At 63.0% G+C, this 90,285-nt stretch carries 73 protein-coding genes and 1 pseudogene; 34 read left to right on the plus strand and 40 right to left on the minus strand.

Annotated elements, in window-relative coordinates; genetic code table 11:
• A partial coding sequence (locus tag IAG25_RS36545) for an amino acid adenylation domain-containing protein (RefSeq protein WP_187609216.1) occupies positions 1–6,149 on the plus strand: 6,149 nt, incomplete at its 5' end.
• 127 nt (positions 6,150–6,276) lie between these two features.
• Here IAG25_RS36545 and IAG25_RS36550 read toward each other — a convergent pair.
• The gene (locus IAG25_RS36550; RefSeq protein WP_187609217.1) at positions 6,277–6,933 is read right to left on the minus strand and encodes a GAF domain-containing protein; all 657 of its coding nucleotides are present in this window, start codon (positions 6,931–6,933) and stop codon (positions 6,277–6,279) included.
• Between the two features lie 228 nt (positions 6,934–7,161).
• Between IAG25_RS36550 and IAG25_RS36555 the strand changes: the two genes are divergently transcribed.
• Genes IAG25_RS36555 through IAG25_RS36570 form a run of 4 tightly spaced genes read left to right on the plus strand, consistent with a single transcriptional unit; the run spans position 7,162 to position 17,905 of the window.
• Positions 7,162–8,046, plus strand: a complete 885-nt coding sequence (locus IAG25_RS36555) for an alpha/beta fold hydrolase (RefSeq protein WP_222946814.1) — start codon at positions 7,162–7,164, stop codon at positions 8,044–8,046.
• Entirely contained in the window at positions 8,034–9,725 is a 1,692-nt protein-coding gene (locus IAG25_RS36560) for a cyclic peptide export ABC transporter (protein ID WP_187609218.1), read from the plus strand. Before IAG25_RS36555 ends, IAG25_RS36560 begins: the two co-directional genes overlap by 13 nt.
• A 44-nt stretch (positions 9,726–9,769) precedes the next feature.
• A complete protein-coding gene (locus tag IAG25_RS36565) occupies positions 9,770–16,945 on the plus strand; it encodes a non-ribosomal peptide synthetase (protein ID WP_187609219.1) in 7,176 nt (2,391 codons plus the stop codon).
• A gap of 15 nt (positions 16,946–16,960) precedes the next feature.
• On the plus strand, positions 16,961–17,905 hold the full coding sequence (locus IAG25_RS36570; RefSeq protein WP_187609220.1) for an alpha/beta hydrolase: 945 nt from the start codon (positions 16,961–16,963) through the stop codon (positions 17,903–17,905).
• Here IAG25_RS36570 and IAG25_RS36575 read toward each other — a convergent pair.
• From IAG25_RS36575 to IAG25_RS36595, 5 genes are all read right to left on the minus strand, one after another.
• Positions 17,885–18,631 (minus strand): SDR family NAD(P)-dependent oxidoreductase, encoded by a 747-nt coding sequence (locus tag IAG25_RS36575; protein ID WP_187609221.1) that lies wholly within the window; start codon positions 18,629–18,631, stop codon positions 17,885–17,887. The two genes, IAG25_RS36570 and IAG25_RS36575, sit on opposite strands and share 21 nt — an antisense overlap.
• A gap of 4 nt (positions 18,632–18,635) precedes the next feature.
• The gene (locus IAG25_RS36580) at positions 18,636–18,998 is read right to left on the minus strand and encodes a hypothetical protein (RefSeq protein WP_187609222.1); all 363 of its coding nucleotides are present in this window, start codon (positions 18,996–18,998) and stop codon (positions 18,636–18,638) included.
• A 133-nt stretch (positions 18,999–19,131) separates the two neighbouring features.
• A complete protein-coding gene (locus IAG25_RS36585; RefSeq protein WP_187609223.1) occupies positions 19,132–20,238 on the minus strand; it encodes an extracellular catalytic domain type 1 short-chain-length polyhydroxyalkanoate depolymerase in 1,107 nt (368 codons plus the stop codon).
• Between the two features lie 90 nt (positions 20,239–20,328).
• A complete protein-coding gene (gene phaP, locus IAG25_RS36590) occupies positions 20,329–20,910 on the minus strand; it encodes a TIGR01841 family phasin (RefSeq protein ID WP_187609224.1) in 582 nt (193 codons plus the stop codon).
• A gap of 81 nt (positions 20,911–20,991) precedes the next feature.
• Positions 20,992–22,725 (minus strand): M57 family metalloprotease, encoded by a 1,734-nt coding sequence (locus IAG25_RS36595; RefSeq protein ID WP_187609225.1) that lies wholly within the window; start codon positions 22,723–22,725, stop codon positions 20,992–20,994.
• Positions 22,726–23,116: 391 nt separating this feature from the next.
• Between IAG25_RS36595 and IAG25_RS36600 the strand changes: the two genes are divergently transcribed.
• From IAG25_RS36600 to IAG25_RS36610, 3 genes are all read left to right on the plus strand, one after another.
• Positions 23,117–23,320, plus strand: a complete 204-nt coding sequence (locus tag IAG25_RS36600) for a cold-shock protein (protein ID WP_035499088.1) — start codon at positions 23,117–23,119, stop codon at positions 23,318–23,320.
• A gap of 177 nt (positions 23,321–23,497) precedes the next feature.
• A complete protein-coding gene (locus IAG25_RS36605) occupies positions 23,498–23,716 on the plus strand; it encodes a hypothetical protein (protein WP_035499089.1) in 219 nt (72 codons plus the stop codon).
• 221 nt (positions 23,717–23,937) lie between these two features.
• Positions 23,938–24,936 (plus strand): S1 family peptidase, encoded by a 999-nt coding sequence (locus tag IAG25_RS36610; RefSeq protein WP_187609226.1) that lies wholly within the window; start codon positions 23,938–23,940, stop codon positions 24,934–24,936.
• Here the strand turns inward: IAG25_RS36610 and rpoD are convergent.
• The 3 genes from rpoD to IAG25_RS36625 all read right to left on the minus strand — a co-directional run bounded on the left by rpoD (position 24,933) and on the right by IAG25_RS36625 (position 27,516).
• Complete coding sequence (gene rpoD, locus IAG25_RS36615; protein WP_187609227.1) at positions 24,933–26,855, minus strand: RNA polymerase sigma factor RpoD; 1,923 nt, start codon at positions 26,853–26,855, stop codon at positions 24,933–24,935. The two genes, IAG25_RS36610 and rpoD, sit on opposite strands and share 4 nt — an antisense overlap.
• A 99-nt stretch (positions 26,856–26,954) precedes the next feature.
• The gene (locus tag IAG25_RS36620; RefSeq protein WP_035499201.1) at positions 26,955–27,170 is read right to left on the minus strand and encodes a hypothetical protein; all 216 of its coding nucleotides are present in this window, start codon (positions 27,168–27,170) and stop codon (positions 26,955–26,957) included.
• A 64-nt stretch (positions 27,171–27,234) separates the two neighbouring features.
• Positions 27,235–27,516 (minus strand): hypothetical protein, encoded by a 282-nt coding sequence (locus tag IAG25_RS36625; RefSeq protein ID WP_187609228.1) that lies wholly within the window; start codon positions 27,514–27,516, stop codon positions 27,235–27,237.
• A 475-nt stretch (positions 27,517–27,991) separates the two neighbouring features.
• Here IAG25_RS36625 and IAG25_RS36630 point away from each other — a divergent pair, with 475 nt between their 5' ends.
• Positions 27,992–28,255, plus strand: a complete 264-nt coding sequence (locus tag IAG25_RS36630) for a hypothetical protein (protein ID WP_187609229.1) — start codon at positions 27,992–27,994, stop codon at positions 28,253–28,255.
• A 37-nt stretch (positions 28,256–28,292) separates the two neighbouring features.
• Here the strand turns inward: IAG25_RS36630 and IAG25_RS36635 are convergent, their stop codons facing one another.
• Positions 28,293–28,958 carry a TetR/AcrR family transcriptional regulator gene (locus IAG25_RS36635; RefSeq protein WP_187609230.1) on the minus strand — a complete coding sequence of 222 codons (666 nt, stop codon included), beginning with the start codon at positions 28,956–28,958 and terminating at the stop codon, positions 28,293–28,295.
• Positions 28,959–29,137: 179 nt separating this feature from the next.
• Between IAG25_RS36635 and IAG25_RS36640 the strand changes: the two genes are divergently transcribed.
• The 4 genes from IAG25_RS36640 (at position 29,138) to IAG25_RS36655 (ending at position 34,675) form a co-directional block, all read left to right on the plus strand.
• Positions 29,138–30,265 carry an HlyD family secretion protein gene (locus IAG25_RS36640; protein ID WP_187609231.1) on the plus strand — a complete coding sequence of 376 codons (1,128 nt, stop codon included), beginning with the start codon at positions 29,138–29,140 and terminating at the stop codon, positions 30,263–30,265.
• Entirely contained in the window at positions 30,258–31,823 is a 1,566-nt protein-coding gene (locus IAG25_RS36645; RefSeq protein WP_187609232.1) for an MDR family MFS transporter, read from the plus strand. Before IAG25_RS36640 ends, IAG25_RS36645 begins: the two co-directional genes overlap by 8 nt.
• A gap of 4 nt (positions 31,824–31,827) precedes the next feature.
• Positions 31,828–33,327: an efflux transporter outer membrane subunit gene (locus tag IAG25_RS36650; protein WP_255504229.1), complete on the plus strand. Its 1,500-nt coding sequence runs from the start codon at positions 31,828–31,830 to the stop codon at positions 33,325–33,327.
• 385 nt (positions 33,328–33,712) lie between these two features.
• The gene (locus IAG25_RS36655; protein ID WP_187609233.1) at positions 33,713–34,675 is read left to right on the plus strand and encodes an alpha/beta hydrolase family protein; all 963 of its coding nucleotides are present in this window, start codon (positions 33,713–33,715) and stop codon (positions 34,673–34,675) included.
• 12 nt (positions 34,676–34,687) lie between these two features.
• On the opposite strand, the gene IAG25_RS36660 is transcribed toward IAG25_RS36655, so the two are convergent.
• The 6 genes from IAG25_RS36660 to IAG25_RS36685 all read right to left on the minus strand — a co-directional run bounded on the left by IAG25_RS36660 (position 34,688) and on the right by IAG25_RS36685 (position 39,025).
• Positions 34,688–35,437 carry an IclR family transcriptional regulator gene (locus IAG25_RS36660; RefSeq protein WP_187609234.1) on the minus strand — a complete coding sequence of 250 codons (750 nt, stop codon included), beginning with the start codon at positions 35,435–35,437 and terminating at the stop codon, positions 34,688–34,690.
• 18 nt (positions 35,438–35,455) lie between these two features.
• Positions 35,456–36,208 (minus strand): amino acid ABC transporter ATP-binding protein, encoded by a 753-nt coding sequence (locus tag IAG25_RS36665; protein ID WP_035499103.1) that lies wholly within the window; start codon positions 36,206–36,208, stop codon positions 35,456–35,458.
• On the minus strand, positions 36,205–36,849 hold the full coding sequence (locus IAG25_RS36670) for an amino acid ABC transporter permease (protein ID WP_187609235.1): 645 nt from the start codon (positions 36,847–36,849) through the stop codon (positions 36,205–36,207). The genes IAG25_RS36665 and IAG25_RS36670 overlap by 4 nt, the downstream gene beginning before the upstream one ends.
• A gap of 21 nt (positions 36,850–36,870) precedes the next feature.
• The gene (locus IAG25_RS36675) at positions 36,871–37,587 is read right to left on the minus strand and encodes an amino acid ABC transporter permease (RefSeq protein WP_035499107.1); all 717 of its coding nucleotides are present in this window, start codon (positions 37,585–37,587) and stop codon (positions 36,871–36,873) included.
• A 51-nt stretch (positions 37,588–37,638) separates the two neighbouring features.
• On the minus strand, positions 37,639–38,481 hold the full coding sequence (locus IAG25_RS36680) for an ABC transporter substrate-binding protein (protein ID WP_187609236.1): 843 nt from the start codon (positions 38,479–38,481) through the stop codon (positions 37,639–37,641).
• A gap of 280 nt (positions 38,482–38,761) precedes the next feature.
• On the minus strand, positions 38,762–39,025 hold the full coding sequence (locus tag IAG25_RS36685; protein WP_187609277.1) for a DUF4148 domain-containing protein: 264 nt from the start codon (positions 39,023–39,025) through the stop codon (positions 38,762–38,764).
• Between the two features lie 191 nt (positions 39,026–39,216).
• Here IAG25_RS36685 and IAG25_RS36690 point away from each other — a divergent pair, with 191 nt between their 5' ends.
• The 3 genes from IAG25_RS36690 to IAG25_RS36700 all read left to right on the plus strand — a co-directional run bounded on the left by IAG25_RS36690 (position 39,217) and on the right by IAG25_RS36700 (position 41,465).
• Positions 39,217–39,666, plus strand: coding sequence for a YaiI/YqxD family protein (locus tag IAG25_RS36690; protein WP_187609237.1), 450 nt, complete (start codon positions 39,217–39,219; stop codon positions 39,664–39,666).
• 124 nt (positions 39,667–39,790) lie between these two features.
• Positions 39,791–40,564: an alpha/beta fold hydrolase gene (locus tag IAG25_RS36695; RefSeq protein ID WP_187609238.1), complete on the plus strand. Its 774-nt coding sequence runs from the start codon at positions 39,791–39,793 to the stop codon at positions 40,562–40,564.
• Positions 40,565–40,577: 13 nt separating this feature from the next.
• Positions 40,578–41,465 (plus strand): alpha/beta fold hydrolase, encoded by an 888-nt coding sequence (locus tag IAG25_RS36700; RefSeq protein WP_187609239.1) that lies wholly within the window; start codon positions 40,578–40,580, stop codon positions 41,463–41,465.
• A 7-nt stretch (positions 41,466–41,472) separates the two neighbouring features.
• Here the strand turns inward: IAG25_RS36700 and IAG25_RS36705 are convergent, their stop codons facing one another.
• On the minus strand, positions 41,473–43,413 hold the full coding sequence (locus IAG25_RS36705) for an AMP-binding protein (protein WP_187609240.1): 1,941 nt from the start codon (positions 43,411–43,413) through the stop codon (positions 41,473–41,475).
• A gap of 293 nt (positions 43,414–43,706) precedes the next feature.
• Here IAG25_RS36705 and IAG25_RS36710 point away from each other — a divergent pair, with 293 nt between their 5' ends.
• Complete coding sequence (locus IAG25_RS36710) at positions 43,707–44,903, plus strand: acetyl-CoA C-acetyltransferase (protein ID WP_187609241.1); 1,197 nt, start codon at positions 43,707–43,709, stop codon at positions 44,901–44,903.
• Between the two features lie 134 nt (positions 44,904–45,037).
• Positions 45,038–46,186, plus strand: coding sequence for a porin (locus IAG25_RS36715; RefSeq protein WP_187609242.1), 1,149 nt, complete (start codon positions 45,038–45,040; stop codon positions 46,184–46,186).
• Positions 46,187–46,228: 42 nt separating this feature from the next.
• Here IAG25_RS36715 and IAG25_RS36720 read toward each other — a convergent pair whose 3' ends face one another.
• The 3 genes from IAG25_RS36720 to IAG25_RS36730 are packed head-to-tail and all read right to left on the minus strand — an operon-like array spanning position 46,229 to position 48,031.
• Positions 46,229–46,636: a YybH family protein gene (locus tag IAG25_RS36720; protein WP_187609243.1), complete on the minus strand. Its 408-nt coding sequence runs from the start codon at positions 46,634–46,636 to the stop codon at positions 46,229–46,231.
• Positions 46,636–46,893 carry a hypothetical protein gene (locus tag IAG25_RS36725; protein WP_309244007.1) on the minus strand — a complete coding sequence of 86 codons (258 nt, stop codon included), beginning with the start codon at positions 46,891–46,893 and terminating at the stop codon, positions 46,636–46,638. The genes IAG25_RS36720 and IAG25_RS36725 overlap by 1 nt, the downstream gene beginning before the upstream one ends.
• A complete protein-coding gene (locus IAG25_RS36730) occupies positions 46,877–48,031 on the minus strand; it encodes an acyl-CoA dehydrogenase family protein (RefSeq protein ID WP_187609279.1) in 1,155 nt (384 codons plus the stop codon). The genes IAG25_RS36725 and IAG25_RS36730 overlap by 17 nt, the downstream gene beginning before the upstream one ends.
• A 250-nt stretch (positions 48,032–48,281) precedes the next feature.
• Between IAG25_RS36730 and IAG25_RS36735 the strand changes: the two genes are divergently transcribed.
• Positions 48,282–49,187, plus strand: coding sequence for an SDR family oxidoreductase (locus IAG25_RS36735; protein WP_375336567.1), 906 nt, complete (start codon positions 48,282–48,284; stop codon positions 49,185–49,187).
• Positions 49,188–49,203: 16 nt separating this feature from the next.
• Complete coding sequence (locus IAG25_RS36740) at positions 49,204–50,082, plus strand: MaoC/PaaZ C-terminal domain-containing protein (RefSeq protein WP_255504230.1); 879 nt, start codon at positions 49,204–49,206, stop codon at positions 50,080–50,082.
• Between the two features lie 39 nt (positions 50,083–50,121).
• Here the strand turns inward: IAG25_RS36740 and IAG25_RS36745 are convergent, their stop codons facing one another.
• The 5 genes from IAG25_RS36745 to IAG25_RS36765 form a co-directional block, all read right to left on the minus strand.
• Positions 50,122–51,795, minus strand: a complete 1,674-nt coding sequence (locus IAG25_RS36745; RefSeq protein ID WP_187609246.1) for an electron transfer flavoprotein-ubiquinone oxidoreductase — start codon at positions 51,793–51,795, stop codon at positions 50,122–50,124.
• Positions 51,796–51,824: 29 nt separating this feature from the next.
• A complete protein-coding gene (locus IAG25_RS36750; protein ID WP_187609247.1) occupies positions 51,825–53,009 on the minus strand; it encodes a CaiB/BaiF CoA transferase family protein in 1,185 nt (394 codons plus the stop codon).
• Between the two features lie 14 nt (positions 53,010–53,023).
• Positions 53,024–53,869, minus strand: a complete 846-nt coding sequence (locus IAG25_RS36755) for an enoyl-CoA hydratase/isomerase family protein (protein WP_187609248.1) — start codon at positions 53,867–53,869, stop codon at positions 53,024–53,026.
• A 154-nt stretch (positions 53,870–54,023) separates the two neighbouring features.
• Positions 54,024–54,812, minus strand: a complete 789-nt coding sequence (locus IAG25_RS36760; protein WP_187609249.1) for an IclR family transcriptional regulator — start codon at positions 54,810–54,812, stop codon at positions 54,024–54,026.
• 7 nt (positions 54,813–54,819) lie between these two features.
• A complete protein-coding gene (locus IAG25_RS36765) occupies positions 54,820–55,674 on the minus strand; it encodes an IclR family transcriptional regulator (protein WP_187609250.1) in 855 nt (284 codons plus the stop codon).
• A 355-nt stretch (positions 55,675–56,029) separates the two neighbouring features.
• On the opposite strand from IAG25_RS36765, the gene IAG25_RS36770 reads away from it, so the two are divergent.
• Entirely contained in the window at positions 56,030–56,584 is a 555-nt protein-coding gene (locus tag IAG25_RS36770) for a DUF2889 domain-containing protein (protein WP_187609251.1), read from the plus strand.
• On the plus strand, positions 56,557–57,831 hold the full coding sequence (locus IAG25_RS36775) for an acetyl-CoA hydrolase/transferase family protein (protein WP_187609252.1): 1,275 nt from the start codon (positions 56,557–56,559) through the stop codon (positions 57,829–57,831). Before IAG25_RS36770 ends, IAG25_RS36775 begins: the two co-directional genes overlap by 28 nt.
• Here the strand turns inward: IAG25_RS36775 and IAG25_RS36780 are convergent.
• The 9 genes from IAG25_RS36780 to IAG25_RS36820 all read right to left on the minus strand — a co-directional run bounded on the left by IAG25_RS36780 (position 57,805) and on the right by IAG25_RS36820 (position 67,188).
• Positions 57,805–58,749, minus strand: coding sequence for a LysR family transcriptional regulator (locus IAG25_RS36780; protein ID WP_187609253.1), 945 nt, complete (start codon positions 58,747–58,749; stop codon positions 57,805–57,807). The genes IAG25_RS36775 and IAG25_RS36780 overlap by 27 nt on opposite strands.
• 54 nt (positions 58,750–58,803) lie before the next feature.
• Complete coding sequence (locus IAG25_RS36785) at positions 58,804–59,952, minus strand: CaiB/BaiF CoA transferase family protein (protein ID WP_187609254.1); 1,149 nt, start codon at positions 59,950–59,952, stop codon at positions 58,804–58,806.
• Positions 59,942–61,168: a CaiB/BaiF CoA transferase family protein gene (locus IAG25_RS36790; RefSeq protein ID WP_187609255.1), complete on the minus strand. Its 1,227-nt coding sequence runs from the start codon at positions 61,166–61,168 to the stop codon at positions 59,942–59,944. Before IAG25_RS36790 ends, IAG25_RS36785 begins: the two co-directional genes overlap by 11 nt.
• A 22-nt stretch (positions 61,169–61,190) precedes the next feature.
• Entirely contained in the window at positions 61,191–61,610 is a 420-nt protein-coding gene (locus IAG25_RS36795) for a Zn-ribbon domain-containing OB-fold protein (protein ID WP_187609256.1), read from the minus strand.
• Positions 61,611–61,620: 10 nt separating this feature from the next.
• Positions 61,621–62,832, minus strand: coding sequence for a thiolase family protein (locus IAG25_RS36800; protein ID WP_187609257.1), 1,212 nt, complete (start codon positions 62,830–62,832; stop codon positions 61,621–61,623).
• Positions 62,833–62,843: 11 nt separating this feature from the next.
• Complete coding sequence (locus tag IAG25_RS36805) at positions 62,844–63,341, minus strand: MaoC family dehydratase (protein ID WP_035499213.1); 498 nt, start codon at positions 63,339–63,341, stop codon at positions 62,844–62,846.
• 29 nt (positions 63,342–63,370) lie between these two features.
• Positions 63,371–64,516, minus strand: coding sequence for an acyl-CoA dehydrogenase family protein (locus tag IAG25_RS36810; RefSeq protein ID WP_187609258.1), 1,146 nt, complete (start codon positions 64,514–64,516; stop codon positions 63,371–63,373).
• A gap of 179 nt (positions 64,517–64,695) precedes the next feature.
• Positions 64,696–65,850 (minus strand): CaiB/BaiF CoA transferase family protein, encoded by a 1,155-nt coding sequence (locus tag IAG25_RS36815; RefSeq protein WP_187609259.1) that lies wholly within the window; start codon positions 65,848–65,850, stop codon positions 64,696–64,698.
• Positions 65,851–65,865: 15 nt separating this feature from the next.
• Positions 65,866–67,188: an MFS transporter gene (locus IAG25_RS36820; protein WP_187609260.1), complete on the minus strand. Its 1,323-nt coding sequence runs from the start codon at positions 67,186–67,188 to the stop codon at positions 65,866–65,868.
• 259 nt (positions 67,189–67,447) lie between these two features.
• Between IAG25_RS36820 and IAG25_RS36825 the strand changes: the two genes are divergently transcribed.
• Positions 67,448–68,248 (plus strand): SDR family NAD(P)-dependent oxidoreductase, encoded by an 801-nt coding sequence (locus tag IAG25_RS36825; protein ID WP_187609261.1) that lies wholly within the window; start codon positions 67,448–67,450, stop codon positions 68,246–68,248.
• A gap of 21 nt (positions 68,249–68,269) precedes the next feature.
• Here the strand turns inward: IAG25_RS36825 and IAG25_RS36830 are convergent, their stop codons facing one another.
• Positions 68,270–68,914: a DsbA family oxidoreductase gene (locus IAG25_RS36830; protein ID WP_187609262.1), complete on the minus strand. Its 645-nt coding sequence runs from the start codon at positions 68,912–68,914 to the stop codon at positions 68,270–68,272.
• Positions 68,915–68,950: 36 nt separating this feature from the next.
• Positions 68,951–69,886 carry a LysR family transcriptional regulator gene (locus IAG25_RS36835; RefSeq protein ID WP_187609263.1) on the minus strand — a complete coding sequence of 312 codons (936 nt, stop codon included), beginning with the start codon at positions 69,884–69,886 and terminating at the stop codon, positions 68,951–68,953.
• A 137-nt stretch (positions 69,887–70,023) separates the two neighbouring features.
• Between IAG25_RS36835 and IAG25_RS36840 the strand changes: the two genes are divergently transcribed.
• Positions 70,024–71,241, plus strand: a complete 1,218-nt coding sequence (locus IAG25_RS36840; protein WP_187609264.1) for an FAD-dependent monooxygenase — start codon at positions 70,024–70,026, stop codon at positions 71,239–71,241.
• A 214-nt stretch (positions 71,242–71,455) separates the two neighbouring features.
• On the opposite strand, the gene IAG25_RS36845 is transcribed toward IAG25_RS36840, so the two are convergent.
• Positions 71,456–72,835, minus strand: a complete 1,380-nt coding sequence (locus IAG25_RS36845) for a replication initiation protein (RefSeq protein ID WP_187609265.1) — start codon at positions 72,833–72,835, stop codon at positions 71,456–71,458.
• Positions 72,836–73,626: 791 nt separating this feature from the next.
• Here IAG25_RS36845 and IAG25_RS36850 point away from each other — a divergent pair.
• Both IAG25_RS36850 and IAG25_RS36855 read left to right on the plus strand, forming a co-directional pair.
• Entirely contained in the window at positions 73,627–74,835 is a 1,209-nt protein-coding gene (locus IAG25_RS36850) for a ParA family protein (RefSeq protein ID WP_035499140.1), read from the plus strand.
• Positions 74,832–75,803, plus strand: a complete 972-nt coding sequence (locus IAG25_RS36855) for a ParB/RepB/Spo0J family partition protein (protein ID WP_187609266.1) — start codon at positions 74,832–74,834, stop codon at positions 75,801–75,803. The genes IAG25_RS36850 and IAG25_RS36855 overlap by 4 nt, the downstream gene beginning before the upstream one ends.
• Before the next feature lie 2,730 nt (positions 75,804–78,533).
• Here IAG25_RS36855 and IAG25_RS36865 read toward each other — a convergent pair.
• Together IAG25_RS36865 and IAG25_RS36870 are read right to left on the minus strand one after the other, a co-directional pair.
• Positions 78,534–79,394, minus strand: a complete 861-nt coding sequence (locus IAG25_RS36865) for a hypothetical protein (RefSeq protein ID WP_309244008.1) — start codon at positions 79,392–79,394, stop codon at positions 78,534–78,536.
• Positions 79,395–79,479: 85 nt separating this feature from the next.
• Positions 79,480–80,608 (minus strand): annotated as a pseudogene (locus IAG25_RS36870) (porin).
• A gap of 410 nt (positions 80,609–81,018) precedes the next feature.
• Between IAG25_RS36870 and IAG25_RS36875 the strand changes: the two are divergent.
• From IAG25_RS36875 to IAG25_RS36910, 8 genes are read left to right on the plus strand one after another with little or no spacing between them, the layout of a single operon-like run.
• Positions 81,019–82,047, plus strand: a complete 1,029-nt coding sequence (locus IAG25_RS36875) for an ABC transporter substrate-binding protein (RefSeq protein ID WP_187609268.1) — start codon at positions 81,019–81,021, stop codon at positions 82,045–82,047.
• Between the two features lie 3 nt (positions 82,048–82,050).
• Positions 82,051–82,884, plus strand: coding sequence for an ABC transporter ATP-binding protein (locus IAG25_RS36880; protein WP_222946815.1), 834 nt, complete (start codon positions 82,051–82,053; stop codon positions 82,882–82,884).
• The gene (locus IAG25_RS36885; RefSeq protein WP_187609269.1) at positions 82,884–83,723 is read left to right on the plus strand and encodes an ABC transporter permease; all 840 of its coding nucleotides are present in this window, start codon (positions 82,884–82,886) and stop codon (positions 83,721–83,723) included. Before IAG25_RS36880 ends, IAG25_RS36885 begins: the two co-directional genes overlap by 1 nt.
• A gap of 37 nt (positions 83,724–83,760) precedes the next feature.
• On the plus strand, positions 83,761–85,146 hold the full coding sequence (locus tag IAG25_RS36890) for an FAD-dependent oxidoreductase (protein WP_187609270.1): 1,386 nt from the start codon (positions 83,761–83,763) through the stop codon (positions 85,144–85,146).
• 17 nt (positions 85,147–85,163) lie between these two features.
• The gene (locus tag IAG25_RS36895) at positions 85,164–86,312 is read left to right on the plus strand and encodes a CaiB/BaiF CoA transferase family protein (RefSeq protein WP_255504231.1); all 1,149 of its coding nucleotides are present in this window, start codon (positions 85,164–85,166) and stop codon (positions 86,310–86,312) included.
• Complete coding sequence (locus IAG25_RS36900; protein ID WP_187609272.1) at positions 86,309–87,082, plus strand: enoyl-CoA hydratase-related protein; 774 nt, start codon at positions 86,309–86,311, stop codon at positions 87,080–87,082. The genes IAG25_RS36895 and IAG25_RS36900 overlap by 4 nt, the downstream gene beginning before the upstream one ends.
• Positions 87,082–87,426 (plus strand): ferredoxin, encoded by a 345-nt coding sequence (gene fdxA, locus IAG25_RS36905; protein WP_035499218.1) that lies wholly within the window; start codon positions 87,082–87,084, stop codon positions 87,424–87,426. The genes IAG25_RS36900 and fdxA overlap by 1 nt, the downstream gene beginning before the upstream one ends.
• Before the next feature lie 9 nt (positions 87,427–87,435).
• Positions 87,436–88,350 carry a LysR family transcriptional regulator gene (locus tag IAG25_RS36910; protein ID WP_187609273.1) on the plus strand — a complete coding sequence of 305 codons (915 nt, stop codon included), beginning with the start codon at positions 87,436–87,438 and terminating at the stop codon, positions 88,348–88,350.
• Between the two features lie 18 nt (positions 88,351–88,368).
• Here the strand turns inward: IAG25_RS36910 and IAG25_RS36915 are convergent, their stop codons facing one another.
• A complete protein-coding gene (locus IAG25_RS36915; RefSeq protein WP_187609274.1) occupies positions 88,369–89,775 on the minus strand; it encodes a sugar porter family MFS transporter in 1,407 nt (468 codons plus the stop codon).
• Positions 89,776–90,285: the final 510 nt, after the last annotated feature.

Here is a 90,285-nt window from a genome sequence, read left to right on the forward strand (position 1 = left end):
TCGAAGCGCTCGCGCCGGTACGCGATACCAGTCGCACGCCACTGTTTCAGGTCATGTTCGTATTGCAGAACGCGCCGATGGAAGCGCTCGCCTTGCCTGGCCTCACGCTGACCTTGCTGCCCGGGGCCGAAGCGGGCGCCAAGTTCGATCTCACGCTGAGTCTGACGCATTCGCAAAACAGTTTCGCAGGCACGCTCAGCTACGCCACCGATCTGTTCGATGAAGTCACCATTGCACGGCTGGGTGAACGCTTCACGCGATTGCTTCAACAAGCGCTCGATCAACCCGATGCGCCGCTGCATGCGCTCGAACTCGTGTTGCCTGAAGAACATGCGCTGCTCGAACGCTGGAACGACACGGCTGCTGCCTATCCCGAACACGTGTGCATTCATCAACTCTTCGAGCAACAGGTTCGACGCACGCCCGATGCGACCGCACTCGTCTTCGAAGATGAATCGCTGACCTACGCGCAACTCAATGCACGTGCGAACCAGCTTGCGCATCATCTGATCGCGCTGGGTGTGAAGCCGGAAGATCGCGTGGCGCTGTGCATGGAGCGTGGTATCGGCATGGTCGTCGCGTTGATGTCGATACTCAAGGCAGGCGGTGCTTACGTGCCGCTCGATCCGGCGTATCCGGGCGAACGTCTGAGTCATATCCTCACCGATGCCACGCTCCGCCTGCTGCTCGCCGATGCCGCCGGACGTGAAGCGCTGGGCGACACCGGCTCGCTGAGTGTGCTCGATCCCGATGCATCGCTCGACGGCTCGTTGTCGCAAGACGATCCGCAAACGGACGTCGCCCCGCATCATCTTGCTTACGTGATCTACACGTCCGGTTCAACAGGCAAACCCAAGGGCGTCGCGATCGAACACCGGAACGCCGTCAACTTCCTGACCTGGAGTCACGAGGCCTTCACGCCGGAAGAACTTTCACAAACGTTGTTCGCAACCTCGCTCAATTTCGATCTCTCGATCTACGAATGCTTCGCGCCCTTGACGACAGGCGGAACGGTTCATCTGGTCGACAATGTCCTCGCGCTCATGAGGCGTCCGCAGGAGGTCAGCCTCATCAATACGGTGCCATCGGCTATCACGTCGCTGCTGGATGCAGGTGCATCGCTGGCATCGGTCCAGACGATCAACCTCGCCGGCGAGCCGCTGAAGCTCGCGCTGATGAAGCGAATCTTCGCCGAAACCGGGATCGAGCGGCTGTGCAATCTGTACGGTCCATCCGAGACGACGACGTACTCGACCTGGATACAGATGCACAAGGGCGAGCGTTTGACGGAGACCATCGGCAAGCCTATCGCGAACACGCAGATTTATCTGCTCGATGCGCAACGCCGGCCGGTGCCGCTCGGCACGGTGGGCGAGCTTTACATCGGTGGAGCAGGCGTGGCGCGTGGCTATCTGAATCGGCCCGAACTCACTGCCGAGCGCTTCCTCGACGATCCTTTCGTTCCCGGCGCACGCATGTACCGCACGGGCGACCTCGCACGTTATCGCGCCGACGGCAATATCGAGTTCCTTGGCCGCAACGATCATCAGGTCAAGATTCGCGGCTTCCGTATCGAACTCGGCGAGATCGAAGCGCATTTGACCGATCATCTGGCAGTGCGCGAAGCGGTGGTCATCGCCCGTGCGCGGCACGAGGAGTCGCAGGATCAGCAACTCGTCGCCTATGTCACGCTGACATCCGATATCGATGTCAGCGCCCTGCGCGAATACCTCGCCTCGCACTTGCCCGACTATATGGTGCCTTCGGCTTTCGTCGTGCTCGATGCGCTGCCGCTCACTCCCAACGGCAAGCTCGATCGCCGTGCGCTGCCCGATCCGCAAGCCGATGCCTTCGCGCTGCGTCCCTTCGAAGCGCCGCAAGGTGCCACCGAAACCGCGCTCGCCGATCTGTGGGCCGAACTGCTCGGCCTCGAACGCGTCGGTCGGCAGGATAACTTCTTCGCCCTCGGCGGTCATTCGCTGCTCGCCGTGACGCTCATCGAGCGCATGCGTCGCGTCGGGCTGCACGCCAGCGTGCGCGATCTGTTCGCCACGCCGGTGCTCTGTGCACTCGCGGCTTCGCTCGAACAGGGTGCCGTTGCCGCAGAGATTGTCGTCCCGCCCAATGCGATCACTCGTGACTGCACCGCGCTCACGCCGCCCATGCTGCCGCTCATCGCGCTCACGCAGACGGACATCGATCGTATCGTCGCGCAGGTGCCCGGCGGCCTCGCCAACGTACAGGATATCTACGCGCTCGCGCCGTTGCAGGAAGGTATCCTGTTCCATCACATGCTGACCACCGACGGCGATCCGTATCTGCAAACCGCGCGTATCGCCTTCGATAGCCGTGCACGGCTCGATGCGTGGCTCGATGCCTTGAAGCAAGTCGTGCGACGCCACGACATCCTGCGCACGGCCTTCATCCACGACGGCCTCAGCACGCCCGCGCAAGTGGTCTGGCGTGACGCGCCCCTGTCGATCGACGAAATCAGCCTCACGGAGGACAACGCTGCCGATCAGTTGGCTCGACATTTCGATGCGCGCTCACAGCGCCTTTCCCTCGCTCAAGCCCCGCTGCTGCGACTCACCATCGCTCGCGAACCCGGCTCGGCACGCTGGCTGGCGCTGCTCGTCTGGCATCATCTGATCGGCGATCACGTCACGCTGGAAGTGGTCCAGAAGGAGATCGGCGCACTGCTCGACGGCCGCGCGCACACGCTCGGCGCGGCTCAGCCGTTCCGCGATCTGGTCGCTCAGGCGCGGCTCGGCGCGACCCGGCAAGAGCATGAAGCGTTCTTCCGCGACATGCTCGCCGCCGTGAGCGAACCGACTTTGCCCTTCGGCCTCACCGACGTTCATCACGATGGCTCGGCGGTTGCCGAAGCGCGCGTTACGTTGCCCGCATCGCTCAATACGCGTCTGCGCACTCAGGCACGCAGCATCGGCGTGAGTCTCGCAAGTCTGTGCCATCTGGCGCTGGCGCGTGTGCTCAACGCCGCCAGTGCGGCGAACCCGGATGGTCACGTCGTGTTCGGCACCGTGCTGCTCGGACGCATGCAGGCAGGGGTCGATCAGGCGCTGGGCTTGCTGATCAACACGCTGCCGATTCGCCTCGATGTGAACGATGCATCGGTCATCGATAGCGTGCGTGACACGCATGAACGGCTCGCCGCCTTGTTGCAGCATCAGCACGCTCCGCTTGCGCTTGCACAGCGATGCAGTGGCGTCGCCGCGCCCGCGCCGCTCTTTAGCGCCTTGCTCAACTATCGCCACAATCAGGCCTCGACCGATGAGCAACCGGTCTTCGACGGTATCGAGTTGCTCGGCGCCGAAGAACGCACCAACTATCCGCTGATGCTCGCGGTCGAAGACGATGGCCAAAGCCTCGGACTCACCGCGCAGACACTCGCGCCGTTGTCGCCCGAGCAACTGTGCGGCTACATGGAGCAGGCGCTGTCGAGCCTTGCGCAGGCGCTCGAACAGGCACCTCAGACGCCGGTGAATCAGCTCGACGTGTTGCCGCCCGAAACCCGCAGCTTGCTGGTCCAGACGTGGAACGACACCGCTGCCGCTTATCCCGAACACCTGTGCATTCATCAGCTCTTCGAGCAACAGGTTGAACGTACGCCTGATGCCATCGCGCTCGTATTCGAAGATGAATCACTCACCTATGCGCAACTCAATGCGCGTGCCAATCAGCTTGCACATCATCTGATTGCGCTCGGTGTACAGCCGGAAGATCGCGTGGCGTTGTGTGTGGAGCGTGGCATCGGCATGGTCGTCGCGTTGATGGCGATACTCAAGGCAGGCGGTGCATACGTGCCGCTCGATCCGGCGTATCCCGGCGAGCGTCTGAGTCATATCCTCACCGACTCGACGCCACGGCTGTTGATCGCCGATGCCGCCGGCCGTGAAGCGCTGGGAGATACCGGTTCTCTGCGCGTGCTCGATCCCGATGCAGCGATCGATGATGCACTCCCGCAAGACGATCCGCACACAGACGTCGCTTCGCATCACCTCGCTTACGTGCTCTTCACCTCCGGTTCCACCGGCAAGCCCAAGGGCGTGATGGTCGAGCATCGCGAGATGCTGAACTTCCTCTGCTCGATGCGCGATGTCACCGCGATGCGCGCAGCCGACACGCTGCTCGCCGTCACGACCATCTCCTTCGATATCGCCGGGCTGGAGCTGTATCTGCCCTTGAGCACCGGGGCGTGCGTGGTGCTGGCCCGCAGAAGCGATGCAGCCGATCCGCTCGCGCTTCAAACGCTGCTCGTGAAGCACGACGTCCGCTTCATGCAGGCGACTCCGGCAACCTGGCGCATGCTGCTCGATGCGCAGTGGCCCGGCTCCGCGCAACTCACGGCGTTGTGCGGTGGCGAAGCCTTGTCCGAGGGACTGGCTGCGCGTCTGCGCGAGAAGGTCAAGTCGCTGTGGAATCTTTATGGTCCTACCGAAACCACGGTCTGGTCCTCGTGCTATCAAACCGGGCTCGAAGCGAGTACGTCATCGACGGTGCCGGTGGGTCGTCCGATCGCCAATACGCGCATGTACCTGCTCGATGAGCGTTATCAACTGGTGCCGCCGGGGGCGGTGGGCGAGTTGTATATCGGTGGGGCAGGTGTGGCGCGGGGTTATCTGAATCGTGATGATCTCACCACCGAGCGTTTCCTCGATGATCCGTTCGTTTCAGGCGGGCGGATGTATCGCACCGGCGACGTCGCACGTTATCGTGCCGATGGGAATATCGAGTTCCTGGGCCGCAACGATCATCAGGTCAAGATTCGCGGCTTCCGGATCGAACTGGGTGAGATCGAGGCACAGATCGCCAGTCATCCGGCGGTGCGGGAGGCGGTGGTTATTGCGCGTGCTCGACAGCAGGATCAGCAGCTTGTGGCATACGTCACGCTGGTTTCGGAGATCGATACGAGCGCCTTGCGTGAACATCTCGATTCGCGTTTGCCCGACTATATGGTGCCATCGGCCTTCGTCGTGCTCGATGCGCTGCCGCTCACGCCCAATGGCAAGCTCGATCGCCGTGCATTGCCCGATCCGCAGTGGCAAGACCTCGCCGCTTATGTCGCACCGCGCACGTCGATCGAACATTCGCTCGCGGAGTGCTTCGCCAGTGTGCTTGGTCTCGAACGCGTCAGTGTCTTCGATAACTTCTTCTCGCTCGGTGGACACTCGCTGCTCGCCGTACAACTGATGGCGCTTATCGACGCCCGGCTCGGCCAGAACATATCCATCCGGGTCTTGTTCAACGCGCCATCGGTGGCCGAGTTGGCGGACCATCTGAGCACCGCGCCCTCGAACACGGAATTCGACGCGATCCTGCCGATCCGTACTCCCGGCGACGGCGCGCCGCTGTTCTGCATTCACCCGGTCGGCGGACTCGCCTGGAGCTATGCGGGACTTGCTCAAAGCATCGACGGAAATCGGCCAATCTACGCCGTGCAGACGCCCGCGCTCCAGCAACCCGATTACAGTCCCGCGACTATCGCGGAGATGGCGAGCGATTACATCACGCGCATCCGGAGCGTTCAGCCTCAAGGACCCTATCGGCTGTTCGGCTGGTCCTTCGGCGGACTGGTTGCCTATGAAATGGCGACGCAGCTTCAACGCGCCGGCGAGACCGTCGATCAGCTCGTTCTGCTGGACTCGCGCCTGCCCGATGGCCGGGAAGCACGCGAATTCGACGAATGCGCGCTCATGGCAGCGGCCTTTTCCAACATGCCCGAGGAACTCACGCTCGCGCTTCGCGAGATGCAGACGACTACGGAGCGTGTCGATGCCCTGCGCCAGCATCGGCTGATTCCGGCGTATATCACCGATGGACACGTGATGACGCTGATCGATGCAACGCGGCGGAACATGCATCTGCAAAGCACGTTTGCGCCAGCGCAGTTCGGCGGCGATATCGTCTACTTCACGGCCACGCGGTCCGAAGCGGACGGTCAGGCGCGGCATGTCGCGCAATGGCGCGAGCGGGCGGAAGGCGCTGTCGTGAACTTCGATATCGATTGCGCGCACGGCGAAATGTGCCAGCCGTCCTCGCTCGCGACGATCGGACGAAGTCTCGCTTCGCTGAGCGTCTTCGAAGGTTCTGCGCGTCGGCATCCGGGTGAGGAACTCGGCGTGAAGTGAAGCTTGCCATCGGCTCCACGGCCGATGGCAAACAACGAAGAGGAGAAGTCAGATGATCGTGCGAATGTCACCACCAAAAAAAACGGCGGCGCATGGCGCGCCGCCGCTCGTCACGCGAAGCCAAAAGTCAGCTTTCGCGCCGGTTATTTCGATCGCTATGCTTGCGCACGTTGCTCGCGAGTTCGGAAATGATCTCGGTCGCCGCGCCGATGATCTGGTTGAAGTCGAAGCCCGCGCGCGTCATCTCGCGATAGAAGGACCGGGCGAGCAGCTTCGAGAGCTGGCTCGGATTCTGGACCGATTGAGCAACGATGTCACCGATAGTCTGATCCGTCGAGCGCTTCAGCGTCATGCGCGCGAAGGGCGAAGCAACGAGCTTCTGCAGTCTGTCCGCTTCGACGGCCCGCGTGATGAACGCCGCGAAAATGCGCAGCAGCTTGAGGTCATGTTCATCGAACCGCCGTTTGTCTCGCGGCCCCGAAACCTGCACCACGCCAATCGCCTTTCCATTCGACTCGAGCACCGAGAACATCTTGTCGCGCGCGTCCGAATATTCGACGATGGCGGCCGTCGCCCCGAGATGCACCTCGCCGAAGGACACATAGTGCCCCGAGCATACGTCGGCGATGCGCTCGTCCGCCGTCACGGAAACGACACAGCGTTTCGCACCCAGCGCCTCGGCGACCATCGACGCGAGTTCTTCGGGTGAGCCGAGGGAATTGCCCGTGACCGCAACGGCGGTCTCTGCGATTGGCTCTTTGAAAACAGGGTTCGAATTTGTCATGTGCGCATCCACCGGAAAGTTACATCGTGTTATCGGATCGTCGGTCAGTCTTACGTTCCATAAAGGCCCGGACCGGCAGAACATGTAATGAAGTCAAGTTAGACGTGGAAAGTTAGGAACCTGTTAGCGGGGCGCATCGGCCACTTTTACCCCGCTGGTTCGTGACCTAATCCGGCTCTAACTCTCGAGCGTCAAGCTGTCTTCGCTCGATCCTAACAGGTGACAATCATGAAACGCCCCTCTTTCGTGCAGCGACGCAGCGTCAGAATCCGTAATGGCCGTTTCGACATATCGGTCGAGGATTCGGGCAGCGCCGGCACGCCCTGCGTGCTGCTTCACGGCCGCGGCGAGTGCAGCGGCGTGTGGCGCACGCTGACGGAATCCGCCTGCGCCGATAACCGTTTCGTATCCATCGATCTTCGCGGGCACGGCGATTCGAGCTGGGACCCGGAGCGCGCGTACGATGCGCGAACGCTCGCCGGCGACGTGCTCGAAGTCCTGCTTGCAATGAACATACGAAAGCCCGTGCTGATCGGTCATTCGCTCGGCGGCAGCGTTGCATTGCATCTTACGGGAATGCTCGAACAGTTCACGTCGGGTTTGGTCCTGGTCGACTTTGGACCGGATTCCGATGGCGCTGGTTCGCAAAAAGTGTTCGCTGAAATACGCGAAACGCCGGCGCGTTTCAACTCGATCACCGAGTATGCGCAGTGGCTGCAGGAGCGCCGTCCGCTTGCGAATGAACGTGCGCTGCAACATCTCGCGGCGCATGCGCTGCGTCGCACGAATACGGGCGCGTTCGAGCCGAAGCTCGACAGGGCCGTCGCCGATGACTCGCCGAAGGACAACGCGCGCGACGAGCATGTCTGGGCCATGCTCAGGTCCGTGCGCTGCCCGAGCCTCGTCGTGAGAGGCATCGGGTCCGCATTGCTGACGCCGCAGATCGCGTGGCGCATGGTGAATCAGGCGCTGCCCAAAGGGCAACTCGCGACGATCCCGCGCGCAGGCCACTCCGTGATGACCGACAATCCCGACGAATTCAACCGGACGATCCAGACGTTCCTTGCGTCTCTTGCACCCGCAGCGAGCGGAGACGCGTCATGTTCTCGCTGATTCCACCGCAGATTCGACGCGAGTCGATGCCGCGCATCGTTGTCGCTGTCATTGCCGGGTTCGTCGGGGCCATTTGCAGCGCCGAAATCGCACGGCTGATCAGTATCGTCGCCAGCGGTCACATACCCACGCGCGCGCTTGCGATCGGCTTCTTCGCCGTCTGCGCGGCACAACTGCTCTTCAGAACGACGTCGCAGATTCTCATCATGGACTTCGGGCAGCAGGTGATATGCAGCCTGCGCATCGAGTTGTGCCGGAAGATCCTTCATACGCCTTATAAAAAGCTGGAGGCGCTCGGAAAGCCGCGCCTGCTCGCCATTCTCACGACGGACGTCAACACGTTCGCGCAGGCCGCGCAGATGCTGCCGGTCGTGTTCGGACATCTCGTCCTCACCGCCGTATGTCTCGCGTATATGGCATGGCTTTCCTGGCAGGCCTTCGCGTGCTTCTTCGTCTTTCTGATCACCGCGGCGGTCATTTATCACTGCGTGGAGCGCTGGCCGCTGCGAGAAATGCAGGCGGTTCGCGATCAGCTCGACGTCATCTTCCGGCATTTCCGCTCGCTGCTCGAAGGCACGCGCGAATTGCAGCTCAATACTTCGCGAGGCCGATACTTCACCGATCACGTGGTTCATCCGACCGCGCATCGGTTCAGGCGATCCTTCACGCGAGCGATGCTTCTCTATTCGCTCGTCGCCAATGCGGGCGGCATGTTGTTCTATGTGGCTATCGGCCTGATCCTGCTCGTTGTGCCGCACTGGTTTCCGCAATCGCCGGGCGTTCTGGTGACGCTCACGCTGCTGCTGCTGTTTCTGATCCAGCCGGTCAGCGAAGTGATGACGAGCTTGCCGATTCTGCGTCAGGCGTCCATCGCACTGGGGCGCATCCGCATTCTCGATGCCGAGCTGACGCACGCGCCGAACGACGACACGCCCGCGACACAGGACGATCCGTTCGCCGTCACGAAGGAAGGTGCGCCGTTGCTCAGATTCGCCGGTGTATCGCATCGCTATCCGGGGCTGACCGAGGATCGTCCGTTCACGCTCGGGCCGATCGATCTGTCGATCAGACAAGGCGAGGTCGTCTACCTGATCGGAGGAAACGGCAGCGGCAAGACCACGCTCGCGATGCTGCTGCTCGGGCTCTATGAACCCGAGCAAGGACATGTCGAGCTGAACGGGATCAAGGTCGACAGGCATAACCTCGTGCAGTATCGTCAGCGCTTCTCGGCTGTGTTCGCCGACTTTCATCTGTTCGACGAAATCCTGTGCCAGGATCAGGCTCAGGTCGACAAGCAGGCGACGCATTATCTGCGCACGCTCGAACTCGATCACAAGGTAAGCATCCGGGACAACCGGTTCAGCACCACCAGTCTTTCGTCGGGGCAACGCAAGCGGATGGCGCTGATCTCGTCTTATCTCGAAGATCGCCCGATCTATCTTTTCGACGAGTGGGCCGCCGATCAGGACCCCGTGTTCAGGCGCGTGTTCTACACGGAACTCATTCCCGATCTCAAGCGCCGCGGCAAGACGGTCATCGTCATCTCTCACGACGACGCCTACTTCGAATGCGCCGACCGGCTCGTACAGGTGGCGCAAGGCCGTCTCGTCGATGTATCGGCCGAAGCGCTGAAGGCGGGCTTGTACGCAAGACGCAATGACTCGCCCGTGGCCGACTGAACGCGCCGGGGCCGTCCGGTTAAAACTTCTTATCGAGTGAAACCATGCTCAGCTTTCCTCTTACGCCCGCGCAGCTCGGCATCTTCTTTCGACAGCAAGTCGATTTGCAGGATCCCCGATATAACCTCGCGCATCTGACGGAGATCGCCGGGCCGCTCGATATCGACGTGCTGGAATCGGCCTTGCGGCAGACCATCTCGGAAGCGGACGCAGTGCAGGTTCGTCTGCGCGGCACGGAAGGATTGCCGCATCAGGTACTGGAGCCGGTCGATTTCAGGCTTCCGGTGCTCGATGTCAGCGGCGAGGCGGACCCGTTACAGGCAGTCGAGGATCACGTGCAGGCGAGACGTTCCACCGCATTCGATCTCGATCAATGGCCATTGTTCAACGTGGCATTGCTTCGGACCGCGCCGGACCGGTTCTTCCTGTTTCTGTGCTTTCATCATCTCGTGTTCGATGGCTACTCGTTTCTTCTCTTCATCGAGCGGCTTGCGGAGATTTATTCGGCCCTGAAAGGCGGATCGCAACCCGCGCCGCCGACATGGAGCCGGCTGGCCGATCTGCTCGCGGATGACGAGGCGTATCGCGCATCCAGCGCTTTTCAAAAGGATCAGCAGTACTGGAGCGAGCATCTGGCCAATTGCCCGGAACCGCCGATCATCGCCGCGGACGTGGAGAATCCATCGCCCGAAGTCACGACGGTGAAGGCAAGGATCAACCTGCCGCCCGAGACAGTGGCATCGCTGCGTCAGACCGCTCAACAGAACGGCACCTCGTGGTCGCAGTTCATCACGGCCGCGATGGCCGCCTATCTGGCTCGCGTAAGCGGTCAAGCCGATGAAGTGGTGCTGGGCATGCCCGTCACTGCGCGGGTCGGGCGAACGGCCAAGAACGTGCCGGCCATGATGTCCAACGTGCTGCCGCTGCGAGTGCCCGTCGATCCGCGCGCGAGCATGATCGAACTCGTCAAGCAGGTTTCCGCGCAGAGCCTTCGCGTGTTGCGTCACCAGCGTTATCGGATCAAGGATATCCGGCGGGATCTGGAACGCCTCGACATCGGTCAGCGATTGTTCGGCCCGATCGTGAATATCATGCCCGGCTTCAATAGCGCGATCGCGTTCACGGACTGCGAGGTTGCATCGACTCGCACGTTTTCCGTCACGCCCGATGACCTGACGTTGCACGTCCACGACGAGGGAGAGCAAGTTGGCCTGAGACTGGTATTCGATGCCAGCGCGGCAATGTACAGCGCCGAGGCAGTGCAGACGCATTTGCGGCGGTTCACGCATTTTCTCGAACAGGCTATCGCGCAGCCCGATGTCCCGTTGCATACCCTTCCCCTGCTGCTGCCCGGCGAGCGCGACGTGCTCGATAAATGGAACGGGACGGCCACGCCCTTGCCGCAGGCGCAGTGCATCCATCAGTTGTTCGAGCAGCAGGCTGCGCGCACGCCGGATGCAACCGCGCTCGTCTTCGAAGGCCAGTCCGTCACCTATGCGCGGGTCAATGAGCAGGCCAACCGGCTCGCCCATCAGTTGATTGCGCTGGGCGTCGGACGCGAAGCGCGCGTGGCGCTGTGCATGGAGCGTCGTCCGGAACTGGTGATTGCGCTCCTGGCCATTCTCAAGGCGGGCGCTGCCTATGTGCCGCTCGATCCGGCCTATCCCGGCGAACGGCTGGCCTACATGCTCAGGGATGCCGCTCCCGCGCTGCTCATCGCGGATACCGCGGGTCGCGCGGCGCTCGGTGATACGGGCGAACTGCCGGTGCTCGAACCCGGCGCTTTCGATGACACCCGGCCCGATCACGATCCGCAAGTCGCGGGGCTCGGTTCCCGCGACCTCGCCTATGTGATCTACACGTCCGGATCGACGGGCGCGCCTAAAGGTGTCATGGTCGAACATGGCAACATCGTCAATCTTGCCGTCGCGCAAATCGCGCTCTATGGCGTTGGTCCGGAGAGCCGCGTCGTTCAGTTCGTTTCACCGGGCTTCGACGTCAGCGTCGCCGATGTGTTCATGACGCTGGCCGCGGGCGCCGCGCTCTATCTTCCGGTGCGTGACGCCTGCCTCGCGGCCACATCGCTCATCGACTACATGCGGCGGCACGCGGTCACGCACGCCCAGTTGCCCCCGGCGCTGTTGCAGGGACAGAATTCGCTGGCGCTCCTGCCGAGGCTTCAGGTTCTCGTGCTGGGCGGCGAATCGCCGGGCGTCTCGCTGATGCGCGCAGTGCAATCCGACATCACGATCTTCAACGCCTATGGCCCGACCGAAACCACGGTCTGCGCGACGGCATGGCGCAGGCCGGACGGGTTCGACGGCAACACGGTGCCTATCGGCCGGCCGCTCGCCAACACGCGGATATATCTGCTCGACGCGCACGGCCAGCCGATGCCGCCGGGCGCCGTCGGGGAGCTGCATATCGGCGGTGCGGGCGTTGCGCGCGGCTATCTGAACCGCCCGGAACTCAGCGCCGAACGCTTCCTGCCCGATCCCTTCAGCACGATGCCGGACGCGCGCATGTATCGCACCGGCGACCTCGCCCGCTGGCTCGCCGACGGCAATATCGAGTTCCTCGGCCGCAACGATCTTCAGGTCAAGATCCGGGGCTATCGCATCGAGCTCGGCGAGATCGAAGCGCGGCTCGCGGCACATGAAGGCATCCGCGAGGCGGTGGTGGTGGCGCGCGAGGGCGGCGGCGGCAAGCAGCTCGTGGCTTACTACACGGCGGACGCATCGCGGGAAGCGTCGCAGAGCCAGCAATTGCGCGCCCACATGCTGGAGACGCTGCCGGAATACATGGTGCCGGCCGCCTACGTGATGCTGGACGCACTCCCGCTCACGCCGAACGGCAAAGTGGACCGGCGCGCGTTGCCCGCGCCCGACGACGGCGCATTCACCCGTCGCGACTACGAAGCGCCGGCGGGCGATACGGAATCGATGATCGCGGCAATCTGGGCGGAGGTGCTGGGACGCGAGCGCGTGGGCCGGCACGACAACTTCTTCGAGCTGGGCGGCCATTCGCTGCTGGCGGTGACGCTGATCGAACGGATGCGTCAGGCAGGCGTACGCGCCGACGTTCGGGTGTTGTTCAGCCAGCCGAGCGTGGCCGCGCTGGCGGCTGCGGCGCAAAGCGTGCGCAACGCGGTGACGGTGCCGCCGAACGGCATCCCGGCCGGGTGCGAGGCGATCACGCCGGAGATGCTGCCGCTCGTCACGCTGACCGCGCAGCAGATCGACGCCGTGGTCGCGCAGGTCGAAGGCGGTGCGCGCAACGTGCAGGACATCTATCCGCTCGCTCCGTTGCATGAGGGGATGCTGTTTCACCATATCGCGGGCGGCGACGGCGATCCGTATCTGCAAAACATGATGATGGCCATGCCCGAGCGCGTCGAGCTCGGGCGCTTCGTGCAGGCGCTGCAAACGGTGATCGCGCGCCACGACATCCTGCGCACGGCGGTGCTCTGGGAAGGTCTGCCCGAACCGGTGCAGGTGGTGTGGCGCGAGGCGCGCCTGATCGTCGAGGAGGTCACGCTCTTGCCGGAGGATGGCGAAATCGAGGCGCAACTGGCGCAGCGCTTCGACCCGCGACATCATCGGCTGGATGTGCGGCAGGCGCCGATGATGCGGCTCTACGTGGCTCGCGACGAGCCCAACGGCCGCTGGCTGCTGCAGCTTCTCGGCCATCACATGGTGATGGACTACACGGCGCTGGAGATGATGCTGGAGGAAATAGAGACGATCCTGCGTGACGAGACGGAGTCTCTCCCCACGCCGCTGCCGTATCGCAACTTCGTCGCGCAGGCGCGGCTGGGCATGAGCCAGAGCGAGCACGAGGCGTACTTCCGCGAAGCGCTTGCCGACGTCGATGAGCCCACGCTGCCGTATGGCCTGAGCGACGTGCAGAGCAACGGCCTCGGCATCGCCGAATTCAGGACGACGCTTCCGGTCCGGCTGAGCCGGCAGTTGCGCGAAGAGGCGCGCAAGCTCGGCGTCAGCGTGGCGAGCCTCTTTCACCTCGCGTGGGCGCAGGTGCTGGGGCGCGTGTCGGGCCGTGAGGACGTGGTGTTCGGCACGGTGCTGCTCGGCCGCATGCAGGGCGGCGAGGGCGCGGACCGCGTGCTCGGCATGTTCATCAATACGCTGCCGATCCGCGTCCGCCTGCACGATGTGAGCGTCGGCGATGCCGTGCGGCACACGCATGCGGCGTTATCGACGCTGCTGCACCATGAGCACGCCTCGCTCGCACTGGCGCAGCGCTGCAGCGGCGTCGCCGCACCGTTGCCGCTGTTCAGCGCGTTGCTGAACTACCGTCACAGCCGGGCGTCCGACAAGGCGCGCGGCGCGCGCACCACCGCGAGCGGCGTGTCGGTGCTGCACGGCGATGAGCGCACCAACTATCCGCTGTTGCTCTCGGTGAACGACTTCGGCGGCGACTTCGAACTCGTGGTGCAGGCCGATACGCGCGTCGATGCATCGCGTGTGGCCGGCTATATGGACTGCACGCTCGACGCGCTGGCACTGGCGCTGGCGGAAAGCCCGTCGCTGCCCGTGCGCGCGCTCGACATGTTGCCGGTCGCCGAGCGCGAACGCCTGCTCGTCAAGCGCAACGAAATCGCGGCAGAAGCGCCGGAAACCACGGTGGTCGCGCTGTTCGAGGCACAGGTCGAAAAGTCGCCGGACGCCGTGGCGGTGGTCCATGAAGACGCGCGTCTCACGTACGGAGAATTGAATGTCCGCGCAAATCGGCTGGCTCATCGTCTGATCGATGCGGGCGTCAAGCCCGACGACCGGGTCGCGATCTGCGTGGAACGCGGCATCGAGATGATCGTCGGCGTGCTGGGCATTCTCAAGGCAGGCGCCGGATATGTGCCGCTGGACCCGGCCTACCCTGTCGAACGGCTCGCCTACATGCTCGACGATTGCGCGCCGGTGGCGGTGCTCGCACAGGCGAGCGTGCGCGAGGTGCTGGGCGAACTGTCCGCGCCGATGATCGAACTCGACACGCGGACCTTCGAAGCGCAACTGACGCACAACCCGGTGGTCGCGGACCTGAACCCGCATCGTCTGGCCTACGTGATCTACACCTCCGGCTCGACGGGCCAACCGAAGGGCGTGATGATCGAGCATCGCAACGTGGTGCGGCTGTTCAGCGCCACGGACCATTGGTTCGAGTTCGGCGCGAAGGACGTCTGGACGCTCTTTCACTCGTTCGCGTTCGACTTCTCGGTGTGGGAAATCTGGGGCGCGCTGCTGTACGGCGGCCGCCTCGTCGTGGTGCCGAAGCAGGTGAGCCGCTCGCCGCAGGACTTCTATCGTCTGCTTTGCGAGGAACGCGTGACGATCCTGAACCAGACGCCGAGCGCGTTCCGGCAACTGATCGCCGCGCAGGGAGAAAGCAATCTGCCGCATCGACTGCGTCAGGTCGTCTTCGGCGGCGAAGCCCTCGAACCGGTAATCCTCCAGCCGTGGTACGCGCGTGAGCAAAATGCGGCCACGCAACTGGTGAACATGTACGGCATCACGGAAACCACGGTGCACGTGACCTATCGTGCGCTGAGTGCCGAGGATGCGCAGCGCACGGGCCGCAGTCCGATCGGCGGGCGAATTCCGGACCTGCGCTTGTATGTGCTCGACGGTCAGGGTCATCCGGTTCCCGAGGGCGTGACCGGCGAGATATACGTGGGTGGCGCGGGCGTGGCGCGCGGCTATCTGAACCGTCCGGAACTCACCGCGCAGCGCTTCGTGAGCGATCCGTTCACGAGCGATGCGCAAGCGCGGATGTACAAGTCGGGCGATCTGGGCCGATGGCTCGCCGACGGCACGCTCGAATACCTCGGCCGCAACGACGACCAGGTGAAGATTCGCGGCTTTCGCATCGAACTGGGCGAGATCGAAGCGAAGCTGCTGGCATGCAAAGGCGTGCGCGAGGCCGTGGTGATCGTTCGGCAGGACAGTTCGGGCGACAAACGGCTGGTCGGATATGTGGTCGGCCGCGACGGGACCGGGCCATCGGCGGCGGATTTGCGTGAACAGCTCTCGATGGTGCTGGCCGATTACATGGTGCCGAGCGCCTTCGTGAATCTGGAGACGTTGCCGCTGACGCAGAACGGCAAGCTCGACCGGCGCGCGCTGCCGGCGCCGGACCAGTCTTCGGTGGTGACGAAGGACTACGAGGCGCCGCAAGGCGACGCAGAAATCGCGATCGCCGCAATCTGGCAGGAGCTTCTGGGCGTGCAGCGTATCGGGCGTCACGACGATTTCTTCGCGCTCGGCGGCCACTCGCTGAAGGTGATCACGTCGTTGTCCCGGCTTGCGAGTGCGTTCGATAAAAAGATCGCACAGCTCGATTTCTATCGCCAGCCGACCGTCGCGGGCGTCGCCGCGCTGCTCGCTCGCGATGCCCCTGCGGCGAGCACACTCGTGCCGATCATCGCGCGCGGTTCCGCCACGACGCGTATGACCGTCGTATGCGCGCCGTATGCCGGGGCGTCCGCAACCGTGTTCCGGCCTTTGGCCGATGCCTTGTGCTCGCGCGATCCGACGCTCGCGGTGCGCGCAATCGCGCTGCCCGGTAACGAGCTAGGCAGCGATCCGCGAGATTACGTGTCGGTGGTTCAGATGGCGCAGGCCTGCGCCGACGAGCTCGTCGCGGCGGACACCGGCGATATTGCCGTGTACGGTCATTGCGTGGGGAGCTTCCTGGCGTTTGAACTGGTGCGCCAGATCGAGCGCCGGGGGCGCAAGGTCGCGCTCCTCACCGTTGCGGCGGCGTTTCCGCTTCCGAGGCTTTTACGCTGGCTGCCGATGCCCTCGCCGTGGAGCCTCACCAGCGACAGCAAGCTTCAAACGTTGATTCGACGCTGGGGCGGTCCGACCGACGCGATGGAACCCGATGTGCTTGCCTTCATGATGGGCAATTTCCGCAGGAATGCGCAGTTGACGTTCGACTACGAGAAACATCGCGACGACGAGAAGATCGCCGCGCCGATACTCAGCATCGTCAGCGCCGATGATCCGCTGACGCGCGGATATGCGCGCCGGTTTCGCGCGTGGTCGGCGCTGTCGGATCGGACGGCTTTGGAAGTGTTGCCCGAGGGACAGCATTACTTCGTGGGCACGCGGCCGGAACTCGTCGCGGACGTCGTCTGCAAACATCTCGACGAGCAAAGCGAACCCCGGCCTCTGCCACTCGCGCGCAACGTCGAGGCATCGTGATGAAAGGAGATTTTCGTGGTCAAGGCAGGCACGTTTCGCGGCAAGCGGATAAACCTCTTCTACGAGGAATTCGGAGAGAGCGAAGACCCGCCGGTATTGCTCGTCATGGGCAACAGCGCGCCGGGTCTGGTGTGGCCCGATGCGTTCTGCCGTCTGCTTTCCGCAACTGGATTGCGCGTCATCCGCTTCGATGCGCGTGATACCGGTCTCTCGACATACATCGATTTCAGCACGTCGCCCTACACGCTTGGCGATCTGGCCGCCGACGCCTTCGACCTGCTCGATGGCATCGGTATAGATGAGGCGCATGTCGTCGGGCTGTCGCAGGGCGGGGTCATCGGCTACAGGATGGCGCTTGCGATGCCCGGGCGCGTGACGACGCTCTGCACCGTCATGTCGTCGCCCGATCTGCGGCCCAAAAACGATGCGTTCGCGGGGACGATCGAGACGCCGGGTGCGCTTCCTCGTCCTTGCGCCGGCTACGTCGAAAAAGTGATCGCGCTGAACGCGAATCCACCGACGAGCATCGATGATATCGCGACACGATTCATCGAGAATTTCAGGCTCGCCGCAGGACCGAGGTCGCCTTTCGACGAACGCGCGTGGCAAAGTCTCGGTCGAGCGTTTGCCGAGCGACCGCTCCTGCGACCCGATGGACTACAGCCGACGCTCGCCAACAACAGCAACCATGCGCTGGCTCAAAAAGCGACGCCGGCGCTGACCAGCGAAGAACTGGCGTCTCTCGATTTGCCGGTGCTGATCATTCAGGGAAGCGATGATCCGATCTTTCCGGTCGCGCATGGCGAATGGGCCGCCAGCGCAAGCCCGCGAGCAACGCTTCGAGTGATCGATCGCATGGGGCACGCCCTCGATCCCGCGTTCTTCGATGCAATCGTGCGAGAGATGTCGGCGTTCTATCGCAGCGATCGCAGCGACGAATCAAAATGGACTGATGCCTGACATGCCGCCGTCGACCGCGAGGTCGGCGCCTGTCATGTAGCGCGACGCATCGGATGCGAGGAACAGAATGGCGGCGGCGATTTCCGCCGGGTCGGCCGGGCGCTTCATCGGAATCACGCGCGCCCATTCCAGCAGTTGCGCTTCCGACATTCCCAGGCTATCGAAAATCGGCGTATTGGCCACGCCCGGAGAAATGCTGTTGACGCGTATGTCGGAGTCGACGAATTCCGCCGCGAAACTCTTTGCGAGCGAAACGACGGCCGCCTTCGACGCGCAGTATGCGGAAAAATTTTTGGTGCCCTGATTGGCCGCGAGCGACGCCACGAGGATGATCGACGCAGGCCTTGCAAGGAACGGCAGCGCCTCGCGCACAGTCGAGTAGACTCCGCCGACATTGGTGTTGAGCACATCGGAGAATTGCGCCAGCGATGTGTCGCGCACCGGCGTTTGCCGGGAAACGCCCGCGTTCGCAACGACCACATCGACCTTGCATTGAAAGTGGCCGACTGCGGTCTCGTATAGCTGTCGCATGTCGTCGGGAATCGCGGCGTCGGCAACGACAGGCAGTGCGTTCTCGCCGAGTTTCTGCGCGGCGCGTTGCAGTTTCTCCGCGTTACGCCCGCTGATGACCACGCGCGCGCCTTCTGCCACGAATCGTTCGGCGGCGGCGAAGCCTATACCACTGCCGCCGCCTGTCACCACTGCGAGAGCATGCTTGAGTAACATCGTGTCATACCCGCAAGTTGACGACCAATGCGCGGCCCGATCGGATCGCGCGAGTCGTATGGCCTGTGCTGTCCATGTCGCCGGCAATGAATATCGCGCCTGCTGCAAACCGTTGCGCAGTGTCGCTGCCTTGCACGGTGATTTCGAGTTCGCCATCCAGCACGATGACATATTGTCTGGCTGGCGGGTTATGCCAGCCGAGCACATAGTCTGCGTCGAACTCGTGCATGAGCACGCTTTCACACGGCTGCGGCGACGACAAGGAAACCGCGACGCCCTTGAATATCACCGGGCTCGCTTCGAACGCGTGGATGGTTCTGAACGCCGAATGTCCGTCGAGTCCGCTGTATATCTCGATGCATTCCATCGTCCCTCCTCGTGTCACGCCACGTTACGACGATGCGCGAACGAGTTCGCGTTTTGATCGACTACCCGGAATGTCGAATCAAAGTCTAGGCGGCGAGGAGGGAGAATTCAAAGCGGACTTCTTCGATGAACCTTCAGTATTGCCGGCTGCCGTCTCTCGTGAATTGACCGAAGAATCGCGCAATCTCGCGGCTTGCCGCCGGTCCGCGCGTGTCCGTATGGGTGCCGTCGGGATGGCCTCCGGACCACGCATGACCCAGTCCGTGCACGACCCACTGCTCGCCGATCAGTTCACCGTCACGGTCATGAAACACTTGACGGGTATAGGCGTGGCCACCCGCTTCGTCGGCGACGTATATCGAGGATGACGTCACCGTGTCGTCGGACATGCCATGCAGCAACTGGCTCATCGACACGATCTGTTCACTGTTGCGCGGATGCACCGTGTCGTCGGCATCGCCGTGAAAAACGATCAGTGGCACCGCGCGCGGCTTGGGGCCGTCGGACAGGGTGTCGGGCAAGCGCACTTTGCCCTTGCCGTCATTCATCGCGCAGAGTGCGGTCATCTGCTCGTCGGCGACGCCGAACGCGAGGCCCGAATGAATCGCCGCGGCCGCGTACAACTCCGGATGCGTCACGGCGAGATTCACGGCCAATGCGCCGCCAGCCGACATTCCCGCGATATAAACGCGAGCGCGATCCACGTTATAGGTGGCCGCGACCTCGCGCGTAAGGGCCGCGATGGCCGCCGCTTCGCCTGATTCGCGCGTCTGATTCGCCGCCATGAACCAGTTCCAGCACCTCAGCGGATTCGAACTTTCCGGCTGCTCCGGATAGACGACGATAAAGCCCTTCTCTTCGGCGACGATGTTCATCCCGGTCCCCGATGCGAAGTCGTCCGGGTCCTGTTGCGCGCCGTGGAGCATGACGATCATTGGCAGCGGCTGGCCTTCGTATGCGGTCGGAACATAGACCTTGAATCGATAGCGCTCGTTGCCATGCTCGAAACTCTTGCTCAACCAGCGATGATCGCTCGCTTGCGCGATCGGGCTGTCGCGGTGCGGCGGTTCATCTTCGGAGTATGTCTTTTTCGCTTCACTTTCCGATGGCAGCGGAGTCGCAGGGCTTGCGACCGCTGTCTCGGTGTTGTCGAAGAATTGCGCCGTGAGACCGACGATTTCGCGAGGAAACATCGACCAGAACGAGTCGTGCGCCCACGCAAGCGGATGGAAGGGATTCATCGATTTTCCCGTCGGGTCGAGCAGAATAAAAAACCCGCGTGATGCGGGTTTCGAAAGTCAACAGTGGCACGTCAGGGCTGACGGCACGGATTAGCGCTTCGCGTCGGCCTTGGCAGCACGCACAGCCTTCTCGGATGACTCGATCGCCTCGACGCCTGCATCCGCGAGATCGGTCGATGCCTCGGCGGCACTCGATAGCAGTCCGACAACCTCTTGCGAAGCATCTTCGGTCGCCTTCTTCAGTCCGAAGCCGAACTGCTCGATCGGGCCACGCGCTTCGTTGAGAATGTCCGTCTGCGTCGCACGAACGATCTGCCAGAAATGCCTCGTATAAGCGGCCGCCTTTTCGGGCGTCTCGGCCAGCAGAGTCGATTGCCAGCTCAGGAAATCGGCCGGTTTTGCCTGCGGGCCGGCCTTGGCAACGGCCGTGCTCTCTTCGAAGACGGTCTTGGCCGTCTGCACGTTCAGCTCAGCAAGTTGCTGAAGCCCGCTCGCATACCGCTTTGCAACATTCACGAGGACCTGGAAACTTGCTGCCGGGTAGACAAACGTTTGATTCGCAAAAGAAGAAGGAAACATTGTTGCTCCTGAGTTCAGCTTCGTAGAAAAAGCTGTATTTATGACCGAGCGCGATTTTGCTGCACCGCAATATAGAGACCCATCATACGGCACTTTCGGCTGTCGTCAAGTGAGCATTCGTGTTTTCCTCACCGTGTTATCGGTGGTGCGGATTCCTCCTTTATGTCCTACGAATCAACGCGTCACCACCACGAAGGGCGCGACGCCGCTCGACACCGTACCGCTCGTGAACGACCGCAGCCCGAGGTCGGTGCTCCGATATTTTCCGTCCGCCCGCTGCTTCAGTTGATTGACGGACCACGTGTCACTCCGCTCCAGGAGAACGGACCCGGATGTCGGATCGAATTGCATGTATCCCACGAGGATCGGCGATGTCAGCAACGTCGTCTTCGCTCTGCTCGCCACGTCATAGAGGATGATCGCGCTCGGGCTCGTCGCATTGTCATCGGCGAAAAGAAGCTGCCCGTTACCGATTGCCGTGAGGAATTTCGGCTTCTTTTCCGGCAGATCGGTCAGCACGCGCCAGATGCCGCTCTCCAGATCCATTTCCGTCAGACTGCCCGCGGCTGCAAACGACGCGAAGGTCACGAAATAGGCCTTTTTCGCATCGGCGGTTACGGTGAATTCATCGTTCATCGTGCTCGACGCCGAACCCGCCGGATAACCGCCCACGATAAACCCGCTGGCCGCCTCGATGCGAAGCACTTCCAGCTTCGTCCCCGGCGCGTTCGCGAGCGCGAAGAGGTATTGATCGTCATTCTTCGCCGTTACCAGCTTGATGAGGCTGTAGTCCTCGGGCAGCACCATCTTTCTGAGCAGCGCCCCCGAGTCGGTGTCGATGACGCTGATGACATTCCTGTTCGACAGATAGACCTGCTTCCCATCCGACGCGGGCTGGAAGCTATAACCCGTGGAAGTCGTCAGCAGCGGCCCGATGGGCGTGACGTGCAGCACCTTGTTGGTCGCGGTATCGATCGTGGCGAGATCGAGCGATGTCGGACTTCTTTCCAGAAGCACGTGCAGCCGCTTTCCGTCGACGCTGGCGAACATTTGATCGACCTGCTTGTAGTCGCCCGTCAATGAAAGATCGATCGATGCCTTCGCTGTGCGCGAAGCGAAATCGTACGCGGTGACCTGAGCCGGAGCCTGGGCGCGCGTCAACGTGTACACGGTTTCGCTGACCCGGGGAGGTCCGTAGTACTTCTGCACCATTTCGATGTCGGTGGCGCTTAGCTTGCCGTCGCCGTTCCAGTTGGGATTGCAGTAGTTCATGATCGATGCGAGATCCCAATTGCCGATCATCGTATCGCCCGAGGTGCCTTGCGCGGGCTCGTTGCATGTCGAAGGCGTGTCGGGCCGGTTCTGCTCGTGCGCGAAGCCCAGCGCGTGGCCGAATTCATGCGCGGCAACCCGGCGAATGCAATATTCCTCGCGTCCCTGGCAACTCGGGCTCCAGTTCCTGAAGGTGAAGTCGAGCGCCATGCCGCCTGCGACGTTGTTCAGCATCGCGCCCAGGCCGACGGTATGCGGTCCGCTCGCTGCAATGTCCTCGACGGTGATCCGCACGCCGTAGTAGTTCGGATCGTTCGTGCATTGCCGCCATCCGGTAAACCGCACGCCTGAATTCTGCTCCCAGGTTTCCTGAACCGCGAGGCGGCTCCAGTTCCGTTCTGCGGAGTATCGCGCGAAATCGGCGTTGTTCATGTTCCAGCAAACGCCGATGGGAACGCGGTCCCAGATGACCGTCGACAACGCGTAACCCTTGGTTGCGGCTTCCTGCTGCGCCGCTGGCTGACCAGTCGCGCTCTTTCCGTTTGTGACCGCTGCATCGGAGCCGGCGTCGCCGCCGCATCCGGTAATCAATACTCCTGAAGATATCGCCAGAACCAGCCCTCGTATCCTTCTCATTCTCTTCTCCATTTTTCGAGACCATGCAGGCTTGCGCATGGCGGAAGGAAATATATTTTCAGCGCGTATTCAGACCGGAGGCTCCATTACGAATTATTTCCGCAAGCTTCTGCCCGGCTGCGTGCGGACGTCAATCATTAATTATCCGAATTGTCGGATGAGGAAGCGCAGCGCCGCCGCGGGGCGTGGCCGGAGCGCCTTCCCGTCACGTATCCGCACTAAAACCGACTAATAGTTGACCATTTCGTACGGGTTTGGTATGATTGCAGCCGAAGTTCAAGAAGTCGACTGCTGCTCATCAATAGTCCGTTTTAGTGCCGGAATTCGTTGTCCACTCCCTCCTTGATGCTTCTCTCGTTCAACACCCACATCAGATTCTCAAGGATTTTTCATGGATAACGGCATCGTTAAATGGTTCAATGACACCAAGGGCTTCGGCTTCATTACCCCGGATAACGGCGGCGATGATCTGTTCGCGCACTTCTCCGAAATTCGCGCCGACGGTTTCAAGACCCTGGTCGAAGGTCAGAAGGTGAGCTTCGAAACGAAGCGCGGCCCGAAGGGCATGCAAGCCTCGAACATCAAGCCGCTCTAATCGCAGCGTCACGGGGTCCGTTGTGCGGATCCCGTTCCCCTCTGGTTTTTCCGCTTCCCTCCCTCACCCCCTTCATTGCCGCACGTCCCGACATCGCTCGGTGATATATCGCGCGCACTCTTTTCTCATTCGTTGCGTTTGAACGTAAGTATCAGCGCCCAAAAAATATAAAACCTAATGGCATCCATTCAGAGTTATCACGGTTATGCGGTACAAGCGACCGCACACCGCCTGCCGGACCGGACGTTTTCGGCAAACGTGTCTGTAGACCGCAAAAATATTCGTTCTTCCGAATCGCAGTACACCTTTTATTCCGTCGGCTATTTCTCGAAAGAGGTCGAGGCCATCGCTTACGCGCATCGCTGGGCGAAGGACTGGATCGACACCCGGGGATAGTGCATGACCGAGGCGCAAGCGCATCGCGACCCGGTCTCCTTCACGTAGCCCGAAATGCCTTGACCGCTTTGGGCGAGGTGCGTATGGTGGATTCACGCTCGAGGCGGTATTCGATCCGCATCTTCCCGGCGACCGCCGCGCCTGAAGCGACCCATGTTTTTAAGCGGTCGCGTGGACAACGGTGACGCTGCAAAATTTCGCGTCACCAGGACACCACCGCAATGCATACGACCGAGTTCTATCGCAGCTCGAACGGCGACAGATGGCTCCTTAGCGATGGCGCGAATGCCGTTGTCCGGCACGTGCCAAACGAGGCGTCCGGCGGTTCTGTTTCGGACAAACCCGTCGCGGAATTCCTGTCGGAAAACAGCCTGCACGATCAGTATCCGCAGCACGACGCGTTGCGAATCTTCCTCGCGGGAAACAACGCCAACCCGAATTTGCCCAACGAGCCCGACGCCGCGCGCAAGCCCACGGTCGAAGCCCTCTTGCTCACCGCCGTGCGGGTGCGCACGTTCGTGCAAACACGTCATCTCACCAACGCGAGCGGCTTTTTCTTCGCGCGCGGAGAGCTCCTCTTTCTCGTCACGAGCCGTCATGTGCTGGTGGATGCGGCCAGCCAGCATTTCCCCGATCGCATCGAAATCGAGCTGCATGTGGATCGCGACAATCTGGGCGCGTCGGCGTGGGCGTCGCTGCCGCTATACAACGCGGGCATGAGCCTGTGGCGTCAGGCATCGGATACGGGCGGCGAGATCGATGTCGCCGTGCTCGAAGTCCCCCGCCATCAGTTGCCGCTCACGGCCGTGTTCGCCGCGTTTCGTCCCGAACATCTTCCCGCATCCAGCGACGCAATGCCGATTGGCGCTTCCGTGCTGATCGTCGGCTTTCCGCTAGGCTTTCACGACTCGCTGCATCATCTGCCGGTGGTGAGACAAGGCATCATCGCGTCCGCGTTCGGGTTGCGGTTTCAGGGCAAAGGCTGCTTCATCACCGATGCGCGCACGCACCGTGGCACGAGCGGCGCGCCCGTCGTGATAAGCCATCATCCGGCCGATGAAAGTGCCGCGTCGTGCGCGCTTCCGTGGCGGCTGCTCGGCATACATTCATCGACCATCGACATGACCACGCGCGATCTGCACGTGGACGAATCGCTCGGCCTCAACAGCGCCTGGTACGCCGATGTCCTCATGAGCCTCACGGAAAACCGACTCGATTAGTGATCGAGAAACGAGCGCAGTTTATCCGCGCGCCGCGGATGCATCAATTTGCGGATGGCCTGACTCTCGATCTGCCGGATCCGTTCGCGCGACACACCCAGATGCGTGCCTAGCTCGCCGAGCGTGAATTCGCTCAGCATATCGATGCCGAAGCGCATGCGCAAAACGCGTGCTTCGCGCGGCGTGAGCGCGCTCAACGCATCGTCGATGGCAACGCGCAAGCTGGCGCGCACGACGGCATCGAGCGGCGATTCCGCGTTCGAATCCTCGATCAGGTCGCCGAGCGTCGCATCGGCGTCATCGTTCGCCGGTGTTTCGAGCGAGATCAGGCGCATCGCCATTTTCTGAATGCTGCCGATGCGCGCCTCGGGCAACTCCATGCGCTCGGCTAGAACCGCGGGCTGCGCGGGCTTGCCGGTCTGCTGCAGAATCTCGCTTGAAATGCGGTTGAGCTTGTTGATCGTCTCGACCATATGCACAGGCACGCGAATCGTGCGCGCCTGGTCCGCGACCGCACGCGTGACCGCCTGACGAACCCACCACGTCGCGTACGTCGAGAATTTCCAGCCGCGCCTGTATTCGAACTTGTCGACGGCCTTCATCAAGCCGATGTTGCCCTCTTGAACGAGGTCGAGAAAGTGAACGCCGCGATTCACGTATTTCTTGGCGATCGAGATCACGAGGCGCAGATTGGCTTCGATCATCTCGTTCTTCGCGTGCCGCATGCGGGATTCGGCCGCGAGCAGTTGGCGGCCGATTTGCTTCAGGCGCTGAACCGGCATCGCGGCGTGCCGCTCGATATCGATCAGACGGCTTTGCTCGGCCTGAATGGCGGGCAGGCTGCGTTCCAGCGATGCACCATAGTCGCGCGATGTCGCCGCGGTTTTCGCGGTCCAGTCGAGATCGGTCTCGTGACCCGGAAACGATGCGATGAACTGCTCGCGCGGCATGCCGCACCGGTCGATGGCAATGCCGGAAATTCGCCGCTCGATCTGACGCACGTGCACCAGCCGCTGCTGGATGTCGTTGCAGGCGCGGTCCACCGTGCGCGTCGTGAAGCGCACGCGCGCAAGCTCCTTTCGAATGGTGTCGTGAGCGCCCGGAACACCGGTCGCGCCCGCTTCGCGCAATTGATCGACGCATTCTTCCACCCGCGCGAAGAGCGCGAGTGCGTCGTCCTTGAGCTGCGTCAGCCGCAAGCGGTTCGCTTCGTCCTCGGCCTCGGGATCGCGTTCATCGTCGGCACGCTCGGGTTTATCGATCTCCGACGGCATCGTCTGGTCATCGATACCGTCGATCAGTTCATCGATGCCAAGCTCGTTCTCCGCGACCTGCCGCGCGCTCGCGAGGATCATCGAGATCGTAGGGGGACAGGCCGCGATGGCCTGAATCATCTCGTTGATGCTCTCTTCGATCCGCTGCGCAATTTTCACTTCGGCCGCGCGCGTCAGCAGTTGCTTAGCACCCATCTCGCGCATGTACATGCGCACGGGATCGGTCGTGCGGCCGAATTCGGCATCGACAGTCGAGAGCGCGACTTCCGCGTCTTCTTCCGATTGATCATCGAGCGCGACAACCGGGACTGCGTCGCCGAGCAACAGCGTTTCGGTATCGGGAACCTGTTCGTAGACCGCCACGCCCATTTCGAGGAACGTGCGCGAAACATCATCGAGCACGGACGGCTGCGCGAGATCGCCAGGTAAATGATCGTTGATTTGCGCATGCGTGACGAAGCCTTGATCCCTGGCCACACGGATCAACGCGCGTACCGCACGCTGCTGCTCGTCGGCGCGTCGCTGCCGGTCTGGTTGCAATGCATCTGCAACGGCCGGCTTGCCCTTTTTCGCTGTAGCGACGCGGACATTCTGCGCGTCCGTGCCCAGATCTTCAGTGCTTTCTTTTCGACGTGAACCGGCCATCCTCGCTCCACAATCAGCTTCTTTTGCCAATGTGAGACGTTAGGAGGCGCGGCGGCCTGCGCAGACGAAATCACGGCATGTCAATCTACCGAGGTCGATTCAACCGAACCGGACTTCAAGCCACTGGCGCGCCCAGTTCGCCGCGAACGCGACGGCGTCGTCACGGCGGTCGAAGCCGGCAAGGTCGCCACTGACGAAGACATCCATTACGCTGCCGTCCGCACGGTCGGCGCAGATGCGTGCATGCGCCATATATTCGCCATCGGCGCGGCGCGGCGTCGGATCGATGCGAATGTTGCGGGTATCGGCTTGCATCATGCTTCCCCTTGCCGTTTGCGACGGCAGGTCATCGTCGGCGCTGCGAAGCGTGTTCGTAGCGCTAGTCAAGGAACGTCCGCGCCTGCGGGCACTTGTCGATCATCTGCTCGGCGTATGCGATCGATGCGCGACGCGCGTCGCCTGCGCTCTGAAACGGCTCGCCCGCGCTGATCTTGAATACACGGCTGCGCGACATACCCATTTCCGCCGATGGTTCCTGAATACGCACGGCAGCATCGAATCCATCGTCCTGGCTGTATGCGCGACTGGCGCCGGCCGGCCGATGCGAAAAGACGAGCGGGCATATTTCCAGGCCACGATATAGGCGGTTTTCGACTGTCATCAAATGATCTCGGACCGCGCACAGGCGGCAGTGTAGTAAGGGGGCGTAGAGCAGTATCGGCAAGGTGACACGATCGACCGCGTTGCACGGTCTCCGATCTGAGGCTGATCCCGTTCGGGGCCGGCGCTTGAGCGCTATCGGATGCTACGAATTGATTGCCACTCGCTGGATTCATCCATCCTACGCGGTTTAGGGATTTTGTATAGCGAAATTTTTACGAAATAAACCGTTACCGCCGACGTCTCTTCACGACAAAACAGGCGGGCGCGCCGCGAAAGTCCTTTCCACCCGACTCGACCCGCTGCTGAGCGGATGACGCTTATTTTCGCCACTCCTTGCACGCGGAATGAACTCGTTATGCGATCGCCTGCCAAATCGCTGAAGTCAGGTACATGCGTTGCGTCCGTTTGTCCATTAGCACGCTTGCCGGGCGCATCGCGCACTTCAACGCTTCGCCAATAATATCGAGGCATGCATGAAAGTCGGCATCATCACACACGTGAATTGCCCTTGCGGGCATCGCGGCTCGATTGTGGAACGCATCTACGACGATGGACAGTCACACTGGTATCGGGCCACGCTGGAAGGCCTGTCGGACACTGGTCACTACCAAGGCGCCGACCGCCTCTTCGCCGATAACACGCCTGCATGTGAAGCGTGCGGCCGTTCGCTGTCTCCGGACGATGTCGATTCGAGCGAGTTCATGACACGGCAGATTCGCAAGCACGCGGAAGTTTGATTTACATCGGATTCCGAATTCTCGTGTTATCCGGGCGTCACTTGAGAACCGCCGCCTCCACCGCCGCCAGATACGCGGCCAGTGCCCGCTTGACTTCGCGCAGATAGCGGCGCGCCAACTGCACGTCGCCCATCGCCGGACGCAACTTGACGGCCAGCGCGCCGCCCGCGAGCGCATGGAGCATCTCCACGTAGAGTTCGCGCTCGGACGCCTTCACGCCGGGCATGCGTGCATCGATTACCTTTCTCATCATGCCGGACTTGCGCTTCTTCTTCGCCTCGTCGTGCGGCATGACCGACATCAGGATCAGAAAGTCGGTCTTGCGCTCGAAGTATTCGATATGCGGCGTCATGATGCGATCGATCACCGCTTCCGCCGATAATCCCCGCCACGTTTCGCTATCGATCCGTCCGAGCTCGTCTTCGAGTTCGTCGAGCGCCGCCGCGTGACGATCCCACAACGCGGCTAGCAGGCTGTCGCGATCCGGAAAGAAGTGATACATCGAGCCGATCGGCGTCTGGGCGCGCCGGGCGACGCCGTGCATCGTCACGCCCTCAAGACCTTTCTCCACGATCAGCTCAGCGGTCGCGTCGAGCACGGCCTCGATGCGCGCCCGCCCGCGCGCCTGCAGCGGCGAACGCGCAGTGCTGCCGCGCTCCTGATCTTGCAACTCGCTTTCGTTGTCGGCACGAGGCTTTTTCATCGTCTCTCCTGGCACGGGCGAAACTAGACGCGATCGTCTAGATTCGTGCATACTAGACGCCATCGTCTAGTTTGGCGAGCGCGCCGCGTGTATCGAACATGCAGCAAACGCGCTCACCGTCTCGTATTCATCGAAGACTACCGCACGCAGGCGGTAGCGCAAGCAATCCCGGAGAAATCATGTCAGTCACAGCGCCCACGCACGGCGACCAATCCGCTGACGCCGCCCAAGGAAAAACGTCACGCAAGCGCGTGCTGATCGCGATCGGCATCGTCGCGGTCGTCGCCGGCGTTGCGTGGGGCCTGCGCTGGTGGACCGTCGGCCGCTTCGTCGAAACCACCGACGACGCCTATCTCAAGGCCGACAGCGTGACCATCGCGCCCAAGGTGAGCGGCTACATCACGGAAGTGCTGGTCGAAGACAATCAGTCCGTCGCGGCAGGCGCACCGCTCGCGCGCCTCGATACGCGGCAGTATCAGGCATCGCTCGATCAGGCGAAAGCGACGCTCGACGCGCGCGCCGCCGATATCCAGCGCGCCGAGGCCGAGCTGAAGCAGCAGCACGCGAACGCCGAACAGGCGAAGGCGCAGGCCGACGTGTCGCGCGTGAGTCTCGCGCATGCGGAGGACGACGTGACGCGCTATCGTCCGCTCGTCGCGACCGGCGCGGAAACCGCCGAGCGCCTTGCGAGCCTCGTGTCGACACGCGATCAGGCGCGCGCCACGCTCGCCGCGAATCTCGCCGCCGCGCGCTCCGCCACGATGCAGATCGGCGCGACCGAAGCGCAGATCGCGCAGGCCCGCGCGCAGATGGAAGCGGCGCAGGCGCAGCTCAACCAGTCGAAGCTCGATCTCGACGACACGACGCTCGTGAGTCCGGTCGCGGGCCGCGTGGGCGACCGCACGATGCGCGTCGGCCAGTACGTGCAACCCGGCACGCGGCTGATGACGGTCGTGCCGGTCCAGTCGCTGTATCTCGAAGCGAACTTCAAGGAAACGCAAGTGGGCCGCATGCGTATCGGCCAGCCGGCGACGCTGCACGTCGATGCGCTCAAGGGCACGGATCTGCACGGCGTCGTCGAGAGCTTCGCGCCCGGCACCGGCGCGCAGTTCGCGCTGCTGCCGCCCGAGAACGCGACCGGCAACTTCACGAAGATCGTGCAGCGCGTGCCGGTGCGCATTCGCGTCGATACCGGTCCGGAAACGCGCAAGGTGCTGCTGCCGGGATTGTCGGTGACGGTCGATGTCGATACCAAAGCCGCCACCGACGACAGCAAGCGCGTCGCCGCCGAGAATCGCCATGACTGAAGCGCACGCACGCGCGAGCGCCGTCGACTGGATCGCGGTCACGGCCGGCGCGCTCGGCGCGCTGATGGCCACGCTCGATATCTCCATCACCAACTCCGCGCTGCCGCAGATCCAGGGCGAGATCGGCGCGACCGGCACCGAAGGCACCTGGATCTCGACCGGCTACCTGATGTCGGAAATCGTGATGATCCCGCTCGCCGCGTGGCTCACGCGCGTGTTCGGCCTGCGCAATTTCCTGCTCGGCAACGCGGTGCTGTTCACGCTGTTCTCGGTCATGTGCGGCCTCTCCACCTCGTTGCCGATGATGGTCGCGGGCCGCATCGGCCAGGGCTTCACCGGCGGCGCGATGATCCCGACCGCACAGACCATCATCCGCACGCGGCTGCCGCGCGAGCAGATGCCGGTTGGCATGACGATCTTCGGTCTGATCGTGCTGCTCGGGCCGCTGCTCGGCCCCGTGCTCGGCGGCTGGCTCGCGGAGAATATCTCGTGGTCGTGGTGCTTCTTCGTGAACGTGCCGGTGGGCATCGCGCTCGTCGCGCTGCTCATCACCGGGCTGCCGGCCGAGAAGTCGCACTGGGAGGCGTTCCTGAAAGCCGACTGGATCGGCATCGCGGGACTGGCGATCGGTCTGAGCTCACTCACCGTCGTGCTGGAAGAAGGCCAGCGCAATCAATGGTTCGAATCGGGCGAGATCGTGATGCTCACCTGCGTCACCGCGTTCGGCTTTCTGTTGATCGCCCTTTCGCAGTTCGTCGCGAAGAAGCCGATCGTGCGGCTCTCGCTCTTGCGCAATCCGCGCTACGCGAGCGTGATCCTGATCGTGTTCGCGGTGGGCGCGGGGCTTTATTGCGTATCGTTTTTGCTGCCGCAGTTCCTGAGCATCGTCGCGGGCTACAACGCGTTGCAGTCCGGCGCGATCATGCTCGTGTCGGGCGTGCCCGCGTTTCTCATCATGCCGGTGCTGCCGCGTCTGCTCGGCAAGGTGGATTTTCGCGTGCTCGTCATCACCGGACTGCTGTTCTTCGCGGCGAGCTGCCTGCTCGATATCTCGCTCACCGCGCAGAGCGTCGGGCACGATTTCTTCTGGTCGCAAATCCTGCGCGGCTTCGGCCAGATGCTCGCGATGATGCCGCTCAATCAGGCGTCGATGGCCGCGGTATCACGCGAGGAATCCGGCGATGCCGCCGGCCTCTACAACATGGCGCGCAACCTCGGCGGCTCGGTGGGCCTCGCGATCCTCGGCACCGTGATCGATCGCCGCAACGATTTTCATACGGCGGCGATCCGCGAATCGCTGACGGCGAACTCCGTGATCGGTCAGGAGCGCATGGCTGCGAGCACGGCGAGCTTCGCGGCGCAGGGCGGCGACATCGCCCACGCGAAGATGCAGGCGCTCGGCCAGTTGTCGATGCAGATCGGCCAGCAGGCCATCGTCATGACCTACTCCGAAACCTTTTACGTGCTGGCCATCGCACTGCTCGCGTGTCTGCCGCTCGCGCTTCTACTCAAGACGCCGCGCGCACAGGCCGGCGAGATGCCGTCCGCCGGCCACTGATGTCATGAATCATTCGACGATGTTTCCTTCCCGCTTCACCTGTCTGCTTCCGTTGGCCGCACTAGTGCTCGCCGCGTGCACGGTCGGCCCCGACTATCACGGCGCGCCGGAAGTCGCGCCCGACGCCGCGAAGAGCGGCGCGTTCGTGCGCGCCCCGGCGCAGGGCGTCGTCGCGACGCACGCGCCCGCTACATGGTGGCAGGCGCTCGACGATCAGCAACTGAACACGTTGATCGATGCCGCGTTCGCGCACAATCCCGACCTCAAGATGGCACGGGCGCGTCTGCGTCAGTCGCGCTCGCAACTGAGCGGACAGCGCGCCAACGAGTTGCCCAAGGTGTCGGCTTCGGCGGCGGCGCTGCGCACGCGTTCGCCGGATACGTCGATCTTCGGTTCGTCGTCGGGCGATCAGGGCGCGCCGGCATCGAGCGGACGCGGTCCCGTCGATTTCTATACCGTGGGCTTCGACGCCTCCTGGGAAATCGATCTCTTCGGCGGCACGCGCCGCGCGATCGAAGCGGCATCGGACGAAGCCGACGCCGTAGACGCGGATCTTTTCGACGCGCGCGTGTCGCTCGCGGCGGAAGTGGCCTCGGTGTACATCGACTTGCGCGATCAGCAGGAACGGCTCGCGCTCGCCGAACACACGGCCGAGTATCAGCAGGAGATGCTCACGCTCACCGAGCAGCGCCGCGCGCGCGGCACGGCGGCGGAAGTCGATGTCGAACGCCTCACCACGCAGGTCGATACGACGCGCGCGACGCTCGTACCGTTACAGGTGCAGATCACCGATTCGCTCGATCAGCTCGCCGTGCTGACCGGCCGCACGCCCGGCGCGCTCGATGCGGAACTCGGCGCGCGTGCGCCGCTGCCCGCGCTGCCGTCGTCGGTGCCGATCGGCGATCCGGCAACGATGCTGCAACAGCGCCCCGATATCCGCGCCGCCGAACGGCGTCTCGCGTCGAGCAATGCGCAGATCGGCGAGCACGTCGCGGACTATTTCCCGAAGGTGTCCTTGCTCGGCGATATCGGCTTTTCGGCGTCGAACCCGGGCCATTTGCTGCGCAAGCAGAATTTCTCGTGGGTCGGCGTGCCGTATCTGCAATGGAATCTGTTCGACTTCGGGCGCACGGCGGCGAATGTCGATGCCGCCGAAGCGATGCGCGACGAAGCCGAAGCGCGCTATGAGAAGACCGTGCTCGGCGCGCTGAAGGACGCCAATTCGTCGTTGTCGCGATACGGCAATCAGCGTGAACATGTGGTGCGGCTTCAGCAGGTTCAGGGATCGGCGGAGCGATCGGCCACGCTCGTGCGACAGCGTTACACGGCGGGTGTATCGACGCTCATCGATCTGCTCGATGCGCAGCGCACGCAGTTCGCCGCGCAACAGGACGTGGTGGCCGCGCAGGCTGAATTGCTGAAGGATTTCGTGTCGCTACAGAAGAGTCTGGGCTTGGGATGGGAGTCGTCGAGCGCGGCCGTGTCGGTGGCGCGAGTGCCCTGAAGCGTCGCATCGGAAAAAAAGAGCCCCGTCAGTATCCGCGACGGGGCTCTTTGCTTTCAGCGGCGCAACGCGCTTACTTGCAGTGGCGTTCCCAGTGATGATGCACGCGCACCTTGTGGCAGACCGGTTCATGATGATGCGAAGCAGCGAAAGCCGGAGCGACCGAAAAAAATGCCATGCCAGCGGCCAATACGGCGAGAACAGCCTTTTTCATGAGTTCGTTGTCTTGGAGATGAAAGAGGCACGATCGTAACAGCGTGAGTTTACGAGTACCTGTCCGTGGTCCGGCATGACGTAAAAGCGCTTCGGCGATGCGGCATCGTCCGTTTGTGAATGCTCTAACATCAGCCATTCCTTCGGCGAACGGACGAGGAGCCCGACCGTCATGAGATTCGCTGCCGTCACCGCGTTTGCGCTCGTTCTCGCGCTTCTTGCCGCGCCGTCTTTCGCCGCCGATGTCGGTTTCGAGGAAGTCAGGATCGCCAACGGCGCGGAACCGCCGCTGATCGTCGGAATCTGGTATCCCACCGAAGCACCGGCCTCGGGCGACCCTGCGCGGACGACGATCGCGGGCAATGGGTTATCGCTGATCGTGATGTCGCACGGTGGTGGCGGCTCGTATGACAGCCACTACGATACCGCCATCGCGCTGGCTCATGCGGGCTTCGTCGCAGCGGCGGTGAGCCACGCGGGTGACACGTTCGACGACCAGACACACGTTCTGGAGATATGGCGTCGTCCGGTCCAGCTTCACCGCCTCATCGACTACATGCTCGCACAGTGGAGCGGCCGCGAGCATCTCGATCGGGCGCGCATCGGTGCATTCGGTTTCTCGAACGGCGGCTTCACCGTGCTCGTGGCCGCTGGCGGCGTGCCGAATCTCTCCGCGATCGCGCCGTACTGCCGAGCGCATCCGGATCACGACTTATGCCAGGCGCTTCAACATGCCGGCGTCGATCCCGATGTCGGCGCGAACGTGCCCGCCGACGCCTGGGTGCCGGACGCCCGCATCAAGGCGGCGGTCATCGCGGCTCCGGCTTTCGGGTTCACTTTCGGACACGCGGGCCTGAAGGACGTGCGCATCCCGATCCAGCTCTGGCGAGCCGCCGACGATCATCATCAGCCGAACCCTTTCTATGACGAAGCGGTGCGCGCGAACCTGCCGCAAGCGCCGGAGTATCACGTCATCGCTAATGCTGGACACTACGACTTCCTGCCGCCCTGTAGCGCGCGCCTGATGCGCAAGGCGCCAGCCATCTGCACGAGCGCGCCAGGCTTCGACCGGTCGGCGTTCCATGAACGCTTCAACGCCGACATAGTGCGCTTCTTCGACGCAAAGCTGCGATAGGAAGCAGATGCACTATCGCTGCGACAGCGCGTTCGCGGACTGCAACAGATCGTCGAGCATCGCTTGCCGCCGTTGCGGATCGGTATCGCGACCCGTCATGAAGCACAGCGCCGCGATCGGCATGCCGGCGCGATCGCGCACGGGCGCCGCCATGCACAGGCGAAACGCGTTCGACAATCCTTCCGTGCAGCAATAGCCCAGATCCTTCGCGCGCTGGACATCGCGCATGAATTCATCGAAGTCGATATGCACGCCGTTATCGAGCGTGAAGTCCTCGCGCGGAATCAATGCGCCGATTTCCCCGGCGTTCATGTGACCGAGCAGCAGGCGTCCGGTCGCGGTCCACGGAATCGGCACTCGCACGCCGATGTCCGAGCTGATGTTGAACGGGCGCGCGCTGTTCTCGGACAGCACCACGGTGTACTTGTTCCCCTCCAGCATGCACAACTGGGTGGTCTCGTCGTACTTGCGCACCAGCGCGAGAATCGACTGATGCGCGCGGCTGATCAGGTCGTTGTGCGTGGCGTAATCGGAGCCGTAATAGTGCATCTCGCGTCCGAAGAACACGCTTCCATCGGCGGAAGTTTCGAGCCAGCCGACTTCCGCGAGTATCGCGACCAGCTCGTAGATGCTCGAACGCGGCGCGCCGGTCGCTTCGATCAACTCGCGCATCGTCATCGGGCGCTGCGCGAGATGCAATTGCCGAAACATCGCAATGACCCGGTCCACGCCTCTCGCTCGCGACGATTCTGTAACTGCCATGCATTCACTCCGTATGCGTCAATGGTCGAGCACGCGATGCAGGAACTGCCGGGTGCGCTCGTTCGATGGATTCACGAAGATCTGTTCCGGCTCGCCCTGCTCCGCGATCACGCCCTTGTCCATGAAGACGACGCGATCCGCCGTCTTGCGCGCGAACCCCATTTCGTGCGTGACGACGACCATCGTCATGCCGTCGCGAGCGAGTCCGCGCATCACTTCGGTGACTTCGCCGACGAGTTCGGGATCGAGCGCCGATGTCGCTTCATCGAAGAACATGATGCCCGGCTCGACGGCGAGCGCCCGCGCGATCGCGACGCGCTGCTGCTGTCCGCCGGACAACTGGCTCGGGTAATGATCGGCGCGATCCGCGAGGCCGACGCGATCGAGCACGTCCATTGCGCGCTTGCGGGCATCGGCGGGATTCATCTTGCGCGCCTTGATCAGCGCGAGCGTAACGTTGCCGAGCGCGGTCTTGTGCGGAAACAGATTGAACTGCTGGAACACCATGCCCACGTGACCGCGAATGTCGCGTGCGCGCTTCGGGTCGTGCATCGGCACGTCATTGACCCACACTTCGCCGGAATCCGTCGTTTCCAGTCCCGCCATGATGCGCAGCACCGTGCTCTTGCCCGAGCCCGATGCGCCGATGAGCACGAGCACTTCGCCCGCACGCACTTCGAGATTGATCTCGTTGAGCACGCGCGTCGCGCCGAATGCTTTACTGACGCCCGAGAGCGAAATGACGGGCTTGGTCTGGCTTTGATTGCTCACGACAGTCTCCTGCGGTCATGGTGGCGCACCCACTGCGAAAGCGGGAAGCACACGACGAAATAGATGAGTGCGACGAGTCCGTATATCTCGACCGGCTTGCCGATGCGATCGACGATCGCCTGCCCGCCGTGCATCAGTTCCGACATGCCGATCATGCTGACGATCGACGTGTCCTTGATGAGCGAAAGATACTGGCCGATGAGCGGCGGCAGCACGATCCTGCCGGTCTGCGGCAACACGACGAACGCGAACGCCTGCATCCGCGACAGACCGAGAATCTGCGAGACTTCCCATTGGCCTTTCGCCACCGACTCGATCCCGGAACGGAACACTTCGGCGATATACGCGCCCTGATAGACGGAGAGGCCGATCACCCCGGCGGCGAACACATCGATCGCATAACCGAAGTAAGAGACGCCGAAGTAGATGAACATCAGCGTGATCAGCACGGGCGTACCGCGAAACAGCTCGGTATAAAGGCGTGCGATGCGATCCGTGCCCCACGGTCCGAACGTTCGCAACACGGCGGCAATCAGGCCGATCAGCGTGCCGCCGACGATCGACGCGATAGACAACAGCAGCGTCGTCACGAGACCTTGCAGCAGGATCGACAGACTGGTTCTCAGCAATTCAATTGACATGATCCAACTCCGATTCGGTCATCAGGCGCGGTTGGCGCGGCGCAGCGCGAGACCGCCGAAGCGCGCGCGCGGCCGGACGATCAGCGGCGGATGAAACATCCGGGCGCCGAGCTGCCCCGCGATCCACGACAGCACGTTGCTCAGCACCAGATACGCGACGAGCACGACCGCGAACGTCTGGATGTAGAGCAGCGTGCGCGAGTTGATCACGGTCGCGGTGCCGGTGAGTTCGGGCAACGCGATCGCGGACAACAGCGACGTGCCGAGCAACAGTTGGATCAGGTAATTGACGATCGCCGGATAGACCGCGCGCGCGGCCTGCGGCAATACGATCTCCGTGAAAATCTGGCCGCGTTCGAGGCCGAGAATGCCCGCGGCTTCGAGCTGTCCGCGCGGCACCGACTGAATGCCCGCGCGAAACACTTCCGACAGATAAGCGCCGACGTTGAGCCCCAGCGCGATCACGCCGGCCCAGTACGCATCGAGCGAAATTCCCGCCGACGGCAAGCCGAAGAACACGATGAATATCTGCAGGAGAACCGGCGTATTGCGGATGATCTCGACGTAAGCCCGGGCGATGAACCGGATCACGCCGAGCGGCGACATGCTGGCCAGCGCCGTCAGCAGACCGAGCAACACCGCCAGCACGAACGCGAGAAGCGTCACTTGCAGCGTCAGCCAGCCCGCTTTCAGGAACTCGGGGACATAGCCCCACAAGGTTAGCCACTCGTAACTCATTTCAGCCTCCGCATCGTGCCGGTTTCATGCGATATCGACATCACGCCTTCCTCAGAACTGCGGGTTGAGCGGATAACGCGGATCGACGCCGAACCACTTCTTGTAGAGCTGCGCGTTGAGCTTCGACGCGTTGATGTTGAAGAGGAACAGATTCAGGTAATTGAGCCACGCCTGATCGCCCGCCTTCACGCCGAAGCTGTTGTATTCGAGCGGCACGAGGGCTTCGTTCGTCACGGTCAGTTCGGGGTCGAGCGTCGCCTGATACGCGAGGAAGTTGTTGTCCTCGATCATCGCGTCGGCCTGACCTTGCTTCACGGCGAGAATCGCGGCCTGCGAGCTGTCGTATTCCTGGATCTTGATCGGAATGTTCAGCGATCGGACTTCATCGCCGTTGGTCGAGCCTTTCACGGTCGCGATCGTACGGTTGCCCATGTCCTTCACGGACTGAATGCCGCTGCTCTTCTTCACGAGCAGCGCTTCACTCGCGACGACGTACGGCGTCGTGAATTCGATGACCTTCGCGCGTTCCAGATTGCGCGTGAAATTGCAGAACACGACATCGACCTTGCTCGTCTGCAGGTTCGGAATCCGGTTCGCGCTCGTCGTGTTCACCACTTCGAGTTTCACGCCCATCTGTTTGGCGAGCTCCTTGGCGAGATCGACGTCATAGCCATCGGGCTGACCGGCCTTGTCGTAGAACCCGAACGGCGCGAAGGTCAGGCAGTCGCCGACACGCAAGGTCCCGCGCTGAAGCACCGCCTGAAGCGTCGAAGCGGAACCTGCTGCCGCGCCGCCTTCGGCCGGCGTGGAAACCTTGGTACATGCGGACAGCGCCAGCGCCCCGGCGATGACGAACAGCGAGACAGTTCTGGCGCCTATGTTCGAGAGTTTCATTTGCAGGTCCTGTTCTTGAGGAAGGAAATGACGGAACCGGTTCCAGACTCGTTCCGCATCGGAAATGGGGTTGTCGCTCGTTGTCCGGTATATCGGACAGGCATCTGACTAATCGGAATGCAATGCAGTGTTGGATAAGAGAATTCCGCGCGCAAGCCGCCCGAACCCTAATTGCACGGATTTTTTTGTTCGGATACAGGCGAGTTAGCACGCACGTGCGCAACCATCACGGCGTTCCGTGATGGCGTTCATGCCCTGTGCGATGACTTCGGCTGCGAAACTACTGGCTCGCGCCCGCCCCGATCCCCGCCTTCTTCTGAGCGTTCTGCAAATCCTGGGGATAGTTGGGATCGTTCGCGCGGCCCGGGTTGTAGCCCGCGTCTTCGAGCTTCTTCAGCTCGGCGTTCTTCTTGGCGCGCGCCTGCTTGCGGGCGGCCTTCTTTTCCGCTTTCGTCGTGGGTGCCGCTTGCGTCGCGTCAGTGGCGGTCGAACCGGTATCCTGAGCATAGGTAAGCGGAGTCGCGGATGCGCCCACAACGCCCATGATGAGTGACACAGCAATGCTTGCCAGCTTCGTTCTCACGGTGATTCTCCGTTCTGGAGGAGATGCGTTTCACGAAAGTATAGGGCGTTCGGGTCCACGCTGCGTCGCCGGAAGTCATCATGCGATACTCGTCGCGCCGCCCTGCCCGCTTCCATTCGCGACGGCGGCTTAACATTCCGGGATACCAACCGATGCAAATCATCGTCGATGCCGACGCCTGCCCCGCCGTCGTGAAAGATATCCTGTTTCGTGCAGGCCCGCGCATGAACGTGAACGTCACGCTGGTCGCCAATCAGTTCCTTCGCACGCCGCCCTCGCCCTGGATACGCGCGATTCAGGTGCCGGCCGGTTTCGACGTGGCCGATGCGCGCATCGTCGAGATGGCGCAAACGGGCGATCTCATCATCACGGCGGACATCCCGCTCGCCGCCGCGGTGATCGCGAAGGGCGCGTTCGCGCTCGATCCTCGCGGCGAATGGATGAGCACGGAGAACATCGAGGAACGGCTGTCGATCCGCGCGATGATGGACCAGTTGCGCAGCTCCGGTGTCCAGACGGGCGGCCCCGCGCCGTATGCGCCGCGCGACGGCAAGAACTTCGCCGCGCAACTCGACCGCTTCCTCGCGAAGAACGCGCGATAGCCACGCCTCGCCCTTCCGAAATACGGAACAACGCATCGATCGACGTTGACGCTTCGCGCGCCCGCGATGACATTGAGTGTTGACCGATAGAAAGGAGACGGCGCGAACCGCGCGCAGCGAAGTCATGAACGTTTCAAGTCATATGCCCGAATCGGCGCGCTGGTGGAAAAGCCACGACGGCGTTCGTCTCGCCGGCGATGCATGGGGCGATCCCAGCGCTGTCCCGGTCATCCTGCTGCACGGCGCGGGGCAGACGCGGAACGCCTGGCATCGCACGGGACGGCTGCTCGCGGATGCGGGCTATCACGCCATCGCGTTCGATACGCGCGGTCACGGCGATTCGGACTGGCCCGTGGACGGCAACTACAGCCAGAGCGCGATGGTGCGCGATCTCGAATGCATCGTGACATCGCTGGGTGCTCGACAGCCCGTGTTGATCGGCGCGGCCACCGGCGGCGCGACGAGCCTGCTCGCCGTGGGCGAGAATTACGTCGATGCCCGCGCGCTGATTCTCGTCAACATCGCGCCGCAGACGGAAGCCGGCGGCGTCGCGCGTGTGCAGTCGTTCATGCGGCAACGATCGCCGGAAGACTGCGACCCGTATTTCGTCGCGTGGCCGCGAGACATGGCGCGGCGGCATCGGCGGCTCAGCGCGTGCGCGCGCAAGCTCGCGGTGCCCACGCTGCTGATGCGCGGCGAGCGTTCGGATGTCATCAGCGAGGAAGGCGCGAGCGAATTTCTCAAGCTGTGTCCGCACGCCGAATACCTCACCGTGCGCGATGCGGGTCATCGCGTCGGAAAAGGCAATGACATATTCGGCGATGCGGCGCTGCGCTTCATCGAGCGCCGCGCGTGCGCCGAGCGGCCACGCGCGCGACGTCTCTACGAATGCGCATGAAAAAGGAACGACGATGAGCGCAGGAACCCGACTCGCGGGCGCACCGCAACCGACGCACATGTGGACCGGACCATCGGGCATCGCGCTCGCCGCCGATACGTGGGGCGACCCGGACGGCCCGCTCGTCATCCTGCTGCATGGCGGCGGCCAGACACGTCACGCGTGGGGCGAGACGGGCGCGCGGCTCGGCGAGGCCGGCTATTTCGCCGTCGCCTACGACGCACGCGGACACGGCGATTCGGGCTGGAGCCCGGACGGCGACTACAGCCTCGACGCGCTCGCGCAGGATCTGCAATGCGTGATTAGCGCGGTGAACGGCGCGCGACCCGTGCTCGTCGGCGCATCGCTGGGCGGCGCGACGAGCCTCGTCGCAATGGGCGAGCGCCTCGTCGATGCGAGCGCGCTGATCCTTGTCGATATCGTGCCGTACACCGAGCCCGCGGGCGTCGACCGGATTCGCGCTTTCATGCGGCAGCGTCCGGAAGGCTTCGATTCGCTCGAAGCGGTCGCGGACGCCATCAGCGAATATCGACCGTCGCAATCGCGCCGTCGCAATCCGGAGGGTCTTGCGAAGAACGTGCGGCTCGGCGACGACGGGCGTTATCGCTGGCACTGGGACCCGCGCTTCATCGAACGCCCGCTCGATATTCGCGGACGCCACGAACGGCTGTCGGCGTGTGCGCGCGCATTATCGGCGCCGACTTTGCTCGTTCGCGGCGCAAGCTCCGATGTCGTCAGCGAGCAAGGCGTGCGCGAGTTTCTCGCGCTGTGCCCGCACGCGGATCATGTGAACGTCGCGGAAGCGGGGCATATGGTGGCGGGCGATCGCAACGACCGGTTCGGGCGCGTCGCGATCGATTTTCTGCTGCGCAACGTGCCGGTCCGGGACCGGCACGGCTGAAGCGCGTTCAGGACTGCGCGGCGCGGCGAATCATGTCGATGGCCGCCGGATTGTCGAGCGACGAAAGATCGCCCGGCGAACGCCCGCAATACACGCTGCGAATCACGCGCCGCATGATCTTCGAGCTGCGGGTCTTCGGCAACTGCTCGACGACATGCAGCGCCGACGGACGGAACGGCCTTCCGAGCCGCGTATCCACGTGGCGCGCGACGGTCTGCTCCAGTTCCTTCTGCGACACGGGCGCGCCCGCCATCGGAATGACGAACACCACGAGCTTTTGCCCTTTGACGGCATCGTCCACGCCGATCGCGGCGGCCTCGGCAATCTCCGGCAATTCGAGCAGCACTTCCTCGATTTCCGCCGGCCCGACGCGTTTGCCCGCAAGCTTGATGGTGTCATCGGAACGGCCGAGCATGAACCAGTGGCCGTCCTCGCGATGCATCGCGAGATCGCCGTGCACCCAGATGCCGGGCACCGTGCGCCAGTACGAATCGAGGTAACGCTCGTCGTCCTGCCAGAACGATTGCGTCATGCCGACGAACGGCGCGCGCACCGCGAGTTCGCCGATCGCGCCGACGAGCGTGTGTCCGTCTACATCGACGACATCCACGGCCACGCCCGGTGAACTCGTGTTGAATCCGCTCGGCACGATAGGCTTCACGACCACGCTCGACAGCAACGCGCCCGACACTTCCGTGCCGCCCGTGTAATTGATGACGGGGCGCTCGCCTCTGCCGAATGCGCGCTGAAACCAGACGAAGTGTTCCGGATCGATGCCCTCGCCCGCCGTGATGAGCAAGCGCACGGACGACACGTCGCCCTGCATCGCCACGTCGGCGTTGGCCGCGAGACCGCGAATGAGCGTCGGCGCCGAGCCGAAATGCGTGATGCGATGCCGCTCGATCAGACGCGACATGCGCGACCAGTCCGGAAAATCCGGCGCGCCGTCGTAGCAGACGAGCGTCGCGCCGCGCAGCAACGCGCTCGACATCACGAGGCTGCCCGCGATCCAGCCCATGTCGGCGGGCCAGCAGAACACATCGCCGGGCTTCACGTTGAAGTGAATCGCCGAATCGTGCGCAATCTTCATCGGAAAGCCGCCGTGCGTGTGCACCGCGCCCTTGGGCTTGCCCGTCGTGCCCGACGTGTAGATCACCATGAACGGATCGCCGGATGCCATCACTTCGGGCGCAGCATCCCGCGCCGCCGACGCGACCGCCGACCAGTCGACCACATTGCCGCGAAAGCCACGCGCTTCGTTGCCGTCCTTCCAGATCAGCGTGTCGATATCGGGCAGGCGCGTGAGCGCTTCATCGACGAGCGCGCGCGCATCGACCCATTTGCCGCGCCGCGCAAAACCCGTCGTCGCGATGAGCGCGCGCGCCGTGCACGACGAGAGGCGCGAGACGATCGCATCGACGCCGAAGCCGCTGAAAAGTGGCACCGCAATGGCGCCGATCCACGACAGGCCGAGCATCATCACGGTGGCTTCGATGCCGTTTTCCATCAACAGGCCGACGCGATCGCCGCGTCTCACGCCCTGCGCCCGGAGGCCCGCCGCGAACGATGCGACACGCGCCTTCAGCTCGCTGAACGTGACGTTGCGCACCGAGCCGTCTTCGCGTTCCGCGACGACCGCGAGCCGTTCGGCGGTGGACGGATCGTCCGCCCACCTGAGCACGGAGTTGACCCAGTTGAGCTTGCCGCCGTCGAACCATTTCGGGAATTCCTTTCCCGCTGAGAGATCCGCATACGCGCGATACGGCTCGTCCCACACGATGCCGCAGTAATCGAGCACGGTCTTCCAGTAGCGGTCCGGCTCCGCGCTCGCGCAGGCCAGCAGCGCGTCGTAGTCCTGCACGCCGAGCCGTTCGATCAGCGCATTCACGTTCGACGTCGCGATGTCTTCGGCGCTCGGCCGCCACGCACTTTTCTGATGATCGTTCATTGCAATTCCATACCGATGAGATGAAGCCGGAAACCGGAACCTGGAACGAGGCCCGATCATTGTCGCTCCAATCCTGAGCGGCAGGGCAATGCCCGTCAACGCGGCACGCGAGCATGTTCCGTGCAACGAAACGGCATCGCGAACGCGCGCGACGCTCGCATAGGGCGCAACCCGCATATCGCATTCGACGTGCTATCGAAGTACGGAAATGTCTCTCGTCCTGCGTTGACGAAGGTATCGTGCGGCTCGCATCGTGCACGTACTTATCCGATATTCACATCGAAGGACGATTCATGAGACGAGCAGCCATTGTTGCACCCGTGCGAACGCCCGTCGGCGCGTTCGGCGGCAGCCTGCGCGGCGTACCGGTCGAAGACCTGACCCGGCCCGTGATCCAGGCTGTGCTCGAACGCACGCGCATCGATCCCGCGCGCATCGACGATGTCGTGTTCGCGCAGTCGTATGCGAACGGCGAGACGCCGTGCATCGGCAGATGGGCGGCGCTCAATGCGGGGCTGCCAGTCAGCGTGCCGGGCATGCAGCTCGACCGGCGCTGCGGCGGCGGATTGCAGGCCATCGTCACCGCCGCGATGATGGTGCAAAGCGGCGCCGCCGATGTCGTGCTGGCGGGCGGCGTGGAAAGCATGAGCAACATCGAGTACTACACGACCGACATGCGCTGGGGCAAGCGCTCGGGCTCGGTGCGCTTTCACGATCGGCTGGAGCGCGGCCGCGAGCGCTCGCAGCCGGAAGATCGCTTCGGCTATATCTCGGGCATGGTGGAAACCGCCGAGAATCTCGCGCGCGAATACGGCATCACGCGGGCCGAAGCCGATGCATTCGCGGCGTCGAGTCATCAGCGCGCGGCCGCGGCGTGGGAAGCAGGCAAGTTCGACGATGAAGTCGTGCCCATCGCGGTGCCGCAGCGGAAGGGCGACCCGCTCATGTTCACGCGCGACGAAGGCATCCGCGCCGACACGACCGCCGATTCCCTCGCCCGCCTCAAGCCGATCATGAAGGAGGGCGTGACGACGGCAGGCAACGCGAGCCAGCAGAACGACGCGGCGGCCGCGTGCCTGATCGTCGCGGAAGACAAGCTGGATGCGCTCGAACTTGCGCCGCACGGCTATCTCGTCGGCTGGGCCGCGGCGGGATGCGAGCCCGCGACGATGGGCATCGGCCCGGTTCCCGCCGTCGAACGACTCTTCGCGCGCACCGGCTTTTCGTTCGATCGCATCGATCTGGTGGAACTGAACGAGGCATTCGCCGCGCAAGCGCTCGCCGTGCTGAAAGGCTGGCAATGGGACGACCGCGAACGGCTGAACGTGAACGGTTCGGGCATCTCGCTCGGGCACCCTATCGGCGCGACCGGCGTGCGCATGATGACCACGCTGCTCAACGAACTGCGGCGGCGCGGCGCGCGCTATGGCCTCGAAACCATGTGCATCGGTGGCGGTCAGGGGCTCGCGGCGATCTTCGAAGCAGCATGAGCAACCGAACCTGAATCTGCACCGTTAGCGCGTTCGACAGCCTGACGGTGTCTACGCATGTCCATTAATTCGTCATCCGAAATAGATTCCCATAACCAGCAGTCGAAGTCCTACAAAATCAAGGAGACACGTCAGTGAAAAGGCATCTTTTGTCGGTCGCGGTAATCAGCAGCGTTGCGGGCGCGGCGCACGCGCAAAGCAGCGTGACCTTGTACGGTCTCGTCGATGCGGGCGTGAACTACGTCAGCAACGACAACGGCAAAGCAAACTGGACGATGACGATGGGCGTACTGCAAGGCAACCGCTTCGGCTTCAAGGGCGTGGAGGATCTCGGCGGCGGAACCCGCGCGGTATTTCAGCTCGAAAACGGCTTCACCGGCGGCGGCGCGCTCGCGCAAGGCGGACGTCTCTTCGGACGGCAAGCATGGATGGGCATCGCCAACGATCGCTTCGGCTCGCTCACGATGGGCCGTCAATACGATTCCATCGTCGAATATATTCAGCCGTTGAGCGGCATTCCCTATACGGGTCTCGCGCATCCGTTCGACAATGACAATATGGACAACTCGTTTCGCGTGAACAACTCCGTCAAGTACACGAGCCCGAACTTCGGCGGTCTGAAGTTCGGCGGCATGTACGCGTTCAGCAACACCGCGACGACGGACAACGGCTCCGGCTTCGCGACGAACCGGCTGTGGAGTCTCGGCACGAGCTACACGCAAGGCAGGCTGTCTGTGGGCGCGGCGTATATGCATCTGAATGCGCCGAATGCGAATACGACGGGCGCGATCTCGGGCGATTACATCAACGTGACGACAACCTCGCCGCTGCATGCCGCCGGCCTCACCGGCGCGGTGATTCGGGAGGACGTGGCCGCGGCGGGCGTGACGTATCAGCTCACGCCTGTCACGCTCGGCTTCGTGTATAGCCACTCCAAGTTCTATTCCGCGAGCGATTCGCTCCGCTTCGACAACTACGCGGCGACGGCAAGCTGGCAGATCACGCCCGCGTTCATTCTCTCCAGCAACTACACCTACACGAACGGCCAGGCGCACAACTCGGATCTGAAGCCTCGATATCATCAGGCCGAGCTGATCGCCGATTACTTCCTCTCGAAACGCACCGATGTGTATCTGCTCGGCGCATGGCAGCATGCGGTCGGCGACGCGCCGGTCGCATCGATCGCGCCGGATACGTACGGCGCGGGCGGCACGTCCGCGCCCGATGCATCGACCACGCGCAATCAGGTGCTCGTGCGGCTCGCGATGCGTCACAAGTTCTGATCGGCTCGTTCATGCCGGCGCACGCGATGTGCGCCGGCATGTTCAGATCGGCGGCGATTCCGGCTCGTTGGAAAAATGATGTTGACGGATGCGCCACGCACCGTCGATCGATGCGATGACGAGCGTCGTGCGCAAGCGCGCTTTCGACGTCTTGTTCCCGGCAAGAGAGAATATGAATTCGCCGTATCCCTGCGCGAGAAAGCAGTCCGGACCCAGACGAATGAACTGCTGATCTGTCAATGCGAGCGTGGCCGATTCGATCACGCCACAATAAGACGCGAAATACGCGAGGATGCCCGCTTCTCCGATGGACTGCCCTTTTCGTCCGCCGAAGAACAACGCGTCCGGCGCATAGAGCGCACCGAATGCCTCCACGTTCCAGTCGCGCGCCGCCGCGTTCCATGCGGCTTCGACTTCGCCTAGAACCTCTGCTGCGACCCACTCGCTCATCACGCGATTCTCATCGTCAGGCGGCGCGGCGCGGGCGGGAACAGATGCCACGCGCCGTCGGCATGTTTGAAGAAACAGATCGCGACATCGCCGCTGGCGTCGCGGGCCTCGACCTGCACGCATCGCAGCCGCTCGCCGCGATGAATCGAGCGTACACGAAACGGAATCGCCCGGTTGGGTGTGATACAGCTTTCCACGGCATCACGCAGGGACTTTCGCGCGGACATCATGTCGCTCTCCTTACCCGCGCGCTTCACGCAGCATGTTGCGCGCGATGACCAGTTGCTGCACCTGCGTCGTGCCTTCGAAGATGCGGAACAGACGCACATCGCGGTAAAAACGTTCGATGCCGTATTCGCTCATGTAGCCCGCGCCGCCGTGAATCTGCACTGCGCGATCCGCGACACGCCCGCACATCTCCGATGCGAACAGCTTCGCGCACGATGCCTCCGTGCTCACGTTCAGACCGTCATCGCGACGGCGCGCGGCATCGAGAACCATGCAGCGCGCCGCATAGAGTTCGGCGCGGCTGTCCGCGAGCATCGCCTGCACGAGCTGAAACTCGCCGATGGCCTGCCCGAACTGCCTGCGTTCGATCGCGTATTGCACCGTGTCGTCGAGCATGCGCTGCGCGACCGCCACGCAGATCGCCGCGATATGGATGCGCCCTTTGTCGAGCACTTTCATCGCGGTTTTGAAGCCTTTTCCTTCCATGCCGCCGATCAGATTCGCGGCGGGCACGCGGCAGTTTTCGAAGATGACGTCGCACGTATGCGCGCCGCGTTGCCCCATCTTCTTGTCGCGCTTGCCGAAGCCGATGCCCGGCGTGCCCGCCTCGACGATGAACGCCGAGATGCCGCCGGAAGACTTGTCCTCGGGATCGGTGCGCGCCATCAGCGTGAAGACGCCCGCTTGCGGCGCGTTGGTGATGTAGCGCTTCGTCCCGTTGACGACGTAATGATCGCCGTCGCGTATCGCGGTGGTGCGCAGCGAGGCCGCATCGGACCCGGCTTCCGGCTCAGTCAACGCGAACGACGCGATGATCTCGCCCGTCGCGAGACGCGGCAGATACAGCGCCTTCTGTTCCTCGGTGCCGTCGAGCAGAATGCCCTGCGAGCCGATGCCTACCGTCGTGCCGATCAGCGAGCGGAACGCAGGCGATGCGCGCCCCAGCTCGAACATCGCGATCACTTCTTCTTCCATCGTCAGTTGCAGGCCGCCGTACGCTTCGGGGATGGTCAGCCCGAAGAGGCCCATCTCCTTCATGTCGCGAACGATGTCCTGCGGAATCTCGTCGCTCTCGGCCACGCGCTCCTCGTTGGGGATCAGGCGTTCACGAACGAAACGCGCGATGTTGTCGCGCAGCAGGTTCATCGTTTCGGTGTCGCGAATCATAGTCTTCAGTCTCTCCGGATGCTTCTGTGATGTGTTCATGCTGCGATTCGCGAGGCACCTGCGTCAACGGCATGTGAAGGCACGTTCCGTACTTCGATTGCGCGTCTTCCGCGCGTGCGCCGTGTTTCCCCGCGTGATCCTTTTCGATGTACGGAATGTCCTCGCGCATCGCGTTGACACGTATCGGCCGCGCGCTTCATCGTCGAAGTCAGGCAATCGGGATTCAACGGAGACACACATGACGAGCAGGATGATGGAAGGCAAGGTGGTGGTCGTATCGGGCGCGGGCGGCGGCATCGGCCGCGATATCGCGCTGCTGATGGCGCGTTACGGCGCGCGCGTGGTGGTCAACGATATCGGCGCTTCGCTCGAAGGCACGGGCCGCGACAGCACGCCGGGCGAGCGCGTCGTCGATGAGATTTGCGCGGCGGGCGGCGAAGCCGTGTCGAACACCGACAGCGTCGCGGAAAGCGGCGCGGGCGAGCGCATCGTCGAACAGGCGCTCGATGCGTTCGGGCGCATCGATTGCGTCGTGAACAACGCGGGGATTCTGCGCGACCGCTTCTTTCACAAGATGTCGGACGAAGAATGGGATGCCGTGCTGAAAGTGCATCTGTACGGCAGCTTCAATCTGAGCCGCGCCGCCGCGAACCGCTTCAAGGATCAGGAGAGCGGCACGTTCGTCCACATGACATCGACCTCGGGGCTGATCGGCAATCTCGCGCAGGCCAACTACAACGCGGCGAAGATGGGCATCGCGGGGCTTTCGAAATCCATCGCGCTCGATCTCGGCAGGTTCAAGGTGCGCTCGAACTGTATCGCGCCGTTCGCCTGGAGCCGCATGGTCAGCTCCATTCCCACCGACACGCCCGAGCAGGCGGCGCGCGTCGAAAAGATCAGGCAGATGACGCCCGCGAAGATCGCGCCGCTCGCGGTCTATCTCGCAAGCGACGGCGCGCGCGATGTGAACGGCCAGATCTTCACCGTGCGCAACAACGAAATCTTCCTGATGAGCCAGCCGCGCCCCGTGCGTTCCGTGCATCAGAGCGAGGGCTGGACGCCCGAATCCATCGCGGAGCACGGCATGCCCGCGCTGAAGTCGTCGTTCGTGCCGATGGACCGCTCCGGCGATGTCTTCAGCTGGGACCCGGTGTGACGCGACGGAGACTGACTTGGCAATCGATTATCAGAAGTTGAAGAACTGGCCGTTCGACGATGTGCGCCAGACCTACACCGAGCGCGATAGCGCGCTGTATGCGCTGAGCGTCGGCTTCGGCGTCGATCCGCTCGACACGCGCGCGCTGAAGTTCACCTACGGCCCGGAGATGGCCGTCGCGCCGACGATGGCCGCCGTGCTCGGCTTTCCCGGACAGTGGATGCGCGACCCCGAGAGCGGCATCGATTACGTGAAGGTCGTGCATGGCGAGCAGCGCGTGACGCTCATGCGGCCTTTGCCTGCTGCCGCGACGATCATCGGGCGCACGCGCGTGCAATCGATCGTCGACAAGGGCGAAGGCAAGGGCGCGCAAGTGCTGATGTCGCGCGATGTCATCGATGCATCGAACGGTGAAGTGCTGGCGCGCGTCGAGCAGTTGAACTTCTGCCGTGGCGATGGCGGCTTCACCGCACGCGGTCAGCCGCACGATGCGCCGCTGCCCACGCCTTCGGCCGTGCCGGAAACGCAGGCGGATATCGTCTGCGATCTGCCCGTGCGTGCGGAAGGCGCGTTGCTGTATCGGCTGAACGGGGATGTGAACCCCTTGCATGTCGATCCCGCGACGGCGCGTGCGGCCGGCTTCGAGCGCCCCGTGCTGCATGGACTGGCGACGTACGGCATCGCCGGTCACGCGATTCTGCGCGCGGTGTGCGGCTACGATGCATCGCGTCTCGGGATGCTCTACGCGCGCTTCTCGTCGCCGGCGTTTCCGGGCGAAACGATACGCGTCGAAATATGGCGTCAGTCGGCGACGACGCTGCGGTTTCGCGCGCGATCGGTGGAACGCGATGTCGTCGTGCTCAACACCGGCGAAGCTGAAATCACCGAAGCCTGAGCGCAACGCGTGCCCGATTCCATCGGGCACGAGCGTCGATCACATGTTCGGATAGTTTGGCCCGCCGCCGCCTTCGGGCGTCACCCACACGATGTTCTGCGTGGGGTCCTTGATATCGCATGTCTTGCAGTGAACGCAGTTCTGCGCGTTGATCTGCAGGCGATCCTCCTGCGCATCGTTCTTCACGAATTCATACACGCCAGCGGGACAGAAGCGCGCTTCCGGGCCCGCATACGTGCGCAGATTGATATCGACCGGAATGCGCGCATCTTTCAACGTGAGATGCGCGGGCTGGTTCTCTTCATGATTCGTGTTCGAGATGAACACCGAGGACGATCGATCGAACGTGAGCTTGCCATCCGGCTTCGGATACGCGATCGGCGTGCACTGCGAAGCGGGCTTGAGCGTCTCGTGATCCCAATGCCGGTGATGCAGCGTCCACGGCGCGTTGCCGCCCAGCACCTTTTGCTCGATGCCCACCATCAGCGTGCCGAGGTAAAGTCCCTTGCTCATCCATTGCTTGAAATTGCGCGCGCGATACAACTCGTCGTGCAGCCACGAAGCCTTGAACGATGCGGGATAAGCGGCGAGTTCGTCCGATCGCCGCCCGGCCTGCACCGCATCGAAGGCGGCGTCGGCGGCCAGCATGCCGGTCTTGATCGCCGCATGCGAGCCCTTGATGCGCGATGCGTTGAGAAAGCCCGCATCGTCGCCGACGAGCGCGCCGCCCGGAAACACGAGCTTCGGCAAGGACATCAGCCCGCCCGCCGTGATCGCGCGCGCGCCGTACGACACGCGCTTGCCGCCTTCGAGAAACGTGCGGATCGCCGGATGCGTCTTGTAGCGCTGAAATTCCTCGAATGGCGAGAGATACGGATTCGAATACCCGAGTCCGACGACGAAGCCGACCATCACCTGGTTGCCGTCGAGGTGATAGAGAAACGAACCGCCGTAGGTGTCGCGATCGAGCGGCCAGCCGGCGGTATGAATGACGAGACCGGGCTTGTGCCGCGCGGGATCGATCTCCCACAACTCCTTGATGCCGATGCCGTACACCTGCGGATCGGCGCCGTCGCGCAACCTGAAACGCTCGGATAGCTGCCGTCCGAGATGACCGCGCGCGCCTTCGCAGAACAGCGTGTATTTCGCGTGGAGTTCCATGCCGAGCTGGAAGTTTTCGGTCGGCTCGCCATTCCGGCCGACGCCCATGTTGCCCGTCGCGACGCCCTTTACCGAACCGTCATCGTGATAGAGCACTTCGGCTGCGGGAAAGCCCGCGAATATTTCGACGGCCAGTGCTTCCGCATGCTGACCGAGCCAGCGCGTGAGATTCGCGAGGCTGATCACGTAGTTGCCGTGGTTCCTGAAGTTATCCGGCAGCGCCCAGTTCGGCACGGAACGCGCGCCGGATTCGGACAGGAACAGAAAGCGGTCTTCCGTCACGGCGACATCGAGCGGCGCGCCTTGCGCTTTCCAATCCGGGATGAGTTCATCGAGCGCGCGCGGGTCCATCACCGCGCCCGACAGGATATGCGCGCCGATCTCCGAGCCTTTCTCCAGCACGCAGACGCCGAGTTCGACGCCCCGCTCCGCCGCGCGCTGCTTGAGTCGAATCGCGGCGGACAATCCGGCCGGTCCGCCGCCGACGATCACCACGTCGTAGTCCATCGATTCGCGTGGACCGTATTGTTCGAGGACATTCGTTTGAGACATGAGCTTCGACTTCCCGATACATGAAGACTTCACGCCACGCCGAGTTCGCGCAGCGCCTGAATTTGCGCGTCGCCGTAGCCGGCTTCGTGCAGGATCTCCGTCGTGTGCTCGCCGATGGTCGGCGGCCGCGATTCGATCGAAGGCGGCGTGCGCGACAGCATCGCCGGCGATACGACGATCGGCGCCTTGCGCGCAAGCCCCGGATAATCCACCCAGTCGAACGCATGCGAAGCGTGGATCGCCGGATCGTCGAGCGCCTCGCGCGGCGAATAGACGGGGCCTGCGGGAATGCGCGCCGCTTCGAGCGCGGCGAGCGCTTCCTCGCGCGTGCGCGACGCACACCACGCCGACATCATCTCGCTCAGCGCCGCGCCGTTTTCGCCGCGCCGCAGGTCGTCGGTGAAACGCGGATCGTCCATCAGCGCGGGATCGCCGATCATGCGCACCCAGCGCCTGAAAAGCGGCTGCCCGATCACCTGCACGATGATCCATCCATCGCGCGTGCGGAAGATGTCGGACGGTCCGTGTATCGGGCTGCGATTGCCGGTCGCCTGCCGGTCGATGGAGAGCACCGCTTCCTCGATCAGCGCGCCGCTCGCGAACATCAGCGCGGTTTGCAGCAACGACGCCTCGACCACCTGCCCCTTGCCGCTCGTGCGCCGCTCGTAAAGCGCCATCACGGTGCCGAGCGCACACGACAGCGCGGTCGCGAAATCGACGACCGGCACCATCGCCTTGGCCGGGCTTTCCGGCGTGCCCGACATGTAGACCGCGCCGCTCATCGCCTGGCCGACGCCATCGAAACCGACGCGATTCGCCGCATCCGCATGCGATCCGAACGCGGACGACGCCGTGAGAATGATGTCCGGTTTGATCGCGCACAGCGACTCGTAATCGAGGCCGAGATTGGCGAGCGTCGCGGGCGGCATGTTGGCGATGACGACGTCGGCGTCGCGAATCAGCCGCTTCACGACCTCGCGGCCCTGAGGATGATCGATATCGAGCGTGATCGAACGCTTGTTGCGGTTCGATTGCAGAAAGAACGCGCCCTCGCCGCTTTCCGTGACCGGCATGACGAAGCGGTCTTCGCTGCCGCCGACGCGATCGACGCGGATCACTTCAGCGCCGAAATCCGCGAGCAGCGCCGCGCAAAAAGGCCCTGCGATATAGCGCCCGAAATCGAGGACGCGAATGCCTTGAAGAACCTTGGCCATGTCGTGTCGTCCTCTCAGGCGCTGCGTGCGGGCGAAACCGGCGTGGTCACCGGGAACGCGGGCGCGCGCTTCTCGCGGAACGACGCCACGCCTTCGCGCACTTCCGCGCCGCCGAAGCCGAACATCTCCAGCGCGAGCGATGCATCGAATGTGGGGCCCGCCTGACGCAGCCAGTTGTTCAGCGCGTACTTGGTCAGCCGCACCGCCGAAGGCGCGCCGTTCATGAGGCGCGTGGCGATGGAAAGCGCGGTGTCCTGAAGCTCGGCATCGTCCACGGCGAGCGATACGAGACCGATCTGTTCCGCCTTCTCGCCGCTCACCGGCTCGCACAGCATCAGGTGATACTTCGCCTTCGCCATGCCGCACAGGAGCGGCCAGATGATCGCCGCATGATCGCCGGCTGCGACGCCGAGGCGCGTATGCCCGTCGACGAGTCTCGCGGAACGCGCCGCAACCGATATATCCGCGAGCAGCGCCGCGACCAGCCCCGCGCCGACAGCCGATCCGTGTATCGCCGAGACGATCGGCTTCGAGCAGTTGATGATGTTGTAGACCAGATCCTTCGATTCGCGCCACACGCGCACGCGCGCATCGAAGGAGTCGATCATTTCCTCGACCATGTCGAAGTCGCCGCCCGCCGAGAACGCGCGGCCCGCGCCGCACAGGATCACGGCGCTCGTTTCCGCGTCTTCATCGACATCGCGCCAGACGCGCGCGAGTTCGTCGTGGCCGCGCGCGTCGAGCGCGTTGAGCCGTTCGGGGCGATTCAGCGTGATGCGCAGCACGCCGCGCGCGGGACGATCGAATGCGAGCACGCCATACGACGCATAAGACACGTTGGACTTCACAGGCTCCGACATGGATTCTTCCTTTCTCTCTGGAATTCGTTGAATCCATCGTGACGACCGCGACCGATAGCGTCAACGCGATGCGCCGCGTTGTTCCGTACGTCGAAACCGGCTCTGCTGCGTGCTGTCTCGCGCGTGAGTCGGAAGCGGATTCCGAAGTACGGAATCACGGCTCGCAATCGACATCCGCGAGCAGTTCGGTAAGCCTGTGCCCTGCCGCGTGAAGCGCGGGAATGGCGCGCTTGCGGATCGCGGTCATGTCGGGTTCGAGTTCGACCGCGCCGCAGTTGAGCGACATCAGCGTGCGCGTGCGTCCCACTGTCAGCGGCAACGCGATGCCATACGCATTGCGCTGATATTCGCCGACCGCCATGCAAACGCCCGTCGTGCGCAGGTCCTCGAACGCGGTGTCGAGATTCTTGCGCACGATGTCGGCGTTCTTGCCCGGCGTCGCGAGAATCGCGGCGATGCGTTCGCGGCGTTGCGATTCGGGCAGCGCGTACAGATGCGCGCGCCCGACCGAGGTCGTTTCCATCGGCAGCAAGGTGCCGACGCCGAGCCGCAAGGTCGCGATCCGCGCGCTCGTCCTGCACGCGATATACAGCATGTCGAGATGATCGGGCACCGCGAGCGCGACGCACAGTTCCAGCTTGTCGGCGAGCGTCTGAAGAAACGGATTGACGAGACGCGTGACGGGGCTCGCTTCGAGATAGGCATGCCCGATGCTCAACGCGCCCGCGCTCAGCTCGAACTGCCGCCCGCCGCTCACGCGCCGCAGAAAGCCGATGCGGATCAGCGTTGCGGTGATGCGCGACACCGTCGCTTTCGGAAAACCGGTGCGGCGCACGAGTTCCGCGTTCGACAGAGGCGCACGATCGGCGCGAAACGCGCGCAACACTTCGAGCCCGCGTTCGACGGTTAGCGTGACGGGCGTGGTATCGGCTGGGGTGGTCATCGTCGCCTCAATCGTCGAAAAGCACCTGCTCCTGCAGATGCTGCGCCGCCGCCACGAGACGCGGCCCGAGTTCACGTTCGACGCGCGCGCGCCCGAGCTTCGCGCTCGGCCCGATGCACGCCAGCACGAGCGGCGTCTGATCGCGAATCACGAGCGGCGCCGCGACGATCGCGAGATCCGGCTCCCATTCGCCGAGCGACGTGCAATAGCCCGCGTTATGCGTCTGCGAAATGCCTTCGCTGATGCGCCGCCGCAAATGCGGCCAGTCTCGCCCCGCCCTGCGCTCGACATTTCCGAGCAGATAGAAGCGTTCGAGTTCGGGCAGCGCGGCGAGCAGCGCCCAGCCCATCGGCGATGACGCGATGCGCAGCCGCGCGCCCGCATGAAGTTCGAGATCGATCGTCGCGGGCTTGCTCGCGCATGTTTCGAGGACGATCACATCGAGACGGTCACGCGCGGCGAGCACGACGTAGGTTCCGCTCGCATCGGCGAAAGACTGCATTTCGAGGCGCGCGAGGCGCTGCACGCTCGAATGCGCGATGGCCGCATAGCCGAGCGAAAGAACGGATGCCGCGAGCCGGTATTTGCGCTGCGCCGGCGAATAATGCAGATACCCGAGCGCCACCAGCGAACGCACCATGCGCGACACGGTCGGCGCGGGAATGCCTGTTTCGAAGACGATTTCCTGATTGCCGAGCCACGGCTCCTGCGGCGTGAACGCGCCGAGTATCGCGAGGCTGCGGGCGAGCGGCACGACCATCGCCGCGCCCGTCTGCTCGCGCGACGCATGCGCGCTGTCCGACAGCGCCGAATCCCAACGCGTCTGATGTGTTCCGGCACTGCGGCTCGGCTGCGTCGACATGATTCACTCCTTCTTCATGCTCTCGATTACAGGTTTTCGCGTCGAGAACGTCAACCGGTTGGCGAATGTGTTCCGTACTTTGGAAGGCTCATTTTCCCTGCGAAATGCCGTTCAAACAGTGTGCGCCGAACGATCGTTCGGCTGTGAGCGCTTTGCAATGTACGGATAGGCCGATCGCATCGCCATCATTTACCTAACGTTTGTTACCCTATCGCTTGTTCGGTCAGGCCACCATCGGGTAATGCCCTCGTTCAATATCCGCGAGACGCTTTCAAACTACGGAACACGCGCGCTCCTGGCGTGGACATCGCATGAAGAAGCCGCTTATCGTGAGAACAGCATACGAGGCGAACCCATGACGATTCCACACGACGACGTCAAGCGCGAAGAGATTCATCATCGCCAGATCGACATGCGCGGATACCGGCGCGGCGATGGGCTGTTCGAAGCGAGCGCGATTCTCATCGATTCCAAGTCGCACGATTTCACGCCGCCCGGCGGCGCGCGCACGGCACGCAGCCATACGCCGATTCACGACATGGGCGTGACGCTCATCTTCGACGCGGACATGATCGTACGCGACGTGCGCACATTCATCCGCGCGCATCCCTACGATACGTGCCCCGGCGGCGGCGATTCGCTTCGCGCGCTGATCGGCCTGCGCATCGGCGCGGGCTGGAACAGCGAGGTGCGCAAGCGTCTGCCATCGTGCGACACGTGCACGCATCTGAAGGAACTGCTCAGCCCGCTCGCGAGCACCGCATTCCAGACGATGGTGGGACTGCGGCCATCGGCATTGAACGACCGCAACAGCGACGGCAAGCCCGTCAAGATCGACAGTTGCCATGCCTACGGCGCGACGCGCGATCTCGTGAAGCGCTTATGGCCCGACCATCACACGCCGACATGAATCTCTCCGCGCTGATCCGCCCCGGCGATACCGTCATGTGGGGCCAGTCCCACGCCGAACCCGTCACGCTGATGCGCGCGCTCGTCGAAGAGCGGCATCGCATCGGGCGTGTGCGGCTCTTTCTCGGCATCGGCCTCTCTGACGTGCTCGCGCCCGAACACGCCGACGCCTTCGACTTTCTGGCGTACTGCGGCAGCGGCGCCAACCGGACGCTCGCGCGCGCGGGCGTGCTCGACATTCTTCCCGCGCACTATTCGCAGCTTCCGCAACTCGTGCAGAGCGGTGCCTTGCGTGTCGATGTCGTCATGCTTCAGGTATCGCCGCCCGATGCGCTCGGGCGCCATTCGCTCGGCCTCGCGCGCGAATATCTGGTCGAAGCGTTGAAGGGCGCGCGCACGATCATCGGCGAAGTGAATCGCGACGTGCCCTGGACGCATGGCGGGCCCTATCTGCGCGAATCGGACTTCGATCTGCTCGTCGAATCGGATGCCGCGTTTGCAAATCCACCCGCGAGCGCGCCGGGTCCTGTCGAAATTGCCATCGGGAAAAACGTGGCGAGTCTCATCGAAGACGGCGCGACCTTGCAGACCGGCATCGGCGCCATTCCCGACGCGGTGCTCTCGCAACTGATGGACCGCCGCGATCTCGGCGTGCACACGGGCAGCATCGGCGACGGCATCGCGACGCTATGCGAAGCGGGCGTCGTCACGAACGCCAGGAAGGCGATCGATGCGGGCGTCTGCGTGGGCGGCGTCATCATCGGCTCGGCGCGCGTGCGCCGGTTCGCGCATCGCAATCCCGCGTTGGAACTGCGCGGCACCGAGTACACGCACGACGCGAACGTGCTGCGGAGATTCGATCGTTTCGTCGCGATCAATTCCGCCGTCGAAGTCGATCTGACCGGGCAGGTGAACGCGGAAGTCGCGGCGGGAACGTATGTCGGCGCGGTCGGCGGCGCCGGCGATTTTCTGCGCGCGGCGCAGGCGAGCCGTGGCGGCGTGCCGATCATCGCGATGCCGTCGACCGCGGGCAAACACAGCCGCATCGTCGCGCGACTCGCCGGACCCGCTACGATCCCGCGCAGCGACGCGTGCGTGATCGTCACGGAATACGGCGTGGCCGACCTGCGCGGACTGTCGCTCGCGCAGCGTCTCTCGCGCATGATCGATGTCGCGCATCCCGATCATCGTGAAGCGCTGGAGCGGGAAGCACGCGACGCGTCATTGCGCGTCGTCGTGGCGCGTTGATTCGTCGCGCGGCTGATCGAGCAATTGCTGCATCAGCGCGCGCGTGGTCGGACTCGGGCTGCGGCCGCGCGGCGTCGCGATATGAATCCTGCGCACGGCCCACGGCTCCGCCAGTTCGATCACCGAAACGCGGTTCAGCAGTTCGTGGCCGAGAAAGCATTCGGGCTGCACGGTCACGCCGAGACCCGCCTGCACCAGACTGATCGCGACGCCCGCGCTGCGCACGCAATGGCGCGGCTCGAATTCCGTGCCGAGACGGCGCGCGGCCGCGCGAAACGCGCCGAGCATCGCATCGACGGTGACGAGTTGTTCCGGCAGCAATTCCTTGAACGTGACGCTCGAATGCGCGCTCAGCGGATGCCCTTGCGGCACGACCACGACCATCCGGTCATGCCGATACGGCGTGACATCGACGCCGCCGAGATCCAGCTCGTGCGCCGCCGCGAAAAGCCCGATATCCGCCTCGCCACGCGACACGGCGTGAATGATCTCGGCGTTTTCGAGTTCGTGCAGCACGAGATGCACGAGCGGATATTCGCGGCTGAACTCGCCCAGCTCGCGCGACAGAAACGGCACGTACACAGAACGCGCCGACGCGACCGTCAACTCGCCCTGCATGCCTTCCGTGAACGCGGCGATCTCGGCGCGCATGTCTTCGAGACTGCCGAAAATCGTGCGGATATAGCGCGCGAGCACGTTGCCCGCCGGACTCGCGACGACGCCTTTCGGGCTGCGTTCGAGCAGCTTGACGCCGGCGATGTCCTCGAGGTCCTGAATGCGCTTGGTCGCCGTCGATGCGGCGATGTTCTCGCGGATCGCGGCGAGGCCGATCTGTTGTTCCTCGACCGCGGAAAGAAAGAGCTTGAGCGTGAACAGATCGACCTGACGGATCAGGTGAAGCCGGTTGAAGGTTCCCATGTCTCCTCTCGCGCATCGCCGATGCGCTCATTGTGCGCTCTTTACAGGCGCTTTCTACTGGTGAACTTTCAGCAAGGCCTCCAGCCGGTCGTTGTCCGCGCCGATATCCCGCGCCGCGTGCAAGGGCGGCGGCCGCTTGCCTTCGAACGACAGCGGCAGCCCGACCAGACCGATCTCATCGTCCGGCGGCGTTTCGATGATGCCGAGCGCCTTCGTCTGCGCGTGATGCACGAGTTCGTCGGTGGTCTGAACCGGCGCGACCGGCAGGCCCGCCGCCTGCAGGCGCGCCTGCCAGAACGCGCGCGTTTCCCGCGCGAGCCGCGCGCCGATCAGGCCGTCGATCTCCGCGCGATACTTCAGCCGCGCCGCGTTGGTCGCGAAGCGCTCGTCGCGCGCCCATTCGGGATGATCGAGCGCGGCGCACAGCTTCGCGAAGAGCGCATCGTTGGCGGCGCTGATGATCAGATAGCCGTCCGCCGTCGGATAAGCCCGATGCGGCACGATGAACGCGACGCCCGAGCCGTGCCGTGCGCCGAGTTCGCCGTCGGCGCTGTAATTGGCGATGCCGACCGACATCCACGCGATCGCCGTCTCCAGCAGCGAGCTGCTGACGCTCGCGCCGCAATGCTTCGCCTGTCGCCGGTAGAGCGCCGCGAGAATGCCGATCACGGCCCACATCCCGGTGCCGAAATCGACGATGGACACACCCGCGCGCACCGGCGACTGCCCTTCCTCGCCCGTGATGCTCATGATGCCGGAGAACGCCTGCATCAGCGGATCGTAGCCGGGCAGATCGTTGAGCGGACCGGTGTGTCCGAACGCGCCGATCTCGCAATGGACCAGTTCGGGCTTGGTCACGCGCAGGCTGTCGGCGTCGAGGCCGTAGCCCGCGCTCGTGCCCGGCCGCAGGTTATGGATGAACACATCGGCATGTTCGGCGATGAGCTGATGCAGCATCCCGAGCTGCGCCTGATCCTTGATATCGATGCTGATGCAGCGCTTGCCCCGGTTGATCGCATGAAACGCGGCGCCGCTGCCCTTCCATGTGCTCGGCCCCCAGCCGCGCGAGGAATCGCCGCTCGGCCGCTCGACCTTCCACACTTCGGCGCCGAGCGCGGCAAGAATGCGGCCGCTGAACGGCGCGGACGCGCTGTCGCTCAACTCCACCACCACGACGCCCGACAAAGGCAGGTCACGTAGCATGTTCGTTCTCCGGTTGTGCCCGTTGCGCGGCCCACGCGCCGCCGGACAGCAGGATTGCTTCGATCTCGTCGCGCGAAAAACCGTATTCGTCCAGCAACTGCTCGGTGTGTTCCCCGAGGCGCGGCGCGGGATGACGCAACGCGGGCGCGCTCTCGCTCCATCGCTGGGGAATGCCGATGCCGCGCAGCCTGCCTTCCGACGGATGCTCCTGCTCTTCAAAGAAGCCGATCTGCTTCATGTGCGGATCGTCGAGCAGCGTCGCGGGCGTGTTCATCTCGATGACGGGAATGTCCGCTTCCACCAGCAGCTTCATCCACTGCGCGGTCGTCTTCGTTTCGAAGGTGCGCGCGAGATACGCGTACAGATCGGCGATATGCTGCGTGCGGCCGTGGATGTCGGCGTAGCGCGGATCGTCGGCCATCTCCGGATGCCCGCTCAGCACGAAGAAGCGTCGCCAGTGATGATCGGCATAGACGTTCACGCCGATATAGCCATCCAGCGTGCGATACGGACGGCGGTCGCCGTTCATCATGCGTGCGTAGCCCCAGTCGCCGATCGGCGGCACGAAGGTATGGCCGTAGAGATGATCGCCCATCACGAAGTGCGCAAAGGTTTCGAACATCGGCACCTCGACTTCCTGACCGACGCCGCTCTTCTCTCGTCGATACAGCGCCATCGATACCGCCGAGCACAATGCCATGCCGACGACTCGATCCGCGATCGCCGTCGCCACGTATTCGGGCTCGCCGCTCTTGCGCGCCTGCAGCACCGGCATGCCGACGCCGGCCTGAATCAGATCGTCGTAAGCCGGGCGATCCGCATACGGGCCGTTCTGCCCGAAGCCGAACGCACCGCAATACACGATGCGCGGATTCACCTCGCGCACATCCTCGTATGCGATGCCAAGCCGCGCCATCGATGCGGGCCGCAGGCTGTAGATCACTACATCGGCCTGCCGGATCATGCGTTGCAGCGCCGCCGCGCCGCGCTCGTGTTTCAGGTCGAGCACGATGCTGCGCTTGTTGCGGTTCAGATGCAGGAAGATCGCGCTCATGCCGCGATGCCTGCACGGTCCGACGCCGCGCGTCGTGTCGCCTTCGCGGGATTCGATCTTGCACACGTCCGCGCCCATGTCGGCGAGCAGAAGCGATGCGTACGGCCCCATGAAATTCGACGTGAGATCGAGAATGCGCACGCCGTCGAGTGGTCCTGCCATGACGTCTCCTCCAGCTTGTTCGTTATCGGTCGGACAGGACGAAGACCGGCATCTTCTGCGCGCCGCGCTCGACGATGCGCATCGTCACGCGCTCGCCGATGCGCACGGCGTCCGGTTCGGCATCGATCTGCGAGAACAGATAGTAGCCTTCGTCCATCTTGATGAAGCCGACTGTGTACGGCGTGATCGATGCCCACACGGGCGTCGGGCCGCGCATGATCGTGCTGTGCGACCAGACTTCGCCGCGCCCTTGCGAGCGTTCCCAGCCGAGCGATTGCGAACCGCAATGCGGGCAGTACGAATGCGCGGGCCACACGGCCTGCACGCAGCCGGCGCAGCGCTGAAACGTGAGTTCGTTCCCGGCGAGCGCGGCCCAGTACGGTTCGGCATCCGGAAGGCGGTAGGGTTGCGGCCAGCCCTGCGCCGAAATGGCTTCTGTCATGTGCGTTCTCTCAGGTCGTGGACGACAGCATCAGCACGGCGCCCGCCGCCAGCATGCCGCCCGCGCCCTGCACCAGCACGGTCTTCGGACGGTTTCTCGCGGCGAGGCCGAGCGGCGTGCCGCGCAACTGGCGGATCGCCTCGACGATGCTGTCCATGTTGCAGGAAATGCCCGGCTGCCCGAACGAGAGCCAGCCGCCGTTGGTATCGGTCGGCAGATCGCCGTCGATGCCGGTGCGGCCCTCGCGATACAAATCGATGCCGCGTCCCTTCTTCGCGAAGCCGAGGTCTTCCATCACGATCGGCCCCATGTGCGCGAAGTTGACGGAGATCTGCGTCATGTCGATATCCGATGGCGTGAGGCCGGACATCGCATAGGCCTGACGCGCCGCTTCGGCCGTCGCGGTGTGCGTGAGATTCGGGAACGCGCCGAGGCCTTCGAACTTGCAGCGGCGCATGTTCATGCGATCGGTCAGATACTCGTGCGTGCTCGCCGATCCGTAGCCGAGCACGTAGACGGGATCGCGTGCGTCCTTCACGTTGTCCGGCGATGTCACGATGAGCGCGCCGCCCGTGCCGCCGCCCCAGGTCGAGCACATCCAGCGGCGCAGCGGCGAGGCGACATACGGCGAACTCAAAACCTTCGCGCGATCGATCTCGCCGAACTTCGCCTTCGCCGCGTGCGGATGATGCCGCCCCCAGCGCTGATTCGCGATCACGACATCGGCGAGGTCGTCTTCCGTGATGCCGAACTCGTGAAAGTATCGGCACGCGGCCTGCGCATACAGCGCGGGAATGGTCGGGCCGTACGGAATCTCGAACTGCGGATCGGCGTCGGCTTCGGCGCCCATCGCGACGGCATCGACGAAAAGCTCGGTCGCATCGCTTTGCAGGCACAGCACGTACTCCGCGCGGCCGGCCGCGATCATCTGCGACGCGATGGCGATGGTCGATGTCAGCCCCGCGCCGTGCATCGTCACTTCGCTCGTGATGGTCACCGGCATCTGCATGTGCGAGATGAAGATGTTGCTCCACTGCGAGCGCTTGTCGGCCCACGGCGAGCGGCCGGTGAACACGGCATCGACTTGATCGCGACCGATGCCCGCGTCGGCGAGTGCGTTGTGCGTGGCTTCGGCCGCGAGCTGCAACGGGTCCTTGCGATTCGCGAGCGATGCATACGCATCGCCCATTCCGACGATCGCCGCGACGGGTTGAGGCGTCATGCTCGCTCTCCTCAGTCCTGAAGCTCGGGCTGCGATCCGGCGACGAGCGCGTCGAGATCGGCGCGCGTTCTCATCATCAGAAGGCTCCATTCGCTGCGCTGCACGACTTCGCCGCGCTGGTTGAACGCCTTGATCAGAAACGAGCCGACGCCGTACTTGTCGTCCTTCTCCTTCTTGCCGATGACTTCCGCGCTCACATAAACGGTGTCGCCGATCTTCACCGGATTGAGAAAGCGCATCTTGTCGACGCCGTAGTTCGCCTGAATCGCCGGGCCGAACTGCAGCAGGCCCGAGAGCAGCGAGAAGGTCAGCATGCCCTGCACGAGGCGCTCGCCCCAGCGCGTCTTCGATGCGTATTCGGTGTTCGAGTGAATCTCGATCCAGTTGCCGGTGAACATGCAGAACATGACCACATCGCTTTCGGTCACCGTGCGGCCCGCCGAGCGGAATTTCTGGCCGATCTCCAGTTCGTCCCACGGCACGTTGACGCTGTTATTGACGACGCTCATCGATATCTCCTGTGTGATTTTCGAGGGGTTCACTGACGCATCGATTTCGCGATGATCGTGCGTTGAATCTGCGACGTGCCGCCGCCGATGGTCGACTGAATGCTCTCGCGCAGATAGCGCTCCATGTCGGCCTCGGGCAGGTTCGCGTAGCCGCCCAGCACCTGCATGCCGGTGAGTGCGCATTCCTTGAGCGTCTCGGAGCCGTAGAGCTTGGCCATCGACACTTCGCGGCTGCACGGCAAGTGCGCGGCGGCCATTTGCGCAGCGCGATAGCAAAGCAGGCGCGCGGCATCGACCTTGGTCTGGCAATCGGCCAGCATGTGGCGGATCACCTGGAACTCGTACAGTTGCTTGCTGAACTGGATGCGCTCGTGCGCGTAGCGCGTGGCCGCGGTCACGGCCTGTTGCGCGTTGCCGGTGTAGGCCGCCGCGACCGCGCAGCGTTCCAGCTCCAGATGCTCGGTGATGATCTTCCAGCCCTGGCCGACATCGCCGAGCAGCGCATCGCCGGGCACGCGCGCTTCGTCGAGAAAGATTTCGGTGGTGCCCGTCGCGTGACGCGAAAGCGTCGGCAGCTTGTTGATGACGACGCCCTTGGTGTCGTTCGGAATCAGCAGCACGGACAGGCCGCCGTGCTTGTCGTCGTTGCCGGTACGCACCAGCATCGCGATGGTCGTGTCCTTCGCCGCCGCGCCGCTGCACCAGAGCTTCTGGCCGCTCACGATCCAGTCGCCGTTGCTGTCGCGACGCGCGCGCGTCTTCGTGTTGGCGGCATCGGAACCCGCGTCCGGCTCGGAGATCGACACCGAGAAGCGGATCTTGCCTTCGATGAAGGGCTTCACGTAACGCGCTTTCTGTTCCGGCGTGCCGAACTTGATGATGTTCATCGCCGTGAAGGTCGGCACGAGCACCGAGCACGCGAAGTCGAAGCCGAACTTGCCGAGACCTTCGGCCATCAGCGAGTAATCGAAAATGTCGCCGCCCGAGCCGCCCGCTTCTTCCGGAATCAGAATGCCGAGCCATCCCTGCTGCGCGATCTTCTCGTAGGCTTCGTACGGATACTGTCGTTCCATGTCGCACTTGCGCACGTAGTCGACGGTGATCTCGTTGTCCATGAACTTGTTGACGGTGTCGAGCCACATCGTTTGCGACTCGTCCAGAAAGTTTGCGGGCATGTCTTCTTGCTCCTCGTTGAATGACCGATGTATCGGTATTTGCAGGTTAGAGCGATGCAGACCGCGATCCAACTGGCGTTTTTCGAAGCCCGGTTTCGATGATGTCGAAGCGTGTTTCGCGTGCGCGGAAACGCAAACAGCGCCCTCCGGCGCTGTTTGCAGGCTGCAACGAAACGGGCTCAGACGATCGCGCCGGCCTCGCGCAATGCGCTCAGCTCCTCAGGCGTGAAGCCCCAATCGGCAAGCACGTCGTCGGTGTTCTCGCCGGGCGCGGGCGGCGGCCGCTGGATCGCGCCCGGCGTGCGGGAAAAGCGCGGCGCGGGCGCGGGTTGCATGACGCCATCGTTCTCGACGAACGTCTCGCGCGCGCGCAAATGCGGATGATCCGGCGCTTCGGCCATCGACAGCACAGGCGCGATGCACACCTCGCGCCCTTGCGCGAGCGCGCACCATTCATCGCGCGTGCGGGTGCGAAAACGCGCGGCGAATATCGCGTGCACGGCGGGCCATTGCGCGCGGTCGTGCTGAGCGGGCATATCGTCTTCGCGCAAGTCCAGCAGCGCCAGCGTATTGCGCCAGAAACGCGCCTCGTTCGATCCGAGGCTTAGCCAGCGCCCGTCCTTGGTCTCGTACACGTTGTACCAGGGCGCCCCCGAGTCGAGCCGATTGACGCCCCGCTCATCGCGCCAGTAGTCGCCCGCGCGCAAGCCGTAGAAGAGCGTCATCAGCGATGCGGAGCCGTCGACCATCGCCGCGTCGATCACCTGACCCTTGCCCGAGCGCTGCCGTTCGAGCAGCGCCGATACCACGCCCAGCGCGAGATACAGCGAACCGCCGCCGAAATCGCCCGCGAGGTTCAGCGGAATCGCGGGACCGCCCTGCGCGCGCCCCACCGAATGCAGCACGCCGGTGAGCGAGATGTAGTTGATGTCGTGTCCCGGCGCCTGCGCGAGCGGCCCGTCCTGCCCCCAGCCGGTCATCCGTCCATAGACGAGCGCGGGATTCGCGGCGAGGCACGCATCCGGTCCCAGCCCGAGCTTTTCCGCGACGCCCGGCCGGAAGCCTTCGATGAGCGCATCGGCTGAGCGGACCAGCTTCAGGACGGCGTCCGTGGCTTCCCGCTTCTTCAGATCGAGCGCCGCACTGCGACGTCCGCGATGCAGCAGATTGAAGCGATGTTCCACCGGCGCGCCGCCGTCATAGCCCGGCGGCCTGTCGATGCGGACGATATCCGCGCCCAGATCCGCCAGCAGCATGCAGCAGAACGGCGCCGGACCCACACCGCCCAGCTCGACGATGCGAATGCCCGCGAGCGGCCCTCGTGCGTTTTCCATATCGGTCGTCTCCGCTCACGTGCTCTTCGCTTGCGCATAGGGTACGTCGTATTGCGTGGCCTTCGGTATCAGCGTGACGACGCCGGCGGCCATCACGGCGGGAATCGCGAACGCATAGAAGTTCCAGTGATGGCCGAGGTTCGAGCCGAGCACCCATCCGCCGATCATCGGTCCGAGAATCGAGCCGATGCGCCCGAGACCCTGCGCGGCGCCGATCGCGGAACCGCGGCACGAGGCCGGAAAATATGCGCCGATAAAGCCATAGACGAGCGTCGATGAGCCGATCGACCCGAGGCCCGCGCCGAACACCGCCAGCATGAGCCAGGTGTGATCCGGCTTCTGGCTGAGCACGAGCAGCGAGATCGAGCAGATGAGGAAATACGGCACGAGCACGCGCTTCGAACCGAAGCGATCGGCGAGCCACGAACCGATCAGGTTGCCCACCACGGCGCCGAATTGCATCACGAGAAGGAACTGCAGCGATGAGCCCAGCGGATAGCCCGACTTGCGCATCAACTGGGGCAGCCATGCGTTGAGGCCATAGACGACGAGTTGCGCGCAGAAGCACATCAGCGCGAACAGCAGCAACGCGGCGCGGAATTCGGGCGATGTCAGCAGCCGATACCCCCGCGCGCCCGACGCCGCGACGCGCGACCGGCGATGTTCCTCTTCGTCGCGTGCGATTTCGTCGAGGTCGATTGCGTAGCGCGCAGCGAGTGCGCGCGCTTCATCGGTGCGGCCACGGTCCAGAAGATGGCTCGCCGACTCGGGCAGGTAGAAGAACATGACCGGCAGAATGAACACGTAGAGCGCGCCGAGCCCGTAGAGCACACGCCAGCCCTGCTCTTGCAGCATCGCGATGGCGAGCAGCGCGCAGATCACGCCGCCGACCGGATAGCCCGTCAACGCGATCGCGCTGTAGAGTTGCCGGCGGCTACGGGGCGCGTATTCGATCGTGAGCGCCACCGCCGACGGCACCACGCCGCCGAGCCCGATTCCGGTCACGAAACGCGCGATGCCGAGCGCCTGCGGCGAATGCGCGATCGCGCAGAGCAGCGAACCGAGCGAGAACCACAACACGCCCGCCATCATGAGCTTGCGCCGCCCGATGCGATCGGACAGCGGACCTGCGCCGAGCAAGCCGACCATCAGGCCGGCGAGCGTCCAACTGCCGATCATCCCCGCGCTCGCGGGACTCAGATTCCAGCCGGGTTCTTCGAGCAGGCGCGGGATGGTCGCACCGTAGACGATGAGATCGTAGCCATCGACTGCAATCGTAAGAAAGCACAGCATGACCACGAACAGACTGCTTCGCGGCGGTCTTGAAGATAGGTTCACATCGTCTCCTGTGTCGGATTATTCGAATGTCCGCTGATGGGCTCATCGAGTGAGCCGTCCCAATATAGGCACGCGAAATTTTCAGACCTAGTGACGGTTTTCGAATCGGGTATTCGGTGCTGTCGAATTGCGGCGCGGCATGTCGTTCGGATTATGCGAAGCGCCGGTTCGAAACATTGCAGTTGCCGGGGCAAGCGTTGCGCGCCTAACGTGATGATCGGCACGAGAGGACTCGTCAAATCATCGAGGGCGCAATGCAATGAGCGATCTGGAAGGAAAAGTGGCCATCGTCACGGGCGGCACGGGCGGCATCGGCAAGGGCATCGCGTTGCAGCTCGCCGCGCGCGGCGCCGTCGTCGTGATCAGCGGGCGCAGCGCGGCGAAGGCCGAAGCCGTGCTCGCGGAAATGCGGCAGGCCGGCGCAACGGCAGGCTTCATCGCGGGCGACGTGCGATCCAGCGCCGATATGTCCGCGCTCGCCGAAGAGACCGCGCGCAGATTCGGCGGCATCGACATCATCGTGGCGAACGCGGGCGGCAACGACGACGAAGCCCGCTCGCCGCAAGTGCGCGGCCCGTTCGGCGATATCGATCTGGCGCGCGTGGCGGCCGTCGTCGCGGAGAACACCTGCGCGAAGCTCTTTCCCGTGCAGGCGGCGCTGCCCTACATGCGCGCGCGGGGCGGCGGCAGCGTGATCTTCCTGACATCGGAGGGCGGCCGCGTGCCGACGCCGGGGCAAACCGCCGTCGCGACGTTTGCCGGCGGGCTGATCCGCGCAAGCAAGGTGATAGCGAAAGAACTGGCGCGCGACCGCATCCGCGTGAATTGCGTGTGCGTCACGGTCGTGCGCGACAGTCCGTCGTGGGAAGCGGTGTTCGGCGAGGACGGCAAGGTGTCGGAGCAGCATCGCCGACAGTACGAGAAGATCGTCGCGGGTTGCCCGCTCGGCGTCGCGGCGCCGGCGGACATCGGACGCGTGGTGGCGTTTCTCGCTTCAGACGAGTCCGCTTATCTCACCGGCGCGACGCTCAGTCCGACGGGCGGGCTCACGCTGCACTGAAGGCCGTCGCGTCCCTGCCCTTCAACCCTTCTCGTCGATGATCTTGCGGATCGCCTGCTCGAACGCTTCGGAAGGCTGGCCGCCGCTCACGAGATACTTCTGGTCGAAGATGATCGCGGGCACGGACTGGATGCCGAGTTGCTGCACCTCGCGCTCCTCGGCCCGCACTTCATCGGCATAGGTTCCGTTTTCCAGCACCGCGCGCGCCGCTTCGCCATCGAGACCGACGCTTCGGGCCGCTTCGATGAGCACGTCCGGATCGCTCGTATCCTTGCCGTCGCCGTGATACGCGCGCAAGAGCGCGAGCTTGAGCGGCAGTTGCTTGCCTTCGATGCCCGCCCAGTGCAGCAGCCGATGCGCATCGAACGTGTTGTACACCCAGTTGCGTTCGCCGAAATCGAAGCCTTCCTGCGCGCCGCGCTCGCGGATCATCGCCTGCGTCTCGCGGATCTGCTCCGGCGTGCGGCCATACTTGCGGCCCAGATAATCGACGATGCGCTCGCCTTGCGGGCCCATGTCCGGATTCAGTTCGAACGGATGCAACGTGATGCGGGCATCGACGGTATCGCCGAGGCGCTCCAGCGCGCGTTGCAGGGAAGACAGACCGACGGCGCACCACGGGCAGGCGATATCGGAGACAAAGTCGATTTGGAGAGGGCGAGACATGAGCGTGTGGTGAAAGTTGAAGATGAGTCGGACAGGCTAGCGCAAATCGGTTTGGCCTGCGTTTTTCGCTGAGTCCGCGAACAGATCGATCACCACGCCGCGCAGCCAGCGATTGCCTTCGTCCTGCTGCACGCGCGCGTGCCAGAGCAGATGGATCGGCGCAGCGGGCAGCGTCGAAGGCAACGCGCGCAGGCTGAGCGAGAACGGCTGAGCCAGTTGCTGGGCCAGTCGCTCGGGCACCGTGGCGATCAGGTCGGTGCGTTGCAGGATATAGCCGACGCTCATGAAATGCGGCACCGTCAACCGCACCCGGCGCTGCACGCCGCGACGCTTCAGCCAGTCTTCGACCTGACCGTGCCCGGTGCCAGCCGACACCACGACCAGATGCTCGGCTTCCCGCCAGGCCGCGAGCGTGAGCGGCGCATCCTCCAGCGCGTGGCCGCGTCTGAAGAGACACACATAGCGCTGATCGAACAAGCGGCGCTGATAAAAGCCGCCCTTGAGTTGCGGCAGCAGACCGATGGCGAGGTCCACGCGGCCATCGGCCATTTCGTCGCTCAGATTGACGCCGGTTTCGCGAACGGTATTCAGCGCGATGCCCGGTGCTTCACGCGACAGGCGTTCGACCAGCGCCGGCAGAAAGACGACCTCGCCGATGTCGGTCATGCCGATCGTCATCGTATCCGTAGCGCGCAGCGGATCGAAACCGGTCGCGGGATTGAGCGCGGCGTGCAGGGTCGCGAGCGCCTGCGAGACCGGTTCGGCCAGACGCAACGCGAACGGCGTCGGCACCACGCCGCCCGGCCCGCGCACGAACAACGGATCACCGAGCCGGCGACGCAGCTTGGCGAGCGCATTGCTGACGCCGGGCTGGCTCATGTCCATCTGTTCCGCGACGGTAGAGACGCGTCGTTCCTGCATCAGACGTTGAAAGAGCAGCAGCAGATTGAGATCGACGTCGCGCAGTTCCATGATTCGGTTATCTCGCGTTCATTGATTCTGGTGATGATGCAGATACACCCCATTTTATTGTGGAATGAAACTCCGCTCCCGAGAATACGTACACGGCGCACGAATGCGGCGCTCACTCGGACAAACGGAGACACATCATGGGACAGTTGGATCTGAAAATCGCCATCGTCGGCGCGGGAATCGGCGGCCTCACGCTCGCGCTCGCGTTGCGCGAACACGGCGTCGATGCACAGCTTTACGAACAGACCGACGAGCTTCGCGAAGTCGGCGCGGCCGTCGCGTTGTCGGCGAACGCGACGCGCTTCTACGAGCGCATGGGACTGCGTTCGGCCTTCGACGCCGTGTGCGCCGAAATTCCCGCGCTGATCTATCGCGATGGGCGCAGCGGCGAGCTCATCGGAGAGCATCGCGGCGAGCCGAGCTATCGGCAGCAGTTCGGCGGCTCGTACTGGGGCGTGCATCGTGCGGACCTGCAGGCGGTGCTGTCGGAAGCGGTGGGGCTCGAACGTATCAACCTCGGCCATCGGCTGATCGATCTCGTGCAGCATCCGGATCGCGTGAGTCTGAGTTTTGCCAACGGGAAACAGATCGACGCCGATCTGGTGATCGGCGCGGACGGCGCGCGCTCGATTACGCGGCGCTGGATGCTCGGCTACGACGACGCGCTGTATTCAGGCTGCTCGGGCTTTCGCGGCGTGGTGCCCGCCGGGCGCATGGATCTGCTGCCCGACCCTGAAGCCATCCAGTTCTGGATCGGTCCGCAGGGTCATCTGCTGCACTATCCGATCGGCGATGACGGCGACCAGAACTTCCTGCTCGTCGAGCGTCATCCGTCACCGTGGCCGTCGCGCGACTGGGTCACGCCGGCGAGTGAAGGCGAGCAATTGCGGCTGTTCGGGAACTGGCATCCGGCCGTGGTGCAGATGATCACGGCGGTGCCGATCAGTCAGCGCTGGGGACTGTTTCATCGGCCTCCGCTCGGACGCTGGAGCAAAGGCCGCGTGACGCTCATCGGCGATGCCGCGCATGCGCTCGTGCCGCATCACGGGCAAGGCGCCAATCAGTCGATCGAAGATGCCGTCGTTCTGGCCGCGCAACTGGCGAAGGCCGGCGCGGGACGCTGGCGGGAGGCGCAGGAGGCGTATGAGCGGCTGCGTCGGGGCCGCACGCGCAAGGTGCAATACGCGTCGATAACGACCGCGGACGTGCTGCATCTGCCGGACGGGCCCGAGGCGCGGGCGCGTAACGCTCGTTTTCAGGGGCGTGACAGCCTGATGCGTCATCTGGACTGGATTCACGATTTCGATGCCCTGACACAGGAACCGAGCGAGCGTCAGGGCGGCGTCTGGCTTTGAGGTTGGGCGTTCTCGACGCCGAAGGCTAACGATCGCGCCGAGTTGATCCGTGCGGGATTCGCTCGGTGATATGCGCCGGGCTGGTTCCGTGCGTCGCTTCTAGCGCGATCGTCGATTCCTGCTCTTCGCTGGCGAAGCGAAGCGTGGCGCAAGCTCAGCGAGACCGTTAGTTGCGGACTATGCGGTCAAGCCAGTCGCACATCGTTCCGATATGTCAGCCTCTGCTCTTGACGGATCGCATCTTGTTGAACACATATCCTGAGAACCCGTCGCGCAGATCGGGATATTTCTGGATGATGGATTCGACGAGATCATTCGATGGATCGATGCCAAGCCTGCGCAGCGTCAGTTTTCCGCCAGGGCTCGTTTTGTAGGTACGACGCCAATCTTCGCGTTGTCGTGGCGTGGCGGCTTCGTACACGTCCCAGCCTCGACGAACTTCGTCGACGATCCGGTTCTGGGCATTTACGTCTTGCGCCGCGATCTGCAATGCCCGGCGCGCCTCGGCTTGTTCCTTCGCCTCCGCCTCGCGCTGATCGGTGAGCGTCAGGCCCTGCTGGATCTGTACCATCTGACGCTCAGCGTCCGACACGATCCAGCCTTCTTTCAGCGCCTTCATGAAAAAGCCGGCCGGACTCTTCGACACCTTGCCCAGTTTCAGGCTGAAACGCGTACGCTCGATTGCCTGTTCCAGACGAGCATCGGTGTAGGTATCCCGGTCCGAAGCGATCTGACCGAATTGCGCGCTCGACAGACCGATTTCCTGTTTCAACGTCTGATACAGCGCTTGTGCGTGCTCGTGCGTATGAAGCAATCGCTCGGCCATTTCCTTTCGCTCGACGCGAAAGCGCATGCGCCCGATCTTGCGCGAGCCCGGTTCATTGCGCGTCTCATAAGACAGAGAAAGATCGGACACCTCATTGATTTGATCCACGGCGGGCGCGAGCCAGTCCCGCTTGAAGTACTTGAATTCCTGTGCCTTCGCGCCCATCGTTCCCTGCCACGCGCGCAGTTCGTCGAGTGTGAACCAGTCGGTTACGCCCTCGCCCGCGTACGGAAGAAGGTGGTCGTACATGACACGTGCATAGCTGAGCGTGAAAAGAGAGGTGATGCGCAGGCTAAGCCAGTGAGATTTCCCCGGACCACGAATGATCCCGATGAGGTCGGGCGGCACTCGGAACTGGAACCGTCCGCCCACGTAGGAAATACGGCCTATCAGTTGAACCGATCCGAATGGCTTTGACCCGTCGGCATCGGGTTCCGCAGTCGCCTGAATGAGTGCCCTCTGCGCCTCCGTGATCACCTGTTCGAGATGCGCGTTATTGCGACTCGAATAGCGCATGAGCCATTTGAAATAATCCAGTTCGACGTCGTATAGATCGTGGACCTTGTGTTCCTGAGCGACGATGAAATACGCCGCGTCGATAAGACGTCGAGCCGATACGCCGAGATCGACGATCCGAATCAGGACATTCTTGCGCGCGAAACCGATGTCCGAGCGAGCAGCATCGACGGGAAGGCCTTCGGCATTCGCATCGTCGAATAGAGCCAACGCCAGTTGTCTGGACGTGGCCACCTGCCCTGCTCCCGTCATTCCGCCTCCGCATCACGCGCTGTAGTTTTGCTTTCGAGCGGTACGTTAACGTCTGCAAGGTGAGCTGTCAACACAAGACACCTCACCTTGGTTCGACGTCAACACAGAACGCCTCACCTTTCCCGATCTCTCTCACAATTTCCCTCACCCTCGCCGCCCATACGTCTCACCTTCGTTGTCAATTCGCCTCACTTAGACGGGGTAAACACAGCACTTTGGTACTCAATCAACAGCACTTCGAACACAGTAAACCTCACCATCTGAATGTATCTACCTGATTTTTAACGAGGTTATCGGTGCTGTTTGTGGTGGTCGGTTCTGTTTTTCTAAAAAAACAAACCAGCGAACACAAGTTCACCGATTCTGCGATCGATTTCGCTGGACCATGTGTTTTGAGTCGGGCGACTGCTTTTCTCGCCGGAAGTGCTGCGGGAATGGTGAGGCGAATTGTGATCGGGTATTGATGCGTCCTTCAACGAGCCGCAGGGCCGCCTGCTGAGGTGAGGTGTTTTGTGCTGGCACGCTCGCTAGTTGATCTCCTATTAAGACGCTCGCAGAAGGATCTGTCTGATTAGGGCTTCCGCAATGAGCTATGCGGGAAGGTCAAGTCTCGGAAAGATAAGGGGTTTTTCGGTCTAGAGGGTGGCTTTTGCAAATTTCCTTCATTTCCAATAGCCATTCATCACTGCGACGAGTATTCTACGGTTCGACATCCAGTTACACCAAAACCGTGGAAACACCACGGAGCGTGGAGAAAACACCTCACCGTGGATTTATAAGGAAGCGCCGGAATGAATTTGAGTGAACTGCCAGGGATCAATCGAAGGGTAAAGCTCTCCAATCTTGGCGAGTTCGCCGAGCGTTTGTCGGTCATGACAAACGAACTGCGAGATCAGATCCTCGCCCCCAGGCCGCGGAAGACGGCTCCCGTCTTCACGATCGGCGAGCTGTCCGACATGTGCGGCATCGACCGCCAGAAAATCAACTATCTGGCGACCAAGGACGGAAGCGAATTGCCTCCGGGCGAGACGCACGGGACGGGCCGCGCCCGCATTTTTTCCTTGCAGGACGCCCGGACCTGGGTGCAACAGGTCTCGGACATTTATCAGACGCCGCTTGTCACCGGTACGCGGGAACATCGGGGTCGCGTATTGATCACCGCGAACTTCAAAGGCGGCTCGTGCAAGACGACGACATCGATGTGCATCGGTCAGGGACTGAGTCTGCGTGGCCGCAAGGTTCTCATGATCGACCTTGACCCACAAGCATCGCTTTCGGAACTGTGCGGCTTGTACGCCGAGAAGGATCTGACCTGGGAGGATACAGTCCTGCCCTATATCTATGATCCGGATATCGAAGGCGGCCTCTCGTCGAAGGTCCAGACGACCTATTGGGATGGTCTCGATGTGATTCCGGCGCACAACTATTTGCACGACGCCGAGTTTCATCTGCCGACCGCTCAGAAGACGAATGCGAACTTCGAGTTCTGGTCGGTACTACGGAAAGGGATTGAGCCGCTGCGTGCTCAATACGACTACATCATCCTCGATACCGCTCCGTCACTCTCTTATATGACGCTCAACGGACTGATGGCGGCCGACTCGATGGTGATGCCGCTCGTACCCGAAAGTCTCGACTTCATTTCCTCGGTGTCGTTTTGGTCGCTGTTCGCGGAAGTCGCGAATGGTTTCGTAGAGCATGAGGTCGACAAAACCTACGATTTCGTCTCGGTACTCCTGTCACGCGTGGACTATGGGAGCACGTCGTCGGCGCCAGTGGTGCGCTCGTGGTCTCAGCGAGCATATGGCGACTGGCTGCATACCACAGAGATCCCGGCCAGTTCTGTTATGAGTAACGGCGCGTTGGCGTTTTCGACTGTGTTCGATTTGTCGCGTGCCGAGACTGTCGCGAAAACCTTGGCGCGCGTAAAGCAGCCGATGGTGGACTACTGCAAATGGATCGATGACCAGTATGTCGCCCAATGGAGGGCAGGACAATGAGCAGCCTTCGTGATCGCATGATGAGCAAGACCGCCGAGGTTCGAGCGGCGAAAGACATTCAACTCGATCCGCAGCAGGAGAAGGCCGTCAGCCCGCGGACCGCACCCGGCATGGCGGCCGCATTGGCGGCCGCGCAGCAGCGTATTGCTCAGCTCGAACACGCCGGTCCCGCATCGGAGGCGGCAGTATCGGAAATCATTCCGAATCCGTGGCAGCCTCGCCAAGTGTTCAACGACGCCAAGCTTGTTCAGCTGGCGGAGTCGATTCGTGAAGCCGGACTTGTTCAGCCTATTGTTGTACGGCGCGTCGGCGCGGGATTTCAAATTGTCGCGGGCGAGCGGCGGTGGCGCGCGCACAAGATGATCGGAAAGGAGTCGATCAAAGTCCTGGTGGTCGACCTCTCGGACGAAGAGATGGCGATGCTCGCCCTCGTGGAGAACGTCGCGCGCGAGGATTTGTGTGACTACGAGATTTCTCGATCGATTCGGCGCACTGAGAAGGAGTTTCCTAACCGCAAGCGGATGGCGGAGGCTTTGGGAATTTCACGGTCGGAGCTTTATCGTTATTTAGCTTTCGGCGAATTGCCTGGTTTCGTTCTCCAGGATTTGGATGTGCAACCGCGTTTGTTGGGCGCGACTGCCGCTGAAAACGTCGTGTCCGTGCTTCGCGGGCGGAATGAGGCTGCTTTCGGGATCGCTAAGGATCTTTGGGCGCGAGTGGTGGCGGGGGATTTGGAGCAGTCGAAATTCGGGAGGGCGATCAAGCAGGCGTTGGAGGATGAAGGCAAGCCGGCACCCGGTGTGAGCGATCGCAGCATCGACAAAATATTCGCGGGCGGATCGCAAGCGGGGTCGATCACAAAGGACTCGATGGGGTTGACTGTCAAGATCAAAGCGGGCTCGTTGACCGCAGACAAGGAAAAGCAAATTCGGGATTTGGTCACGCAGTTGTTCGCAGATAACGGCTAGTTTGCGTCGTACTTTTGAATTAGCCGGATCGCCTATGTCGTCCTACAATTTCCGATTCGCAGTGTCACAAGTTGGGACAGTTTTCTAGACCGACATATCTTCTCGTAAGCCGAGACTCGCCGGGTGTCCCTACTTGGGACACCCATTACGCGTTCGACCGGCGAGGCCTCTCGCTACAAGTCCGCCTCCCTTTTTAGAACGCAGACTGGTGAGAACACATCCTCGAGCTCTTCTCGATCGTTCTTGCCGCTGCTGTTCTCATTCCTATCAGGTTTGCCCCGCGGCCGAAGCCTCCGTCAACTCAATAACCGCTTGCTCCCAGGCAGCCCGCTCACCATTGGATCAGTGTCAAGCTAGAGCGGCCTCAGATGACGGAAGGAATCGCGCGGACAGTCAAAGATTAGCGTTAGGACTTGTGAGCACTAGCGCTCGACGAAACGCCCGGTCACACGCTGATGTTTTACGGGATCTCTTTAGTCGGAGAAACCCAGCTAGTTTCGTTCCTTCTCCGCTTTGCCTCGCTCGATCCATGTAGCAACGGCATCGTCGGCGCGATCGCGGTATCGCCTCAAAATCGCCACGCCGTGGCTCAACTTGGAGATAGCGCGTAGGCATACGACTGCGGTTCTTAACAGCGACGAGCAAAACAGCCAGCTGCGAATAGTTCGGGGCTTTTAATCCGGCTGCGATGGTCGATCCGGTGCCAACTGGCGACCTCGCGAGAGAGCATTCGAGGAAAAACGAGCCGAACAAGACCGATCGCGAGTAGCGCGATCCGGAAAGTGGCAGCAAGCTTGTGCTTCCTGCTTTCCACCAAGATTGACTCAACCTCAGGAAAACGGACGCCGCCAGCTTGGTCGATAACATTCGTCCGCGCGCCGCTCACGTGCGCGGTTTGCAAATAAAGGCAGACGCTCGCCATGACCGCGCAGCGTCGGCATTGATGTCAAAGCCACAAGCTAAGAACACGAGCATCGAGAATCTGATGGCTCTGAACGGGTCGCGCCCACTACGACGAGCGTACTCGTCGAGTCGCTGCGACCATGAAAACAATGAGCCAAGCGCCGCCAGAGGGTGCTCACCGGGGCAACGTGGGACTCGCAGTACCGTTCAGACCGGTCTTCTTGAAACCACCTGCTGAAATCGCGTGGTTGCCAGATGACGACTCAGACTGCGCAGCGGACAAGACTTGCGTCCTTTACTCGTGCATTGGACCGAGCCCATTGTCCGCGATGTTCTTGAGTCGGCACCACGGGTGATGGAGAGTTTCGTTAGAAGCTGATGCGTGGCTATCGCCTGCATCCCGAAGTCCGCGCAGCGATCATGACTCACATCGCGCAGTCACTTTTTGAACCCTACCAACGAACATCATTCCCGTAACGCGCTGATGTTGCGTTCATCACGCCGACTCAGGTGCAGAGGCCTTTTCAGAGGAAGCGCTCACGCCTCGGCACACCCTCCGAATCCGTGGCGAACCCTTGCCGCCCTGAACGATCAATAGCTCGCTTGCGACCTGATGGACTTTTGTTCGGTGAGCCTACTTTTCGACTCGCAACCTGCCATCGCTTTTACGGAGAGAACCGTGAAACAATAATTGCAACGACGATAAGTGCCTTTAGCCCTTGCTGGTATGGGCTTTAGCGCCGTTTTTCATCTATCTTCGAGGAATTGTTTCACGCCTTTATCGAAGCTGACGCGCACCGGACCCATGCATTACGCCTTGGAGCGTTGAAGCAGACCTTCACAGTGTTTTCGTAGCAAGATAGCCTGATTATGTATCGTTCGATACATCTGCAATCAGTGCCGTGATGCGAGACGAGCGCGATCCACTCCCGCTGAATCTGAGCCAATCTCACGCGACCGCGCCGCGATTGGCAGGCTGGCTTGGTAACAATCAACGATTGAATGCATTCTGACAACGCTCGGATACGCCGCCTTCATAAGAGCGCCCCTGTCGGTGCGCAATTGGAAAAGGGTGGTTAGGTTCAGCAATTGGAAAGGGTGGTTGGGTTCAGCACGAACCACGCTTCTGCGAGATGCAATTCGACTACAAGCGGGACCCGTCTGCTCCGTATCGAGAGAACGAGAGCGAAGATGCCCACGCTGCGCATGACGTAACGCCCCGGCCGGACTAACGCGCACGTACCTTCGCAAGTTTGCGTGAGCGGACGTGATCAAAAGCGCGAAGTGGGTTCGAGTTCGGAATCAGGCGCGGGAAGAACACGTCCAAAACCGTCATCAACGACAGGAGTACGACAGCGACAAACCCAATCGTGCCAAGAAATTCAAGCAATGCCATGTCTACCTCATTCGGTCGCGAAATCTGTGGTGTCGGAGAATCGATTTGCCTTGAGTATGCATTTGGCGACGCCGCATCAAAGTCGCGATAAGCCATCACAATGCGCGTCTGTTCGGCGTTTGAGCCTTCGTGGAAACGGGCTCGTCGCGCGCAGTTGCCATGGCGTCCGTGACACGTCGTCCCGCAAATGCCGTCGTAAAAGCCGCCATGCACATCGACCTGCAAACCTTGGCGCCGCAATCGCCCACATCAATCATGACGCAACTAACGGTCTGAGGCACAAGGCACCAGCGAAACCGCCCCTGCCCAAGCATCGTCGAGAGTCTCTGCCAATTTAAAAGGCGCCATCATCCCGCCGACCGACCCGCCAAAAAGCGGCTCCTTGAAGAGGGCACTAAACCGAATTCTGCCGATTCAACGCCCTCATCCCCTCATTTCGTAGCAGCAACAACAAACGCATCCGACCGATCGGGCAGCGTCAGCGCCGCGAGCACTTGACCGTTGGTAAAGAACACGACACCCGTAACCGTGACACCCGGATAAACACAAGGCGCGCCTCCAAACGTAATCGCGGCGTCCAGAAAATACTTGTTCCCATGAGGCGTTGCCGTCCCGCTGAACGTGCAGCCGCTCGCTCCTGCACCCTTGATCGAGCCGTCCTGACCGATCGCGAACGTGGTCGTCTCACTGCCCTTGATCGACCCCGCCGCGCCCGAATAACTCCCCGCGACCGCCGACAGCGCGATCGCGCGCTCGTACGTGCCGTCGTAAAGCAGATTGAACTTGATGCTGTTCTGCTTCGCGGCGCTCGTATAAATCACGCCCTGGACACTGTTCTTCTCGTTGTAACCCGCGAGGACAGGCGTATCGCTCGCGCTCGTGCCGGTGATGTCGAAGGTGCGCGCGTTGTCGGATTGAAAAGCGCCATGAGATGCGGAAGCCGTGCCTTGCACCAACCCGAATGCGTTGGTCGTCGTGTTGGCATACACGAAATAGTAAACACCTGTATCGAGCACGACGCCGCCGACCACGTTGCCGTTTACATCGGTTCCCGAATAAAGGCCTTGGGCGGCGTTTGCCTCGGGCGCGCTGGGCGTGCTGTCCGAGCCACCGCCTCCACCTCCGCCGCATCCGGCCAAAGCGATCGAAAGTGCAGATACCGCGACGACGAATTTCATGTTTGTTCTGGTGTTTTGACTTGCGCTCGCGGCAAGGGAAATTAAAAAAGCCAACCTGGGTTTCGAAACGTTCCGGAAGCCGCAAAAACGGCCGCGTGTTCTAGCAACGGCCACGAAAGCGAATCGGCGCTCTCACTGACTTAACGGCACCGAGGATTACAACTTGAGGTCGACGTTTTCAATCCAATGCCCTGAAGCGTTACCACCGATGCCTCAACCCGACGACAGCCGAGACTTGCGTCTTCGTCGTCGACGGCGACAGCGTGTAGATCTGCGCAAAAGGCGCGTCCTTCGCCGCATGCTGATAGATGCCGACGAGGAACAGATCCGTCCGCTTGCTTAGAAAGTAGTTCGCGCCCGCATTCACCTGATGCCAAGCGGGAGACGCGTCCTGCGGATGGTACTGGCCGGTCGTGTAGATATACGCCGCGCCGAGCAGCAGGTCGGGCAAGACATAGTCCGTCAAGGAGATTTCGAAGTTCTGCAGCGTCAATCGCGACTCGTCCAGATAGTCGAAGCGCGCGTTCGTATAGAGGAACGACGCGCTCGCCGATCCGAACGCGTAAGCGCCGCCCGCGCCGTACATCGTTTGTCTGCGCACGCCCGATCCCGTCGCCGGGTTGGTGATGAAAGGCGACGTGAATCCATAATCGCCGACCACTGCGCCGTTCGGGTTGTTCGGATCGTTCGGCTCGTTGACGAGCAGGAACGCGGCGCCCAGCGACAACGGACCTCTGCGGTACTGCACCGCCGCGCTGTACGCGTTGTTGTCGGAAAAGCCGCCCGCGCGATTCGAGAAGCCATACAGCGCTTCCGCCTGAAAGCCGCCATAGTCGATCGTCTTGTACTGCACCGCGTTGTTGATGCGGAAGGTATCGAACACATTGTCGCTGTCCGCCGATATGCGCGCCATACGCCGCGAACTGGCACGCCGATTCGAACATGCACAGCGTGACTGCCTCGTCGTACTGACGCCCGAACGTGATCGTGCCGAGCGTGTTCGACGACAATCCGACGAACGCCTGCCGCCCGAACTCGCGTCCTCCCTGCGACAGCGTGCCGTTGCCGATGTTGTAGCCGCTCTCCAGCGTGAAGATCGCCTTCACGCCGCCGCCCAGATCCTCGGTGCCCTTCATGCCCCAGCGCGGCGTCTGCATCGGTCCGCTCGCGAACTGCCAGGTCGAATGTCCCTGCTTGTCCGCGCCGCGCTGATTGTTCGCATAGACGATGCCTGTCGAAACCAGTCCATAGAGCGTTACGGTGCTCTGGGCAAACGCGCTCTGGACGCACAGCGCGCTTGCGGCGATGACCAACAAACGTCGTTTCATGGCTTTCCTGTCGTATGAGTTTGAACGGAAACGTCTTGATCGATAAGGATGACGAATCAACCTCTTTGAAGCCCCGCGTTCGCCTTTCACGGACATCGGCAGCAGCGATTCGTCCCGGTTGCGACAGATTCTTGCGGAACAAAAAACGCGCGGGATAGCACCGAATTTGGCCACCAGCGAGCGAATTTTTAGCGCGCATGCGCTCCGCATCCGTGCGCGCTGCGTACGCCTTTCGTCGCTTTCGAGGCGCCGGGTATACCCACCCCGATCTAATTTCGGCATCACTCATCGCAAAAAATGATGCTATGCGGGGACACTTTTGGCTGCTGACAATGGGATCACTCGGCATCACCCGTCTGACGAAAGACAGTGGAAAAGGGGAGCCCATGCAGGAAACACCGGAGACGAAAATGGCAATGATCGAAAACGCGGGAAGGCGGCGCATGTTGCGCACGCTCACTGCGGGTGCGTTGGCGACGAGCGGCGGCCTGCTGTCGGTGCGAGCGTTCGCCGGCGGACTCGCGACCGTGAACATGCAGCTCGGCTGGGTGCCGGGTGGCAATCAGGTCGGTGAGGTGGTGGCCAAGCGCCTCGGCTACTACGAAAAGGAAGGCATCGACTTTCATATCCAGCCGGGCGGCCCGAACATCGACGGCGTCGCGATCGTCGCGTCCGGGCGCTTTCAGGCGGGCGAGATTTCATCGAGTCCGTCGATCATGCTGGCCGTGTCGGAAGGGCTGCCCATCAAGTGCATCGCGGTCGGACTTCAGCAGCATCCGTATACGTTCTTTTCGCTAAAGAAGGCGCCGATCCGCTCGCCGCAGGACATGATCGGCAAGCGCATCGGCATTCAGTCGACGGGCATGGTCCTGCTGCGCGCGCTGCTCGCGAAACACAAGATCCCCGAGAGCCAGGTGAAGATCGTGCCCGTCGGCGCGGACATGATGCCGCTCGTCGCCGGTCAGGTCGATGCCGTCACCGGCTGGCAGACCAACACCACGGCGCTGAAGCCGCTCGGCGCCGATCGCGTGGACTTGCGTCTGTGGGACACCGGCGTGCGCCTCTACGCGCTGCCGTACTACGCGACCACGTCGAGCCTGAAGGAGCATCCGGAAGTCGTCGCGGGATTTCTTCGTGCCACCGCGCGCGGCTGGATGTACGCCAACCAGAATCGCGATCAGGCCGTCGACATGCTGGTGAAGGACTATCCGAACCTGAATCGCGCGGATGAGCGCGTCGCGATCGATTCGCTGATGAGCTACGCATTCAACCAGACCACGCAGACGCAGGGCTGGGGCGCGATGGACGCGGGCGTCTGGGAAGAACAGATCGCGATGTACGGCCAGCTCGGCCAGTTCCGCGCGGGACAACCCAAAGTCGACGACGTCATGACGATGGACGTGCTCAAGGCCACTCACTCCTCTCGCCTGAAGGTGTAACCCATGCATGCTGCCACTTTGAATCCGCTGCGCGCGGAGCGGGCTAGCTCGCACTTCGCGTTGCCGCAAGACATCGATTGCGCGATCAGTTGCCGCGACATCAACGTGCGCTTTTTCACCGACCGCCGCAGCGTCACCGCGATCGAGGGACTCAGCCTCGATATCGCGGCGGGCGAATTCCTCACGCTGCTCGGGCCGTCGGGCTGCGGCAAGTCGACGTTTCTGCGCGTGGTCGCCGATCTCGTGAAGCCGAGCCGCGGCAGCATCAGCGTGCTTGGTTCGCCGCCGCAAGCCGCGCGCGAGCGCCGTGATATCGGCTTCGTGTTTCAGGACGCGGCGCTGTTGCCGTGGCGCACCGCGATCCAGAACGTCGAGCTGCCGCTCGAAGTTGCGCACGGCAAGGCGCGCGCCGGCCGCGCGACGCCGCGCGAGCTGCTCGAACTCGTCGGTCTGAAAGGCCGCGAGGATGCGTTTCCACATGAGATGTCGGGCGGCATGCGCCAGCGCGTCGCGATTGCGCGTGCGCTCGTCTGCGATCCGAAAGTGCTGCTGATGGACGAGCCCTTCGGCGCGCTCGACGAAATCACGCGCGACCGCCTCAACGAAGAACTGCGCCGCGTCTGGAAGGAGCTCGGCCTGACGACGCTCTTCGTCACCCACAGCATCTACGAGGCCGCGTTCCTCGGTCAGCGCGTGCTCATGCTCGCGGCGAACCCTGGACGCGTGAAGGAAATCGTGCCGGTGGACCTGCCCGAGGACCGCACGCTCGATATCCGCGAGACGCGCGAATTCGTCGAACTCACCGCGCACCTGCGCCGCGTACTGGAGACTTGCTGATGGCTACGTCCGAAATGAACCTGAACGTGCCGGCCAGCATGCCGGACGCGGAATCGCAGGCGTGGCGCGCGCGCCGTCGCCAGCAGTTGTGGCGCGCCCGCATGTTGCCGGCGCTCGGCGTCGCGAGCCTGATCTTCGCGTGGTGGGCGGTGGTCGCGGGCTTTCATGTGAAGCCGTTCATCGCGCCGTCGCCGGCGCTCGTGTTCGAGACGCTCTTCGCCAAGAGCGACGTGCTGCTGCAGAACCTCGTGCCGACCGCGATCGAAGCCTCGCTCGGCTTTGTGCTCGGCAATCTCGTGGCCATCGTGCTCGCGACGATCTTCGTGCACAACAAGACGCTGCAGGACATCTTCTATCCGGTTGCGGTGATGATCAATTCGATTCCGGTGGTCGCGAAGGCGCCGATCCTCGTGCTCATCATGGGCAACGGGCTGGAGCCGAAGATCACGATCGCGGCCATCGTCTGCTTCTTCCCGACGCTCGTGAACATGGTGCGCGGTCTCGAAGCGGTCAATCCGCAGTCGATGGAACTGATGCACGTGCTCTCCGCCAGCAAGCGCGAATTCTTCTTCAAGCTGAGGCTCTACGCATCGCTGCCGTATCTGTTCTCCGCGCTGCGCATCGCGGCGTCGATGTCGGTGATCGGCGCGGTCGTGGGCGAGTGGATCGGTGCGACCGAAGGCATCGGCGCGATGATCATTCAGGCGACTTATGCCTTCGACTCGGCGCTGCTCTATACGGCGATCATCATGAGCGCCGTTCTCTCGGGCTTCTTTTTTCTCGTGATCGCGGCGCTCGAGCGCTGGCTCGTCAAGTGGCAGCCGGAAGGCATCCGCTGAGTCCGACGCGACACGAACCATCAACACAGGAGACGAAATGAACACGATCAGCGACTGGATTCAGGAACCCGCACGCGATGTGCGCGTGGCGGCGCAGGCGAACGTCGTCGTGGTCGGCGGCGGCCCGGCGGGCTTGTCGGCGGCGATCGCGGCAGCACGCAACGGCGCGGAAGTGATACTGCTCGAACGCTACAACCATCTGGGCGGTCTCGCATCGGGCGGCATGGTGCTCGTGCTCGACGACATGTGGGACAACCATCTGAACGAGATCTCGGTGCGCGGCACCTGCATGACGTTCATCGAGCGCATGGCCGCACGCAAGCTCGCCTATTTCCCGCGTGCCGACGAATGGGGCGACGATCCTGCGGCGTATCGTAAGTGGGGCCGCTGGGGCACGTTCGATTTTCATAGCCAGAAGAACCCGCATCCGGTGTGCTTCGCCGCGGCCTTCGATCCCGATGCGATGAAGCGCGTCGCGCTCGAAATGGTCGAGTCGCTCGGCATCAAGCTGCGGCTGCATTCGTGGTTCTCACGCACGCTCGTCGAGGACGGCAAGGTCAAGGGCGTGATCTGCGAGACCAAGAGCGGGCGCGAAGCGATTCTCGCCGATGTCGTCATCGACGCGACCGGCGATCTCGATGTCGCGGCGTCGGCGGGCGTGCCGCATGTCGGCGGCAGCTACATCACGACGACGGTGTTTCGTCTGGGCGGCGTCGATACCGATGCCGCCGAGCGCTTCGAAGCAGAGGAACCGGAAGCGTTCGCCGCGCTCGATCGCCAGATCAAGCGGATTCTCGGCGGCTCGTGGGGCTACTGGTGGCTCAAGACGCCGCTGCCGGGCGTCGTGTGGTGCAACTGCCCGCACATGGCCGGCCTCGATGGCCTGAAGCCCGGGGACCTGACACGCGCCGAGATGCAGGGACGCAGCCACATTCATGCCGTCGTCGAATTCGTGCGCGAGAAGCTGCCGGGCTTCGAGCAATGCTACGTGATCGATGTCGCGCCGCAGACCGGCGTGCGTCAGACGCGCCTGTTGCAGGGCGAATACGTGATGACGAAGGAAGACCTCGCGCAGCGCACGCGCTTCACCGACAGCATCGCGCGCGGACGCGACTACTACATGCCGTATCGCGTGCTGTTGCCGAAGGAGATCGACAACCTCCTCGTCGCGGGCCGTCATTACTCGGCGACGTCGCAGGCACAGAAGATGTCGCGCGAAATCCCGCCGTGCATGGCGATGGGCGAAGCCGCGGGCGTCGCGGCGGCGCTCGCGCTGAACGCGGGCGTCACCGTGCGCGACGTCGATGTATCCGCGCTGCAGAAGACGCTGCGCACGCAGGGCGCGGACCCGGGCGACCAGAGCGGGCGCAACGCGGACGTCCCGGCGCTCGCGCGGCATATCGATGCGAGGGAAGCGGCATGAGCAACACGGAGAACAAGATGAAAAAGAACGATCTTCCATTGACCGGCGTGCGCGTGATCGATCTCACGCAAGTGATGATGGGTCCCGTCTGCACGCAGATGCTCGCCGACTACGGCGCCGATGTCGTCAAGATCGAACGACACGGCGCGGGCGATCTGAGCCGCTCGACTTTCGAGCCGGTCGCGGGCGCGGACAACCCGATCTTCTGCAGCCTGAATCGCAACAAGCGCAGCGTCGCGCTCGATCTGCGCGATGCATCGCAGATGGAAGCGTTGAAGGCGCTGATCGCGGAAGCGGACGTCGTCGTGAACAACTTCCGCGCGGGCGTGATGGATCGGCTGGGTCTCGGCTACGAAGCCTGCCGCGCGCTGAATCCGCGCATCATCTACGCGGTCGGCACGGGTTTCGGCGAGACGGGACCGTATGCGCACAAGGGCGGACAGGACGTGCTCGCGCAGGCGATGAGCGGCGTGATGGCGCGCCGCGCCGATGACTCGCTGCCCGTCTCCGTTTATCCGACGGCGCTCGCGGATTACTCGGCGGGCATGCACATGGTGCAGGGCATTCTGCTCGCGCTCTTGCATCGGGAGCGCACGGGCGAGGGACAGAAGGTCAACGTGTCGCTCTACAACTCGATGCTCGCGATGCAGATGCAGGAAGCCGCGATGATCATGATGGCGGACTCCGAAGTGAACTGGGCCGCGATGCCGCTCTCCGGCGTGTTCGAGACGACGACGGGCCCGCTCGTGCTCGTCGGCGCGTTCAAGGCGAATCCGTTGCGCGACATCTGCGCGGCGCTGCAAATCGAGGACATGTCCGCCGATGCGCGCTTCTGCAACCTGAACCAGCAGTTCGCGCACAAGGCCGAATTGCAGCGCACCTTCCGCGAGCGTTTCGCGAGCAACAGTCGCGAGCACTGGCTCGCGCGGCTCGAAGAACAGGACCTTCTGTGCGCGCCGGTGCGCGATCTGCGCGAGGCGCTCGTCGATCCGCAGACGCTGCATAACCGGCTCGTCATCGAAGGCGACGGAGAAGGGCAGCCGGTGCGCCTGATCGGCAGCCCGATCGAGCTGTCGAACGCGCCTGTCGTGCTGCGCCGTGCACCGCCGCGCCTCGGCCAGCACACGGCCGAAGTGCTCGGCCTCACGACGACGGAGGCCGTATGAGCGTGCGCCTCGTCATCGATCGGCACGTGGCCACCGTGACGCTCGCGCGTCCCGAAGCGCTCAACGCCGTCGATCTGGAAACCGAAGCCGAATTGCAACGCATCTGGAGCGAGCTCGAGCATAACCGCGACGTGCGCGTCGTCGTGCTGACGGGCGAAGGCGAGCGCGCGTTCTGCGTCGGCGCGGATCTCAAGAATCCCGCGATGAGCGGCCTCGAATACTGGGCCGCGCCGCGTCCGGGCGGCTTCGGCGGCATCGCGCTGCGCGAGACGCTGAATGTGCCGGTGATCGCGCGCGTGAACGGTTACGCGCTCGGCGGCGGCTTCGAGATGGTGCTCGGCTGCGATCTCGTGATCGCGTGCGAGGAAGCGAGCTTCGGCTTGCCCGAGGCGCTCGTCGGTCGCATGCCGCTCGACGGCGGCATGACCCTGCTGCAACGCCAGATTCCCTATCGTCAGGCGATGGCGATGCTCATGACCGGGCGCCGCATTTCCGCGCACGAAGCGCGGGAGATGGGCCTCGTCAACGAGGTCGTGGCGCGAGCGGAGTTGGACGCAACCGTCGATCGATGGGTCGATGCGGTGCTCGCGTGCGCGCCGTTGTCGGTCCAGGCGATCAAGCAGGTCGTGCGCCGCACGTCGACGCTGTCCGCGAGCGAGGCGCAGGCGCTCAGGCTCCCCGCGCTCGTCAGCGCGCTGCAGTCCGAGGACGCGCACGAAGGCGTGCGCGCGTTCCAGGAAAAGCGCAAGCCGCAATGGAGGGGACGCTGATGGCCTACGTGATCGGGTCGCCGTGCATCGACGTGAAGGACGGCGCATGCGTGCAGTGCTGTCCGGTCGATTGCATCTACGAAGGCGGGCGCACGCTTTATATCCATCCGGAGGAATGCATCAACTGCGGCGTATGCGTTTCGGTGTGCCCGACCGAGGCGATCTATCACGAGGAAGAACTGCCGCGCGAGCAAGCAGCTTTCGCGGCGGTGAACCGTGCCTTCTTCGACGCGGACGTGAGCGCGCTCGGTTCGCCGGGTGGCGCATCGGACGTCGGCAGGGTAGCCTTCGATCACCCCGTGGTCGCGTCGTGGCCGCGAAGCAGTGTGACGGTGACGGACTGAGGGCAAACGATGCACGCGAACGTTCTGAAGTATTTCGTCGAGGTCGCGCGGTGCGGATCGATCCGCAAGGCCGCGCAGAACCTCTATGTCGCGTCGAGCGCCGTGAACCGGCAGATACTCAAGCTCGAATCCGAGATGGGCACCGAGCTATTCGATCGGCTGCCCAACGGCATCCGCCGGAACGCGGCGGGCGAGCGCGTGCTGCAGCACATTCGCGGCACGCTGAACGATTTCCACCTGATGCGCAGCGAGCTCGACGAACTGAAGGGCGATCGCAAAGGCCACGTGTCCGTGGTGGCGATGGATTCGCTGTTCGTCGATTTTCTGCCGGCGACAGTCGAGGAATTCTCGGACGCGTATCCGGCCGTGACGTACTCGATCGCCGCCGTGCCGCCGCACGATGTCCCGCCGCGCGTGCTGACCGGCGAGTACGACGTCGGCATCACGTACATCACGAAGCTGCCCGCCGGGCTCGATGTCGTGACGGAAGTGCCTTTGCCGCCGGGCGTCGTGATGGCGTCATCGCATCCGCTCGCGAAGCGCGAGCGCGTGACCTTCGACGAGTGCCGCCATCACGCGTTTCTGCGCCTCGAAGGCCGCTCGCCGATCCAGGGCGCCATGAGCAGCGAGTTCCCCGCGTTCTGGGAATTGCTGCAGCCGAGCGTCACCTGCAACTCGACGACGCTGCTCAAGCGTCTGATCGCATCCGGGCGCGGCATATCGTTCTTCTCGAAGCTCGCGTTCCTCGACGAGCTGTCGCGCGGCGACGTCGTGTGGCGGCCGATCGACGACGAGAACATCAACGAGCTGACGGTCGGCATCATCGTTCCGAGCCAGCGCGCGCTGCCGCATGTGACGGGCGAATTCATCGAGCGGATGGTGCGCAGGCTGAAGCATGTCGAGCTGACGTTGCGGGAGTTTTGAGTTGCTCCCGCGTCTTCCTCAGTTGCTTTTGCCCAGATCACGCAGGCGCTTGCCGGCCATCAGATCGTTGCCCAGTTTCTCAAGGGAGACACCGCGCGTTTCGGGTACGTAGAAGAACACGACGATCCCGAAGACGACGTTCAGGATGGCATACAGAACGAAGGTATTCGCTTCGCCGACCGTCGACAATAAGCTGAGAAACGTGGCGGCGACCGCCATGTTGGCGACCCAGTTGACCAGCGTCGAAACGGCGATGCCGAAGTCGCGACCCTGCTGGGGCTGAATTTCCGAGCAGAGAATCCATACGAGCGGACCCGCGGACATCGCAAAGCCGGCGATGAAAAGCAGGAGCGCCGCGACCGCCAGAACCTGAGCCGTGAGACCCGCCACGCCGATATGCAGGAGAACGCCGAGCGAGCACATGCCGATTGCCATGACCGCGCATCCCGCATAGAGAATCGGCTTGCGGCCCCAGCGATCGACGAAGGCGATCGCGCCGAATGTCGCCACGACGTTGACGAGACCGACGATGACCGTCGCCCACAATTGCTGCTCGTGCGTCGCGAACCCGGCCAGCTCGAAGATACGCGGTGCGTAGTACATCACGACATTGATGCCGGTGAGTTGCTGGAAGACTTGCAGCACGACGCCCAGCAGCACGGAACGGCGAAAGTTCATGTTCTTGCGCAGCAGGTTCCATCCTCGCTGAGGACGCGTGCTGTCTTCGCTGACTTGTTCTAGTTCGGCTTCGACGTCGGCCGGATTGGTGTAGAGGCGCTGCAGCACGGCGCGCGCTTCCGCGGCGCGATTTCGCTGAAGCAACCAGCGCGGACTGTCGGGAAGGGCGAGGACGCCTGCCAGGAAGAACGCTGCGGGGATCGCGATCACGCCCAGCATCCAGCGCCAGTCGGCCACGTAGGACAGCCCGATATTCGACAGAAACGCCGCCAGGATCCCGACGGTAATCATCAGCTGATACGTGGAGATCATCGCCCCGCGCACCTGCCGTGGCGCGACTTCCGAGAGGTAAAGCGGCGCCGTGAAGGACGCCATGCCGACCGCGAGGCCGAGTATCAACCGTGCGCCGATCAGATGCGCGGGACTGCCCGCGAACCCCGACCAGAGCGATCCCGCGATGAAGAATATCGCCGCCAGCACGAGCGCATAGCGGCGTCCGAGGCGCCACGACAGCCAGCCCGCACCCAGTGCGCCGATCGCCGCGCCGACCATCATCGAACTGACGATCCATTCCTGCGCGCGATCGTTCAGCACGAAATGCTTCGCGATGAACGGCAGCGCGCCCGAGATCACGCCGATATCGAGGCCAAACAGCAGACCGGCAAGCGCTGCCATGAGGCAGACGAAGAGACCATAGCGTCGGGATCTCGAGTGTGTCGGGACGGTGCTATCGGCGAGCGTGCTCATTTGGGGTGTCTCCAGGTTGTTCTTCATACTCGATTTCGGTTGCGGCGGGCGGCGTCGCATCCGTCGTTCCCATCTGCATCCATGATCGAACACGAGAATTAGCGCGTGATGAGGGCATGCCGAAGGCGGGCCGCCACGCGATCGAGCGGCAGCGCGCACCTTTGCGCGATTTCGTCATTCCGATTCGAAAATAGTCTGATTAATTTTTTTTGAAAAAGGCGCTTGACGACATCGAAATTGGTCCGCATAATTCGCCTCCCGTTGAATGACGGCGCGCAGGAAAGCAAGCGAAAGCAGGTAACTCGCGAAGCAAATTCTTAGCGTAATGCTCTTTAAAAACTAACAGCCGATAAGTGTGGGCGCTTGATAGCGAGTGCGGTTTCAGTCTTTTGGGCTGGAGCGACAAGCAAAAGTATCAAGAGTCTCACACGAAGTATCAGAGGAAGGTTTTTCATCTTTAAGATGAACAATCATCGTCAGAACGTTGAGTGAGCGACCGGTTTCTAACGG

It is taken from the genome of Caballeronia sp. EK, from assembly GCF_014384845.1.
Lineage (GTDB): Bacteria > Pseudomonadota > Gammaproteobacteria > Burkholderiales > Burkholderiaceae > Caballeronia > Caballeronia jiangsuensis.

Coding starts and splice junctions, on each gene's coding strand:
- IAG25_RS36550 (WP_187609217.1), bottom strand. CDS start 6,933: ATGACAAATTCGAACCCTGTTTTCAAAGAGCCAATCGCAGAGACCGCC.
- IAG25_RS36555 (WP_222946814.1), top strand. CDS start 7,162: ATGAAACGCCCCTCTTTCGTGCAGCGACGCAGCGTCAGAATCCGTAAT.
- IAG25_RS36560 (WP_187609218.1), top strand. CDS start 8,034: ATGTTCTCGCTGATTCCACCGCAGATTCGACGCGAGTCGATGCCGCGC.
- IAG25_RS36565 (WP_187609219.1), top strand. CDS start 9,770: ATGCTCAGCTTTCCTCTTACGCCCGCGCAGCTCGGCATCTTCTTTCGA.
- IAG25_RS36575 (WP_187609221.1), bottom strand. CDS start 18,631: ATGTTACTCAAGCATGCTCTCGCAGTGGTGACAGGCGGCGGCAGTGGT.
- IAG25_RS36580 (WP_187609222.1), bottom strand. CDS start 18,998: ATGGAATGCATCGAGATATACAGCGGACTCGACGGACATTCGGCGTTC.
- IAG25_RS36585 (WP_187609223.1), bottom strand. CDS start 20,238: ATGAATCCCTTCCATCCGCTTGCGTGGGCGCACGACTCGTTCTGGTCG.
- IAG25_RS36595 (WP_187609225.1), bottom strand. CDS start 22,725: ATGAGAAGGATACGAGGGCTGGTTCTGGCGATATCTTCAGGAGTATTG.
- IAG25_RS36600 (WP_035499088.1), top strand. CDS start 23,117: ATGGATAACGGCATCGTTAAATGGTTCAATGACACCAAGGGCTTCGGC.
- IAG25_RS36605 (WP_035499089.1), top strand. CDS start 23,498: ATGGCATCCATTCAGAGTTATCACGGTTATGCGGTACAAGCGACCGCA.
- IAG25_RS36610 (WP_187609226.1), top strand. CDS start 23,938: ATGCATACGACCGAGTTCTATCGCAGCTCGAACGGCGACAGATGGCTC.
- rpoD (WP_187609227.1), bottom strand. CDS start 26,855: ATGGCCGGTTCACGTCGAAAAGAAAGCACTGAAGATCTGGGCACGGAC.
- IAG25_RS36620 (WP_035499201.1), bottom strand. CDS start 27,170: ATGCAAGCCGATACCCGCAACATTCGCATCGATCCGACGCCGCGCCGC.
- IAG25_RS36625 (WP_187609228.1), bottom strand. CDS start 27,516: ATGACAGTCGAAAACCGCCTATATCGTGGCCTGGAAATATGCCCGCTC.
- IAG25_RS36630 (WP_187609229.1), top strand. CDS start 27,992: ATGAAAGTCGGCATCATCACACACGTGAATTGCCCTTGCGGGCATCGC.
- IAG25_RS36635 (WP_187609230.1), bottom strand. CDS start 28,958: ATGAAAAAGCCTCGTGCCGACAACGAAAGCGAGTTGCAAGATCAGGAG.
- IAG25_RS36640 (WP_187609231.1), top strand. CDS start 29,138: ATGTCAGTCACAGCGCCCACGCACGGCGACCAATCCGCTGACGCCGCC.
- IAG25_RS36645 (WP_187609232.1), top strand. CDS start 30,258: ATGACTGAAGCGCACGCACGCGCGAGCGCCGTCGACTGGATCGCGGTC.
- IAG25_RS36650 (WP_255504229.1), top strand. CDS start 31,828: ATGAATCATTCGACGATGTTTCCTTCCCGCTTCACCTGTCTGCTTCCG.
- IAG25_RS36655 (WP_187609233.1), top strand. CDS start 33,713: ATGAGATTCGCTGCCGTCACCGCGTTTGCGCTCGTTCTCGCGCTTCTT.
- IAG25_RS36660 (WP_187609234.1), bottom strand. CDS start 35,437: ATGGCAGTTACAGAATCGTCGCGAGCGAGAGGCGTGGACCGGGTCATT.
- IAG25_RS36670 (WP_187609235.1), bottom strand. CDS start 36,849: ATGTCAATTGAATTGCTGAGAACCAGTCTGTCGATCCTGCTGCAAGGT.
- IAG25_RS36675 (WP_035499107.1), bottom strand. CDS start 37,587: ATGAGTTACGAGTGGCTAACCTTGTGGGGCTATGTCCCCGAGTTCCTG.
- IAG25_RS36680 (WP_187609236.1), bottom strand. CDS start 38,481: ATGAAACTCTCGAACATAGGCGCCAGAACTGTCTCGCTGTTCGTCATC.
- IAG25_RS36685 (WP_187609277.1), bottom strand. CDS start 39,025: ATGGGCGTTGTGGGCGCATCCGCGACTCCGCTTACCTATGCTCAGGAT.
- IAG25_RS36690 (WP_187609237.1), top strand. CDS start 39,217: ATGCAAATCATCGTCGATGCCGACGCCTGCCCCGCCGTCGTGAAAGAT.
- IAG25_RS36695 (WP_187609238.1), top strand. CDS start 39,791: ATGAACGTTTCAAGTCATATGCCCGAATCGGCGCGCTGGTGGAAAAGC.
- IAG25_RS36700 (WP_187609239.1), top strand. CDS start 40,578: ATGAGCGCAGGAACCCGACTCGCGGGCGCACCGCAACCGACGCACATG.
- IAG25_RS36705 (WP_187609240.1), bottom strand. CDS start 43,413: ATGAACGATCATCAGAAAAGTGCGTGGCGGCCGAGCGCCGAAGACATC.
- IAG25_RS36710 (WP_187609241.1), top strand. CDS start 43,707: ATGAGACGAGCAGCCATTGTTGCACCCGTGCGAACGCCCGTCGGCGCG.
- IAG25_RS36720 (WP_187609243.1), bottom strand. CDS start 46,636: ATGAGCGAGTGGGTCGCAGCAGAGGTTCTAGGCGAAGTCGAAGCCGCA.
- IAG25_RS36730 (WP_187609279.1), bottom strand. CDS start 48,031: ATGATTCGCGACACCGAAACGATGAACCTGCTGCGCGACAACATCGCG.
- IAG25_RS36735 (WP_375336567.1), top strand. CDS start 48,282: ATGATGGAAGGCAAGGTGGTGGTCGTATCGGGCGCGGGCGGCGGCATC.
- IAG25_RS36745 (WP_187609246.1), bottom strand. CDS start 51,795: ATGTCTCAAACGAATGTCCTCGAACAATACGGTCCACGCGAATCGATG.
- IAG25_RS36750 (WP_187609247.1), bottom strand. CDS start 53,009: ATGGCCAAGGTTCTTCAAGGCATTCGCGTCCTCGATTTCGGGCGCTAT.
- IAG25_RS36755 (WP_187609248.1), bottom strand. CDS start 53,869: ATGTCGGAGCCTGTGAAGTCCAACGTGTCTTATGCGTCGTATGGCGTG.
- IAG25_RS36760 (WP_187609249.1), bottom strand. CDS start 54,812: ATGACCACCCCAGCCGATACCACGCCCGTCACGCTAACCGTCGAACGC.
- IAG25_RS36765 (WP_187609250.1), bottom strand. CDS start 55,674: ATGTCGACGCAGCCGAGCCGCAGTGCCGGAACACATCAGACGCGTTGG.
- IAG25_RS36770 (WP_187609251.1), top strand. CDS start 56,030: ATGACGATTCCACACGACGACGTCAAGCGCGAAGAGATTCATCATCGC.
- IAG25_RS36775 (WP_187609252.1), top strand. CDS start 56,557: ATGGCCCGACCATCACACGCCGACATGAATCTCTCCGCGCTGATCCGC.
- IAG25_RS36780 (WP_187609253.1), bottom strand. CDS start 58,749: ATGGGAACCTTCAACCGGCTTCACCTGATCCGTCAGGTCGATCTGTTC.
- IAG25_RS36785 (WP_187609254.1), bottom strand. CDS start 59,952: ATGCTACGTGACCTGCCTTTGTCGGGCGTCGTGGTGGTGGAGTTGAGC.
- IAG25_RS36790 (WP_187609255.1), bottom strand. CDS start 61,168: ATGGCAGGACCACTCGACGGCGTGCGCATTCTCGATCTCACGTCGAAT.
- IAG25_RS36795 (WP_187609256.1), bottom strand. CDS start 61,610: ATGACAGAAGCCATTTCGGCGCAGGGCTGGCCGCAACCCTACCGCCTT.
- IAG25_RS36800 (WP_187609257.1), bottom strand. CDS start 62,832: ATGACGCCTCAACCCGTCGCGGCGATCGTCGGAATGGGCGATGCGTAT.
- IAG25_RS36805 (WP_035499213.1), bottom strand. CDS start 63,341: ATGAGCGTCGTCAATAACAGCGTCAACGTGCCGTGGGACGAACTGGAG.
- IAG25_RS36810 (WP_187609258.1), bottom strand. CDS start 64,516: ATGCCCGCAAACTTTCTGGACGAGTCGCAAACGATGTGGCTCGACACC.
- IAG25_RS36815 (WP_187609259.1), bottom strand. CDS start 65,850: ATGGAAAACGCACGAGGGCCGCTCGCGGGCATTCGCATCGTCGAGCTG.
- IAG25_RS36825 (WP_187609261.1), top strand. CDS start 67,448: ATGAGCGATCTGGAAGGAAAAGTGGCCATCGTCACGGGCGGCACGGGC.
- IAG25_RS36830 (WP_187609262.1), bottom strand. CDS start 68,914: ATGTCTCGCCCTCTCCAAATCGACTTTGTCTCCGATATCGCCTGCCCG.
- IAG25_RS36835 (WP_187609263.1), bottom strand. CDS start 69,886: ATGGAACTGCGCGACGTCGATCTCAATCTGCTGCTGCTCTTTCAACGT.
- IAG25_RS36840 (WP_187609264.1), top strand. CDS start 70,024: ATGGGACAGTTGGATCTGAAAATCGCCATCGTCGGCGCGGGAATCGGC.
- IAG25_RS36845 (WP_187609265.1), bottom strand. CDS start 72,835: ATGACGGGAGCAGGGCAGGTGGCCACGTCCAGACAACTGGCGTTGGCT.
- IAG25_RS36850 (WP_035499140.1), top strand. CDS start 73,627: ATGAATTTGAGTGAACTGCCAGGGATCAATCGAAGGGTAAAGCTCTCC.
- IAG25_RS36855 (WP_187609266.1), top strand. CDS start 74,832: ATGAGCAGCCTTCGTGATCGCATGATGAGCAAGACCGCCGAGGTTCGA.
- IAG25_RS36875 (WP_187609268.1), top strand. CDS start 81,019: ATGGCAATGATCGAAAACGCGGGAAGGCGGCGCATGTTGCGCACGCTC.
- IAG25_RS36880 (WP_222946815.1), top strand. CDS start 82,051: ATGCATGCTGCCACTTTGAATCCGCTGCGCGCGGAGCGGGCTAGCTCG.
- IAG25_RS36885 (WP_187609269.1), top strand. CDS start 82,884: ATGGCTACGTCCGAAATGAACCTGAACGTGCCGGCCAGCATGCCGGAC.
- IAG25_RS36890 (WP_187609270.1), top strand. CDS start 83,761: ATGAACACGATCAGCGACTGGATTCAGGAACCCGCACGCGATGTGCGC.
- IAG25_RS36895 (WP_255504231.1), top strand. CDS start 85,164: ATGAAAAAGAACGATCTTCCATTGACCGGCGTGCGCGTGATCGATCTC.
- IAG25_RS36900 (WP_187609272.1), top strand. CDS start 86,309: ATGAGCGTGCGCCTCGTCATCGATCGGCACGTGGCCACCGTGACGCTC.
- fdxA (WP_035499218.1), top strand. CDS start 87,082: ATGGCCTACGTGATCGGGTCGCCGTGCATCGACGTGAAGGACGGCGCA.
- IAG25_RS36910 (WP_187609273.1), top strand. CDS start 87,436: ATGCACGCGAACGTTCTGAAGTATTTCGTCGAGGTCGCGCGGTGCGGA.
- IAG25_RS36915 (WP_187609274.1), bottom strand. CDS start 89,775: ATGAGCACGCTCGCCGATAGCACCGTCCCGACACACTCGAGATCCCGA.